At 71.2% G+C, this 115343-nt stretch carries 100 protein-coding genes and 1 pseudogene (2 of these 101 only partly in view); 50 read left to right on the top strand and 51 right to left on the bottom strand.

Going from position 1 to position 115343, the window contains the following annotated elements; translation table 11 throughout:
- The 6 genes from P3T37_RS04130 to P3T37_RS04105 form a co-directional block, all read left to right on the top strand.
- Positions 1–282, top strand: the end of a protein-coding gene (locus P3T37_RS04130; RefSeq protein ID WP_280722014.1) for an alpha/beta fold hydrolase. Its footprint begins 465 nt before the window's first position; the window shows 282 of its 747 coding nt (coding positions 466–747); its start codon lies off the left edge, out of view; it ends in the stop codon at positions 280–282.
- Positions 283–482: 200 nt separating this feature from the next.
- Positions 483–671 carry an MbtH family NRPS accessory protein gene (locus tag P3T37_RS04125; protein WP_280722013.1) on the top strand — a complete coding sequence of 63 codons (189 nt, stop codon included), beginning with the start codon at positions 483–485 and terminating at the stop codon, positions 669–671.
- 31 nt (positions 672–702) lie between these two features.
- Positions 703–2280, top strand: coding sequence for an amino acid adenylation domain-containing protein (locus P3T37_RS04120; protein WP_280722012.1), 1578 nt, complete (start codon positions 703–705; stop codon positions 2278–2280).
- Between the two features lie 22 nt (positions 2281–2302).
- Positions 2303–5272, top strand: a complete 2970-nt coding sequence (locus P3T37_RS04115) for a condensation domain-containing protein (RefSeq protein WP_280722011.1) — start codon at positions 2303–2305, stop codon at positions 5270–5272.
- A 5-nt stretch (positions 5273–5277) separates the two neighbouring features.
- A complete protein-coding gene (locus P3T37_RS04110) occupies positions 5278–6165 on the top strand; it encodes a TIGR03621 family F420-dependent LLM class oxidoreductase (RefSeq protein ID WP_280722010.1) in 888 nt (295 codons plus the stop codon).
- A gap of 396 nt (positions 6166–6561) precedes the next feature.
- Positions 6562–8274: an LCP family protein gene (locus P3T37_RS04105; protein ID WP_280722009.1), complete on the top strand. Its 1713-nt coding sequence runs from the start codon at positions 6562–6564 to the stop codon at positions 8272–8274.
- Between the two features lie 135 nt (positions 8275–8409).
- Here the strand turns inward: P3T37_RS04105 and P3T37_RS04100 are convergent, their stop codons facing one another.
- The 5 genes from P3T37_RS04100 to P3T37_RS04080 form a co-directional block, all read right to left on the bottom strand.
- Positions 8410–9642, bottom strand: coding sequence for a glycosyltransferase family 87 protein (locus P3T37_RS04100; protein ID WP_280722008.1), 1233 nt, complete (start codon positions 9640–9642; stop codon positions 8410–8412).
- Between the two features lie 128 nt (positions 9643–9770).
- Entirely contained in the window at positions 9771–10691 is a 921-nt protein-coding gene (locus P3T37_RS04095) for an NB-ARC domain-containing protein (RefSeq protein WP_280722007.1), read from the bottom strand.
- Positions 10675–11169: a hypothetical protein gene (locus P3T37_RS04090; protein WP_280722006.1), complete on the bottom strand. Its 495-nt coding sequence runs from the start codon at positions 11167–11169 to the stop codon at positions 10675–10677. Before P3T37_RS04090 ends, P3T37_RS04095 begins: the two co-directional genes overlap by 17 nt.
- A gap of 78 nt (positions 11170–11247) precedes the next feature.
- Complete coding sequence (locus P3T37_RS04085) at positions 11248–13125, bottom strand: Ig-like domain-containing protein (protein ID WP_280722005.1); 1878 nt, start codon at positions 13123–13125, stop codon at positions 11248–11250.
- A 77-nt stretch (positions 13126–13202) separates the two neighbouring features.
- Positions 13203–14279 carry a hypothetical protein gene (locus tag P3T37_RS04080; protein WP_280722004.1) on the bottom strand — a complete coding sequence of 359 codons (1077 nt, stop codon included), beginning with the start codon at positions 14277–14279 and terminating at the stop codon, positions 13203–13205.
- Positions 14280–14774: 495 nt separating this feature from the next.
- Here P3T37_RS04080 and P3T37_RS04075 point away from each other — a divergent pair, with 495 nt between their 5' ends.
- The 3 genes from P3T37_RS04075 to P3T37_RS04065 are packed head-to-tail and all read left to right on the top strand — an operon-like array spanning position 14775 to position 15782.
- Positions 14775–15101: a PadR family transcriptional regulator gene (locus P3T37_RS04075; RefSeq protein WP_280722003.1), complete on the top strand. Its 327-nt coding sequence runs from the start codon at positions 14775–14777 to the stop codon at positions 15099–15101.
- Positions 15098–15454 (top strand): DUF1048 domain-containing protein, encoded by a 357-nt coding sequence (locus P3T37_RS04070; RefSeq protein ID WP_280722002.1) that lies wholly within the window; start codon positions 15098–15100, stop codon positions 15452–15454. Before P3T37_RS04075 ends, P3T37_RS04070 begins: the two co-directional genes overlap by 4 nt.
- 1 nt (position 15455) lies before the next feature.
- Positions 15456–15782 carry a DUF1048 domain-containing protein gene (locus tag P3T37_RS04065; protein ID WP_280722001.1) on the top strand — a complete coding sequence of 109 codons (327 nt, stop codon included), beginning with the start codon at positions 15456–15458 and terminating at the stop codon, positions 15780–15782.
- Positions 15783–15832: 50 nt separating this feature from the next.
- Here the strand turns inward: P3T37_RS04065 and P3T37_RS04060 are convergent, their stop codons facing one another.
- Complete coding sequence (locus tag P3T37_RS04060) at positions 15833–16156, bottom strand: hypothetical protein (RefSeq protein ID WP_280722000.1); 324 nt, start codon at positions 16154–16156, stop codon at positions 15833–15835.
- 244 nt (positions 16157–16400) lie between these two features.
- On the opposite strand from P3T37_RS04060, the gene P3T37_RS04055 reads away from it, so the two are divergent.
- From P3T37_RS04055 to P3T37_RS04040, 4 genes are all read left to right on the top strand, one after another.
- Complete coding sequence (locus tag P3T37_RS04055; RefSeq protein WP_280721999.1) at positions 16401–16976, top strand: tyrosine-type recombinase/integrase; 576 nt, start codon at positions 16401–16403, stop codon at positions 16974–16976.
- Positions 16973–17311 (top strand): helix-turn-helix transcriptional regulator, encoded by a 339-nt coding sequence (locus tag P3T37_RS04050; RefSeq protein WP_280721998.1) that lies wholly within the window; start codon positions 16973–16975, stop codon positions 17309–17311. Before P3T37_RS04055 ends, P3T37_RS04050 begins: the two co-directional genes overlap by 4 nt.
- Positions 17308–17841, top strand: a complete 534-nt coding sequence (locus tag P3T37_RS04045) for a hypothetical protein (RefSeq protein ID WP_280721997.1) — start codon at positions 17308–17310, stop codon at positions 17839–17841. The genes P3T37_RS04050 and P3T37_RS04045 overlap by 4 nt, the downstream gene beginning before the upstream one ends.
- A 117-nt stretch (positions 17842–17958) precedes the next feature.
- Positions 17959–18822, top strand: coding sequence for a hypothetical protein (locus P3T37_RS04040; RefSeq protein ID WP_280721996.1), 864 nt, complete (start codon positions 17959–17961; stop codon positions 18820–18822).
- 231 nt (positions 18823–19053) lie between these two features.
- On the opposite strand, the gene P3T37_RS04035 is transcribed toward P3T37_RS04040, so the two are convergent.
- Complete coding sequence (locus P3T37_RS04035) at positions 19054–19908, bottom strand: DUF3626 domain-containing protein (protein ID WP_280721995.1); 855 nt, start codon at positions 19906–19908, stop codon at positions 19054–19056.
- A gap of 96 nt (positions 19909–20004) precedes the next feature.
- Here P3T37_RS04035 and P3T37_RS04030 point away from each other — a divergent pair, with 96 nt between their 5' ends.
- Positions 20005–20799 (top strand): methyltransferase domain-containing protein, encoded by a 795-nt coding sequence (locus tag P3T37_RS04030; RefSeq protein WP_280721994.1) that lies wholly within the window; start codon positions 20005–20007, stop codon positions 20797–20799.
- A gap of 128 nt (positions 20800–20927) precedes the next feature.
- Here the strand turns inward: P3T37_RS04030 and P3T37_RS04025 are convergent.
- Positions 20928–21326, bottom strand: a pseudogene (locus P3T37_RS04025) (LysR substrate-binding domain-containing protein); the annotation flags it as partial.
- A 273-nt stretch (positions 21327–21599) separates the two neighbouring features.
- On the opposite strand from P3T37_RS04025, the gene P3T37_RS04020 reads away from it, so the two are divergent.
- Positions 21600–22493 carry a 2-dehydropantoate 2-reductase gene (locus tag P3T37_RS04020; RefSeq protein WP_280721993.1) on the top strand — a complete coding sequence of 298 codons (894 nt, stop codon included), beginning with the start codon at positions 21600–21602 and terminating at the stop codon, positions 22491–22493.
- Entirely contained in the window at positions 22493–23509 is a 1017-nt protein-coding gene (locus P3T37_RS04015) for a VOC family protein (protein ID WP_280721992.1), read from the top strand. Before P3T37_RS04020 ends, P3T37_RS04015 begins: the two co-directional genes overlap by 1 nt.
- 754 nt (positions 23510–24263) lie before the next feature.
- On the opposite strand, the gene P3T37_RS04010 is transcribed toward P3T37_RS04015, so the two are convergent.
- Positions 24264–25208, bottom strand: coding sequence for an NADP-dependent oxidoreductase (locus tag P3T37_RS04010; RefSeq protein ID WP_280721991.1), 945 nt, complete (start codon positions 25206–25208; stop codon positions 24264–24266).
- Between the two features lie 102 nt (positions 25209–25310).
- On the opposite strand from P3T37_RS04010, the gene P3T37_RS04005 reads away from it, so the two are divergent.
- A complete protein-coding gene (locus tag P3T37_RS04005) occupies positions 25311–26318 on the top strand; it encodes a helix-turn-helix domain-containing protein (protein WP_280721990.1) in 1008 nt (335 codons plus the stop codon).
- Here the strand turns inward: P3T37_RS04005 and P3T37_RS04000 are convergent.
- Both P3T37_RS04000 and P3T37_RS03995 read right to left on the bottom strand, forming a co-directional pair.
- The gene (locus P3T37_RS04000) at positions 26302–26556 is read right to left on the bottom strand and encodes a hypothetical protein (protein ID WP_280721989.1); all 255 of its coding nucleotides are present in this window, start codon (positions 26554–26556) and stop codon (positions 26302–26304) included. The two genes, P3T37_RS04005 and P3T37_RS04000, sit on opposite strands and share 17 nt — an antisense overlap.
- 353 nt (positions 26557–26909) lie before the next feature.
- Positions 26910–27872 carry a LysR family transcriptional regulator gene (locus P3T37_RS03995; protein ID WP_280721988.1) on the bottom strand — a complete coding sequence of 321 codons (963 nt, stop codon included), beginning with the start codon at positions 27870–27872 and terminating at the stop codon, positions 26910–26912.
- Positions 27873–28011: 139 nt separating this feature from the next.
- Between P3T37_RS03995 and P3T37_RS03990 the strand changes: the two genes are divergently transcribed.
- Both P3T37_RS03990 and P3T37_RS03985 read left to right on the top strand, forming a co-directional pair.
- The gene (locus P3T37_RS03990) at positions 28012–29256 is read left to right on the top strand and encodes an MFS transporter (RefSeq protein WP_280721987.1); all 1245 of its coding nucleotides are present in this window, start codon (positions 28012–28014) and stop codon (positions 29254–29256) included.
- A gap of 119 nt (positions 29257–29375) precedes the next feature.
- Positions 29376–29795 (top strand): VOC family protein, encoded by a 420-nt coding sequence (locus P3T37_RS03985; protein ID WP_280721986.1) that lies wholly within the window; start codon positions 29376–29378, stop codon positions 29793–29795.
- Positions 29796–29836: 41 nt separating this feature from the next.
- On the opposite strand, the gene P3T37_RS03980 is transcribed toward P3T37_RS03985, so the two are convergent.
- On the bottom strand, positions 29837–30298 hold the full coding sequence (locus P3T37_RS03980) for an SRPBCC family protein (RefSeq protein WP_280721985.1): 462 nt from the start codon (positions 30296–30298) through the stop codon (positions 29837–29839).
- Positions 30299–30613: 315 nt separating this feature from the next.
- Here P3T37_RS03980 and P3T37_RS03975 point away from each other — a divergent pair, with 315 nt between their 5' ends.
- Positions 30614–31735 (top strand): metallophosphoesterase, encoded by a 1122-nt coding sequence (locus P3T37_RS03975; RefSeq protein ID WP_280722115.1) that lies wholly within the window; start codon positions 30614–30616, stop codon positions 31733–31735.
- Between the two features lie 177 nt (positions 31736–31912).
- Complete coding sequence (locus P3T37_RS03970; RefSeq protein WP_280721984.1) at positions 31913–33106, top strand: serine protease; 1194 nt, start codon at positions 31913–31915, stop codon at positions 33104–33106.
- Positions 33107–33222: 116 nt separating this feature from the next.
- Here the strand turns inward: P3T37_RS03970 and P3T37_RS03965 are convergent, their stop codons facing one another.
- The gene (locus P3T37_RS03965) at positions 33223–33594 is read right to left on the bottom strand and encodes a hypothetical protein (RefSeq protein WP_280721983.1); all 372 of its coding nucleotides are present in this window, start codon (positions 33592–33594) and stop codon (positions 33223–33225) included.
- A 157-nt stretch (positions 33595–33751) separates the two neighbouring features.
- Between P3T37_RS03965 and P3T37_RS03960 the strand changes: the two genes are divergently transcribed.
- From P3T37_RS03960 to P3T37_RS03950, 3 genes are read left to right on the top strand one after another with little or no spacing between them, the layout of a single operon-like run.
- Complete coding sequence (locus tag P3T37_RS03960) at positions 33752–34960, top strand: hypothetical protein (RefSeq protein WP_280721982.1); 1209 nt, start codon at positions 33752–33754, stop codon at positions 34958–34960.
- The gene (locus P3T37_RS03955) at positions 34957–35574 is read left to right on the top strand and encodes a 4'-phosphopantetheinyl transferase superfamily protein (RefSeq protein ID WP_280721981.1); all 618 of its coding nucleotides are present in this window, start codon (positions 34957–34959) and stop codon (positions 35572–35574) included. The genes P3T37_RS03960 and P3T37_RS03955 overlap by 4 nt, the downstream gene beginning before the upstream one ends.
- Positions 35575–35587: 13 nt before the next feature.
- Positions 35588–36259 carry an SUMF1/EgtB/PvdO family nonheme iron enzyme gene (locus tag P3T37_RS03950; protein ID WP_280721980.1) on the top strand — a complete coding sequence of 224 codons (672 nt, stop codon included), beginning with the start codon at positions 35588–35590 and terminating at the stop codon, positions 36257–36259.
- Here the strand turns inward: P3T37_RS03950 and P3T37_RS03945 are convergent, their stop codons facing one another.
- From P3T37_RS03945 to P3T37_RS03935, 3 genes are read right to left on the bottom strand one after another with little or no spacing between them, the layout of a single operon-like run.
- Positions 36260–37513, bottom strand: a complete 1254-nt coding sequence (locus tag P3T37_RS03945; protein ID WP_280721979.1) for an MFS transporter — start codon at positions 37511–37513, stop codon at positions 36260–36262.
- Positions 37507–38742 carry a cytochrome P450 gene (locus P3T37_RS03940; RefSeq protein WP_280721978.1) on the bottom strand — a complete coding sequence of 412 codons (1236 nt, stop codon included), beginning with the start codon at positions 38740–38742 and terminating at the stop codon, positions 37507–37509. The genes P3T37_RS03945 and P3T37_RS03940 overlap by 7 nt, the downstream gene beginning before the upstream one ends.
- Positions 38729–39685: an alpha/beta hydrolase gene (locus P3T37_RS03935; RefSeq protein WP_280721977.1), complete on the bottom strand. Its 957-nt coding sequence runs from the start codon at positions 39683–39685 to the stop codon at positions 38729–38731. The genes P3T37_RS03940 and P3T37_RS03935 overlap by 14 nt, the downstream gene beginning before the upstream one ends.
- A 214-nt stretch (positions 39686–39899) precedes the next feature.
- On the opposite strand from P3T37_RS03935, the gene P3T37_RS03930 reads away from it, so the two are divergent.
- On the top strand, positions 39900–41171 hold the full coding sequence (locus P3T37_RS03930; protein ID WP_280721976.1) for a cytochrome P450: 1272 nt from the start codon (positions 39900–39902) through the stop codon (positions 41169–41171).
- A gap of 334 nt (positions 41172–41505) precedes the next feature.
- Here the strand turns inward: P3T37_RS03930 and P3T37_RS03925 are convergent, their stop codons facing one another.
- Positions 41506–42711, bottom strand: coding sequence for a cytochrome P450 (locus P3T37_RS03925; RefSeq protein ID WP_280721975.1), 1206 nt, complete (start codon positions 42709–42711; stop codon positions 41506–41508).
- A gap of 202 nt (positions 42712–42913) precedes the next feature.
- Between P3T37_RS03925 and P3T37_RS03920 the strand changes: the two genes are divergently transcribed.
- The gene (locus P3T37_RS03920; RefSeq protein WP_280721974.1) at positions 42914–43732 is read left to right on the top strand and encodes a thioesterase domain-containing protein; all 819 of its coding nucleotides are present in this window, start codon (positions 42914–42916) and stop codon (positions 43730–43732) included.
- A gap of 4 nt (positions 43733–43736) precedes the next feature.
- Here the strand turns inward: P3T37_RS03920 and P3T37_RS03915 are convergent, their stop codons facing one another.
- The 14 genes from P3T37_RS03915 to P3T37_RS03850 all read right to left on the bottom strand — a co-directional run bounded on the left by P3T37_RS03915 (position 43737) and on the right by P3T37_RS03850 (position 58354).
- Entirely contained in the window at positions 43737–45323 is a 1587-nt protein-coding gene (locus P3T37_RS03915; protein ID WP_280721973.1) for an AMP-binding protein, read from the bottom strand.
- A gap of 39 nt (positions 45324–45362) precedes the next feature.
- A complete protein-coding gene (locus P3T37_RS03910; RefSeq protein WP_280721972.1) occupies positions 45363–46154 on the bottom strand; it encodes a DUF3050 domain-containing protein in 792 nt (263 codons plus the stop codon).
- Between the two features lie 26 nt (positions 46155–46180).
- On the bottom strand, positions 46181–47143 hold the full coding sequence (locus P3T37_RS03905) for a transketolase C-terminal domain-containing protein (RefSeq protein WP_280721971.1): 963 nt from the start codon (positions 47141–47143) through the stop codon (positions 46181–46183).
- Positions 47140–48120 carry a thiamine pyrophosphate-dependent dehydrogenase E1 component subunit alpha gene (locus P3T37_RS03900; protein ID WP_280721970.1) on the bottom strand — a complete coding sequence of 327 codons (981 nt, stop codon included), beginning with the start codon at positions 48118–48120 and terminating at the stop codon, positions 47140–47142. The genes P3T37_RS03905 and P3T37_RS03900 overlap by 4 nt, the downstream gene beginning before the upstream one ends.
- Positions 48117–49028: a phytanoyl-CoA dioxygenase family protein gene (locus tag P3T37_RS03895; RefSeq protein WP_280721969.1), complete on the bottom strand. Its 912-nt coding sequence runs from the start codon at positions 49026–49028 to the stop codon at positions 48117–48119. The genes P3T37_RS03900 and P3T37_RS03895 overlap by 4 nt, the downstream gene beginning before the upstream one ends.
- Positions 49029–49048: 20 nt before the next feature.
- The gene (hppD, locus tag P3T37_RS03890) at positions 49049–50077 is read right to left on the bottom strand and encodes a 4-hydroxyphenylpyruvate dioxygenase (RefSeq protein WP_280721968.1); all 1029 of its coding nucleotides are present in this window, start codon (positions 50075–50077) and stop codon (positions 49049–49051) included.
- 43 nt (positions 50078–50120) lie between these two features.
- Complete coding sequence (locus P3T37_RS03885; protein WP_280721967.1) at positions 50121–51416, bottom strand: beta-ketoacyl-[acyl-carrier-protein] synthase family protein; 1296 nt, start codon at positions 51414–51416, stop codon at positions 50121–50123.
- Positions 51413–53041: a class I adenylate-forming enzyme family protein gene (locus P3T37_RS03880; protein ID WP_280721966.1), complete on the bottom strand. Its 1629-nt coding sequence runs from the start codon at positions 53039–53041 to the stop codon at positions 51413–51415. Before P3T37_RS03880 ends, P3T37_RS03885 begins: the two co-directional genes overlap by 4 nt.
- Positions 53038–53652: a beta-ketoacyl synthase chain length factor gene (locus P3T37_RS03875; protein WP_280721965.1), complete on the bottom strand. Its 615-nt coding sequence runs from the start codon at positions 53650–53652 to the stop codon at positions 53038–53040. Before P3T37_RS03875 ends, P3T37_RS03880 begins: the two co-directional genes overlap by 4 nt.
- On the bottom strand, positions 53649–54725 hold the full coding sequence (locus tag P3T37_RS03870; protein WP_280721964.1) for a beta-ketoacyl synthase N-terminal-like domain-containing protein: 1077 nt from the start codon (positions 54723–54725) through the stop codon (positions 53649–53651). Before P3T37_RS03870 ends, P3T37_RS03875 begins: the two co-directional genes overlap by 4 nt.
- A 40-nt stretch (positions 54726–54765) precedes the next feature.
- Entirely contained in the window at positions 54766–55014 is a 249-nt protein-coding gene (locus P3T37_RS03865) for an acyl carrier protein (protein WP_280721963.1), read from the bottom strand.
- The gene (locus tag P3T37_RS03860) at positions 55011–55289 is read right to left on the bottom strand and encodes an acyl carrier protein (protein ID WP_280721962.1); all 279 of its coding nucleotides are present in this window, start codon (positions 55287–55289) and stop codon (positions 55011–55013) included. Before P3T37_RS03860 ends, P3T37_RS03865 begins: the two co-directional genes overlap by 4 nt.
- 68 nt (positions 55290–55357) lie before the next feature.
- Complete coding sequence (locus P3T37_RS03855) at positions 55358–56791, bottom strand: class I adenylate-forming enzyme family protein (RefSeq protein WP_280721961.1); 1434 nt, start codon at positions 56789–56791, stop codon at positions 55358–55360.
- A gap of 249 nt (positions 56792–57040) precedes the next feature.
- Complete coding sequence (locus P3T37_RS03850; RefSeq protein ID WP_280721960.1) at positions 57041–58354, bottom strand: PLP-dependent aminotransferase family protein; 1314 nt, start codon at positions 58352–58354, stop codon at positions 57041–57043.
- 86 nt (positions 58355–58440) lie between these two features.
- On the opposite strand from P3T37_RS03850, the gene P3T37_RS03845 reads away from it, so the two are divergent.
- The 3 genes from P3T37_RS03845 to P3T37_RS03835 are packed head-to-tail and all read left to right on the top strand — an operon-like array spanning position 58441 to position 61334.
- Positions 58441–59526: an alpha-hydroxy acid oxidase gene (locus P3T37_RS03845; protein WP_280721959.1), complete on the top strand. Its 1086-nt coding sequence runs from the start codon at positions 58441–58443 to the stop codon at positions 59524–59526.
- A gap of 48 nt (positions 59527–59574) precedes the next feature.
- Positions 59575–60267, top strand: coding sequence for an SGNH/GDSL hydrolase family protein (locus tag P3T37_RS03840; protein WP_280721958.1), 693 nt, complete (start codon positions 59575–59577; stop codon positions 60265–60267).
- A complete protein-coding gene (locus P3T37_RS03835) occupies positions 60264–61334 on the top strand; it encodes a methyltransferase (RefSeq protein WP_280721957.1) in 1071 nt (356 codons plus the stop codon). Before P3T37_RS03840 ends, P3T37_RS03835 begins: the two co-directional genes overlap by 4 nt.
- A 95-nt stretch (positions 61335–61429) precedes the next feature.
- On the opposite strand, the gene P3T37_RS03830 is transcribed toward P3T37_RS03835, so the two are convergent.
- On the bottom strand, positions 61430–61558 hold the full coding sequence (locus P3T37_RS03830) for a hypothetical protein (protein WP_280721956.1): 129 nt from the start codon (positions 61556–61558) through the stop codon (positions 61430–61432).
- 78 nt (positions 61559–61636) lie between these two features.
- Here P3T37_RS03830 and P3T37_RS03825 point away from each other — a divergent pair, with 78 nt between their 5' ends.
- The 4 genes from P3T37_RS03825 to P3T37_RS03810 all read left to right on the top strand — a co-directional run bounded on the left by P3T37_RS03825 (position 61637) and on the right by P3T37_RS03810 (position 65010).
- Entirely contained in the window at positions 61637–62008 is a 372-nt protein-coding gene (locus P3T37_RS03825; RefSeq protein ID WP_280721955.1) for a type VII secretion target, read from the top strand.
- Complete coding sequence (locus tag P3T37_RS03820; protein WP_280721954.1) at positions 62008–63774, top strand: alpha/beta hydrolase; 1767 nt, start codon at positions 62008–62010, stop codon at positions 63772–63774. Before P3T37_RS03825 ends, P3T37_RS03820 begins: the two co-directional genes overlap by 1 nt.
- Positions 63775–63779: 5 nt before the next feature.
- On the top strand, positions 63780–64388 hold the full coding sequence (locus P3T37_RS03815) for a hypothetical protein (RefSeq protein WP_280721953.1): 609 nt from the start codon (positions 63780–63782) through the stop codon (positions 64386–64388).
- Between the two features lie 82 nt (positions 64389–64470).
- Positions 64471–65010: an NAD(P)H-dependent oxidoreductase gene (locus tag P3T37_RS03810; protein ID WP_280721952.1), complete on the top strand. Its 540-nt coding sequence runs from the start codon at positions 64471–64473 to the stop codon at positions 65008–65010.
- Here P3T37_RS03810 and P3T37_RS03805 read toward each other — a convergent pair.
- Entirely contained in the window at positions 65007–66011 is a 1005-nt protein-coding gene (locus P3T37_RS03805; RefSeq protein ID WP_280721951.1) for a LacI family DNA-binding transcriptional regulator, read from the bottom strand. The genes P3T37_RS03810 and P3T37_RS03805 overlap by 4 nt on opposite strands.
- A gap of 199 nt (positions 66012–66210) precedes the next feature.
- Here P3T37_RS03805 and P3T37_RS03800 point away from each other — a divergent pair, with 199 nt between their 5' ends.
- The 4 genes from P3T37_RS03800 to P3T37_RS03785 are packed head-to-tail and all read left to right on the top strand — an operon-like array spanning position 66211 to position 72657.
- Positions 66211–67020 carry an ATP-binding cassette domain-containing protein gene (locus tag P3T37_RS03800; RefSeq protein WP_280721950.1) on the top strand — a complete coding sequence of 270 codons (810 nt, stop codon included), beginning with the start codon at positions 66211–66213 and terminating at the stop codon, positions 67018–67020.
- Positions 67017–68009 carry an ABC transporter permease gene (locus tag P3T37_RS03795; protein ID WP_280721949.1) on the top strand — a complete coding sequence of 331 codons (993 nt, stop codon included), beginning with the start codon at positions 67017–67019 and terminating at the stop codon, positions 68007–68009. The genes P3T37_RS03800 and P3T37_RS03795 overlap by 4 nt, the downstream gene beginning before the upstream one ends.
- Before the next feature lie 19 nt (positions 68010–68028).
- Positions 68029–69012, top strand: a complete 984-nt coding sequence (locus P3T37_RS03790; protein ID WP_280721948.1) for an ABC transporter substrate-binding protein — start codon at positions 68029–68031, stop codon at positions 69010–69012.
- Positions 69013–69048: 36 nt separating this feature from the next.
- Positions 69049–72657: a GH92 family glycosyl hydrolase gene (locus P3T37_RS03785; RefSeq protein ID WP_280721947.1), complete on the top strand. Its 3609-nt coding sequence runs from the start codon at positions 69049–69051 to the stop codon at positions 72655–72657.
- Here P3T37_RS03785 and P3T37_RS03780 read toward each other — a convergent pair.
- Positions 72647–73621 (bottom strand): helix-turn-helix domain-containing protein, encoded by a 975-nt coding sequence (locus P3T37_RS03780; RefSeq protein WP_280721946.1) that lies wholly within the window; start codon positions 73619–73621, stop codon positions 72647–72649. The genes P3T37_RS03785 and P3T37_RS03780 overlap by 11 nt on opposite strands.
- Positions 73622–73701: 80 nt before the next feature.
- On the opposite strand from P3T37_RS03780, the gene P3T37_RS03775 reads away from it, so the two are divergent.
- The 3 genes from P3T37_RS03775 (at position 73702) to P3T37_RS03765 (ending at position 76406) form a co-directional block, all read left to right on the top strand.
- A complete protein-coding gene (locus P3T37_RS03775; protein WP_280722114.1) occupies positions 73702–74634 on the top strand; it encodes an NADP-dependent oxidoreductase in 933 nt (310 codons plus the stop codon).
- An 82-nt stretch (positions 74635–74716) separates the two neighbouring features.
- Positions 74717–75988, top strand: coding sequence for an MFS transporter (locus P3T37_RS03770; protein ID WP_280721945.1), 1272 nt, complete (start codon positions 74717–74719; stop codon positions 75986–75988).
- A gap of 40 nt (positions 75989–76028) precedes the next feature.
- A complete protein-coding gene (locus P3T37_RS03765) occupies positions 76029–76406 on the top strand; it encodes an RNA-binding S4 domain-containing protein (protein WP_280721944.1) in 378 nt (125 codons plus the stop codon).
- 9 nt (positions 76407–76415) lie between these two features.
- On the opposite strand, the gene P3T37_RS03760 is transcribed toward P3T37_RS03765, so the two are convergent.
- The 9 genes from P3T37_RS03760 to P3T37_RS03720 form a co-directional block, all read right to left on the bottom strand.
- Entirely contained in the window at positions 76416–77327 is a 912-nt protein-coding gene (locus tag P3T37_RS03760) for a phosphatidylinositol-specific phospholipase C (protein WP_280721943.1), read from the bottom strand.
- 88 nt (positions 77328–77415) lie between these two features.
- Positions 77416–78147 (bottom strand): ABC transporter permease, encoded by a 732-nt coding sequence (locus P3T37_RS03755; protein WP_280721942.1) that lies wholly within the window; start codon positions 78145–78147, stop codon positions 77416–77418.
- Positions 78144–79088 carry an ABC transporter ATP-binding protein gene (locus P3T37_RS03750; protein WP_280721941.1) on the bottom strand — a complete coding sequence of 315 codons (945 nt, stop codon included), beginning with the start codon at positions 79086–79088 and terminating at the stop codon, positions 78144–78146. Before P3T37_RS03750 ends, P3T37_RS03755 begins: the two co-directional genes overlap by 4 nt.
- Positions 79089–79169: 81 nt before the next feature.
- On the bottom strand, positions 79170–81695 hold the full coding sequence (locus tag P3T37_RS03745) for a rhomboid family intramembrane serine protease (RefSeq protein ID WP_280721940.1): 2526 nt from the start codon (positions 81693–81695) through the stop codon (positions 79170–79172).
- Complete coding sequence (locus P3T37_RS03740) at positions 81692–83011, bottom strand: alpha/beta hydrolase-fold protein (RefSeq protein WP_280721939.1); 1320 nt, start codon at positions 83009–83011, stop codon at positions 81692–81694. Before P3T37_RS03740 ends, P3T37_RS03745 begins: the two co-directional genes overlap by 4 nt.
- Positions 83012–83101: 90 nt before the next feature.
- Entirely contained in the window at positions 83102–83941 is an 840-nt protein-coding gene (locus P3T37_RS03735; RefSeq protein ID WP_280721938.1) for a metal ABC transporter permease, read from the bottom strand.
- A complete protein-coding gene (locus tag P3T37_RS03730; RefSeq protein ID WP_280721937.1) occupies positions 83938–84849 on the bottom strand; it encodes a metal ABC transporter permease in 912 nt (303 codons plus the stop codon). Before P3T37_RS03730 ends, P3T37_RS03735 begins: the two co-directional genes overlap by 4 nt.
- Complete coding sequence (locus P3T37_RS03725) at positions 84836–85744, bottom strand: ATP-binding cassette domain-containing protein (RefSeq protein ID WP_280721936.1); 909 nt, start codon at positions 85742–85744, stop codon at positions 84836–84838. Before P3T37_RS03725 ends, P3T37_RS03730 begins: the two co-directional genes overlap by 14 nt.
- Positions 85741–86730, bottom strand: coding sequence for a zinc ABC transporter substrate-binding protein (locus P3T37_RS03720; RefSeq protein ID WP_280721935.1), 990 nt, complete (start codon positions 86728–86730; stop codon positions 85741–85743). Before P3T37_RS03720 ends, P3T37_RS03725 begins: the two co-directional genes overlap by 4 nt.
- Before the next feature lie 221 nt (positions 86731–86951).
- Between P3T37_RS03720 and P3T37_RS03715 the strand changes: the two genes are divergently transcribed.
- The 3 genes from P3T37_RS03715 (at position 86952) to P3T37_RS03705 (ending at position 97137) form a co-directional block, all read left to right on the top strand.
- Complete coding sequence (locus P3T37_RS03715) at positions 86952–87455, top strand: BMP family ABC transporter substrate-binding protein (protein ID WP_280721934.1); 504 nt, start codon at positions 86952–86954, stop codon at positions 87453–87455.
- 82 nt (positions 87456–87537) lie between these two features.
- The gene (locus tag P3T37_RS03710) at positions 87538–96570 is read left to right on the top strand and encodes a LamG-like jellyroll fold domain-containing protein (RefSeq protein WP_280721933.1); all 9033 of its coding nucleotides are present in this window, start codon (positions 87538–87540) and stop codon (positions 96568–96570) included.
- 9 nt (positions 96571–96579) lie between these two features.
- On the top strand, positions 96580–97137 hold the full coding sequence (locus P3T37_RS03705) for an Imm1 family immunity protein (protein ID WP_280721932.1): 558 nt from the start codon (positions 96580–96582) through the stop codon (positions 97135–97137).
- Positions 97138–98920: 1783 nt separating this feature from the next.
- On the opposite strand, the gene P3T37_RS03700 is transcribed toward P3T37_RS03705, so the two are convergent.
- Together P3T37_RS03700 and P3T37_RS03695 are read right to left on the bottom strand one after the other, a co-directional pair.
- Positions 98921–99553, bottom strand: coding sequence for a hypothetical protein (locus P3T37_RS03700; RefSeq protein WP_280721931.1), 633 nt, complete (start codon positions 99551–99553; stop codon positions 98921–98923).
- Positions 99550–99834, bottom strand: coding sequence for a hypothetical protein (locus P3T37_RS03695; RefSeq protein ID WP_280721930.1), 285 nt, complete (start codon positions 99832–99834; stop codon positions 99550–99552). The genes P3T37_RS03700 and P3T37_RS03695 overlap by 4 nt, the downstream gene beginning before the upstream one ends.
- A gap of 452 nt (positions 99835–100286) precedes the next feature.
- On the opposite strand from P3T37_RS03695, the gene P3T37_RS03690 reads away from it, so the two are divergent.
- From P3T37_RS03690 to P3T37_RS03680, 3 genes are all read left to right on the top strand, one after another.
- Entirely contained in the window at positions 100287–100871 is a 585-nt protein-coding gene (locus P3T37_RS03690; RefSeq protein ID WP_280721929.1) for a DUF5919 domain-containing protein, read from the top strand.
- A 119-nt stretch (positions 100872–100990) separates the two neighbouring features.
- Positions 100991–101929 (top strand): EndoU domain-containing protein, encoded by a 939-nt coding sequence (locus tag P3T37_RS03685; protein WP_280721928.1) that lies wholly within the window; start codon positions 100991–100993, stop codon positions 101927–101929.
- Between the two features lie 4 nt (positions 101930–101933).
- Positions 101934–102290: a hypothetical protein gene (locus P3T37_RS03680; RefSeq protein ID WP_280721927.1), complete on the top strand. Its 357-nt coding sequence runs from the start codon at positions 101934–101936 to the stop codon at positions 102288–102290.
- A gap of 463 nt (positions 102291–102753) precedes the next feature.
- On the opposite strand, the gene P3T37_RS03675 is transcribed toward P3T37_RS03680, so the two are convergent.
- From P3T37_RS03675 to P3T37_RS03665, 3 genes are all read right to left on the bottom strand, one after another.
- The gene (locus P3T37_RS03675; protein WP_280721926.1) at positions 102754–102966 is read right to left on the bottom strand and encodes an acyl-CoA carboxylase subunit epsilon; all 213 of its coding nucleotides are present in this window, start codon (positions 102964–102966) and stop codon (positions 102754–102756) included.
- Between the two features lie 42 nt (positions 102967–103008).
- Complete coding sequence (locus P3T37_RS03670; RefSeq protein WP_280721925.1) at positions 103009–103791, bottom strand: hypothetical protein; 783 nt, start codon at positions 103789–103791, stop codon at positions 103009–103011.
- 172 nt (positions 103792–103963) lie between these two features.
- Positions 103964–105307 (bottom strand): hypothetical protein, encoded by a 1344-nt coding sequence (locus P3T37_RS03665; RefSeq protein ID WP_280721924.1) that lies wholly within the window; start codon positions 105305–105307, stop codon positions 103964–103966.
- A 753-nt stretch (positions 105308–106060) separates the two neighbouring features.
- Here P3T37_RS03665 and P3T37_RS03660 point away from each other — a divergent pair.
- On the top strand, positions 106061–108760 hold the full coding sequence (locus P3T37_RS03660; RefSeq protein ID WP_280721923.1) for a helix-turn-helix transcriptional regulator: 2700 nt from the start codon (positions 106061–106063) through the stop codon (positions 108758–108760).
- Between the two features lie 37 nt (positions 108761–108797).
- Here the strand turns inward: P3T37_RS03660 and P3T37_RS03655 are convergent, their stop codons facing one another.
- Entirely contained in the window at positions 108798–109151 is a 354-nt protein-coding gene (locus tag P3T37_RS03655; RefSeq protein WP_280721922.1) for a metalloregulator ArsR/SmtB family transcription factor, read from the bottom strand.
- Between the two features lie 298 nt (positions 109152–109449).
- Between P3T37_RS03655 and P3T37_RS03650 the strand changes: the two genes are divergently transcribed.
- The 3 genes from P3T37_RS03650 (at position 109450) to P3T37_RS03640 (ending at position 113357) form a co-directional block, all read left to right on the top strand.
- Positions 109450–110673, top strand: a complete 1224-nt coding sequence (locus P3T37_RS03650; RefSeq protein WP_280721921.1) for an MFS transporter — start codon at positions 109450–109452, stop codon at positions 110671–110673.
- 142 nt (positions 110674–110815) lie between these two features.
- Positions 110816–112903, top strand: coding sequence for an elongation factor G-like protein EF-G2 (locus P3T37_RS03645; protein WP_280721920.1), 2088 nt, complete (start codon positions 110816–110818; stop codon positions 112901–112903).
- Positions 112904–113096: 193 nt separating this feature from the next.
- On the top strand, positions 113097–113357 hold the full coding sequence (locus P3T37_RS03640; RefSeq protein WP_280721919.1) for a DUF6210 family protein: 261 nt from the start codon (positions 113097–113099) through the stop codon (positions 113355–113357).
- Positions 113358–113372: 15 nt separating this feature from the next.
- Here P3T37_RS03640 and P3T37_RS03635 read toward each other — a convergent pair whose 3' ends face one another.
- Together P3T37_RS03635 and P3T37_RS03630 are read right to left on the bottom strand one after the other, a co-directional pair.
- Complete coding sequence (locus tag P3T37_RS03635; protein WP_280721918.1) at positions 113373–114836, bottom strand: hypothetical protein; 1464 nt, start codon at positions 114834–114836, stop codon at positions 113373–113375.
- Between the two features lie 43 nt (positions 114837–114879).
- On the bottom strand, positions 114880–115343 hold the 3' portion of the coding sequence (locus P3T37_RS03630) for a LysE family translocator (protein WP_280721917.1). 151 nt of this gene lie beyond the right edge of the window; only the last 464 of its 615 coding nucleotides appear in the window; its start codon lies beyond the right edge, outside the window — the gene reads right to left on this strand; its stop codon occupies positions 114880–114882.

Below are 115343 nucleotides of genomic sequence, written 5' to 3'. Positions count from 1 at the left end.
AGGCCGGAGCTGCTGCGACTGGCGCTGCCCTCGATCCGGGCGGACTTCGAGCTGGACCACGGCTACCGCTACAAGGCGCGGGCGCCGCTGGCCGTCCCGATCAGCGTCTTCGGCGGCACCGCGGACAGCACCGTATCGGAGCCCGAACTCGCCGCCTGGAGCGCCCACACGAGCACCGCCTTCAGCCTGCGGATGCTCCCCGGGGACCACTTCTTCCCCACCGGCCCGAGCGGCCCCGAGATGCTCGCGCAGATCCGCGCGGACCTCTTCCAGCACGTCTGACCAGGCCAGGGCGTGTCTCGTAATTCCCGCCGGGCGCGCGACGCCGGGCATCCCGCCTGGACGCACCGCCGAGCCACCCAAGTACGACCCAGTACGAGGGCGACTCGGCGGCACGCCCAGCCGGGCGCCCAACGCCGTGCGCTGATCCGACGCGAATTACGAGACACGCACTGGCCACCCAACACGCAAGGAGAGCCGAGATGTTCGAGGACGGCGACGACCGCCCGTACCTCGTGGTGCGCAACCACGAGGAGCAGTACTCCGTCTGGCCCGAGGGCAGCGCGCTGCCGGCCGGCTGGGAGGGCGTCGGGGTGAGCGGCGACAAGGCCGTCTGCCTGGCCCACATCAAGGAGATCTGGACCGACCTGCGCCCGCTCAGCCTGCGCTGACATCGCCGTTACGAGGAGTGGAACAAGTACCGTGCAGTCCGAACTCTGCCTTCACCAGATATTCGCGGCCCAGGCGGCCCTGCGCCCGGACGCGCCGGCCCTGTCCGACCCGGACGAGGAGCTGACGTACCGTCAACTCGACGAGCGAGCGGACCGGCTCGCGGCCGCGATCCTGAGCCGCGTGCCCGGCCCCGGCGCGCGGGTGGGCCTGCACCTGCGCCGCGGCAACGCGGTGGTGGTGGCGATCCTGGCGGTGCTGAAGGCCGGTTGCAGCTATGTGCCGCTCGACCCGTCCTACCCGGCGGACCGGGTGCGCTTCATGGCCGAGGACGCCTCGGTCGACCTGGTGCTGACCGACACCGACCACGGCACCGGCTCCGCCCCCGCCGTGGGCGAGTTGCTGCCCCTGGACGCCGCCCTCTGGGCGCCGCACGCGCCCCGGGTCGGCGAGGTCACCGTGACGCCGGACGCGCCGGCCTACGTCATCTACACCTCGGGCTCCAGCGGCACGCCCAAGGGGGTCGAGGTCTCGCACCGCAACGTGACGGCCCTGCTGGCGGCCTGCGACCGGGTGCTGGAGCTCGACCACGAGGACGTGTGGACGCTCTTCCACTCGTACTGCTTCGACTTCTCGGTCTGGGAGCTGTGGGGGGCACTCGCGCACGGCGCCAAGCTCGTCGTGGTGCCGGCCGAGGTGGCCCGGCTGCCCGAGTCGACGCTGGAGCTGCTGCGCGCCGAGCGCGTGACCGTCCTCAACCAGGTGCCCTCGGTCTTCCGCTACCTCTCCCGGGCGGGCACCGACGTGCTGGACGACGACGAGTCGCCCGAGCCGCTCGCGTTGCGCTACGTGATCTTCGGCGGCGAGGTGGTGGACGTCGACGCGGTCCGCGAGTGGCGCCAGTTCCACGGCACCGCAACCGGGTTCGTCAACATGTACGGCATCACCGAGACCACCGTCTTCTCCACCTACCGGCACCTGCTCGCGGCCGAGATGGACGCGCCGGTCGGCTCGCCGGTGCGCCCGGGAGACCCCGACCCGGCGCTCAACATCGGACTGCCGCTGGAGGGCTTCGAGTTGGCCCTGCTCGCCGAGGACGGCTCGCCGACCCCGCTCGGCGAGATCGGCGAAATCCACCTCGCCGGGCCGCAGTTGGCGATCGGCTACCTGGACCGCCCGGAGCTGACGGCCGAGCGCTACCCGCTGCTCGCGCCGGCCGGCGGGACCCCGCGCCGCTACTACCGCAGCGGCGACCTCGGGGTGGCCCGGGCGGACGGCAGCATCGAGTACGCCGGGCGCGCGGACGACCAGGTCAAGGTGAACGGGTACCGGATCGAGATCGGCGAGGTGGAGTCGGCGCTGCGCAGCGCGCCCGGCGTGGCCGACCTGGTGGTGGTGCCCACCACCAGCCGGATCGGCGAACGCCAGCTGGTGGCCTTCTACACCGTCCCCGACGGCATCGCGGCGGACGGCGTGGCCGAGCCGCTGGCCGCCCACGCCAGGGCCGCGCTGCCGGTCTTCATGGTCCCCGGCCGGTTCGTCCACGTGCCCGCGCTGCCACTGAGCCCCTCGGGGAAGACCGACAAGCGCGCGCTCGCCGCGCAGCTCTGACCCGCACCCCCGAGGAGGACGAATGGACCGATCCGTGCCGTCGCAGCAGCTCCCGCTGTCGGTCACCCAGGAGGCGATGTGGGTGACCTGGCAGCTCGACCCCGCCAAGTGGGAGCACGTCATCCCGCTGGCGCTGGAGGTCACCGGCTCCCTGGACCTGCCGCGGCTCCGGGCCGCCTGCGCCCAGCTCTTCCGGCACCACCCCGCGCTGCGGGCCCGGGTGCGGCGCGGCGCGGACGGGATGTGCCTGGACTGGGCCGATACCGACGCACCCGCGGTGACGGTCCGGACGGTCGACGCCCCGCGGGAGGACGCGCTCGCGGCGGCGCGGATCCCGTTCGACCTGGACCGCGGTCCGCTCTCCCGGGTGGAGCTGCTGCACGGCCCGGACTGGACCGTGCTGCTGATCACGGTCCACCACATCATCCTGGACGGCACCTCGACACCGGTCCTGCTCGACGACCTGCGCCGGGCCTACGCGGGCGAGGAGTTGGCACCCCCGCAGGAGCTCGCGCCGCTGCTGGCGCACGCCCGGCGCTCGCGCGAGGCGGCCGAGGGTGCGAGCGGCGAGCCGCTGCGCGGATACTGGCGCGACACGCTGGCGGGGCTGCCGCCGGCCCGCACGCTGCCGGTGTCCGACGACCGCGAGCAGCTTCTTCGGGTTCCCGAACCGTTCTCGATGGAACCGGAGTTGACCCGGAAGGTGCGCGAACTGGCCCGGGAGCTGGGCGTCTCGTACTTCATCGTCATGCTCGGCGCGCTGTTCGTCACCCTGCACCACCACACCGGCAGCGACGACCTGATCGTCTCCGCTCCCTACCATGGCCGCCCCGAACGGGAGTTGAAGGGACGGGTGGGCTTCTTTGTCAACGTCCTGCCGTTCCGCCTGCGGCTGCGCGCCGCGGACAGCTACCAGCAGCTGGTGCAGGAACTTCGGTCGACCGTGCGCGCCGGCCTGCGGCACGCCGCCCTTCCGCTGCCGGCGATCCTGCGCTCGGCGCACCTGCTGGGCCCGGACGCCCGTGCGCAGACCCACCAGGTGGTCTTCGAGTACTGGGACACGGCCGCCACGGACGGGCTCGACGTCTACGACTTCGAGCTCGCCGGCGGCGGTTCGCGCTGCACCCTCAGCATGCTCGACTCGACGGACGTGGCCGACTACCGGCTCATCGTGCAGCTGACCGAGGGCAGCACCGGCAGCCGGATGCTCTGGAAGGACGCGACCGGCTCGGTCGGGCCCGCCGCCACCGACGCGCTGACGCGGGACTACCTGGCGGTGGTGGCCGACATGGTGGCCGACCGGCACCGCACGCTCGCCGAGGCGACCGCGCTGCTGCCCGCCGTCCACCGCCCGGCCGCCACCACCACCACCACCACCGAGCCCGAGAAGGCCGCGATCCGCACCAGCGTCTCGGAGACGGTGGCGCCGCTCGCCGAGATCTGGAGCCGGGTGCTGCGCATCGCGGACATCTCGGCCGACGACTCGTTCTTCGAACTGGGCGGACACTCCCTGCTGGCCGCCACCCTGCTGACCCGGATCACCAAGCGACTGGGCGTCGAGCTGTCGGTGCGCGACCTGTTCGGCCACCCACGGCTCGGCGACCTCGCCGAGCTGATCGACGCCCGCCGCGCGAGCGCCCCCGAGGCCACCGAGGACGCGGCCGAACCGGACGCCGAGCCGGCCGGCGGCACCTTCCCCGCCTCCGGCTTCCAGGAGGGCATCTGGCTCGCCGAGCGGCTGGACCCGGCCCACGCCAGGTACCACATCCCGCTCTACTGGAGCGTCCAGGGCGAGCTGGACCCGGACCGGCTGCGCGCCGCGCTCGCCGCTCTGGTGGCCCGCCACGAGATCCTGCGGACCCGCTTCGTCGACCTCGACGGCCGCCTGCACCAGGAGGTCGCCGAGCCGTGGGCCCCCGCCCTGGAGGAGGCGGAGCTGCCAGGGGCGACCGAGGCGGAGCAGCACACGTGGCTGCGCAGCTGGTCCGAGGCCGCCGCAGCTGCGTTCGCGCCGGCCGCCGGACGCCTGCTGGCGGCCGGGCTCTTCACCCTGCCGGACGGCGGCCGGGTGCTCGCGCTCTGCGTGCACCACCTGGTCCTGGACGGGGAGTCGGTCCCGGTCCTGATCCGCGAGCTGGAGCTGTGCCACCAGCAGACCGGCGCCGGCTCGGCGCCGCCCCTGCCGCCCGCCCGCCAGTACCGCGAGCTGGTCCGCTCCCAGCAGGACGGCCCCGGCCGGGTGCGGGCGACCGTCGACCTGGCGTACTGGTCCACCCACCTGGCCGGCGCGCCCAGCTCGCTGGACCTGGCCGAGCCGGGACAGCCCGGCAGCGTCCGGCTGCCGCTGGCGGCCGGGCTGGCCGAGCGGCTGCTCCCGCTCCAGGCGCAGCGCAGGGCCTCGCGCTTCATGGTCACCGCGGCGGCGCTGGCCGCCGTGCTGCACCGCTGGTCCGGCGCGGCCGACCTGACCTTCGGCATCCCGGTGGCGAACCGGTCCGCCGGCGCCTTCGGCGACGTGGTCGGCCCCTGCCTGAACACCCTGGTGCTGCGCTCGCGCTGCACCGCCGGGACGACCTTCGCGGACCTGCTGGAGGCCACCCGCGAGGAGGTCATCGCGGCCTTCGAGCACCAGAGCGCCCCGTTCGACGAGGTGGTCCGCGCGCTGCGGCCCGCCCGCTCGCCCGGCCGGACGCCGTTCGTCGACTGCCTGCTCAACAGCGTCAGCACCACCCGGTGGTCCGCCGCCCTGGGCGGGGCGCGGCTGGTCTCGCTCGACCACGAGCTGCAGGACGAGGAGACCAACAAGTTCGGCCTCACCGTGACCCTCGCCGAGACCGGCGGCGCCCTCCAGGGGGCGCTCGCCCACCGCGGCGACTACCTCGGCTCCGCCGACGCCGCGCGGCTGGCCGGCGACCTCGCCGCCGTCCTGAACGGCTTCCCCGACCTCCTCCCCCAGCCGGTGCTCACACCCCGGCCGACCGAGACGAGCTGACCCCCGTGAAGAGCTTCCGCTTCGGCGTCAACCTGGTGCCGCCCGCCCGACGCGAGCAGTGGTGGGAGAGCTGCCGCACCGCCGAGCGCCTCGGCTACGACGTCATCGCCGTACCCGACCACCTCGGCGTGCCGTCCCCCTTCCCTGCGATGGTCTCCGCCGCCGCCGCGACCGAGCGGGTCCGGCTGACCGCGTTCGTCCTCAACAGCGCGTTCTGGAACCCCGTGCTGCTGGCCCGGGACGTGCTGACCGCGGACGGCCTCACGGACGGCCGGGTGGAGGTGGGCCTGGGGACCGGCTACGTGCGCGCGGAGTTCGAGAAGGCCGGCTTCGACTGGGGCACCGCCGGAAGCCGGGTCGGGCGCCTGGAGCAGACCGCCGGCGAGCTGCGCGGGCTGCTCGCCGAGCCGCGCGCCCTGGGCTTCGCCGAGCCGCCGGCCCGGCTCCCGCTGCTGATCGGCGGCAACGGCGACCGGGTGCTGCGGCTGGCCGCGCGGCAGGCGGACATCGTCTCGTTCTCCGGCGCCGTGCTGGCGCCCGGCTCGGCGCGCGGCACCCTGCAGCTGATCGACGCCGAGGCGATGGACGAGCGGGTGCGGTTCTTCGAGCAGGCGGCGGGAGATCGCGCCGACCAGGTCGAGCGCAACGTCCTGGTCCAGACGGTGCTGGTGACACCCGACCGGTCGGACGCCGCTCAGAGTGCCCGCCGGCGCCTGCCGTACCTCAGCGCGGCCCAGATCCTCGACGTGCCCACCCTGCTGCTCGGCACGCCGGAGCAGATCGCGGCCACGCTGCTGGAGCGCCGGGAGCGCTACGGCTTCTCCTACGTCTGCGTGCAGGAGCGCGACATGGCCGCCTTCGCCCCGGTCGTCGAGCTGCTGTCCGGCCGCTGACCGTCGGCCGGCCGACCGCCGACCGACGGCCGACCGGGGTGTGAACGTGGTCACACCCCGGTCACCCCGAACTGCCCCTCCAGATGGCCGAAAAGGCTCTCTGCGGGCCCCTCGTCCCGACCCGGCCCCGGACCGCTGAGCGGGCAACCTGCCACCCGGTCCGTGGTCCGCAGAAAACTGGCGCTACCTTGGCTAACCTGTCGCGGGCCGCGTGGTCGACCTTGGCAGGCGACGCAACCGTTCAGCGGAACAGGGCGTGTAGTTAACCAGACTGCCGCGCTCCGGATCCGGACGGCTCTGTCGAGACCGCCGGGGCCCCGGCCGACTGGATGAGGGAGAGCGCGTGACGGGTCAGCAGCGGTCGTCGGACCGGTCGAGGAGTGAGGGCACGCAGGCATGACCGATATACAGCTGGACAGGTCCCGGTCGGGGCGGCGTGCCAAGGGCGGCCCGGCCCCGCTGCCGGCCGCGGCCACCGGTGGCCGTGCCGCCGCCCGCAAGGGCCGCAAGAAGCCCCGCCGGGCGCTGCGGGTCCTCGCCTTCACCAGCGCGGGTGTGGTGCTGGTGACCGCGGGCGTCGGCGCGTTCGTGTACGAGAAGCTGAGCGGGAACATCAAGAGCTCCGCGCTGTTCGCCGGCACCACGGGCGACGCCGGCCACGAGAAGCCGGACGCCTTCGGCCGCACCCCGCTCAACATCCTGGTGATCGGCTCGGACAGCCGCGACAACGCCGCCGACTGCGCGATCGGCGGCGACTGCGGCCCCGGCGCCAACGCCGACGTCGAGATGGTCCTGCACGTCTCCGCCGACCGCAGCAACGCCACCGTCATGAGCATCCCGCGCGACACCATGACCCAGCTGCCGGCCTGCACCGACACCCAGCACCACACCAACATGAAGGCCCAGTACGGCCAGATCAACAGCACCCTGGACTACGGCCCCGGCTGCACCGTGGCCGCCGTCCACCAACTCTCCGGCATCCCCATCGACCACTTCATCACCGTCGACTTCACCGGCGTCGTACAGATGTCCGACGCGGTCGGCGGCGTGCCGATCTGCGTCAGCGACAACGTCTACGACCCCGACTCCCACCTCAAGCTCAAGGCCGGCACCCACACCCTCAAGGGCATGGCCGCCCTGATGTTCGTCCGCTCCCGCCACGGCTTCGGCGACGGCAGCGACCTGGGCCGCACCGTCTCCCAGCACATGTTCATCGGCGCCATGGTCCGCCAGCTCAAGAGCGCCGGCACCCTGGCCGACCCCACCGCCGTCTACTCACTGGCCAACGCCGCCACCAAGGCACTGACCGTCGACACCGGCCTCAGCGGCATCCCCCAGCTGGTCGGCCTCGCCGACGACCTCAACAAGGTACCCGCCGACCGGATCACCTTCACCACCATGCAGAACCTCCCCGACCCCAAGGACGCCGCCCGCGTCGTCGTCGCCCCCGCCGCCAAGAACCTCTTCGACGCCATCAGCAACGACCAGTCACTCACCACCGGCAGCGGCGACAAGTCCAGCGCCGCCGCCCAGGCCACCGCCGCCGCCGCCGCACCCGCACCCGCCGCCCCCGCCGCCCCCACACCCGCCGCACCGGCCGCCGGGGCCGGCGCGCCGAAGAAGGACATCGCCGTCCACGTCAAGAACGGCAGCGGGACGGCCGGCCGGGCGGGCGAGGTCGCCACCGCCCTGAAGGCCGCCGGCTACAGCAGCGCCAGCACCGCCACCAACGGCCCCGCCGCCGCGAAGAGCGTCGTCACCTACACCGCCGGCCACGAGGCCGACGCCCAGGAGGTCGCCGCCTCGGCGGGCCTGCCCGCCACCGCGGTCGAGGCCGGCGAGGGCCCGGGGATCACGCTGGTGATCGGCGCCGACTGGACCAGCGGGACCACGTTCAGCGGCGGCGCGGCCTCGTCCGGCGGAGCCGCGGCGGCACCCGCCCCCGTCGACACCCAGGCCGCCCTGAGCGACGCCAGCGCGGCGACCGCCGACGACAGCAGCAAGTGCGCCCAGGTCAGCCACGATCGCACCGTCAACCTGAACGGCGTCCCGATGACGCCGATCCAGGCCTACGCCAAGAGCACCGACGTGCCGGACTCGGCTCCCTGAGCCGACCCCGTCCGGCCCGCGGCCCGCACACCCTTCACCGGGTGTGCGGGCCGCGGCGTTCTCCCCTGCGGTTACGGGAGGGTCCAGCAGGCGTAGTCGACCCGGCTGCCGTTGCGAAAGAGCTCGGCGCAGAGATCAGCTGTAGGACGGCTCCAGTCGGTCCGAGGCGCGCTCCTCGGCGGGCGTCCGGGAGGCCATCGGCCACTCGTCCTCGCCGGACCGTCCGCGGCCGTCGACGAAGACGCGGCGCAGCAGCACCAGGGTGAGGACCACGTTGACCAGGGCCACCGAGTACGCCTGGTTCTGCAGGGGGTCGAGCTGGTGCTGGGTGAAGCCGGCCAGTTTCGGGACCAGGGCGACCCAGATCCACCACGAGCGCGCAGCGGACCCGGGCCTGACCAGGGAGGCCGTCAGCATCGGCAGGACGACCAGGAGATAGTGGTCGAAGGAAGGCCGGCTGGCGATCAGGGCCGCGAGCATCAGCATGGCGGCGGTCTCCGTCAGCCGGAGCGCCTCGTCCCCGCCGAGGCGCCAGCGCCGCCAGGCCCCGGCGACGAGAGCTACCGCGAGGATCCCGGCCAGGCCCAGCGCGACGGCGTGCGGAACCCCGAGCCTGGGCAGCAGAGTGCCGAGCGAGGCGTCGAAGGGGCGGGCGTACACGTCCTGGCCGTGCAGCAGGAACGGCAGTGTCTTGGTGAAGAACAGGCCTGGCTGCGGCATCATCGCGGCAGCCGCGAGCGAGGCGGCGAGTGGAACAGCGGCCGACACCAGGAAGGCGATCGGCCGCCTGGCTATCAGGAAGAGGACCGCCACCGGGACCAGCATCGGCTTGGTGGCGATCGCCAGTCCGATCACCAGGCCTGCCCAGACCCACCGAGAGCGATGCGCCAGCAGCAGGGCGGCCGGCAGCGCCAGCGCCGAGTAGGCCGTCCAGTTGCCGAGTTGGACGACGTTGCGGAACGGGACCAGGAAGCAGAGCAGCAGGATCCCGAGCGCCGACAGGCGGCTGAGCAGCGGCACCCGGAAGAGCCGCAGCGCGCAGAGCCAGCCGCCCACCACCAGGGCCACCGTCATGATCGGCGCCACCCACTTGAGCTCCGGCCCCGAGAGGTACGACTGCGGCAGCGCGACCAGCACGGCACTCGGGAAGTAGAGGAACCGCTTGTCGGCGTACGGTGCCCCGCCGTCCCGGAAGGTCTGCGCCGCCTTGACGATGAACTGGTCGTCGACCGCGTTCCAGCCGCCGGTCAGATGCGCGTTGACGACCGTGATCCAGAGCATCGGCAGGACGGCGACCAGCAGCGGGAGCGGGGCCCGGGCCCGGAGCCAGGGCCCCAGGTCGGGTATCGCAGACCGTCTCGTTCCCATACCCGCCATGTCCTGTCCCGTCGCTCGGCGCATCGGCCGTGCGGCCTCGAGCATGCTACTCGGCGCCGTAGAGGCCGACGCAGCGGTACTCGCCTCCCCAACTCCGTAGTCAGCTGTCTGACCTTGTGTCAAGGCGTCCTGCGACGGTTGAGCGAGGTGCCGTAGTCGGCGCCTACTGCGCCAGCCGGTCCAGCCACCACGCGAGGTTGTCCCGAACGGTCCGGGTCTCGGGGTGGTCGGGGCCCAACACCCGTACATGGTCGGCCAGCAGCTCCGCGAACGCCACGGCCGCCCCGGCCGCATCCCCGCTCCAACCCCTGCACACCGCAAGGTCGGGTGGTGACCAGCGTCCGGCCGTTCGGGCCGGCGGGCGGCCAGAGGCCGCGCAGGTCGGCCGGGTCGGCCACGTCGTCCAGTACCACCAGCCACCGGCACGGCCTCTCCCCGGCCTTGAGTGCCTTGAGTGCCGTGGGTGCCGTGGGTGCCTTGGGTTGCAGCCAGGAGAGGAAGGAGACGGCGGCGCGTTCCGCGTCGTCGGGGTCGGCCCGGCACAGCTCGACGCCGGCCTGCGCGTATCCGGTCACCACGGCCGAGCGGCTGCCGGCGGTCACCCACACCAGGACGTCCACGTCGGCGGACTGCCAGGCGGCGTGCGCGTAGTCGGCGGCGAGCTGGGTCTTGCCCACGCCGCCCATCCCGGTCAGGACCTGGCACAGCACGGCGGTGCCACCGTCGCGGACCGCCGCGCGCAGCCGCTGGGCCTCGGCCCGGTGCTGGAAGGAGTGCGCCCGGGCCGGGACCGCACCGACCTGGTGCGGCCACTCGGCCGGTTCCCGCGGCGCTCGCTGGTGCACGGTCAGGTTGCCGCTCACCGCGATCGCCCCGGGCGCGGTCGCGGTCGCGTCCCCCGTACGGGACACCTGCACGGACGCGGCGGCGGGTACGGGTCCCCGGTGACCGCTGACCGCCGCCGCGCCGGCGGCGGCGTGCGCGTCGCCGGTGTCCGTCGCGCTCGCTCCCGCCCCCGGCCGGTCAGCTGTAGTCGACACCCGTACTCGCCCTGCTTCCGGCGCCCTCTGCGGTCGCGTCCCCGGTGCGCTGCGCGGTGGCCGACCCGCCGCCGGCGCCGCCCGGGCGCAGCACTCCGGTGCTGGCCCGGCCGCCGCCGCTCGCCGTGCTCGCCCCGCTGTCGATCACCGTGTCGACCGGCCCGGTCGCCTGAAGCGCCGCGAGCGCCCGCGCCAACTCCTGTGCGAAGCCCGGGTCGCGCTCCGCAGCGTCCTCCACCGCGTCGATCAGACGACGGCGGGTGCGCTCACTCGGCGCGTCCCGGCCCGCCTCGGCCTCCTCCTGCGCCCGCTCCAGCGCCGGATCCGGTCCCAGCCTGGCGCTGACCACCTCGTGCAGCCGGTCCATCCCCTCGTCCAGCGCGCGGTCGACCTCCGCATCCGCGCGCCCCGCCACCCGGGTGGCCTTGCGGACCATCCAGGCGAACAGATAGCCGACCGCGATCTCCACACCCGTCACCACGACCCCCTCGCTCCAGCTGACAACGCGGCAGCTCGAACCTACCCGAGGTGACACCGTGCAGGCCTTGGTCTCAACTCACTTGCACTGCCCGCTGTGCGGCCCGTGCACGGTGTTGCCCGACTGCAGCAGGGTGGGTGCGTTGCCCGCGCAGCGCAGCGGCGCCCCGACCTGGTTGCCCTCGAACTCCGGGACGAGATCCTCGGGCAGCAGACCGCTGCCGCTGTTGTCGTCGATGGTCACCGGCGCCGACATCGTGTTGGACGAGACCTCCAGACCGCCGGTGTTGCCGTCCAGGGTCAGTGGGGCCCCGAAGGCGTTGCCCGTGCAGTCCGTCCCCTCACCGTCGCCCAGCAGCACGAAGCCGCTGGTGCCCGTGAGGGTGACCGGCGCGTCGAGGGTCGAGTGGCAGATGGTGACGGCCAGGGCACCGGCCACGGCCACCGGGCCGTTGATCCGCGCACCCGACACCGCCAGCGCTCCGCCGGGCTGCACCTGCACGGGGCCGTTCTGTGTACCGCCGGGGGCGATGCACAGCGACTGGTCGGCGGCCACGGTCAGCGGGCCCTCGTGGTCCGTGAGGCACGGCCGGCTGAAGCCGACGGTGACGTCGGTGGGCGATGCCGTGCTGCTCGCCGCGAAGGCGGGGTCGCCGCTGTAGGTGGCGGTGACGGGGTGGTCGCCCGGCTGGAACCTGCCGGTGGTGAACGTCGCCGCACCGCCGCTCAGCGGCACGGTCGCCAGCGCGGTCGTCCCGTCCCGGAAGGTCACCGACCCGGTCGGGGTGCCCGCGCCCGGGTCGGCCGGGGCCACGGTCGCGGTCAGCTGGACGGTGTGGCCGAACAGCGGGGTCGCGGTGTCCGTGCCGAGCGTGACCGAAGTCCCGTACCGGAACGAGATGACGGCCTTGCCGTTGCCCTGGTTGACGCCCTGGAGGAGCGAGACGTCGGTCGCCGACGGCTCCGCGAAACTGCTGCCGCCGCCACCGCCCGCGCCGGGGAAGTAGCCCGGGTTGCCGCCGCCGGAGCCGCCGCCACCGCCGTGCCAGCCGCCGCCACCACCACCGCCACCGGGGCCGCCCGCACCGCCGTTGCCGCCGGTGCCGCCGCTGCCCGGGTCGGGCTGGCTGGTGACGGGGTCGAGGTCGATGCCGGGAGTGCCGGGGCCTCCGTTCAGGGTGTTGGGGTTGCCGTGGCCGGCCGCGTTCTGGCTGCCTCCGCCGCCCGCGAGACCCGAGCCCAGCGGGCCGTTGCTCTGGCCGCCGTCCAGGCCGGCCCCGCCACCGCCGGCGCCACCCTGCAACTCGGGCCCGCCGTTGCCTGCGCCGCCACCGCCGCCGGCCACCAGGACTCGGTCGGAGCCGCCGAACGCGCCGACCCGGACGTCCGAGCCGGCACCACCCGAGCCGCCGCCGCCGTGTGCGCCACCGCCGCCGCTCCCGTGTCCGGTGCCGCCGGGCCGGGCGAACTCGCCGTGCCGGGAGGAGCCGGGGATGCCGGCCGCGCCGACAGTGAGCTGGATGGTCTGGCCCGGGGTCACGGGCAGGGTCGCGCGGGTCTCGCCGCCGAGGCCGCCGGGCGCACCGGGCACCACCGGGTGGGGAACGATGTAGCTGGCCGCGCTGCCGCCCTCGGCACCGAACAGGTCGACGGTCACCGCGGTCGTGCCCGCCGGGACGGTGAAGGTGTCCGTGCCCACGGAGTCGTAGGTGCAGGTGGGCTGCGGCGCCGTGCTGAAGACACCGCCGGTGCCGCAGGGCTCGGCCGAATTCGCCGTGGCGGCGGCCGAGTTCGCCGTGGCGGCGGCCGGGTTCGCCGTCGCCGCGGCCGCGTTCGCCGCACTGGCCGGCGCGGTGAGGGGCACGATCGTGGCGGCGACGAGGCCGGCGGTGCCGGCCACCGACATCATCGTGGATCTGAAGGTGGTCCGACGGGAGGTCGGGCTGCTGTCACTCATGGTGTTGGCACTGTTTTCTCTGCTGGGTCCGCAGGCGGGCAGCGATGCCCGCCTGCGGACTGTCATCAACTGGTCGTTCAGGCGCCGTCGTTGGCGCAGAGCGCCCAGACGTCCGCGTAGGTGTTGCTGGAGCCGGCGCCGCCCGCGTGGGCGTCCGCGGTCCAGTACGCGGCGGTGGTGGTGCCGTCGCTGACCGGGTTGCCGCTGGAGTCGCTGGGGAAGCTGCCGTTGAGGTGGTCGCCGCCCGATGCCGGGCCGGTGTAGTCGGTGGTCGTCACGTTGCCGCCGCTGGCGTCCGCGCCGCCGCTGACCAGGTTGCCGTCGCTGCCGCAGCCGACCGTCACGACGGTGTTCGCGCCCGCCGAGGAGGAGGTGTTCACCTCGGTGTAGTGCACCTTGACGGTGACGCCGCTGACGTTGATGTCGCTGCCGCTGCAGATCGCGTACGCGTAGGTCTCGTTCGTGCTGCCGCCACCGCCGCCGTTCCAGCCCACCGCCGTCCAGGAGTCGGGGTTGCTCTCACCGTCGGCCGCGGCCTTCAGGCCGTAGTCGTGCCCGGAGTTGTCGAACGTGGGGAAGCTCGCGATCGGCTTGAGGCTGCCGACACTGGCCGGGGTGGTCCGGGCGCCGCCGCCGAGCAGCACCGTGTTGGCCGGACAGGTCGCCGTGACCGCGACCGGCGTCGCGGCGGCGGTCGGACCGGCGGCCTTGTTCATGACGATCTGGGTGTGGTTGATCAGGTTGCTGGTGAAGCACACCGCGTACGGAGTCGTGGAGAACGAGCTGTTCACCGCGCCGCCGCTGCCGCCGATACCGAGCCAGTGCGTGTTGTCGGTGCCCACCACCCCGGTGCTGCCGGTGTACTCGGTGGAGCCGTCCGAGCTGGGCTCGGTGCCCATCACGTGGTTGCCGTTGGACGACGTACCGGTACCGATGGCCTGCTCGAGACCGCCGCCGGAGACGAGACCGCTGGTGCAGTCCGCGTGGGTCGAGATCTCGGAGAAGGTGCTGGTGGGCCCGGCGGTGGCGCCGGGGGTACGCACCGTCACGCTCACGGTGTTGGCGTACGCGACCCCGGGGACGGCCAGGGCCAGCAGGGCGGCAGTCACCAGCGCCTTGCCGGACAGCAGGCGTGGCAGGAATGTGGTCTTCATCGGACTCTCCCTCTCTGATTGCAGCGCTGCGCACGGGGGAGGGCAGCGGCGGTCAAGGGTCCGGCGACGGTGACTGGAGAGCCTTCGACGGTGGGAGACGGACCCGGCGAGCCGACACTCAACGCGGCTCGCAGACGCGGACTGTAACAGTCCACCAGAAACCGCAGCTACGGGTGAATCACCCAGACTAGCTTGGTGGATGCTACATCTGATGACTGTTCAAGCTCGCACATGCGGACATCAGCAGGGGTCGCGGTAGGGCTGCTCAGGGAAGTAGGCGGGCCACTGGGCGGGGGCCAGCGCAAGCTGGCCGGCAAGCCACCTGGGGAAAACGGAGCCGGGCCGATGAAGTAGCCGCCGCTGCGAAACCCGGGTCCTCGCAGACCGGTCCCGGGTCCGCGCCCACCGGAGATGCTTCCGCTCTCCGCTACTCGGTGGTACCGTATAGTGGTACTCGGTGTCACGCAGTACCGATAGGGCTGAGGAGGAATCGCGATGGACGACCTGACGGAGATGCTGAAGGGCACGCTCGAAGGGTGCGTGCTCGAAATCATCGGCAGCGAGGAAACCTACGGGTACGCCATCACCCGTCAGCTGAACGAACTCGGCTTCGCCGACGTCATCGAGGGGACGGTGTACACCATCCTGCTGCGACTGGAGAGAAACGGACTCGTCCAGGCGACGAAACGACCATCCGGGGTCGGTCCGCCACGCAAGTTCTACGCGCTCAACGACGCCGGACGCGAGGAACTCGCGAAGTTCTGGGCGAAATGGCAGTACGTCTCATCACGCATCGACAGGCTCAAGGAGGGCGGGAGATGAACTTCTGGGAGAAGGTCACAGGCAGCGATCTCACCAGGGAATGGAAGGCGTTCGAAACCCGGGCCGAGGCCCTGCCGGACGACTACCGGGCGGCGTGGGGACAGATCATCGCCCACCTCTTCCCCCACGGGGACTTCACCGGCCGCAACCTGATGCCGATCCTCGACGCCGCCCTGGGGCTGTTCGAAGTAGCAGCGGCGGACGGGCAAAGCGTCCACGAGGTGCTCGGCGACGACATCCGGGGCTTTTGCACGGCACTGGTCGGTGGAGAAGGGGCTCGAACCTATCGCGACCGGTGGCGCGAGCAGTTGAACAGGAACGTCGCAAGGAAACTGAGCCGGCTGGGAGGCTGACGTGAGCATCCAAGACATCATCGAGGGCAAGAAGCAGTGGCGGGCGCACGTGGCTCGGGTCAAGGCTCTCCCGCCGGACTACCAGATCGTCTACAAGGAGATGCAGAGGTACCTGTTCAAGGTCGGACCGATCGACCTGCCTGACGGGCCCCTGCTCCCCGGGATCGTCGACTTCTTCGAGGAGGGCGTCGCTGCGGGCAAGGGGGTCTTGGAACTCATCGGCAACGATGTCGCCGCGTTCTGCGACGACCTGCTCAAGGACTCTCCCACCTATGCGGACGTCTACCAGGAATCCATCAGCGGGGAACCCGGCACGGCCGAGAAGTAACACCTGCCGCCCCATGCCAGCGGGCGTAGCCCGCACGCGCGGTTCGCTGGTCATGCCGCTTGGCTGAAGCCCTCGGCGGGCGGGTTCGCGTCGCGCAGGGCCTTGAAGTCGACGTCCAACTTCGTCTCGTACGCCTCGGGCCGGATGCCGAGTTCGTGGGTGGAGTACTCGCCGAACCGTTCGATGTGCTCGGTCAGGTACGGCGAGATGTGCGCCTTCAGCGCCAGCAGCAACGCGAGCTGATGCCCGTCGGAGTCCATCCGCTCAGCTGCCCACGCAGCCTCCTCCCGCGGCGGCGCGAAGAAGAGATGCAGCTCATGCGCGGTGATCAGCCGCTTGAACCGCGGGTACGCGGTCCGCTCGATCGAGGTCACAAGTCCCGCCCCAGGACCAGAGATCAGTCAGTATCAGCACCAACGACCTTCGGCCGAATGGGTGCGGGCCGATACCGCGCAGGGCGCCAAGATCAAGTACTGGCGGCTTTTGGGCTTACCTCGGAAGCGGCCGCAATTTCATCTGATGCAGGACTGCGTTCGGCCCACACATCGGGAGGGGTTCTGACGTTATCGCAGGTCGGGGGCCACGTGTGCGGATCTCCTCAGCTCGGTTCGGCAGTTGATGAAGCGGAGCGATGACTGGAGAGGCTCCTCGTACGCCTTCGGCCTGCGACGCAACGAGACGAGGATGCTCGACGGCGTCGACTTCGGCCGCAACCCCGAGGGGCCGGAGTTCGGCGACTACGGCGTCCTCTACGTGCGCCATGGCAAGGCGAAGAAGGGATCACCGCCCAAGCGTCGCAGCGTGCTGATGGTCTGGGACTGGTCGGCGGAGATCCTGCAGCAGTGGAGCGAGGAAGTGCGCCCGCTGTTCGCCACCTCCGGCGCCGGGGCGCTCTTCCCCTCGGAGCGTTCGGCGCGGATCGGGTTCTCGCAGATGAACACCCGCTTCGCCGCCTACCGGGACGCGCTGGGCCTGGACGAGAATCTGGACTTCCACTCCTTCCGGAGGTCCTACGTCACCCACCTGATCGAGGACGGCTGGGACGCCCGCTTCGTCCAGGAGCAGGTCGGCCACGAATACGCGTCCACGACCGCGATCTACACCTGCGTATCCTCCGACTTCCGAACCCGTACGCTGCGACGGGCGCTGGACGCAACGATGGACGCCGCTCTGCGGCCGGCAAGGAGGGCATGATGAAGCGCCAGGTCAGCTACCAGTGGCGGCTGCGCGAGGTGATGGCCCAGCACGGCATCTTCGCCGCCTCCGACCTGTCCCCGTTGCTGGCCGACCGCGGAATCGAGCTGTCCTCGGTCCAGGTCTGGCGGCTGGTAACCCAGATCCCTGAGCGCCTGTCGCTGCCGGTGCTGGCCGCGCTCTGCGACATCCTGGACGTCACCCCCGCCGACCTGATCGCCACCCGGGCCGAGAACGCGGCCACGCGCCGCACCGCCGCCTCGGGCGGCGCCGACGTGGTCGACCTGGCCGCCACGATCCGTCCGAAGCGGGCCCGGGTCCGTCCGGAGAAATGAGCCGCACCCGGGTCCGGGCCGAAGACCTGTTCTGCGCGCGCTGCCGCCGGCCCGTCAAAATCGGCGCGGCCCACTGGCCCGAAGGCTACCTGTGCGCGGCCTGTCGTGACCACGCACTGGAGACCTACGGCCAATGCATCGGCTGCGGCGTTGACCGGCTCACCCCCGGCCTCGCACCGGACGGCGGGCGGTGGTGCACCGACTGCGCCGGCGGCTTGGGTGACTTCTTCTGCGAACGCTGCGGCCGCGAAGCCGCGCGCTACCAGCGCGGGGTCTGCGGGAACTGCGTCCTGGCCGAGCGCCTCGACGAGTTCCTGGACGACGGCACCGGCCGCATCCGAGGCGAACTCGTCCCGTTCTACGACGAGGTGAGGAACGTCGTCCTTCAGGCACCACCTTCGGTTGTCGCCGGGATGCTCGGCTACCACGCCGTCCACACCGAGGCCGTCGCCGCTCAGGCGGGAGGCACCTGGAAGAAGTACGCCCCCGGTGACCACGCTCGTGGACCTCACGCGCCCTCAAACCTGTGAGCATCGATCGCTCGATCACAGACTCCCGCCATTACTGGACCCCAGATAGGTCAACGCAGAGGGGATGATGGTCTGCACAAGTCACAGTGCGGGCGAGTTCATACGGGGGATGCGGCAGTGATCAAGGTGGAGCGCCACGGGGCATTCAACGTCAACTGTGTCGGGCTGGAGTGTCTGCCGTTCCCGTTGAGCTTCAGCGTCCGCGAGGCCGACGGCTCGTGGATGATCAGCGCGGCGGCCGCCCAGGCCGGAGAGCTGATCGATGTGCTCACCCGCACGGCGAGCGACACGGTCGTCGTCGTGAACCTGGCGACGAACAGCTTCCTGCACGAGAACTACCAGCAGTGGCGGCCGTCCCTGATCGCAGCGGAGCAAGGGGTCGACTGCACTGTCCACCCGCTCGGGGCATGGGCTTCTGACTCCATCGGCCTCGGCGAGGAGTTCCTGGTGATGCATCGGGACAGCCTGCCCCGATTCCTGAGCAGCGACTGGTCGCCCTACGAGCTGTCGCTGGTCGACGTGCCGACGGGCGCGACGCCTGAGCAGCTCGATGAGCTCGCTCTGGTCATCGGCACGGCCGCCTGGAACGAGCCAGTCCTCCCTCGCCTCGATGGCTCGCGTTTCTGGTTCTCCGGGCACGACGACTGCTACCTGACTGTGGAGTCAACGGATCCGGCCATTCCCTCGTCAGTCCTCGGCCGATTGCTGGCCCTGCTGGCCGGGTCCGCTCTGATCGGTGCTGGTGGAGCCTCATCAGTGAGAGTCCCGGAACCGGACGGTGCGCTGCCAGAGCAGCTGATTGCTGAGAGCCCCCACTGGATCGGAGTCGTCGGGACCCCATCCGAGACCACGGTGACCGTCGAGCTGTCGGCCCAGTCGCAGCGGTGGCGCCTTGGCCAGCAGTTGCCGGAGCGGGCCGACTATACGGCGACGCTCGACCTGGCCCACGGCGTGTGGCATCTCGCCCCTGCCGAGTCATAGGGGTCCGCCTTCAGCCTTGCCGGTGACAGCAAGTGACGATGAGAAGCCCTGGCCGAGGGAACTCGGATCACCCGATCACAGACTCATACCAGTACGCTACCCCCTGTTCGGTCCGCAGCCGGCGCAGTTCGGCACCGAACAACAGCTCCTCGCCCACCCGCCAACCTCCAGAACTGACGATCCGCCCGCGCCCCGTCACCGTCCGTGCAGTCAGAGAGCGGGTTGGGCGAGTCAGGCAGGCAAGCCGAAGCGCGCCAGGTAGTGCCACACCTTCTTCAGCGCCTGCTGGTCATGGCGCCCCCCGCGCGCCGCCTCCCCGATGATCCGCGGGTCGAGGAAGCCGTCCTCGGCGATCTCCGCGCCCAGGTCGACGTACTCCTGCCCGCGGTAGTCCGGGTGGCGGCGCAGCTCGTCAACGGCCAGGCGCAGCCCGGGATGCCAGGCGAGCGGGAAGGGCAGCCGGCGGGCGTCGGCCTCCACGGCCGTCCCCCGGTAGCACGGGTCCAGGACCACCGCCTCCACGTCCCGCTCCAGCAGCACCTGCCCGTGCACCTGCGCCTCGACGTAGTCGTTGAGCGCGTCCGCCTCGTCGGACTCATCGCCCTCGGCCAGTTCGACCACACCCGTGCCCGCGGCGGCGACGCCGAACGCCTCCGGCTCGAAGAAGCTGTCCGGATAGCAGAAGGTCGCGCGCTGCAACGCCTCGGCGGTGAGCCGGAAGTGGGCAGAGCCGAACCGGGGCGCCGCGCCGAGCGGGCGGCGCCGGAAGTCCAACGCCCCGTACACGGGCCGCTCGTGGGCCGGCGCCTCGTCGTACGCGCCGCCGAAGATCCGGCTCTCCCAGCGCCACCGGTCACCGCCCGGGTAGGCCGTCAGCCCGCCGTTGCTGGTGCCCGTGACGAACTGCGAGTGGTAGACGCCATCCTCGGCCAGCGCGACCAGAATCGGCCGGCCGTCCAGCTCGCGGTCCGGGTGGAAGTTCAACGTCACGCGCAGCGCGGGGTCCAGGGGTGCCCCGGACGAGCGCGTGGCGACGTGGCGAATGGCGGCGCGGGCGGCATCAGCGCGGGCGGCATCGGCGTCCATCTGATCATTCTGCCCGGTCGTCTTTATCTTGACATCGAGATATCTCAGGATCATGCTTGGCCTAGATATCTTGACGTCGAGATACTTGGAGTAGCGATGACCACCCCGCACTGGGACCCCGAGCAGTACCTGCGCTTCGCCGACGAGCGCACCCGCCCGCTGCACGACCTGCTGGCCCGGGTCCCCGCCGACCCGCTCTCCCCGCCCACCACGATCCTGGACATCGGCTGCGGCCCCGGCAACTCCACCGCCGTGCTGCGCGAGCGCTGGCCCGCAGCGAAGATCACCGGCATCGACAACTCCCCCGAGATGCTCACCACCGCCCGCACCGACGGCGGCGAGCCCACCGCCGACTACCTGCTCGCCGACGCCCGCGACTACGACCCGGCCCCCGCAGCGCCCGACCTGATCGTCAGCAACGCCCTGCTGCACTGGATCGACGGCCACCTCGCCCTACTGCCCCGCTGGACCGCCGCACTGCGCCCCGGCGGGAGCCTCGCCTTCCAGGTCCCCGGCAACTTCGACGCCCCGAGCCACACCCTGCTCCTCGAACTCACCCGCAGTGCCCGCTGGTTCGACCGCCTCGGCCACCTGGGCAGCACCGCCGCCGTCCACCACCCGGCCACCTACCTGGACGCACTGGCCGCCACCGGCTGCGCCGTCGACGTCTGGGAGACCACCTACAGCACCCTGCTCCCCGGCCCCGACCCGGTTCTCGCCTGGGCCCAGGGCACCGCCCTGCGGCCCGTCCTCACCCTGCTCACCGACCCGGCCGACCGCGAGCGCTTCCTCGCCGACTACCGCGCCCTCCTGCGCGAGGCCTACCCCGCCGGCCCGTACGGCACGGTCTTCCCCTTCCGCCGCATCTTCGCCGTCGCCACCCGGCCCTGACGGAACGAACGCACTTTTGCCACACGTTCACCGCATCGCGACACCTATGTGATCTTCATCCGCAAGGCCGTTCGATCTTGCCCCTCCTCTCCCCTCTCCTCGCCTTGCCTCGCCTTGCCTCGAACGGATCACGGTCCAGGGACGGTCTGCTTGCCGCAATGCCGTGCGACGGTCTCGGCGAAGGCACGGGCCAGCGGGGAGAGGGCGTCCCGGCGGCGCGCTGCCCAGCCTGCGGTCAGGGCGGGGAGGGCCGGGATGGGGATCAGACGTAGATCCGGGTGAGCGGGGCCGTTCCCGGCGGGCAGGGTCGGGACGACGGCGTGGCCCAGGCCCAGCTCGGCCAACAGGACCGCGGTGTCCCAGTCGGCGACGCTGGTGTCCAGCACCGGTCGGATGCCGGCAGCGAGACTGTCGAAGCAGGCGCGACCGGAGGTCTCGGTCTGGAATTCGAGGCTGGCTTGGGGATAGCGGCGGCGGAAGTCGACGACGGCGGCGGACATGAAGTGCCGGACGGTGGTGGCCCCCGTGAGATCGTCGAGAGTCACGGAAACCCAAGGTATAGCTTTGGTATATGCCAGCAAACCCGTGGATTGACTTGGGTCTCCTGAGTGCTCGATCATCGCTGCAGGGCCCAGGGCGGCAACCCGCCCCCTGTAATCACCGCGATCCGGACGCGGTGAGCACACGGCGGGTGCCGACCCGTCCCCGGCCTCACGGATCGGCATCGCGTCAACCGGCAGGTCCCGCCGCCCGGCCATCCGCTCGACCGCACCGGTCTCCGCATGACGACAGGAGCGCACGTGACCACAACCAATCTGACGGTGGCCGTCCTCGGACCGGGCGGCGTCGGCGGCCTGATCGGCGCACTGCTCGCCCGCGACGGACACCGCGTCATCTGCCTGGCAGGCGAGGAGACCGCAGCCGTGCTGCGTGACGACGGCCTACGCATCGAGAGCAGCCAGTACGGGGACTTCACCGCAGCCGTGGAAGCCGACACCCGGCTGCGGGAACCGGTGGACGCAGTCTTCGTGACGGTCAAGCAGACCGCCCTGACGGACGCGCTCAACCGTGTCCCGGCCCACGTCCTCGGCGGCGCGATCGTGGTCCCCCTGCTCAACGGCCTCGACCACCTTGCCGCACTGCGCGAGCGCTATCCGGCCGCCACCGTGGTCGCCGGCACGATCCGGGTCGAGGCCACCCGCACCGCACCGGGGCACATCGTCCACTCCAGCCCGTTCGCCAACCTCGAACTGGCGGCGCCGATCGATGAGTTCGCGCACCGACTGCGCCATGCCGGCCTCGGCGTGACCCTGCGCGACGACGAGACCGTGATGCTCTGGGACAAGCTCGCCTTTCTCGCCCCGTTCGCCCTGCTGACCACCCGCTACCAGGCCGCCGTCGAGGCCGTACGCAGCGCACGGCGCCCGGAACTGCTCGTCGTGCTCGACGAGATCACCGCTGTGGCACGGGCCGCCGGCGCACCGGTGACGACCGAGACCGTGCTCTCGTTCTTCGACCGGGCCCCAAGCACTATGAAGTCCTCGATGCAGCGCGACGCCGAGGCCGGTCGTCCGCTCGAACTCGACGCCATCGGTGGGGCTGTCCTGCGCGCCGGTGCCGCCCACGGGATCGAGACCCCGGCCACGGCCCGGCTCGTGGCAGAGCTGACCGCCTCGGCGTACCAGGAGGCGTGATGCAGCGATCCACCCCACCGGCGGAAAGTTCCGGGGCCAACGGTTCCGGCCGGGCAGCGGCATGGCCCGCCGTCGAGGAGTTCCTGCGCACCCAAGGCGCCGCCGGGATGCCTCATCCCGGCGGGACCCTCCTGGAACACCTGCTCCGCGTCGCGGACCGCCTGGGCGCCTGGGGTGCCGATCCGGCCGTTCAACTGGCCGGGCTGTGCCATGCCGTGTACGGCACCGACGGCTTCGACCAACACCTGGCCCAGCCGACCGACCGCACGGTCCTCTCCACGGTGATCGGCGAACGGGCCGAGGCACTGGTCCACCTCTACGCCACGTGTGACCGCGGCACCGTGTACCCGCGGCTGGGCTGCGCGCCGTCGGTGCTCTTCCGCGACCGTCTCACCGGCCACGAGCACACCCCGTCCGAGTCGGACGTCCGCGCCTTCCTCGAAATCACCGCCGCCAACGAACTCGACGTGCTGGCACACGCCGCCGACCTCGCCGATCACCACGGTCCTGCCCTGTACCGGCTGTTCACCCGCTCACGCGACCTGCTCTCCGCCGCTGCCTGGGATGCCTGCATTCGGCAACTGGGCCCCTACGCCCCCGAACCGGCTCCCGGGATCCGGATCGCGGGTTTGGACCATCTGGTGCTCACCGTCGCCGACCTGGAACGCACCGTCGACTTCTACGAACGTGTCCTGGGCATGAGCGCAGTCACCTTCGGCGAGGGACGCCGGGCGCTGACCTTCGGCGCCTCCAAGATCAACCTCCACCAGGTCGGCCGCGAACTCCGCCCACACGCCATGCGTCCGACCGCAGGCAGCGCCGACCTGTGCCTGGTCACTGACACACCGCACGAACACGTCCTGGCCCACCTGTCCGCCTGCGGAGTGCCGGTGGAGCAGGGCCCCGTGCCGCGCACTGGCGCCCGAGGACCGATCACCAGCACCTACCTGCGCGACCCGGACGGCAACCTGATCGAGATCAGTACCTACAACGAGCCACCCCCCAGCGGCATGTGAAGGGAGATGTCACCACGTAGGCGAAGCTGATCGCCGAGCCAGGAATACGCCAGGGGCTTCGTCCTGACTGGTGGAAACGCTGATACTGGATCTGTTTGAGCCGGACAATCAAGAGGTGCGGCCGGCGTCGTCCATAGGGCCGCCACCAAGGTTGCGCCCGAAGGCGGAGGCGCAATGACAACGCACAGATTGACCTCCGGCACCAGGGAGCCGCCGTCGCCTCGGGCGGTGAGGGCGAACCGCTAGTCCATCCGCACACCACCAGGACTGACCGCCTCGCCACTGACCTCGCCTCTTCCGGCAGTCGGGCGTCCTCGGTGCGCAGGCTGACCTGGATGACGTTGTCGTGCCGGACCAGTCCGAGGAACCGCAAGCGCTCGACGGCCGCGTAGTGCGTGACCTCGCCCCCGCACCGCACGTCCCGCGCGTCCACGAGCAGCGGGGAGAGCCCGATGTAGTTCTCGGGGTCCGCCAGGCCATCGCCGGAAGCTCCTCCAGCCGCTCAGCCTCTAACGACATCAAGCGTTGCCGCTGCACTGTTCAGCTGGCGCTATGGAATCCGCGCCACCGCAGGTGAGAACGGGTTCGGACCCACCTGAACAGCGCCGCGCAGAATTGGAAAGCGTGTTGGGGGCAACCCCTCACGAGTTCGAATCTCGCATCCTCCGCCAGCTGTGCCGAAGGTCCCAATTGCTCAGCGATCGGGACCTTCGTCCTTTCCGTGACTGCAGTTTTTCGTTGCACCAGCTCCGGATCAGTCGACGGTGAGCACCAACTTCCCCGTGGTCCTCCCGGTTTCACCGAGCTCGTGGGCCTTGGCGGCGTCCGCCAGCGGGAAGACAGCCTCGACGTGGACTTTCAGCTTGCCAGTCTCGACCAGCTCCGTGATGGCCAACAGCGCTCGCCGGTCGGGCTCGACCAGCATGAAGCCCGAGCGGATGGAGCGCGCGGCCGCTGCCGCGGCGAGCGCCTCGGTCTCGCGGGCTGCAAGAGTGATCAACGTGCCACCGTTCCGCAGCACCGACAGCGAGCGCTCCTGGTAGTCCCCGACGATCGGGTCGATCACCACATCCACATCGGAGACCACCGAAGCGAAGTCGACCGCCGTGTAGTCGATCACCTCGTCCGCACCCAGCCCCCGCACGAACTCGTGCTTGCCCGCGCTGGCCGTGCCGATGACATACGCGCCGTACGCCTTGGCGACCTGCACCGCCAGGTGCCCCACACCACCTGCCGCGGCGTGCACCAGGACCCGCTGCCCCTCCTGCAGGGCTGCCATGTCCACCAGGGCCTGCCAGGCCGTAATCGCGGCCAGCGGCAGGGCCGCCGCCTGCACGTGGTCGAGTCCGGCCGGCTTGGGGGCGAAGTGGCGTGCCGGGGCGGCCACGTACTGCGCATAGCCGCCGACCAGCCGCGGAAAGCCCGGCATGCCGTACACCTCGTCACCCGGCCGGAAGAGCGTCACGCCGAGGCCGACGGTCTCCACCACACCCGAGACGTCCCACCCCACGATGCCGTCACCAGGGACAAGCAGGACACCGGCCGCCCGGGTCTTCCAGTCCACCGGGTTGACGCCGGCCGCGTGCACCCGGACCAGGATCTCCGTCGGACCGGGTACCGGCCGCTCCCGTTCCACGACCTTCAGGACCTCCGGCCCGCCCGGCTCTTCGAAGGCCACGGCCATCATCTTCTCCGCCATCTGGACTCACTCCCCCATCTCGTTCGCGGTTGATCAACAGCCTGACGCCACCCAGCAGCCGAAACGAGTGGCCAGATTGCCAACAAGTGAGAGAATCCGGCCATGCAGCAGGCCATGCACCGCGTCGTCGTCCTCGCCCTCCCCGGCGTCTTCCCCTTCGAACTCGGCATCCCTGCCAAGGCCTTCGGCCTCGCCTACGGCCCGGACGGCGACCGGCTCTACGAGGTGCTCACCTGTACCCCGGACGGCCGGCCGGTGCGCACCAGCGAGGACTTCTCGATCGCCGTCGAGCACGACGCGAGCGTGATCGCCACCGCCGACACCCTGATCGTGGCGGCCATCGATGATCCGATCGGCGCCAGCGACCCGCTCCCCAAGCCGGTCACTGCCGCTCTGGGTCGGCTCCGGCCCGGCACCCGCCTGGTGTCGATCTGCACTGCCTCCTTCGTCCTCGCCGCCGCCGGGCTGCTCGACGGCCGGCCCGCCACCACGCACTGGATTCACGCCGAGCGCTTCCGCGAGCTGTACCCGCGGACCCCGCTCGATCCCGACGTCCTCTACGTGGACGACGACGACGTACTCACCTCGGCCGGCGCCGCCGCCGGGATGGACCTCTGCCTGCACCTGATCCGCCGCGACCACGGCAGCGAGATCGCCAATCAGGTCGCCCGCATATGCGTCGTTCCGCCATGGCGCGACGGCGGACAGGCCCAGTACATTGCCCGACCCGTCCCCGATGCGACCGGCAGCGACACCGCCGGGGCCCGCGAGTGGGCCCTCCGGCAGCTCCACCAGCCCATCCAACTCGCCCAGTTGGCCACCCAGGCGGGCATGAGCGTGCGCACCTTCAGCCGTCGCTTCCTCGCCGAGACCGGCCAGACCCCCGGCCAGTGGCTCACCGTCCAACGGCTCGAACTCGCCCGCAGACTACTGGAGTCCAGCGATCTGCCGGTGAACCGGGTCGCCGAGCGCGCCGGGTTCGGCAGCGCCTCCTCGCTGCGCCAGCACCTGGCCGCCGCAATCGGCGTCTCACCCGCCGCGTACCGCCGTACTTTCCAGGGCCGGGACCACTGTCTGGCCGGCCGTCAGCCGGTCAGGGCTGCCGGCTGACCCTGTAGTGAAGCAGGCCGAACGGCGCGTGCAGCCGCAGTCGATCGGCCACCAGGGAGCCGCCGTCGCCTCGGGCGGTGACAGCGAAGCGGTAGTCCATCCGCACGCCGCCAGGGCTGACCACCTCGCCGCTGACCGTCGCCTCATCCGGCAACCGGGCGTCCTCGGTGTGCAGGCTGACCTGGATGACGTTGTCGTGCTGTCCGGTCCGGCTCCGGCCGTCGTCGTGGAACGGCAACGATCGGTGGATGATCACACCATCCCGCCGGCTCCGCCAGGCTGTCGCTCGAAGCTCCTCGGCATGGGGCGGATCGGAACGTCGGTGGCAGGTGCCGGCACCGCGCGGCCCGCCCGGGAAGACGAAGGCTCGGATCGCTCAGCGGTCCGGGCCTTCGTCGTCTCGTCGTTGCAGTTGCTGCCATCAGTGTCGCTCCTGCTCGCCGGCACGGTGGCGACCACGCCATCGTCGGGGGCGATCCGGACAGGCCAGGCCCAGGTCGGCAGAAAGGACGCGGCAGGCGGCACCTGGCAGGGAGGGGTCGGGAGGTTGATCAGGCGGGAAGTTCTGGATTGAGCACCGTCAGTAGGCGTTCAGCGCGGAATCACCCAGCCCGGTACCCAGGTTCCGGTGGCGTCGTGGCCGGTCGTGGTGGCGGTGAGGTGGGCGCGGAGGGTGGCCAGCGCTGGGTGGGGGTTGTCGCGGTGGTAGAGAAGCGAGTGCGGGTAGACGGGTGTCGGGTCGGTCACCGGGATGCGGCGCAGGCCGTGGTCGGCGGGCCAGACGGAGGGGGCACCTCCCAGCGGTAGCTGGGGGAGGGTGTGCTCGCCCATGAAGGTGGCCAGGGCCGGGGTGTCGGCGATGGTGTCGAGGAGCGCGTCGGAGCCGAAGTTGGGGCCGGTCGCCTCGATGGTGAGGCCGAACTCGGCCACAAGGTCGTCGTAGTAGGCGGTCCACTCGGTACCGGGGACGATGCCGGGCATCCAGATCCGGTGCCCGGCGAGCTGAGCGAGGGTCACCGACCGGGCGCCCGCCAGCGCGTGGGCGGGGCCGATGAGGAGCTGGAGCGGCTCGTCGAGCACCCGGACGGACTCGATGCCCTCGGGGAGGGGTCGGCCGGGCGCGGCGACGGCGCGGAAGGACGCGTCGATCGCACCGGAGCGGATGGCGGTGACGGCGCCCTGGATGTCGAACAGCATCAGCACGTCGAGGTCGATCTCGGGGTGCGCGGTGTGGAAGCCGCGCATCAGGCCCGACCCAGCGCCGCGCGAGTTGATCACGTCGACGCGCAGCGGGCGGCGGCCGGGGCGCGCGGACGCGACCGCACGCTCGGCGACGCGCAGCAGTTCGCGCGCGTGGGGCAGGAACGCCTGCCCATCGATGGTGAGCTCGGCGCCGCGGGGGGCGCGGGTGAACAACCGCACGCCGAGGGTGCGCTCCAGCGCGGCGATGCGCTTGGAGACCGCCTGCTGGGTGATCGACAGGTCTGCGGCGGCTTTCTGGAACTGGCCCGTTTCCGCGACGGTGACGAAGGTACGTACTGCTTCGAGATCCACGCCGACCGACTGTAGTGAACAACGAATGGTTGTGGATACCTGGCGCAGCAGTTGTTTGACCTGCTGTTGTCCTGCCCGGTTAGCTCTCACTGGTCAACATCGGGTGGTTCGGGTGGGACTTCAGGGGAGCGCGCTGAGCATGGTGGGCAGGAGGCCGTTGGGCCGGCAGTTCGGCTGGCTGTGGGCGGCCTATGCGGTGAGCGCGTACGGCTCCGGGCTGGGGTTCGGGGCATTGCCGCTGATCGCCGTGCTGGTGTTGCATGCCGGCCCCGCTGAGGTGTCCACGCTCTCCGCGGTGGGGCCAGCGGTAGGCGCGCTGATCGCGGTGCCGCTCGCGCCGTGGGTGGAGTTCCGGCGCAAGCGCCCGGTCATGATCACGATGGACCTGGCCCGGTTTGCGGCCATGGCGACGATCCCGGTCGCCTACGCCTTCGGCCGGCTCGGCTACGTCCAGCTGCTCGTGATCTCGGTCCTGGTCGCCGCAGCCAAGATCGCGTTCAACGCGGCCAGCGGCGCCTACCTCAAGGCGCTCATCCGGCCGGATGACCTGCTCGTCGCCAACGCACGGTTCGAGTCCACGAACTGGAGCTCCATCGCGGTCGGGCCACCGCTCGGCGGGGCGGCGATCGGCCTGTTCGGGCCGGTCATCACCGTGGTGGCCGACGCGCTCAGCTACCTGCTCTCCGCGCTGGGCATCACCGCGATCCGCGGCCAGGAGGAGGCGCCGCGAACGACCGACACGAGCGGAGTCCGGGCGGGCGCGCTGCTCGACGGGTGGCGACACATCATGCGCCACCCCGGTCTGCGACCGCTCTACCTCAACAACATGCTCGTCTCCGGTCTGATCATGGCCACCGAGCCGCTGCTGGCCGTACTCCTGCTTCGCCAACTCGGCTTCCCACCCTGGCAGTACGGCCTCGCCTTCGCCGTCCCCTGTCTCGGCGGCCTCATCGGCTCCCGGCTGGCCCACCGTGTCGTAGCCCGCTACGGCCGGCACCGGGTCTTCCGGACCGTCGGCACCCTGCGCGCCATCTGGCTGATCGGCCTGGCCTTCGTCCGTCCCGGCGTCGTCGGCCTCGTCACCGTGATGGCCGTCGAGCTGGCGATCATCATCAACATGAGCCTGTACACCCCAGTGGTCGCGACCTACCGGCTCGAACACACCCCCGGGCATCTCGTCGCCCGCACCCTGTCGGCCTGGTCGATCGGCCAGCAGGCGTCCATCGCCGTCTTCACCGCGCTCGGCGGGCTGCTCGCGGACGTCACCAGCCCACGCACCGCTCTCACGGTCGCGGGACTGCTCATCCTGACCACCCCGCTCCTGCTTCCCCGCCACGACCACACGCGGCAGCAGGAGCCGGAACCGGCCTGCACCCACTCATGACACCCACAACCCGCCGCTGAAGCCCGCAGGCCGCAGCCGGTCCTCCGGCGTCCTGTCCGACGGCGCCGCCGAGCCGGACACCGAATTCCGCAACATCCTGCGACTGGCAGGATGGCTGGATGCCTCATCTCGGACTGGTGACTGTTGTCGTGCGCGACTACGACGAGGCCATCGCCTTCTACGTGGACGCCGTCGGCTTCGAACTCCTGGAAGACACACACATCGGCGACGGGAAGCGCTGGGTGGTCGTCGCCCCACGAGGAGCTCGGGAAGCGGCCGTGCTCCTCGCCAGAGCCGCGATTTCTGAGCAGGAGGCCAGAGTCGGGGACCAGACCGGTGGCCGCGTCGGCTGGTTCTTGAACACCGATGCGTTCGAGCGCGACTACGAGCGCATGCGAGCGGCCGGCGTCGCCTTCGAAGAGGCACCTCGACGTGAGCCCTATGGCACGGTCGCCGTCTTCCGAGACCTGTACGGAAACCGCTGGGACCTGATCCAACTGGACCGGACCGACGCCGTTCGCCCCACTGCCCGGGGATAGGTCCACCCACCCGCTCGGCGGCGCCCGTAGGCCCGCCGACCTCAGTTGCCGCCACCCAGCCGCCGGGCCAGCACTCGGCCGCGCTCGGCCTGCACCGCTCCAGCCTTCCCGGCGGCATAGCGAAGCAGGCCGAACGGCGCGTGCAGCCGCAGTCGATCGGCCACCAGGGAGCCGCCGTCGCCTCGGGCGGTGACAGCGAAGCGGTAGTCCATCCGCACGCCGCCGGGGCTGACCACCTCGCCGCTGATCGTCGCCTCATCCGGCAACCGGGCGTCCTCGGTGCGCAGGCTGACCTGGATGACGTTGTCGTGCCGGACCAGTCCGAGGAACCGCAAGCGCTCGACGGCCGCGTAGTGCGTGACCCCGCCCTCGCGCCGCACGTCCCGCACGTCCACGAGCAGCGGGGAGAGCCCGATGTAGTTCTCGGGGGCCGCCAGATGGGCAAGCACAGCGGCGGGCGTCGCCGCGATGTCGTAGCTGTGGCTCAGTTCGGTGCTGGGCACGTCCAACTCCCCTGTCCGGTCCGGGTCCGGCCGTCGTCGTGGACCGGGAACGATCGGTGGATGATCGCACCATCCCGCCGGCTCCGCCAGGCCATGCGGAAAGCTCCTCAACGGGACCCGGACGATTCCACCGCTACCGCGTGGCGGATGATGGGGTCAGCGGACGTGAAGGGCGGCGCAGTGACAGACAGTGAATCCAGCGGGTCGGAGAGCAGCGTGGCCGTCGCCCGGCCCGAGGCCGAGGAGGTACCGGTGCCGCCGGGCGGGGGTGCGAGGCGTCGGCGGTCCCTGGGGCGGCGGCTGGCCGTGCTTGTCCTGGTCCTCGTGGTTCTGGGGTTCCCGCCGTGGTGGACGCTGTTCGGCTCCGGGGCCGACTGGCCGTTCCCGGTGTTCCTGGGCGGCACGGTCGTCATCGCCGCCTGGCTGGTCTCCTTTCCCTTCCTGATGGTCGCGGGCCACGGAGCGCGGCGGGTCGACCGGGCCGCTCGCGTCGCGGACACCAGCCTCGGGGTGGTCTGGGTGCTGTTCACCTGGTCGGTGTTGGGCGGCCTGGTGGACCTCGTGCTGAGCGGGGTCGGCGTCGGCGGCGCCGAGCGGGCCAGGATCGTGGCCGTGGCGGTCGCCGTGGTCTCGGCCGGGCTGCTGGCCTGGGGACACTACGAGGCCATGCGGGTGCCCCGGGTGAAGCGGGTGGACGTCCACGTCCCGCGGCTCGGCGGCGGGCTGGACGGGACCCGTGTCGTCGTGCTGGCCGACACCCACTACGGGCCGATCGACCGGGCGGGCTGGTCGGCCCGGGTTACCGAGGCGGTCAACGCGCTGGACGCTGACGTCGTCGTCCACGCCGGCGACATCGCCGACGGCACCCCCGCCCAGCGCCGGGAGCAGTCCGCGCCGCTCGGCACAGTCCGGGCGAGGCTGGCCAAGGTCTACGTCACGGGGAACCACGAGTACGGGAGCGAGGCGCAGGGCTGGCTGGACCGCATGGCGGATCTGGGCTGGGAGCCGCTGCACAACCGCCACGTCGTGGTGGAGCGCGGTGGGGACGCCCTGGTGCTCGCGGGCGTGGACGACGTGACCGCGGAGTCCTCCGGCCTGGCCGGGCACCGTGCGAACCTGCTCGGCGCGCTGGCGGGGGCGGACCCGGACCGACCGGTCCTGCTCGTCGCCCACCAGCCCAAGTACGTCCCGCAGGCCGCTGCTGCCGGCGTCGACCTTCAGGTCTCCGGGCACACCCACGGCGGCCAGATCTGGCCGTTCAACTTCCTCGTCCGGATCGACCAGCCGGTGGTGCACGGCCTGAGCCGGCACGGGGAGCGGACCCAGCTCTACACCAGCCGGGGCACCGGCTTCTGGGGGCCGCCCTTCCGGGTCTTCGCACCGAGCGAGATCACGCTGCTCACGCTGCGGTCGGGCGGCACGTCGGCAACCGCATAGCGCCCGGTCGGCCGTACGCGTGACGTTCGGCCCGCCGCGGTTGCCCGGGCCGGGCGCGCGGTACCGCAGCCACCCGGGCTTTCATGATTATCCGTCATGTCCGCATCAGGCCCCTATGATCAATCGCGGTCGGCACCACGGGCAGCAGGCCCAGGTGCCGTGAGGGAGGGAACCGGGATGATCAAACACAGGGCAGTCCAGATCGCGGTCGCGATCTCCGCGTTGCTGTTCACGCTCGTCGCAGCACCGCCGGCGGGCGCGATAGTCAGCGGCAGCGCGTCGGCGCAGGGCCAGTTCCCCTACCTGGTGTCGCTCCGGATCAGTGGCTCGTTCGGCACGTCCCACATCTGTGGCGGCTCGATCCTGGACGCGGACACGATCCTGACAGCAGCGCACTGCGTGGACGGCCGCGCGGCCTCCGCGATGACCGTCGCGTACGGCTCGGCGGACCGGACCGGCGGGACGAGCGTGGCGATCGCCAAGATCATCATGAATCCGTCGTACAACCCGTCGACGATCGACAGCGACATCGCGATCCTCAAGCTCGCGTCCCCCATCCTGCTCGACGGGACCACCGCCGCCCCGATCGCGCTGCCCGCGACCGGCTCGGAGCCGACCGGCCCGGTGCAGGCTGCCGGCTGGGGCAGGACGGCGTGGCAGAACGAGTCGATTCCGCAACAGCAGCAGTACGTCGACCTGCCCGTCGTCGACCGGTCCACCTGCGAGGCCCAGTACAAGGACATCAACCCGCTCACCAAGACCATGGTGTGCGCGGGCGGCACCGGAACCGGCGTGTGCAACGGCGACAGCGGCGGCCCACTGGTGCAGAACCAGGGCGGCGTCCCCGTGGAGGTGGGCGTGGTGTCCTGGGGCGTCAAGTGCGGTGAGCTGAACTACCCCAGCGTCTTCGCCAACACCGCTGAGGCCGGCCTGCGTTCGTGGATCGACACTGCGCGCGGCAGCACGGCTCTGCCCGCCGCGCAGCGCCGCGCCGCCGCGCCGCAGGCCCCGCTGGTCGGGTCCGACCACGGCTGCCCCTTCGACAGCGTCTGCCTCTACACGACCACCGACGACTACGAGAACAACCAACCCGTCGTCACGGACAGTCAGGCCATGTTGAACGACGGCGGCCTCCTCACCGTTCCGGCCGGCAGCTACGCCGAGGTCGTCAACAACACGGGCGTGGCCCCGGAGTACAGCTCCCAGGGCACCGTCGCGCTCGGTCTGCTGGGCCTGTGCGTCTACGTTCCCGAGGACACCGAAGCCTCGGGAACGGACACTCGGATCGGAGCACTCGGCGTCAACACGATCGTCGTCGCACCCACGCAGTCCGCGGTCGACAGCCTCACGATTCCCTGCCCCGCCAACTGACGCCTGTCGCAGGCCCATGACGGCCACCGCACCGTTCACGACGCGGACGTGCCGTCCGGGGCATCACCCGGACGGCACGTCACCTCACCACAGGGCAAGCGTCGCCGGATGCGGCACTAGCCCACCCAGTTCCACGGGCCGGAGTCCTCGCCGGTCGAGTTGTCGTACACCTCGACCGCGAGCTGGTGCACGCCGTCGTTGTGGTAGTACTCGGACGTGCTGGAGTACGACCAGCCGTTGACGGTCTCGCCACCCGTGTTGACGTTGCGCTGCCACAGGCGGACCTCGCACCCGCTCCCGGTCACATAGCCGTAGGCGTAGTGGTTGTTCTGCGAGTCGCCGACGACGTAGCCGTGGCAGTTCGAGGTGTAGACGTCGCCTCCAATGCCCGAGGCGAACGCGCTCGTGGTCGAGAGCGCCAGGCCCCCGATGGACAGCGCGGCGACGATCGCCGCCGTGGCCGAACGGCGCTTGAACGTGCTGATCATGTTTCCTCCGTTGTGGATGCGAAGTCGGGCACCCAAGGGCGCCGTGGACGAATCCGGGGCCGCCTTGGGGGATGGCTGATCCCCATAGTGGGGATGCGTCACGTGTTCGGTAGCCCCTGACAGGGTCTGACAACATCGAACACCGAAGGGGGACACAGTGAGCAAGACCGAACCGGCGGCAGCAGCCGCAGCGGAACGCCGGGCAGCGGTGGCGGACTTCGCCGCCGCTCTTCGCCAACTGCGCCTGGAGGCGGGCAAACCCTCCTTCCGGGCGATGGCCGCAGCCACGGGGACGATCTCCCACACCACGCTGCACGAGGCGGCATCGGGTTCCCGGCTGCCGTCCTGGACGACCACCAAGGTCTACGTCCAGGCCTGCGGCGGCCGCGAGGCCGACTGGCACCAACGGTGGATGGCCGCCGCGAACGCCGCGTCAGTTCCGGAGACGGCACACCTGCGAGTCGACCACCACCCCACCGAGCGCCCGACCGTGCCGCCTGACTTACCAGAGTCCAGCGGCGGGATCACCTCCGCCTCCGGCGATCCTGAGGTCAGCACCGGTCGGACCCCCGACATCACCCCACCCGAGCCGAGTCCACGCCGCGAGCTGCGGCGCGACCGTGTCCCCACTCGGCTGGTCGTGCTGGTCGCGCTGGTAGCCGGTGCCGCGATCGGAGCCGGAGCGGTGCTCGCCACCAAGACGACAGTCACGGTCACAGCCCAGGTACCCGGCGCACCCGGCTACGTCGCCCGCATCACCTCGGCGACCGGGACCGCGTACGCGACGTCGACGAAAATGCCGGTCGGGCACGCGGTCGCCGCCGGAGACACCCTCGTGGTGGCGTTGATGCTCACCAACACCCACGCCGGGACGGTCAAAGCGACCGACAGCAAGGGCAATACCTACGCCACGGCAGCGGACCAGGACGACCGCGGCGCCGGCGACCGCACCATGGTCCTCAGCGCGACCGCCGTCAAGGCACTGTCGACCTCCGACACGATCACCGTCAGTTATCCCTCCACCGGCGAACAGCACCTGGCTGTCGATGAGTTGACCAACGCCAAGGCGGTCGACCGGCACGCCGCGGCGACTGGCGCCGCAGGCACCGACTTCAACTCGGGATCAACGCCGACCACCACCGCCGATCCCGAGCTGGTCTTCGGTGTCGCAGGCGTTCAGGGCGGCACGGCGGCGTCCTGGTCGAACGGATTCACCGCCCTGCCAACGCTGTTCGTCGCCGACGATCAGCTGGCCACCGGCTACATGACGGTCCGCGCCACCGGCAGCTACGCGGCCGCCGGCACCTGCGACCACCAGTGGATGGCCGCAGCTGTCGCCTTCGCGCCCTCCGCACCGAAGCGGTGACGCCCGTCAGGCGGCCGCTGGTCGAGGTGGTGGTGGGCCGGGTCGCGGGGGGTGAGCGGGAGGCGGCGCGGAGGCTGGTGCTGGGGCTGGCGGCGCGGGTCGCCGGGGTGCCGGTTGCGGGGTTGCGGTTGGAGCGGGCGGCGAGCGGGCAGCCGTACCTGGTCGGGGGCGAGCTGCGGGTGAGCGTGAGTCACGCACGCGGGGTCGTCGCGGTGGCGGCGAGCCGGGAGTTGGCGGTGGGCGTGGACGTCGAGACGGTCCGTCCGCTCCCGGTCGAGGCGCTGGCGCGGCGCTGGTTTCCTCCCAACGAGGCGGCGTGGACAAGGCGGTGGGGTCCGGATCGGCAGGCGCAGGCTTTCCTGTGGCTGTGGACGCAGAAGGAGGCGCTCGCCAAGGCACTCGGCCAGGGCCTGGGCGGCGGGGTCGGCCTGCTGCGCCCGGTGGAGCTGCCGGACGGGTGGCCGCGGAGGTTCCCGCCACTGACCGCAACCCCGGGAGTAGACGAACTCGCCGTGACAGCAGGGGCGTTCAACGATCTGATGGTGGCGGTCGCGGCGGCAGGGCGGGGAGCAGCGGGGGCGGACGTCCGGGTCCGGCACGCCCGGGCCGGATGAGATCATGGTCTCCATGGACGTGAGCACGCAGGACGACATGGTCGCCATCCAGCCGGGGCAGGTCACCCTGACGGATCGTCGGACCCGGCGGAGCTGGCCGGTTGAGCTTGCCCCGTACCAACTCGCGGCGTTCCCGGTCACCCAGGAGCTGTACGCACGGATCACCGAGCAACGACCCGGCACCGCCCGGGGAGAGCGGTTGCCGGTCGAGGGCGTCTCCTGGTGGGACGCGGTCCGGTTCTGCAACGCCCTGTCCGAGCACGAGGGTTACGCGCCCGCCTACCGCCTCGACGGTGACGACGAGGGCATCGAGTGGAACGCGAACGCCGACGGGTACCGGCTGCCGACCGAGGCCGAGTGGGAACACGCCTGCCGGGCCGGCACGACCGGGCCGCACTACGGTCCGCTGGACGAGATCGCCTGGTACCGCGGCAATTCGGACGAGCGCATCCACCAGGTGGGCGGCCGGCGGCCCAACGCCTGGGGCCTGCACGACATGCTCGGCAACACCTGGGACTGGTGCTGGGACGTCTACGACGCCGAGGTCTACGGCAGCTACCGGGTGCTGCGCGGCGGCGGCTGGTTCGACGAGCACTGGAGCTGCCGGGCCTCCGCGCGGCGCCGCAGCCACCCGAGCTTCCGGGTCGACGACGTGGGGTTCCGGATGGCGCGTTCGCCCCGGTGACTACGGGGCGTTGTCCAGGCTGCGCAGGGTGCGGTCGTTCTGGAGCCAGAGGGCGGTGGCGCCGTAGAGGGCGGCGGCGAGCAGGATCGCGGTGCGGGCGCCCTGGGAGTCGGCGAGCAGGCCGAAGAGGGAGGGGGCCAGCCAGCTGACGCTGGAGCCGAGCAGCTGGGTGGCGTTGCCGGTCTGCGCCTGGAGGTCGTCCGGGGTGATCCGGGTGGCCCGGACCTGGAAGACGATGATCGCGGGCATGACGGTGAAGGTGCTGACCGCGCCCAGGACGGTCATCAGCCAGACCCAGGGCGCGAACGCGATGCCGACCGCGCAGAACGGCAGCAGCCAGGAGGTGATCAGCACCCACGCGCGGCCGCCGAGGAGCTTGGCCAGGCGCGGGCCGAGCAGTGAACCGCCCAGCCCGCACAGGGCGTTGACCGACACCATGGCGCCGACCTCGGTCGGGTCGGCGCCCCGGCTGCGGGCCAGCACGATCACCATCAGCAGCATGCCCGCCGCGACCGCGTTCACGGCGGCGCCCCACAGGGCGTACATCCGCAGGTAGGGGTTGGCGAGCACGTAGCGCACGCCGGCGGTGACGAGTCGGCGCAGCGGTTCGCGTCGGGTGCCTGGGGAGGGACCGCGCTCGGGGTCCAACGAGCCGCGGATCAGCGCCGAGGTGACGGTGATCGCCCCGAAGGAGAGCGCGTCCAGGCCGAACGGGAGCGCCTGCGCCACGCCGAAGAGCGCGCCGCCCACCGGCGGTCCGATCATCGCGGCGGCCTGGCCGCGGGCCTGGGTGAGGGCCATCGCCGCGGGCAGCTGCGCGGACGGGACGACCCTGCGCACCGCGCCGCGCCCGGCGCCCATGAAGAAGGCGGAGGCGCAGCCCTGCAGCGCACCGACTGCCATCAGGTGCGCCAACCAGATGTGGTGGGACAGCACGGCCGGCACCACGCTGGCAACGGCGAGCAGTTGCAGCAGGGAGGTGACCACCATGATCCGCCGGCGCGGGTAGTGGTCCGCGACCACTCCGGCGGGCAGCAGCATCAGCAGGCTGCCGACCAGGGTGGCCCCGCCGACCAGGCCGGCCTGAGCGGCCGATCCGGTGGCGGCCAGCACCAGCAGGGGGTAGCAGATGCCCGACATCTGGGTGCCGAGCGCGGAGACCGCCTGCCCGCTCCACAGCAGGTTGAAGTCGCGGTTGCGGTGCAGCGGCGGCGGCTCGGCGGCTGCCGCCGTCGGCTCCGACTCGGCTAGCACACGGTGACCGGGAAGTCGGCGAAGCCGCGCAGCACGGTGCCGCGGCGGACCGGGGTGCCGGCGGCGGCCAGCTTCGGGAAGCGCTCCAGCAGCGCGGGGAAGAAGACCGCGGCCTGCATCCGGGCCAGCGGCGCGCCCAGGCAGTGGTGCACGCCGCCGCCGAACGAGAAGACGGTCGGGCCGCCGGTCCTGGTGACGTCGAAGAGGTCAGGCTCGGGGAAGGCGCGCGGGTCCCGGTTGGCGGCGCCCAGCATGAGCACCACCTGCCCGCCCGTCGAGAACCGGACACCGTCGATCGCGCCGTCCTCGCCCGCCACCCGGGCCATCGCCTGGACGGGCGTGTCGTAGCGCAGCATCTCCTCCACCGCGCCGCCGACCAGCCCCGGGTCGGCGCGCAGCAGGTCCGCCTGGGCGGGGTGGGCCAGCAGGGCGGCGAGACCGTTCAGCAGCATGTCGACCATGCTCTCGATGGCGGCGCTGAACACCAGGGTGAGGGTCTGCTCCAACTCGTCCTGGGTCAGCGGGTCTTCGGCGTCGTCGTCCATGGCGGCGACCAGGGCGGTGGTGACGTCGTCGCGGGGGTCGGCGCGGCGGCGGGCGGCGAGCTCGCCGAAGTAGCCGGTGAGTGCGGTGCCGGCTCGGTCGATGACCTCCAGGTGGGCGTCCTTACCGCCGCCGTCCACGGCGAGCCGCAGGCCCTCCAGGGGCTCCCGCAACCGGGGTTGGTCCTCCTCGGGGACGCCGAGCACCTTGCCGATGACGGCGATCGGCAGGCCGGCCGCGAGCACCTCGTGCAGGTCCACGGCCGAGCCGTCGGCCCCCTGCTCGGCGACCTGGTCGAGGATCCGGCCGGTGAGCGCGCCGACGTACGTACGCAGGGCGGCGGCGCGGCGCTGGGTGAAGGCGCCACCGACCAGTCTGCGCAGCCGGGTGTGGCCCGGCGGGTCCTGGAAGAGGAGCGACTCGGTGGTGGCCCGTAGTCCGGGGTGGTCACGCCAGTCGGGGCGCTTGAGGTCCATCCAGGCCGCGTTCTGCGCATGGAAGCGCGGGTCGCGGCTGACGGCGACGCAGTCCTCGTAGCGGGTGAGCAGCAGGCCGCCGCCGGGCACGGGGTGCACGGGCGCGTACGCGCGCAGCTGCGCGTAGTGCGGGTACGGCTGGGCAGCGCCCTGCGGGGTGCGCAGGGCGGCCAGCGCGTCGGCGACCGGGTCCGGGTCAGGCGAGGTCATCGGCCCGCCCCTGCGCGAAGGCCGCCCGCAGCCGCTCGGCCGCCTGGTCGACGGCCGCCCGCCCGCCGTCCAGGACGCCGGACATCGCGAAGAAGCCGTGCACCATGCCCGGGTACCGGGTGGCCTGGACCGCGACGCCGGCCTCCCGCAGCCGCTGCGCGTACTGCTCGCCCTCGTCGCGCAGCGGGTCGTACTCGGCGGTGATGACGGTGGCCGGGGGCAGCCCGGTGAGGTCCTCGGCGCGCAGCGGGGAGGCCAGCGGGTGGTCGCCGTCCGTCGCGTCGGCCAGGTAGTGGCCCCAGTACCAGTCCACCGAGCGGTGGTTGAAGAGCAGCGGGTCGGCGTTCTCGCGGCGTGAGAGGGTGTCGGCCCGGTAGTCGGTGTTGGGGTAGACCAGCAACTGGTGGACCAGCGCGGGGCCGGAGCGCTCCCGGGCGAGCAGGGTGACCGCCGCGGCGAGGTTGCCGCCGGCGCTGTCCCCGCCGACGGCCACCCGCTCCGGGTCGATCCCGAGGAGCTCGGCGTGGTCGGCCACCCAGCGCGCGGTGGCCCAGCAGTCCTCCACCGCGGCCGGGAAGGGGTGTTCGGGGGCCAGCCGGTAGCCGACCGAGAGGGTGGTGCAGCCGACCGCGTTGGTCAGGCTGCGGCAGAGCGCGTCGCAGGTGTCGACGGTGCCGAGCGTCCAGCCGCCGCCGAAGAGGTACAGCAGCGCCGGGTGCGGGCCCGGTGCGGCCGGGCGGTAGACCCGCAGGAGCAGCTCGCCGCCGGGTCCGGGGATGCCCAACTCGGCTACCTCGCCGACCGGTTCCGGGTCCCCTGCGGCGCCGCGGATGTCGGCGAGGTCGGCCGCGCGGGCGCGCTCGACGGTCAGTTCGTACAGCGGTGGGGTCGCCGATCGGGCGCGGCGCTCACGCAGGGCCTGGACCTGTGGATCGAGTGGCATCGGGCTCTCCCGGTTGGGGAACGCAGGGCGAAGGTGCGATCGGCAGCCTGTCGAGACCTTACGGTGACCATGGAGCAGAGAGCAATGATATGAACGGAGTTGACCACCTGTCAGCTGATCGCGGAGGCGGTCGCAGACCTCGACGGACCGGGTCCGGGCGGCTCAGAATGACCCCTGCGCGGACCACTGGACCCTTGATCGAGGAGGCTGGCCGATGGGTGAGCAGCAGAGCCACGACGAAGAGGCGGCCGAGGTGCTGCTGGCCCGGCTGGGCACTCCGCAGGGCCGGGCCGACCCCTACCCGGTCTACGCCGAACTGCGCGCCCTGGCACCGGTCTTCCGCAGCCGGCGCGGGCAGATCTACCTGACCGGCCACCAGGACTGCGCGGAGCTGGTGCGCAGCACGGCGTTCCGGGCCCAGGGACCGGACTGGATGGACCGGGTCTCCCCCGGCTGGCGCGAGCGGCCGGGCAAGGTCGCCACCATTGAGGCGATGCTCTTCCGCGACCCGCCCGACCACACCCGCCTGCGCCGCCTGGTGTCCGGCGCGTTCACCGCGCGCCGGATGGCGGCGCTGCGCGAGCAGATCGGGCAGCTGGCCCGGACCGCGCTGGACGAGATCGCCGACGCGGGCGCGGACGGCGGCACCGTCGACCTTCAGGCGCTGCTCTCCCGCTCGCTGCCGGTCTCGGTGATCGGGACGATGGTCGGCGTCCCGCCGCAGGACTGGGGGCTGCTCCAGGAGTCCATGTCCGCGATGATGCAGGTGGTCGAACTCAGCGTGGACGAACCGGCCTTGGCCGCCGCCGACCGTGGCGCCGAGACACTGATGGACTACTTCGCGGCGCTGGTGGCCGACCGCCGCAAGGAGCCCACCGACGACCTCGCCTCGGCGCTGGTGGCGGTGCGCGACGAGGCCGGCGAGGACAGGCAGCTGAGCGCCGACGGGCAGGCGGGCGGGCTCAGCGAGGCGGAGCTGCTGCAGACCCTGCTGCTGCTCTTCATGGCGGGCGTCGACACCATGGTCAACCACCTGGTGAACGGGACCGCCGCGTTCCTGGCCCACCCCGAGCAGGCCGCCCTGCTGCGCGCCGCGCCCGCGCTCGCCCCCGGCGCGGTGGAGGAAGCGCTGCGCTACGACGCGCCGATCCAGATCCTGGCCCGGGTGGCCGCCGAGGACGTGACGATCCAGCGCACCCCGGTGGCCGCCGGCACCCTGGTGATCGGGCTGCTGGGCGCCGCCAACCGCGACCCCGAGCGGTTCGCGGACCCCGAGGCGTTCGACATCACCCGGCCCGGCACCGGCTCGGTCTCGTTCGGCGGCGGCATGCACTTCTGCCTGGGCGCGCCGCTGGCCAGGATCGAGTCCGCGGCCTTCTTCCCGGCGCTGCTGGAGCGGTTCCCGGGACTTCGGGCGGCCGGCAAACCGGTGCGCCGGGGCATGGTGCTGCGCGGTTTCGAGCATTTCCCGGTGACGCTGCGCTGAAATCCCGGGAGAACCGATCACCGGGTATTCGATCAACCCGGTGTCCGGTTTATCCGTCTTGGCAGGGCAGTGATTCCCGGCTATCTTGAAATTGCTCCACCGTACGTGTCCTGTCCAGTGTTCCACACGAATGGAGGCCAGCTATGAGTCGTGTCGCCGAAGAGCCCACCGTCAGCGTCGCCGAGGAGCCGAACGTCGTCGAGGACGCCAGCGTCGTCGAGGACTGAGTTCTCGTCGGCCCCTTTCGGGGGCTGATCTGAATCCGGGCCGGTGGGACCGAATCAATGATTCCGTCCCACCGGCCCGGGCCGTTCCCCCCGCCCGCGTCAACCGCTCACCAGGCCACCGGGAGGCTGAGCAGCGGGTGGATCAGCGCCCCCTCGGCGTACCGGACGTCCTCGGGCGCGACGGCCAGCCGCAGGCCGGGGAAGCGCTCGGCCAGGCCGCGCAGGGCGAGCGACAGCTCCAGGCGGGCCAGCGGGGCGCCGGGGCAGAAGTGCGCGCCCAGGCCGAAGGTCAGGTGGGGATTGGCGGTGCGGTGGATGTCGAAGCGCTCGGGATCGGGGAAGTGCCCGGGGTCGCGGTTGGCGCCGGGGATCGACACCTGAACGGCCCGGCCGGGCTGGACCGTGCCGGCCGAGAGCGGCGTCGGCTCGGTGGCGACCCGCAGGAAGGCGCCCTCGCTGGGCACCTCGAAGCGCAGCACCTCCTCGACCGCCGCGGCGGTCAGCGCCGGGTCGTCGCGCAGCGCGGCGAACTGCTCGGGGAACCGCAGCAGTGTGAAAACGCCCCTGGCCAGCGTGGACGCGGTGTTCTCGTGGCCGCCGATGAGCAGCGCCGTGAGCATCTGCACCAACTCCGCCTCGGAGAGCCGCTGCTGCTCGTCGCAGGCGGCCACCAGCACGTCGACCAGGTCCTCGCCGGGCTCCTTGCGCCGCTGCGCCAGGAAGGCCCGGATGTAGGCCAGGAACTCCCGGTTCGCCCGCAGCCGCTCCTCGGTGCTGGCCTGGTCCACCGCGAAGAAGACCCCGGTCCACTCCTGGAAGAGCCGGTGGTCGCCGGCCGGCACGCCCACCAGCGCGCACATCACCGCGATCGGCAGCACCCCGGCGAAGTCCGCGACCAGGTCGGCGGGCGGTCCCGCGGCGGCGATCGAGTCCAGCAGGCCGTCCACGATGCGCTGCACCACGGGCCGCCAGACCGGCTCCTGGCTGGGGCTGAAGGACCCCTGGATGACCTGGCGGAAGCGGCCGTGCTCCGGCGGGTCGTGGTTGATGATCGCGTCGGGGTGGTCGGACATGTCGGCCTCGGCGACCATCCGGGGCGCCCCCGGGTAGCGCAGGTTGCGGCTGAAGCGGCGGTCCCGCAGGACCTTGGCGACGTCCTCGTAGGCGACCACCAGATGGGCCGCGTCGCCGCTGGGCAGCACCACCTCGCCGAGCGGGCACTCCTGGCGGCGGCGCTGGTGCTGGCGCAAGGAGGTGCCGTACTCGTCGGGGTGCAGCGGAAAGGGAAAAGCGTCGGGCTGTCGGTCGGCCATGGTCTCCACAATTCTCACTGGGCTGTCGGAAGGCTTTCCGGATATCTTCTCCGGGAAACCGGAAACGGCCGCCCGCGCGACCCCGGGGAATTCCGGGCGCGGGCAGCGCGATCCGGGCAGTGCCGTGCAATGCCGTGCACGGTCCCCGGGGGTTTGCCATGATGTTCCGTGATAACCGTCCTCTCGTTCAGGGAGTGTTCCGATGGTGAATGTGCCGACGCATCCCGGATTCCAACCGCTGGTCGAGCTCTCGCCCGGTTCCGGGGACCCGCTGTTCTGCGTGCACCCGGCGGCCGGGATCGCCTGGGAGTACGCGGCGCTGGCGCCGCACCTCGATCCGGCCCAGCGGGTGCTCGCACTGCAGGCCGAGGGCCTGGCCGATCCGGGCCTGCTGCCGGCGTCCGTGGAGCGGATCGCCGAACGGTTCCTGGCGCTGGCCCGCGGCGTCCAGCCGCACGGCCCGTACCGGCTGCTCGGCTGGTCGTTCGGCGGCATCGTGGCCCACACCATGGCGAGTCGGCTGGTGGCCGCGGGTGAGCAGGTCGCCCTGCTCGCCCTGCTCGACTGCTTCCCCTACGATCCGGCCAGCCCCGCCCAGGAACCCACCGACCACGAGTACCTGACGACCCTGCTGGAGAACGCCGGCTGCGACCCGAGCCGCCTGGTCTCCCCGGACGGCGCTCCGCTGGACGAGGAGCGCGCCCGCGCCGTGCTGCTGGAGCGCGGTCACCTGCTGGACGGCCTGGAGGACGCCAGGCTGGCCGCCGTCCTCCAGGTCTTCCTGCACAACGTCCGGCTGCGCCGCCGGTTCACCCCGGAGCTGTTCCGGGGTGACCTGCTCTTCGTCAAGGCCGCGCTGGAGCGCACCGCGCCGCTCAACTCGCCCGAAGCCTGGCGGCGTTACGTCACAGGCCGGATCGAGTCTCACGAGATCGGCACCGAACACCGGCTGATGATGCGCCGGGAGCCGGCCGCCGAGATCGGCGGGCTGCTGGCGACGCGGCTGGCGCAGCGGCCGTAGCCCGTCACCGGGGCGCCAGGTCGGTCGCGGTCCGGCGCTCCGGGTCCTCGTAGTGCCGGGCGCGCAGGGCCCGCTTGTCCACCTTGTCGAGCGCGGTGCGCGGCAGCGAGTCGACGAAGTCGATCCCGCGCGGCGCGTGCAGAGCACTCAACTCGCCTGTCACCAGGGCCTGAAGCTCCTCGACCGTGACGGTCGCGGCCGGGGCGAGCACCACGTACGCGTGCGCCGCCTCGCCCCAGCCCGCGTCCGGCACCCCGATCACCGCGGCCGCCCGGACGTCCGGGTGGCTGCTCAGCACGTCCTCGACCGGGCGGGTGTAGACGTTGGCCGCGCCGACGCTGGTGATGATCATGTCCTTCTTGCGGTCCACCAGGTAGAGGTAGCCGTCCTCGTCCAGGTAGCCGAGGTCACCGGTGTGCAGGAAGCCGCCGGCCATGGTCCGCGCACTGTCCTCGGGTTCGTTCCAGTACCCCGTCATGACCAGCGAACCGGCCGCGCAGACCTCGCCGATCTCGCCGGTGCCCAGCACCTCGTCCTTCTCGCCGCGGATCTCGATCCGGGTGTCCGCGAAGGGCTTGCCGGCCGAGGCCAGCCGCTCGGGGTGCTCGGGGTCGTTCACCAGGAACGGCTGGTCGGCGACGAGCGGCAGCTCGCTGAGCCCGTAGACCGGGCGCAGCACCGGCCCGAACCGCTCGATCCCCTGGGCGAGCCGGGTGGGCGAGATCGGGCCGCCGCCGCAGTTGAGGTAGCGCAGGCTGCTGAGGTCGGCGGTGTCCAGCAGCGGGCTGTCCAGCAGCTCGGACAGCCGGGCCGGCGAGATGAAGACGCTGGTCAGCCGCTCGTCCCGGATGGTGTCCAGGAACGACGCCAGGTCGACCCGCTCGGCCAGCAGCAGCAGGCCGTCCTCGGCGAGCGTCAGCAGCGCCGGCATCTGGCCGCTGACGTGCACGAACGAGGTGGTGGAGAGGTGGCGCATGCCGAGCTCGCCGATCGAGCGGTAGTAGCCGGCGGCGGCCAGCAGCGCCAGGAAGAAGCGGTGCTCGTGGAGGACCAGCTTGGGCCGCCCGCTGGTGCCGCCGGTGTAGAAGAGCGAGGACGGCTCCGGGGTGCCGGGCGCGCGGACGAACTCCGGGCCGCCCGGCTCGAGCGGCTCCAGCAGGTCCGGGCCGACGCCGCCGGGCCCGGCGCAGAGGATCTGCAACGGCTCGGCGCGGTGCGTCAGTTCCTCGGTGAGCTGCCCGGTCCGCGCCGGGTCGTAGATCAGCACCTCGACCTGGGCGAGTTCGATGAACTCCACCTGCTCGCGGTAGGGCGGGTAGGTCGCGATCCACACCGTGCGGCAGCCGAGCAGGTGCAGCGCGAGCTGCAGGGCGATCGAATCGGGGTGGTTCCTGACCAGCAGGGCGACGCCGGCGCCGGGGCGCACCCCCTGCGTGCTCAGCTTCGTCGCCAGCTCCAGGACCATGCTGCGCATCTCGGCGTAGCTGAGCCTGCGCTCGCCGCAGACCACCGCCTCCTTCTCCCCGCAGGCGGCGAAGAGCTCCAGCAGCTGCTCGACGTAGTTGACGGTCGGTGCCGGCTGTTCGGTCATGTTGCCACTTCCTTGTGGTGAACGGTTGGTGACGGTCGGTCAGGAGAGGGTGGAGGCGTGGATCGCGGTCCAGAGCGCGGACCGGGCCTCCAGGGCGGTGCGCACCGTCTCGGCGCAGGCCGACCACATGGCGTCGTCCTCGCCGCACAGGTCGATCAGCATCTGCATCGCCATCGGGGTGTGCTGCTCGCCGTCGACCTCGATGTGCCGGGCCAGGTAGTCCTTGAAGGTGCCCAACTGCCCCTGCGCGTCCTCGATGCTGATGACCTGCTGGAACATCTCGGGGATGAGGTCCTCGCGCCCGAAGGCGAAGGCGGCGGCCTGGCAGTGCACCGGCGCGCTCTCGATGATGCCCCAGGTGGCGGCGACGAAGTCGACCGCGGCCTGCGGCGCCGCCGCGAGCTTGAGCGCCTCGGTCACCGCCGTCCCCTCGCGCAGCCGCTGCACGAAGGCGGTGATCGGGCCGGTGTCCGCACCGGACTGCGCCATGCCGGCGAGGTAGAGCTCGAAGTGGCTGATGAAGCCGTCGCCGAGCTCGTCGCTCTCCTCCACCAGCACGATGTCGTTGATGAGTCTGCGGCTGGCGGTGGGACCGCTGGGCACCCAGGGCACCGAGACGCAGGTGAGGCTGCGCTGCAGGCTCTTGAGCAGCGACATGAAGTCCCAGACCGCGAAGACGTGGGTCTCCTGGAAGGCCCGCACGGCTGCCAGGCTGTTCAGCCGCCCGTACATCGGGTGGCCCAGGACGGCCAGGCGGGCCGGCTCGATGGCCTGTTGCAGGGCGCTGAGTCCGGGGTGCCGGCGGTCCCAGTGGTAGCGGTCGGTGCTCATGGGGGTCTCCTTGCTCGAACGGTGCACTACATGGCGGCCCGGACGGCCTGCCGCAGCTGCTCCCGGCTGGGCTGCAGGGCACGGTCCAGGCCCAGGGCGAACGGCAGGACGGCGCCGTCCGGCCGGGTGACCCGGCGCGGGGCGGTGCGCAGCGGCGTGCCGCGCTCCACGACGGCGGCGATCACCTCCGCGCCCAGGCCGCACATCCGGTTGGAGTCGTCGACCACCACCAGGCGGCCGGTGCGGGCGATCGAGGCGGACAGCGCCGCCCAGTCGAAGGGGTAGACGGTGCGCGGGTCGAGAACCTCCACCGAGATCTCGCTCGCCAACTCCTCTGCCACCGCGAGCGCGTCGTACACCAGGTGGCCCGCGGCGACCACGGTGACGTCCTCGCCCGGCCGGTGGATCCGGGCCGAGCCGATCGGCACCGGCACCAGCTCGGTGGTGACGTCCTCGCGCACGCCCAGCGCCCCCGCCGGGGCGAACAGCACCACCGGGTCGGGGTCGCGGATCGCCGAGACGAGCAGGCCGTACGCGTCGGCCGGGGTGGCCGGGAGCAGGGTCTTCACGCCGACGTGCGCGAAGAGGCTGTACGGGTGGTCCGAGTGCTGGCCGGCCCAGCCGTCGCGCGAGCCGGATCCCGGCACCACGTAGGTGACGGGAGCGGCACTCTGGCCGCCCGTCATCAGCGAGGTCTTGTGCGCCTGGTTGGCGATCTGCTCGAACACCAGGAAGAGCAGCGAGGGGATCTGGAACTCCACCACCGGCCGCAGCCCGGCCAGCGCCGCGCCCAGCGCCATCGAGGTGAACGCCTGCTCGGAGAGCGGGGTGTCCACCACCCGGTGCGCACCGAAGCGCGCCTGGAGGCCCGGGGTGAGGCCGGACAGGCCCGCGCCGACGTCCTCACCGAAGACGCAGACCGCCGGGTCGCGGGCCAACTCGTCGGCGAGCGCCCGGTTCAGAGCCTTGGCGTAGGAGAGTTTGGTCACGTCAGGACTCCCGCCCGGGGCCGCAGCCCGTCGGCGTACAGGTGGTCGAGTGCCCCGGCCGGGTCGGGGTGCGCACCGGACAGCGCGAACTCCACGGCCTCGGCCATCAGTTGGTCGATCTCGCGGTCAATTGCCGCACGCTGCCCAGCTCCTGGGTCGCAGCGCTCTAACGGGTCCCGGCGCCGCCAGGACTCGACCTCCTCGGCGGTGCGGTAGTTCACCCTGACCCGGCGCTCCATGGTGTGGTGGCCCTCGAAGCGGTAGGTCCGGCACTCCAGGAAGGAGGGCCCGGCGCCGGACCGGGCGCGGGCCACCGCCCGTTCGGTGGCCGTCCGGACGGCCTCGACGTCCATGCCGTCCACCGCCTCGGCCGGGATCCCGAAGGCGGCCGCCCGACCGAGCACCGAGCCCGCGACGCCCGCCTCGACGGGCAGGGTGGTGGCGTAGCCGTTGTTCTCGCAGACGAAGAGCACCGGCAGCCGCCAGAGCGCGGCCAGGTTCAGCGACTCCAGCAGGACGCCCTGGTTGAGCGCGCCGTCCCCGAAGAAGGTCGCCACCACCCGGTCCAGGCCCTGGCGCACGGCCGCCCAGGCGGCGCCGGCCGCGATCGGCGCGCCGGCGCCCACGATGCCGTTGGCCCCCAGCACGCCGAGTGACAGGTCGGCGGCGTGCATCGAGCCGCCGCGCCCGCGGTTGAGGCCGTTCTCCCGGCCGGCCAGCTCTGCCAGCATCCGGCCCGGGTCGGCGCCCTTGGCGAGCACGTGGCCGTGTCCGCGGTGGGTGCTGGTCAGCTGGTCGTCGGCGCGCAGCGCGGCGCAGACGCCGACCGCGACGGCCTCCTGCCCGATGTACGGGTGGATCCCGCCGACGATCTCGCCGGACTTCACCAGGCACAGTGCCGTCTCCTCGAACACCCGGATCAGGCGCATCCCGCGATAGAGCTCGGCCGGGCCCGGGGACGCGGTGGGGGCGCTCACCGCGCGTCCCGCCAGAGCGTCGGGCAGTACCGCGGGTCCGCGTAGTCGGGGTGGCCTTCGGCGGTGCGCCGCACCAGGACGTCGTGGTTGTAGACCACCTGCGTGCCGTCCGCCTTGGTGTACGGCCGGTACCGGTTGGCGCCGTCCTGCAGGTGCAGCGAGATCGCCCGGCGCGGGCGGGCCGAGGCGTTGGCTCCGCTGCCGTGGTAGGTGCGGCAGTGGTGGAAGCTCAGGTGGCCGGCCGGGATCACCACCGGGACCTTGGTCACCTCGGCGTTGTTGAACCGGGCGGTCCGCGCGAGGATCTCCTCCAGCTCGGCGCGGTCGCGCTGGGCGAAGTGCCGGGTGGAGTCGTCGCCGTCGATCTCCTTCCACAGGTGGCTGCCGTCCACCATGGTGATGGTGCCCATCTCCTCGTCGCAGTGGTGGAACGGGATGAACGCCGTGAGCATCCGTTCCGAGTCGCAGGTCTGCCAGTAGTGCCGGTCGCAGTGCCAGGGCACCAGGTTGCTGGGCTCCTGCGGGCGCGGCGGTTTGAGGATCAGGGTGGACTGGAAGATCCGCACCTCGTGCGCCTGCGCCAACCGCGCGGCGACCGCACCGATCAGCGGCTTGCGCAGGATCGCGGCGATCGCCTCGCTGCGGTGGTGGATGTAGTCGTTGTGCCGCTGCACGTCGCCGTCGGCCGGTTGCCAGTCGGCCAGCCGGGGCGGCCGCACGGGCAGCTCGCGATCGGACCGGCCGGCGTAGAACTGCCCGCTCGCGGCCTCCAGCGTCGCCAACTCCTGGTCGCTGAACAGGCGCTGGGAGAGGTACCAGCCGTGCTCGGCGTAGAAGCCGACGTCCTGCGGTGAGGGCAGCAGCTCCCGGTCGGCGTCGGTCAGGGTGAACTCGGCCTGTGGTGTCACGATTCGCCTTCCTTCCTGGGTTACGCGTGGGAAGCGTCGGTGCGCTCCACGGCCTCGTAGAGGGCCTTGATGTTGGCGCTGCCGAAGGTGAGCGCCCCGCGCCGCTCGATGACCTCCAGGAAGAAGGTGCGGCGGGGGTGGACCGAGCGGGTGAAGATCTGGAAGAGCTGGCCGCCGTGGTCCCGGTCCACCAGGATGTTCAACCGGCGCAGCGTCTCCAGCGGAATCACCGAGTCGCCCAGCCGGTCGCGGAGTTGGTCGTAGTAGCGCTCGGGAGTGCTGAGAAAGGCCACCCCCCGGTCCTGGAGGGTCTGCACGGCGAGCGCGATGGACTCGGTGCGGAAGGCCAGATGCTGGACACCAACGCCCTGGTGCTGCTCCAGGAAGCCGTCGATCTGGCCGGGGTCGCGGCTGGTGTCCGGCTCGATCAGGGTCAGCGTGACGCCGCCGGACGGGCTCTGCACCACGATCGAGTCCATCCCCTGGGTGCCGACCGCGATGTACTCGGTGAAGATCTGTCTCAGTCCCAGGGTCTGCTCCATGAACCGTACGGTGCTTGCCAGTTCACCCGAGGGCACGCATACCGCGAGGTGGTCGACCTCGGCCAGCAGGCCGTCCGGCTGCTCGTCGGCGGGTGCCGGCTCGCGCTGCACGAACCGCAGGTCCACGTCGCCGAAGCCGCGGATCGAGGCGCTGACCACCCGGCGGCCGTCCTCCTGGTGGACGGCGGGGGGCGAGATCGGGACGGCGCCTGCGGCCAAGGCGGTGGCATAGCAGGCGGCGGCGTCCTCGCAGGAGAGCGCGACCGCCGCCACGCCGTCGCCGTGGCGGTGGACGAACTGCGCCGCGCGGTCGGCGGGTTCGTCCGAGGAGGTGAACAACAGACGGATGTCGCCCTGGCGCAGCAGCACCCCGGTGCGCCCCGCCGGCAGGAGCGCCGCACCCGGGTGCGGCCCGTACCGGAAGCCGAAGGTCCCGGCGAGCTCGCGGGCGGCCTCGTCGGCGTTCGCGACGTGGAACTCGACATGGTCGATCCGATCGATGCTCATGGCGCTGTGACCGTCCTCTGCGGGGGCTCTGCGATGGGTGCGCTCACGGGAGGGGCCGCGCGGGGGCTTCGGCAACGCCGCGGGCCAGCCGGGTGCTCGGCGCGCCGAAGACCAGGCTGACGTTGTGACCGCCGAAGGCGAAGGAGTTCGAGAGGGCGGCCCGCACCGGCACCCGGCGGGCCGCGCCGCTGACGTGGTCGAGTTCGCAACCGGGGCCCGGGGTATCGAGGTTGAGCGTCGGTGGCAGCAGGCCCGAGGAGAGCGCGAGGACACTCACCACCGCCTCCACCGCTCCCCCGGCGCCGAGCAGATGGCCTGTGGCGCCCTTGGTGGAGCTCACCGCCGGGCCCTGCTCGCCGAAGACCGCGCGCAGCGCGGTGGCCTCCGCGACATCGCCCAACTTGGTCCCGGTGCCATGGGCGTTGACGTAGCCGACGTCTGCGGGCGACAGTCCGGCCGAGGCGAGCGCGGCGCGCATCGAGTCGCCGGCGCCCTCGCCGTCCGGGCGGGGCGTGGTGGGGTGGTGGGCGTCGGTGGAGGCGCCCCAGCCGATCAGGTCGGCGTGGCCGGCGGCGCCCCGCGCGTCCGCGTGCTCGGCACGCTCCAGCACCAGCACGGCGCTGCCCTCGCCCAGCACGAAGCCGTTCCTGCGGTGGTCGAAGGGCCGACTGGCCTGCGTCGGGTCCTGCCAACCGCTGGCCAGGGCGCGGGCGTTGGCGAAGGCGGCGGCGATCGTCGGGTGCAGCGAGGACTCTGCCGCGCCGCAGACCACCACGTCCGCCTCGCCGCCGCGGATCAGCCGCAGCCCCTCCGCGATCGACTGGGCACCCGCGGCGCAGGCCGTCACGATGGACGAACTGTAGCCGCGGATACCGTACTTGATGGCGATCCGGGCGGCGCCCATGTTGGAGAGCATGCCGGGCAGCAGGTACGGGCTGACGCCGGGCCGGCCGCGCTCGGTGCGCTGCTGGGAGTGCTGCTCGAAGGTCTGAAGTCCGCCGCCGCCGGTGGAGACCACCACGGCGACCCGGCGCGGGTCCACGTCCCGGCCCACCACCAGGCCGGCGTCCGCCAGCGCGTCGTCCGCCGCCGCCAGCGCGAGCAGCACGAAGCGGTCCACCGCCTTCGTCTCGGTGCGCGGCAGAACCTCCAGCGGGTCGATCCAGGGCGCGACCCCGGCCGACTCCAGCCAGCCCCCCGCCGGGTGGCCCTCACCCGGTCGGCAGAGCCCGGAGCGGCCCGCCAGCAGCGCCTCGAAGAACTCCGCCGGCTTGCGGCCGAGCGGGGTGACCAGCCCGAGGCCCGTGACGGCCGCGCCGGGCAGCGCCGCGGCGCTCATCGCCCGGCCTCGGCGGCGAGGCCGGCCAGGTGCCGCTCGCGCAGCAGGACCTTGCGGACCTTTCCGGTCGGGCCCAGCGGGATGGCGCCGTCCTCGACCGCGATCACCTGCCGGACGGTGACGGCCACCGCCTCCTCCAGCGCGGCCGTCACCTCCTTGGTGCGGTCGCGCTCGCGGTCCGCGCCCGCGACCAGTTGCAGCAGCACGTCGGTGACCACCCGCTCGCCCTCGCGCGCCGCGACCACCGTGCAGTCCACCACGTCGGGGCAGGCCACCAGGACGCGTTCCTCGGACATCGCGGTGTGCAGGCGGCGGCCGCCGCCCAGGTCCACCGAGTCCACCGCGCGGTCCACGTGGTAGTAGTAGCCCTCCTCGTCCCGGTAGACCAGGTCGCCGGTGAGGAAGTAGCCGCGCACCCGGGTGCGGTAGGTGGTCGCCGAGTCGTTCCAGTAGCCCAGCGCCAGGGTGGGCGACCGGGTGCCCAACTCGCCGACCTCGTACGGCCCCAGGGCCTCGCCGGCCGGGTCCAGCACGGCGCAGTCGACGAACGGGTGCGGCTTGCCGACGCAGCGGCCGTAGCGCTCGCTCTCGCGGGTGTGGGTGATGTGGAAGTGCGAGTGGCCCATCTCGGTGGAGCCCAGGCCGTCCACGAAGACCGAGCCGGCGGTACGGCTGCGGCGCCGGTCCACCAGGGTCTCCCGGCTGCCCTGCGCCACCAGGCGGCGGATGTGCGTCTCGTGCGCGCAGTCGCCGGTGTTCCACCAGAGCGCGACCGAGGAGAGGTCGCGCGCGGCCAGGTCGTGGCGGGCCAGGTCGGACCAGGTGGCGGCGAAGCCGAGCACGCCGTTCGGGCGGCGGAGCTCGATCGCGTCCAGCACGGCGGCGCCGCTCTGCTCGGAGAGGAAGGCGATCTCGGCGTGCGAGCTGAGCGCGAGGTTGAGGGCGATCAGGGTCGCGGCGTGCGCCGCCGGCAGCGCGCTGAGCAGCCGGTCCGAGCCCTGTGGCCGCGGCAGCGCCAGCCGGTAGCGGACGGCCGCGTACAGGCTGTCGTGCGAGTGGACGACCGCCTTGGGCAGGCCGGTGGTGCCCGAGGAGTGGGTGATCGCCACCGGGTCCTGCGGTGCGTGGCGGTAGGCGGGCGGGGCGGCGTCCGGGTCGCCCGCGCCGAGCGAGCCGATCTCCGGTAGCAGCGGTGTGGCGGTGTCGTGGCCGGCCAGCGCCGCGCGGTGCCTCTCGTCGGCCAGCACGCCCACCGCGGTCAGCCGCCGGATGTAGCGGGCGGCCCGCTCGGGGTCCAGTCGGGGGTTGAGCAGGGCCGGGATGGCGCCGAGCCGGGTGAGCGCCAGGGTGGCGAGCACGGCCTCGCCGGCCGCGTCGGCGTGCACCACCACCGGGTCCCGGGGGCCGATCCCGCAGGCGGCCAGCGCGGCCGCTCTGGCCCGCACCCGCAGGTCCAACTCCCGTACGGTGAAGGGCTGCCAGCTTGGGATCCCGTCGATGTCGGTGTCGAAGGCCAGCACCGGCTGGTCCAGGCCGATGCCCAGTGCCATCCGGGCGGAGAGCACGTTTCCGGCGCCGACCTGCGGATCGGCGGCGAGACTGGCACGGATCTGACGGACGCTCACGATCGCTGGTCCCTTCGTTCACGGGTCACGAGTCTTCGGTGTGCTGCGGCGGGGGCGACCAGGAGCGCCACCGCGTGGTCCGGGTCCCCCTGGTCTCCCTGGTCTCCCTGGTCCGCCTGGTCCGCCTGGTCCGCCTGCTCGGCCTGCTCGGCCGCGATGACCAGGACCTGGTCCGCGTCGCCGTCCTCGATCAGCAGGGCCGCGCAGCCCAGCGCGTCGGCGAGGACGGCCTCGGCCCCGGCGCCGAGCGGGGCCGTGCACACCACCGGGCCGTCCAGCCCCCAGCGGGCCGCGATGTGGCCGGCCACGGCGTTGGGATTGGACTGGTAGAACAGCAGCGGCGCGACCGGCCGCCCCTCGGCCAGTGCCGCCGCGACCGCCGCGCGGGTCACCGTGTCGCCGCGGGCACTGGCCAGTAGCAGCCCGGTGCGCACCGCCGGGTCGGCCACCGCCCGCTGCTCCAGGCAGCGTTGGGCGACCTCGACGACCAGCGGTTGGAAGCTGGAGAGGATGAAGCCGGGCACCGGCGTCACGGTGTCCTCCGGTCCGTCCGGCCAGTGCGCGCACGCCAGCACGGACAGGCCCAGCTCCCGAGCGAGCACGAGGTTCATGCCGCCCCCACCAGGAGGGCCGTGTTGGCGCCGCCGAAGGCCGAGTTGAGGCTCAGCGCATAGCGGATGGCGCTCTCCCGCGGCAGGTCGCGCACCAGGTCGAGCGGGCACTGCGGGTCGGGTGCGCGCAGCCCGGCCTGCACCGGCAGACGGCCGCTGCGCAGCGCCTCGACGGTGACCACCAGCTCCAGCAGGGCCGAACCCTCCAGAGCGTGGCCGTGCACGCCCTTGGTCGAACTCACCGGCACCTTGCCGACGCCCTTGCCGAACACCAGCCGCAGCGCCTCGACTTCGGCGCTGTCGCCGAGCACGGCGCCGTTCGCGTTGGCGTTCACGTAGCCGACCTGGTCGGCGCCGATGCCGCCCCGGCGCAGCGCGCACTCGATCGCCCTGGCCAGCCCGGCCCCGTCCGGGCGCGGGCGGACCACGTGGTGGGCGTCCCCGGCCCGGCCCCAGCCCGCGAGCACCGCCAGCGCCTGGACGCCCCGGGCCGCGGCGCTCTCCGCCGCCTCCAGGACGACCGCCGCCACGCCGTCGCCGAGCAGCGCGCCCCTGCGGTCCGCACTGAACGGGCGGACCTCGCCGTCCCGGGCCAGCGCCCGTCCGGCGTCGAAGAGCGCGTACTGGATCGGCTCCACCAGGTACCCGGCCGCCACCACCACGCGGTCCGCGCGCCCGGAGGCGATCAGCGCGGCGGCGTCGGCGACGGCCGTACTGCCCGCCACGCAGGCCGTGGTGTAGAGGCGGGTCACCGCGGGCAGTCCGCAGCGCGCGGACAGCGCCCGCGAGAGCGGTCCCTGCGGCGTCGGCTCGTCACTGTGCACGGCCAGCAGCAGGACGTCCCGCGCTGCCGTGCGCACATCCAACTCAGCCTGGCCGCATGCCCGCTGGACCGAGCCCGCCAACTCGTCGAGCAGCGTGCCGGCTTCGGGCAGCAGGGCGGCCCGGTGCACCCGGTGGCGCTGGACGGCGAACCGGTCCACGGTGCTGAACGCGGCTCTGCCGGCGGTGATGTGGGGCTGGACCACGGCTGCGCCACGGCCGTGCGCGGTGAGCGCGTCGAGACCGGTCACAAGGACCCGTCTGGCGGTGGCGGGCCCGGGCGACCTCGGCTCACGCATGACCGGCGCCGCCGGCCAGCGCCGCGCACAGCACCTCGGTGGCACCGGTCACGGTGACCATCCGATCGAGGTCCCCGTCGCTCAGGTCGAGCGAGACCGTGTAGCGCTGCTCGACTTCCGTGATCAGCCAGGTGAGTTCGAGCGATCCGAGCGCCTCGTCCACCTGGTGGGGCTCGCGGTCGCCGAAGGCCGCCAGCATGGCGAGCACCTCGTCGCGGCCGAGCGGGGTGGTGGCGCTCATTCAGCTCTGCCCGCCGCGGCGCCGGCCAGTCTCGCGGCCAGGGCGGTGGCGAACTCGCCGAGGTTCAGCGTCGCCAGGGTCTCGACGTCCTCGTCGCTGAACTTCAGCCCGTAGACGTCCTCCAACTGGACCGTCAGCTCCGCCAGCGCCAGCGACTCCAGGTCGAGGCCGGCGGGTCCGAGATCGGTCTCCTCGGTGACCTCGTCGACGTCGTAGTTCATCTCCCGCAGGGACTGGACGATGAACGCGCTGATCTCCTCTTTCACATCTGCCACGGTGCTCTGCCTTTCGGACGGCCGCGCCCGGTCGCCCCGCCGTGGCGGGGTGGGTGGCGCTGCGGGGATCAGGAGGAGGGGTGCTCGGCGGCGGCCCGGCGCAGGGCGGCCGGGTCGCGCAGGGTCTTGCCGGTGGTGGTGCGCGGGAGAGCGGGCAGCACATGGAGTCGCCGGGGGCGCTTGTAGGGCGCCAACTCCCGGACGAGAGAGGCCTGCACGCTCTCCGCAGTGGTTCCCTGGAGCGCCAGGTAGGCGTCGATCCCGCCCGTGCCGACACTGTCGAAGACGACCACGGCCTCGGCCACGCCGGGCAGCGCGGTCACCGTCCGCTCGACCTCGGTCAGGTCGACCTTGAGGCCGCCGATCGAGATCTGCGAGTCGAGTCGGCCCAGCAGGGTCAGCAGGCCGCTCTGCGGGTCGACGGTCGCGGCGTCCCGGGTGTGCAGCCAGCCGTCCGCCCAGCGTGTCGGGTCGGTGTGGCCGAGGTAGGGGGAGGCGGCGGCCGCGATCAGCAACTCGCCGTTCCGAAGCTTCAGTTCCATGCCGTCGGCCGGTTCGACCGCGGGGTGGTGGCGGCCGGTGAGATCGGTGGCGATCATGCCGAGCTCGGTCATCCCGAACATGGTGCCGAGCGGGACGCCGTAGCGGTCGGCGAAGGCGGCCTGCAGGCCGGGGCGGGTCAGCTCGCCCGCCACGATCATCCGCCGCAACTGCGGGAAGCGCCCTTGGGCGGGGTCGCCTTGGGCGGCGAGGAGTTCGGCATGGAAGGGGACGCCGAGCACCGTGGTCGGCCGCTCGTCGGCGGCCACCGCATCCAGGATGCCGGTGCCGGTCAGTCGCTCGGGGAAGTCCAGCCGGACGCCGGCGTGCAGGCACTGCAGCAGCCCGCCGACCAGGCCCAGCACGTGCACGACGGAGGCGAGCAGCACCATCCGCTCGCCGCGCGCCGGGTAGTCGGGGAGGCGGTCGTAGCGGGCGAGTTCGGCGATCAGGTCCTGCGGCGTGCGGGCGATGACCTTGCTCGGGCCGGTCGATCCGGAGCTCAGCTGGACCAGGCAGTGCCCGCTCGCCGCCGGCCGGCCGCCGGGCCGCCGGTCGGCGAGCGCGTCGACCTCGCTGTAGCCGCGCAGGGCCGCGCCGCCGGTCCGCGCGGCCGTCACGACGACCTCGGGAGCCAGCCGGTCGAGCGCCCGGTCGACCTCGGCCTGCGTCAACCGGTGGTCGAGCAGGCTCACTTGGGCACCGATCCGCCAGGCGGCAAGCAGGACGGCGATGTACGTCAGCGAGGGCGGCAACCGGAGCGTGACCGTACCGCCGGACTCAACTCCCGCTAGGGATAAACGTTTCTGCTGCTCACCAACCAGGTCGAGCAGCCCCGCACGGGTCACGATCCGGCCCATCCGCAGACACGGTTCGTCCGCCGGACCGGCGAGCAGGTAGTGGTCGACCCAGCCGTCCTGCGGCGGGACTCCCGATGGGCGAGGTGCGGCGGAACCCAACATCGCGTCTCCCGGATAAGGATGCGATCGGCAGGCGCGAAGCCAGGTTTGGCTGTCTCGCGCCGTAAAATTCCCACACCCGACCGGGCTGGTCAAGGCTCCTTGTGATGAGGATCTGTGCCATCGGGAGCACGCGGTGAAGGTCCGCACGAGGTGAACTCCACCGTGACACATGCCGTGATCTGGGACCTGTTTTGCGGGCGGGGCCGCGGGGTAGCACGGCACCGGATGAGGGGGCGGGGGCCCGTGAGGTCAGGCACCGGCCACGAAGTCGGCGAATCTCCTTACCCCGTCGTCGATCTGATCCATACTCAAGTAACTGCACGAAAGGCGAAGTTGATGTTCACCTCCGCCGCCCGGGTAGAAGGATTCCATCGGTGTCCAGAGCACTCCGTAGTCGCGCGCGGAGCGCTCCAGCGCCTGATTGTCCGCGCGGAAGCGGACGTTGACGGTCAGGAAGAACCCGCCGTCGGGCCGGTTCCAGCTCAGACCCAGCGCCTCGCGCCGGCCCCTGGGCAGGTGCAGCTCCAACTGCCGCAGCAGGGTGTCGAGATTGCGGCGATAGAAGGCGATGGCCGCGCCGTTGGTCTCGCGCAGCCGGAAGCCGCTCTCGATCAGCAGGCCGCCGATCACCGCCTGGCTCAGCGCCGGGGTGTTGACCGTCGTCATGCTCTTGATCTTGGAGAGCTCCTCGGCCAGCAGGCTGCGCCGCCCGTCCGGCGCGGCCACCTCCTGGTCGGCCAGCACATAGCCGACCCGGGCGCCGGGGAACGCCGTCTTGGCGAAGGAGCCCAGATGGATCACCCGGCGGTCCCGGTCCAGGGACTTCAGCGTCGGGCGGGGCTCGCCCTCCCGGACGAAGAAGCCGTACGGATTGTCCTCCAGGATCAGCAGATCGTGCTCCGCCGCCACCTCCAGCAGCCGGTGCCGTGCGGCCACCCCCAGGCTGACGCCGGATGGATTGCCGAAGTCCGGTACCAGGTACAGCGCGCGCGGCCGCTTGCCGGCCGCCCGCAGCCGCGCGGCGGTGGCCGCCACCAGCTCCGGGTCCAGGCCCTGCGGACCCTCGCGGACCGGCTCGACCGGGATGTCCAGCAGCCGGGCCGCACCCGTGGCGCCCACGTAGCAGGGCGAGTTGACCATCAGCACGTCGTCGGCGTCGGCGAACAGCGCGCGCAGCACCAGCAGCATGCCCTCCTGGCAACCGACCGTCACCACCACGGCCTCGGGCGCGATCCGGATGCCCTCGTCGTTCTCCAGGGTCCGGGCCACCAGCGCGTGGATCTGGCCGTTGGTACGCCCGTACTGGAAGAGGGCGGTCCTGACCTGCTCCGGGCTCTGGCCCAACTCCTCGGTCAGGTAGGCGGTGTAGACGTTCAGGTGGCGCTCGATCGCGGCGACGTCGAAGAGCCCCTCGTACGGGCGCCCGGGAGCGAAGGAGACCGCCTGCGGGAAGCGCTGGGTCACCTCGTTGAGGAAGTTCATCGCGTCCAGCAGCGGATCGCTGAGCGAGGCGTGCAGCGCGCTGAGGTCCAGCGGCCTGGTGCGGCGGGCCTGGGTCGCCACGGGCGTCCTTTCCAAGGCGTGGGAAGTGATCCGAACTCGGCTGCGGCACATGCTAGATCAGGCATCGGGAAGAAAAGGGTGACACCGTGCAGCTGTTGAGCGTGGACGAGTACGAGGCCCCGGCACGCGGGCAACTGCCCGCCGACGTCTGGGCGTTCCTGGCCGGCGGGAGCGGCAGCGAGTCGCTGATCGGCGGCGCGCGGCGGGCCTGGGACCGGATCAGGCTCCGGCCCTCCGTCCTGGTCGACGTCACCCGGTGCGACCCGGCCACCACCCTGCTGGGCGGCGCGCTGGCGGCACCGATGGGCGTGGCGCCGATGGCCTACCACCGGCTCTGCCACCCCGTGGGCGAGGTCGCCAGCGCCCGGGCGGCCGGCGAGCAGGGCGCGCTCTACATCGCCGCGATGTTCGCCAGCCGCACCCTGGAGGAGATCGCCGAGGCCACCAGCGGCCCGTACTGGTTGCAGCTCTACTGGCTGCGGCAGCGCGAACTGCTGCTCGGCCTGGTCGAACGGGCCGAGGCGGCCGGCTACGGCGCCCTGGTGCTCACCGTGGACGCCCCCCGGGTGGCCCGCCGACTGCGCGACCTGCGCCACGGTTTCGCGCTGCCCGACCACATCCGGGCGGTCAACCTGGACCCGTCCGTGATGGCCGCCACGCACGGCAGCCGGCCCGGTGAGTCCGGCATAGCCCGGCACTCCCGGGAGCAGTTCGACGCCTCGATCACCTGGGCCGACCTCGGCTGGCTGCGCGAGCGGACCCGGCTGCCGCTCGTACTCAAGGGCATCCTGACCGCCGAGGACGCCCGGCGGGCGGTGGCGCACGGCGCGGCGGGCATCGTGGTCTCCAACCACGGCGGCCGCCAACTGGACCACGCGGTACCGAGCGTGGAAGCACTGCCGGAGATCGCGGACGCCGTCGCCGGGCAGTGCGCCATCCTGGTGGACGGCGGCATCCGGTCCGGGGTCGACGTACTGAAGGCACTCGCACTGGGCGCCGACGCGGCCCTGATCGGCCGCCCGGTGCTCTGGGGGCTGGCCTGCGGCGGGCAGGCGGGCGCGGCCGCCGTGCTGGGCCTGCTGCGGGAGGAGCTGACGGAGGCGATGGTGCTGTCCGGCCGCCCGACCGTCGGCGCCGTCGACCGTTCCCTACTCTCCCTCCACCCAGCGTAGTTCAGCGTTTGAGAAGCAACCGCAGAAGGGAACACACCCTCCATGCCCATGCCCAGAGCCCTGACACCCGGCGAAACCGCCGATCCGTACTGCCTGCGCGACGGAGAGGCGGCGGCCCTGCTCGCCGGGCACCCCTGGCAGCGCTTCGCGGTGCTCGGCGACAGCATCGCCGAGGGCCTCGGCGAGCCCAGCCCCGGCTACCCGGACGAGCCCTGGGCCGACCGGATCGCCGCCGAACTCGCCGCGCTGCGACCGGGCTTCGCGTTCCACAACTTCGGCTACCGCAACACCCGCTCGGAGCAGGTTCGGACCGAACAGCTCGACGAGGCCCGCGCGTTCGGCCCCGACCTCGCCCTGGTCGCCTGCGGCGGCTACAACCTGCTCGCCCGCTCCTACGACGCCGACGCCGTCGAGGCGGATCTGCGGGCCATCGTCGAGGGCCTGCAAGCCGGCGGGGCCACGGTGATCACCGTGAGCATGTTCGACGGCTCGAACTCCCCCGCCGTGCCCGAGGAGTTCCGCCCCGCGCTGCGCACCCGGCTGCACGACCTGGCCGACCGCACCCAGCGGATGGCCGCGCAGCTGGGCACCGTACAGGTGAGCCTGATCGGCCACCCGGCGTCCAAGGAGGCCGATCTCTACAGCGCGGACGGCCGGCACGGTACCCGGCGCTCGCACGCCATCGCCGCCGCCGAGACCATCCGCGGCCTCGGCGCCCGGCTGCGCGGCGAGCAGTCGTGACGCAGCCCGCACCCGCGGCTGACCAGCAGCCCGGAATCGCTGAACGCGCTGCCCTGTTCTCGGTGTTGACCGGCGGCTGGATCGCCCAGGCCTGCTACGCGATCGCCAAACTCGGCATCCCCGACCTGCTCGCCGAGGCCCCGCGCACCGTGGACGACCTCGCCGCCGCCTGCGGCGCCGACCCGCGCGCCCTGCACCGCACCCTGCGCGCCCTGAGCGCGAGCGACCTGCTGCGCGAGAGCCCGCCGCGCACCTTCGCCCTCACCCCCACCACCCGCCTGCTCTGCTCGGACTACCGCCGCTCCAGCCGGCCCACCGCGCTGATGTTCGGCGAGGAGGTGCACGGAGCCTTCGGCGAGATCCTGCACACCCTGCGCACCGGCCGGCCCGCCTTCGAGCGGCTGCACGACGTCCCGTTCTACGACTACCTCGGCGAACACCCGCAGGCCGCCGCCACCTTCCACGCCGCGATGGGCGCCGCCGCCGTCCCGGCCGCGCTCGCCGCCTGCGACCTGCGCGGTCTCGGCACTGTCGTCGACATCGGCGGCGGCGAGGGCGGGCTGCTCGCGAAGGTCCTCGCCCGCCACCGCGCAGCGCGCGGCGTCCTGGTGGACCTACCGGAGTCGATCGACCTGGCCCGCACCCGCCTCACCGAAGCCGGCCTCGCCGACCGCGTCGACTTCGTCCCCGGCAGCTTCTTCGACGAGAAGACCGTCCCACCCGGCGCCGACCTCTACATCCTCTCGCGCGTCCTGCACAACTGGGACGACCCCAGCGCCGCCACCATCCTGCGCCGCGTCCGCGAGGCCATCCCGCCCGACGGCCGCCTGCTCGTCTTCGAGTACCTGGAGGACCAGGACGAGCCCCCCACCACCCGCCCCACCCGCTTCGCCGCCCAGGCCAAACTGATCGACCTCCTGATGCTCGTCATGGTCGACGGCCACGACCGCACCCTCGCCCAGTACCGCACCCTCCTCACGGCCGCCGGCTTCGCCATCCGCTCAATCCACCCCGCCCCCACCCACGCCTCCCGCAGCGAAACCGCAATCGAGGCGGTCCCGGTGTAGAACGAACGGTCGCCTGATGCCAAGCTCGAACCGTGGAACCGCTGCGCCATACGGGCGAACGCCGTTCCAGCGCAACTGCGGAGGCCAGCTACCGGTTACGCCTCCAGACCCGCCGTCAGCACCGCGTCCGGGGCGCGTCCCACCCCTACCGGCGGACGCTCCAACTGATAGTTGGCGATCCCGCACGGCATAGCCTCGGCACCCCAGGTGATTACCATATTCATCCCATTTTCATCCTTACGATAGGCTGACTTCTCAATGCTCTGAGTTACAGCCGAGTCGTGTATTGCCGAGGGGGAGACATGGGGAACGCAAGTGTTGGCGGAGGCGGTGTAGGCACAGCTGGCCCACCATCCTTCGCAGTTGATCCGGCTGACCTGGACGCCGCGGCGAAGGTCGCCCACGACACCGGCGCAGCGATGCCCAACGAGTTGAAGACCGTCCAGCAGCCATCCGACGATGCCGTAGCAGGTTTGCTCGGCTGGCAGACATCCGGCTCGCTCAGCAGCTGCACCGCTGCCTGGGAGGACTGCCTGCGCGCCCTGGGTTCCGAGGTCGACGGCGTTGGCGACAAGCTGGGCAAGACGGCTGCCACCTACCGCAACGCGGACACCAGCGCGGCGAACGCGTTCCCTGGTCTCAGCGCCGGCCGCTACGCCTTGGCAGGCAACTGATGGTCAGTCTCGCCGAGCTGCGTGAGGCCGACTTCGGCCCCCTGGACACCGTTGCCGCCGCCTACGACAAGCTCGCCGGCGATTTCCAGGGCCACGTCGACCAGATGGACACTCAGGTGGTCAAGCACCTCTTCGACGGCCGGTGGATCGGCACGGCCGCCGGTGCCGCCAACGCCTCGCTGCACACCACCAGTACCCGACTTGATGCAGCACACATCGAGATGTCGGCGATGGGTACCTTGCTGCGCGAGGCAGCCGACAGCTTCCGGCTGGCCCAGGGCAAGCTCCAGGAGGCCCTGCAGGATGCGCAGGACGGACACTTCACTGTGGCCGATGACGGGACGGTCTCCTGGCCGCCACCGGCGGCAGCCGAGCGGAAGGACCCGAACTACGACACGCCACAGCAGGGCAAGGCCATAGCCAACCGGATCAGCGACGCCGTCAATGAGGCGACTACCGCGGATGCGCGGATCGCCAAGCTGCTCGACGACCTGACGCAACGAGCCCGTACCGGTTCCGGCCTCGACATCGCACAGGCTCAGAAGGACCTGGGCGCAGTCACCCAGGCGGGGACGGACCTGCTCGCGGCCGGCTTCCCGTCGAAGGACGCCACATCCACGCAGGTCCTCTCCTGGTGGAACCAACTCACACCGGCCGAGCAGCAGCGCCTGATCGAGACCCACCCGGACCTGATCGGTAACCGGGACGGAATACCGTCGCTGGTCCGGGACCAGGCCAACCGGATCAACCTCACCAACCTGATCAACCAGTACGAACAGAAGCCAAGCCTTTCGGCCGACGACAAGACCAAGCTCGACGGCTTCAACAGGATCCAGAAGACGCTGAGCGACAATGTGGGCCAGCACCCACCAGCCCTGCTGCTCGGGATCAGCGACCAGGGCCAGGGACGCGGCATCCTCTCCTACGGCAACCCGGACACCGCGCAGAACGTCAGTGCCTACGTCCCCGGGCTCGGCACCACGCTCTCCAATGTGGGTGGCAAGGACGGCGACCGCGCACACAACGTCTGGCTCGCCGCGAAGAAGGCCGACCCGACCGCCACGACCGCTTCCATCGTCTGGCTCGGCTACGACCCGCCGCCCGGCCTGGACAGCGGTGACCCCAGCACGGCAGAGGTGATGCTCCCTGACCGGGCGGAGAAGGGCGCGGCATCCTATGACCAGTTCCTCAGCGGGCTACGTGCCACCCACCAGGGGGCACCGGCGCACCTCACCGCGCTGGGCCACAGCTACGGCTCCACCACGGTGGGCCTGGCGGCGCAGCGGCCGGGCGGCACCGGGGCCGACGACGTCATCCTGGTCGGCAGTCCCGGTACCGGGGCGGACAAGGCGTCCCAGCTCAATGTCGATCCTGGCCATGTCTGGGTTGGCGCAGCGAGAAACGACCCGGTGACCCACCTGCCTTCGAAGGCCGAGGCCGGCATCGACGGCACCGCCCTGGTCGCCGGCGGGCCAGTCCTCGGCACCGCCCTCGGAACCACCACGGACTGGATCTACAACCAGGCGGATCCCAACCAGTTGTGGTACGGGACGGATCCCGCCAGTGCGCAGTTCGGCGCCCAGCGGTTCGACGTGGCGGACGGCGCGCCCCTGTCCGTCGACTCCCACTCGCAGTACATGGACGCTCCGCAAAGCCCTGGCAGCACGTTGTCACCGACCGACGCCGCCAATCAGGACTCGATCACTAACATCGGTCAGATCGTGGCGGGCAAATACGACAATGTGAATCGAGTGGCTGGCCGATGACTCAGATGAACCAACTCGCGCGCTCTCTCGGCGTGGTGGCCGCTGCCATGGCGCTGGCCCTGAGCGCCAGCTCCTGCTCCCCCACCGCCGGGAACCCCCATGGATCCCCCCAGTCCCAGAAGGCCCTGATGACACCCGACCAGGCGCGCCAGAAGCTCCTCACACTGCTCGACGACTCGATGTCCGACATCAAGCCGCCGCTGAAGTACTGGGACGCCTGGCCCGAGTCGAGCGAGCAGGACGGCGGCTACGCAACCGCCGCGCAGAACCGGTACATCATGACCAAGGTGTCCAAGGCCAAGTTCGGGGCGCTGCTGGGCCTGTTGGAACGCAGCTGGAAAGCCAAGGGATACAGCATCGAGTCGATCAACCCCCACCAGCCGGCGATGTTCGCCGACATCCCGGGCGGTTCAAGCGTCGGCATCACCATCGGAGCCGCGGACAACATCGCCTTCCAGGTCGTAGTCGGTCCGATCCCGGATCTCGACAGCCACGACGCGTTCGGCATCCCCAGCCCGCAGCCGACCATGTCCAATGGAGACCCGGACATGATCCCGAAGTACGACGACCCGTTCTGGTCGAGCGACCAGCCGGCGGCGACCCCGAGCCCCTGAGCGCCCTGGATTTCCCTGGCACCGGTCGGCAGGCGGCTGTCCGTTCTGTCGTACCCGCACCGCGTCCGGGTAGGTTGGGGTGATGTTGACGACTCCTCGGATCCTGCTGATCTCCGGAAGCCTGCGGACCGGCTCCTCCAACGAGGCGGTGCTGCGGACCGCCGAGGCACTCGCCCCGACCCGTACCGCGATGTACAACGGGCTCGCTGCGCTGCCGCACTTCAACCCGGACGACGACACCGATCCCCTCCCGGCCCCGGTGGCCGAGTTGCGGGCCGCGATCGGCGAGGCGAGCGCGTTGCTGATCTGCGCTCCGGAGTACGCGGGCACGCTGCCGGGTTCGTTCAAGAACCTGCTGGACTGGACGGTCGGCGGCACCGAGATCTCCGACAAGCCGGTGGCCTGGGTGAACGCGGCGGCCCCCGGTCGCGGTCAGGGCGCCGAGGCCACGCTGCGCGCGGTGCTCGGCTATACGGGTGCGGCCGTTCTCGAGGCGGCCTGCGTGCGGATCCCGGTGGACCGCGGGGCAGTTGGCGTGGACGGGGTGATCACGGACCCGGCGGTGCGCGGGCGGCTCGCCGAGGTGCTGGAGCTGCTGGCCACCGCAGCCCAGCAGCCCTAGGGTCCCAACTCGCCGCTGCCGCGCGGGATCAGGCGGGTGGGGAGTTCGATCAGCTGGGGTCGGCCCTGCTCGCCGGACAGCCGGCGGAAGAGGAGCTGTGCCGCCGTGCGGCCGAGCCGGATCGGGTCCTGGGCGACGACGGTGACCGGGGTGGCGAGCAGGTCGGCGAGTTCGAAGTCGTCGAAGCCGACCAGGGCCGGGCGGTGCGGACGGGTTCCCCACTCGCGCAGGACGGCGACGCTGGTCCGGTTGTTGCCGCACATCAGGGCGGTGACCGGCCAGCGGCCGGCGAGCATCCGGTCCAGGGCGAGCCGGATGCCGATCGGGTCGGGGCCGCCCATCGAGACCCAGTGCTCCCGCACCTCGCAGCCGGCCTCCGCCATCGCCTGCCGGTAGCCGTCGAGGCGTTCGGCTGCGGTGAAGATGCCCGGCAGGTCGCCGAGGTAGCCGATCCGGCGGTGGCCCTGGCGCAGCAGGTGGTCGACGCCGGTGCGGCTGCCGCCGCGGTTGTCGCTGAGCACCGCGTCCGCCTCCAGGCCCGGCAGCGGGCGGTCCACCGCGACCACGGCGGTGCCGGCCGCCATCTCCTGTGCCAGGTAGCCGTGTTCGGCGGCGGTGGGGACCACGATCAGGCCGTCGACCCGGCGCGCGCAGAAGGCCAGCGCCAGCTCGCGTTCGCGTTCGGGGTCTGCGGCGGAGGAGCCGGTGAAGAGCAACGAGCCGTGGGCGCGAGCCACTTCTTCCACCGCGCGGTGCAGCATCGAGGAGAACGGGTCCGACACGTCGTCCAGGACGAGCCCGACGCTGCTGGTGTGGCGCCCCTGGCGCAGCAGCCGGGCGCTGTCGTTGCGCCGGAAGCCGAGCTGCGCGACGGCCCGGCGGACCCGCTCCGCGGTGTCCTCGCGCACCCCGGGCTCGCCGTTGACCACTCTCGACACCGTCTTGAGCCCCACGTCGGCCGCCGCCGCGACGTCCTTCATGGTCGGCCGAACGGTCGCCATTGGTGCCGCCTCTCTGACAACGTTGCCGGGAGTTTAACCACAGAGCATCCGATCAGGCGTCAATTCTGCATTCCACACGCCTACTTGTGCACCCCACGCGCCCCGGGCGTGACGGTCGAAAGCCTTGACAGCCACCCTGCTCCCGTGAGTACATGCCAAGCGCGACAACGTTGTCCAGTGAGTCCAGCGAGGAGGAACGGTGTCCCACCCCCTCTTGGAGGCCCGGCGACTCGTCAAGACCTACGGCCAGGTGCACGCCCTGAGCGGCGCCGACTTCGCCGTCCACCCGGGCGAAGTGGTGGCCCTGGTCGGCGACAACGGCGCGGGCAAGTCGACCCTGGTCAAGACGCTGGTCGGGGCGATCGCCCCGGACGGCGGGGAGATCCTGCTGGACGGGAAGCCGACGTCGTTCGGCGGCCCGCGCGACGCCCAGGCGCTCGGCATCGAGACCGTCTACCAGGATCTCGCGCTCGCCGCGGACCTGGACGCCGCGGCCAACCTCTTTCTCGGCCGCGAGCAGCTGCACGGCGGGCTGCTCGGCCTGCTCGGGGTCCTGGACAAGCGCGCGATGCGAGCCCGCGCCGTCGAGGCGTTCGGCGAACTCGGCATCGAGCTACGGGACATCGGCGCCCCGGTGGCCACCCTCTCCGGCGGCCAGCGGCAGAGCGTGGCGATCGCCCGCTCGGTGGCCTGGGCCTCGCGGATCGTCTTCATGGACGAGCCGACCGCCGCGCTCGGCGTGCTCCAGCGCGGCCGGGTGCTCGACCTGATCAGGAGGGTCCGGGACCGCGGCGTCTCGGTGGTGCTGATCAGCCACAACATGCCCGAGGTGCTGTCGGTGGCCGACCGGGTCGAAGTCCTGCGGCTGGGACGGCGGGTGGCGCGCTTCGCGGCGGCCGAGACCTCGCTGGAGGAGCTGGTCGCCGCGATGACCGGTGCGCTGGACACCCAACTCGACGCCCAACTCGACGCTCAGGACGACGCTCAGGACGAGGGAGACCCGCGATGACCGACCTGCGCGAGGCGGCGCAGCGCCTGCGCGGCCAGAACACCGTCTGGACCTTCCTGGTGCTGGCGGCCCTGGTGGCGGTCTTCTCGGCGCTGCGCCCCAACGCCTTCGCCACCGTCTTCGAGTTCCGCAGCATCGCGACCGAGTCGTCCATCCTGGTGCTGCTCGCGGTCGGCCAGACCTTCGTGATCGTCACCGCCGGGATCGACCTCTCGGTCGGCTCGGTGCTGATCTTCTCCGGCGTGATCGCCGCCCGCACCATGAACGCACTGGACAGCGGCCCGCAGGCGGGCTGGGGCGTGATCGCGGCGGGCACGGCCGCGGGCCTGGCCGCCGGGCTGGCCTGGGGCTCGCTCAACGGCTTCCTGGTCGCCAAGGCCAAGGTCCCGCCGCTGATCGTCACGCTCGGGACGCTCGGCATGGCGCTGGGCATCGGCCAGATCCTCACCCACGGCGTGGACGTCGGCAACGTGCCGGACACGCTGACCAACTCCGTCGGCAGCGGCAGCGTGCTGGGCGTGCCCTGGCTGATCGTGATCGCCGTGCTGGTGGTGGCGGTCGCGGCGGCCGGGCTCGGACTGACCCGGTTCGGCCGCTACACCCGGGCGATCGGCTCCAACGCGGAGGCCGCGGGCCGGGTCGGCATCCGGGTCGACCGGCACCTGATCAAGGTGTACGCGCTCTCCGGCCTGCTGGCGGGCCTCGCCGGGGTGCTCAACCTGGCGCACTTCAGCAGCACCACGCTGACCAGCGGGACCCAGGACAACCTGAACGCGATCGCCGCCGTCGTGCTCGGCGGCACCAGCCTGTTCGGCGGCACCGGCTCGGTGATCGGCACGGTGATCGGCGTCTTCATCCCGGCAGTGCTGCAGAGCGGCTTCACCATCCTGCAGGTGCAGTCGTTCTGGCAGACCGTCGCGGTGGGCGCCGTCCTGGTGGCGGCCGTCTACTTCGACCAGCTGCGCCGCCGCCGACGCCAACTCAACTAGGTCCTACGAGGAGGTTCTGATGGTGTACCCCAGGAACTACCGGCTGCTCGGCGCGGCCGCCGTGCTCGCCCTCGCGGCGGTCACCGGCTGCTCCAGCAGCAGCGGTGGCGGCACCGGCAGCACGAGCATCGCGTTCATCGCCGGCAAGACCGGTGACCCGTTCTACATCACCATGAAGTGCGGGGCGAGCGCCGAGGCCAAGAAGCTCGGCTACGCGTTCAGCGCCACCGGGTCGGCCGACTGGAGCGTGCCCGAGCAGGTGAACGCGGTGAACAGCGTGGCCGCGAACCGCCCGAGCGGCGTGCTGATCTCGCCGGTGGACCCCAACTCGCTTGCCGCGCCGGTGAAGACGCTGCAGAGCGCGGGAGCAAAGGTGGCCATCGTGGACACCTCGCTCACCGACGCCTCGCTCGGCGTCACGCACATCTCGTCCAACAACGTGCAGGGCGGGCAGCAGGCCGCCGACACGATGGCCCAACTGCTGGGCAGCACGGGCGAGATCGTGGTGCTCACCCCCGACCTCACGACGACCACCACCAACGCCCGGATCCAGGGCTTCAAGCAGCAACTGGCCGCCAAGTACCCGGGCCTGACCATCGACGACGTCCGCCAGGTCGGCGACACCGCGCAGGGCGCGGCCTCCGCCGTCGGCGACGAACTGTCCGCGCATCCCGGCGTGAGCGGCATCTTCACCGCCAACTCGCAGACCGGGGAGGGCGTCGGCACCGGCCTGAAGAACGCCGGCAAGCAGGGCAAGGTCAAGGTGGTCTCCTTCGACGCCGGTCCCGAGCAGGTCCAGGCCCTGCAGAGCGGCTCGGTGGACGCGCTGATCTCCCAGGACCCGTACGGGATCGGGCAGCAGGCGGTCGACCAGCTGGGTAACGCGATCGGCAGGAAGCCGGTCACCGCCACCGTGCAGACCGATCTGGCGAGCATCACCCGGGACAACCTGAAGGACCCGGCCACCGCCCGCTTCCTCTACAAGGCCGACTGCACCGCCTGACCCAACTGTCCCCCAGGCTCCGGAAGAGGTCACCGAGTGCTCCGCCCCCTGCGCACGCTCCTGCTGGCCGGCGCCGTGCTGGCCGCCGTCACGCTCTCCCCAGCGGCGGCCACCGCCGACACCGCCAACGCGGTCGCCGACCCGGCCTCGCTGGTCGACCCGTTCGTCGGCACCGGCAGCGGCGGCGCCGTGGTCGGCCAGGTGGACACCTTCCCGGGCGCCGACGTGCCGTTCGGCATGCTGCAGTGGAGTCCCGACACCCCGTCCCGGCCGCCCGGCGGCGGCTACGACACGGCGGACTCCTCGATCACCGGCTTCAGCCTCACCCACCTCTCCGGACCCGGCTGCGCCATCGCCGGGGACTTCCCCTTCCTCCCGCTGACCGGCGCCCTGCCGGCCGACCCGAGCTCGGCCGCCGCGCCTTTCACGCATACGTCGGAGAGCGCCCAGCCGGGCTCGTACGCCACCACCGCCGGGGGCGTACGGACCGAGCTGGCCGCCACCGCGCGCACCGGCGTCGGCCGCTTCACCTTCCCCGCCACCGCGCAGGCGCAGCTGCTGGTGAAGGCCGCCTCCAGCGAGAACGGCGGCTCGGCCGCCGACCTGCGGACGGTCGGCGACCACGAGATCACCGGTTCCGTCACCAGCGGCCACTTCTGCGGCCAACCTGACACCTACACCGTGCACTTCGCCGCGGTCTTCGACCGACCGTTCACCGCCTCCGGCACCTGGGGTGGCCCGTCCTCGTCCGCCGTCCGGGTCGACCCGGGCAGCGGCAGCGTGGCGGTCAGCGGCGTCCAGCGGCCCGCCACCCAGCAGTTGACGAACACTCAGAACACTCAACACACCACCGCCAGCGGTGTGGTGGCGGGCGGCTGGCTCACCTTCGACACCCGCAGCAACCCGGTGGTCGGCATGCGGGTCGCCGTCTCGTACGTCAGCGTATCCGGCGCCGAAGCCAACCTCCGCAGTGATGACGGGAGTTGGAATGTGGCCAAGGTGGCCGGGCAGGCGAAGGCGCTGTGGAACCGGCAGCTGCGGGCCATCGCGATCGCCGGCGGCACCCGGACCCAGCAGGCGACCTTCTACACCGCGCTCTACCACTCCCTGCTGCACCCCAACCTGTTCAGCGACGCCGACGGGCGCTACCCGGGCTTCGACGGCGCGATCCACACCGCCTCCCCGGGCCACGCCCAGTACAGCAACTTCTCCGGCTGGGACATCTACCGCTCGCAGGTGCCGCTGCTGGCCAGGATCGCCCCCGCGCAGACCGCCGACATGGCGACCTCGCTGCTGAACGACGCCGACCAGGGCGGCTGGCTCCCCAAGTGGCCGGTGGCGAACGGCTACACGGGCGTGATGAACGGCGACCCGGCGGACCCGATCCTGGCGGACGCCTACGCCTTCGGCGCCCGCGGCTTCGACGCCGGCCGCGCCCTGCAGGCCATGGTGCACGGCGCGGAGAGCAGCGCCGGGCAGCCCGGCCAGGGCTGGTACGTGGAACGGCCGCACGGCGCCGACTACTTGAGCCGGGGCTACGTGCCCAACGTCGGCTCCGACTCGATCAGCCCGGTCCCCAACGGCGCCTCGGAAACCCTGGAGTACGCCCTCGCCGACTTCTCGATCGGCCAACTCGCCACCGCCCTGGGCCAACCGGCCACCGCCGACCGGTTCCTGCAGCGCTCGCAGAACTGGGCGAACCTCTTCGACACCGCCACCGGCTACATCCGGCCGCGCGACGCCGACGGAGCGTTCCCGCCGGGTCCGCCCGTGCAGACCGGTGCCGGCTTCGGCCAGAGCGGCTTCCAGGAGGGCAACGCCGCCCAGTACACCTGGATGGTGCCGCAGGACCTGCGCGGCCTGGTCGACGGCATGGGCGGCGACCAGGCCGCGGCCGCCCGCCTCGACCAGTACTTCACCCAGCTCAACGCGGGGCCCGACCAGCCCTACCACTGGCAGGGCAACGAGCCCGCGTTCGACACCCCGTGGGTGTACGACAGCATCGGGCAGCCCTGGAAGACCCAGTCCACCGTGCGCGCCGTCATGGACTCGCTCTACAACCTCACCCCCGGCGGCGAGCCCGGCAACGACGACCTCGGCGCGATGAGCTCCTGGTACGTGTGGGCGGCGCTGGGCGTCTACCCGCAGACCCCGGGCACCGCGACGCTGGTGCTCGGCAGCCCGCTCTTCCCGCACGCCGTCCTGCACGGCCCCGACGGCCACGACCTGACGATCAACGCCAACGGCGCCTCCAGCAGCGCCAGTTACGTCCAGCAGCTGGCCGTGGACGGGCACCCCTCGACGCACACCTGGGTGGACCTGAACCGCACCCGCCGCCTCGACTTCACCCTCGGCGCCAGCCCGGACACCCACTGGGGCACCGCCCCCGGCGACGCGCCACCGTCGTACGGCACCGGTCGGCCCGCCTTCCCGCCGACCACCCGCGCCGCGCTGACCGCCGCCCCCGCCCAGGTCAGGATCGCCCCCGGCGGCAGCGCCGCGGTGGCCGTCACGGTCGACAACACGGCCGGCAGCACGCCCGCGACCGTCAGCTGGCAGGCCGCCGCGCCGGCCGGCCTGACCGCGGGCCCGTCCGGCGCCACCGTCACCGCGCCACCCGGCGCGGACGCGACCACCTCCGTCACGCTCACCGCCGCCGCCGGCACGGCCACTGGCTACTACCAGGTCGCGCTGACCGGGCAGGCCGCCGACGGCGCGGTGCTGGCGCGCACCCACCTGCTGGTCACCGTCGCCCAGCCCGGGCAGAGCATCCCGACCGCCTACGTCTCCAACTACAGCGACAACACGGTCACCCCGGTCGACACCCGCACCCGCAACGCCGGTCCGCCGATCCCGGTCGGCAGCGGCCCCGACGGCCTGGCCACCGCCGCCGGGCACCTGTTCGTGGCGAACAACAACAGCAACGACGTCAGCGTGGTCGACCTCACCGACAACGCCGTCACCGCCGACGTCAAGGTCGGCACGGTCGCGGCCGACGTCGCACCGACCCCGGACGGAAGGACCGTCTGGGTCAGTGACTTCGGCGACGGCACGGTCCAGCCGATCGACACCGCGACGCTGACCGCCGGTCCCCCGGTGAAGGTCGGCACCCAGCCCGAACGGCTGCGGGTGCGCCCCGGCGGCGGCGAGCTCTGGGTGGCCGACCAGGGCGACGGCACGGTCAGCGTGGTCGACCTCGCCAGCAGGACGGTGACCCACACCGTCGCGGTCGGCGCCGCGCCCTTCGGCGTGGCCTTCGCCCCGGACGGCAGCCGCGCCTACGTCACCGACAACGGCGCGGGCACGGTCTCGGTGATCGACACCGGCAGCTACCAGGTGCTCGCCACCGTCCCGGTCGGCTCCGGTCCCGAGTACGTCGCCGTCGCACCGGACGGCCGCACCGCGTACGTCGCGGCGAGCGGCGCGGGCGGCGTCACCCCGATCGACACCGCGACCGACACCGCGGGCCCGCTGATCCCCACCGGCTCCGGCGCCTACGCGCTGGCCTTCGCCCCGGACGGCGGCCTGCTGTGGGCGGTGGACTCCAACGTCAACGAGATCAGGCCGGTCGACCCGGCCACCGCGGCCGCCGGCCCGGCGATCACCGTCGGCAACGTCCCCGACGGCATCGCCGTCACCGGCTGACGGCAGGTGTTCCCCGGAACGTGCGCCGGTAGGCCCCCGGTGAGGTGCTGATCGCGGCGTGCAGGTGCTGGCGCAGCGTGGCGTCCGTGCCGAAGCCCACCCGCTGCGCGATCCGGCCCACCGGGAGGTCGCTGCTCTCCAGCAACTGCCGGGCCAGGTCGACGCGTTGCTGGATGAGCCACTGCCCGGGGCTGAGCCCGGTCTCGGCCCGGAAGCGCCGGGTGAAGGTGCGCCGGCTCATGCCCGCGTGCCCCGCCAGCTCCTCCAGTCCGAGCGGCTCGTGCAGCCGGTCCAGCGCCCAGGCGCGCGTCCGGGACGTCCCGGCCTCCGTACTCACGGGCACCGGCCGCTGCACGTACTGCGCCTGGCCGCCCTCGCGCTGCGGCGGGACCACCAGGCAGCGGGCCACGAAGGTGGCGACGGCGCTGCCGTGGTCCTCCCGGATCACGTGCAGCATCAGGTCGATGCCCGCCGCCGCACCGGCCGAGGTCAGTACCCGGCCGGCGTCCACGAACAGCACGTCGGGCGCCAACGCGACCTCGGGATACAGCCGTTGGAACCGGTCGGCGTGGTGCCAGTGGGTGGCGGCGGGCCTGCCGTCCAGCAGTCCCGCCGCCGCCAGCAGGTAGGTGGCGATGCAGATGCCGACGATCCGGGTCCCGGGCCCGATCAGCGCCAGCGCCTCGACCGTCCGGCGCGGCAGCGCGGAGCGGTCGGTGATCTCGACGAACTCCTCAGAGGCGGGGATCACCACGGTGTCCGCCCCGGCCAGCACCGACGCGTCGTGCTCGACGGCGATCGAGTAGTCGGCACAGGTGCGGACCGGGCGCCCGTCCAGCGAGCAGGTGACCACCTCGTAGAGCGGTCGGCCCTCGGGATCGAGGGCGGCTCCGAGGAACCGCGAAGGCAGGCTCAACTCGAACGGAATGACCCCGTCCAGGGCCAGGACCACGACACGATGCATGGCCCGATCCTTGCACATCATGGCCTTCGGGCCACTATTCTCCCAGCTCAGCGCTGATCCATTCTGAACCCATGACCACGATGAAGGCGATTAGCCAGCACACCTACGGCGGCACCGAAGTTCTCCAGGAGATCGAGATCGACCGCCCCTCCCCCGGTCCCTCCGAGGTGCTCGTCCGCGTCCGCGCGGCGGGCATGAACCCGACCGACTGGAAGCACAAGCGAGCCGGCGGCCTGGTCGGCAAGCTGCCGCTGGTCCTCGGCTGGGACGTCTCGGGCGTGGTGGAGGCCGTCGGCCTCGGCGTCACGATCCACCGGGTCGGCGACGAGGTGTTCGGCATGCTGCCCTACCCGCACGGCGTCGGCGCGTTCGCCGAGTACGTGGTGGCCCCGGCACGCGCACTGGCCCGCAAGCCCGCGGGCATCGACCACGTGCAGGCCGGCGCGCTCCCGCTGGCCGCGCTGACCGCCTGGCAGGCCCTGGTGGACGCGGCGGACATCCAGCCCGGCCAGCGGGTGCTGATCCACGCCGCCGCGGGCGGTGTCGGCCACCTCGCCGTGCAGATCGCCAAGGAGCGCGGCGCGTACGTGATCGGCACGGCGAGCGCGCCCAAGCACGCGCTCCTGCGCGAGCTGGGCGCCGACGAGCTGATCGACTACCGGACCGAGGACTTCACCGCGATCGACCCGGTCGACCTGGTGCTGGACACCGTCGGCGGCGACACGGCTATGCGCTCACTCGAAACCCTGAAGCCCGGCGGCCAGTTGATCACCATCGCCGTCATGGCAACGCCCGAGGCCCTCGCCGAACAGGCCGCCGCCCGCGGGGTGCGGGCCTACCAGCTCCTCGTCGAGGCCGACCAGGCGGGCATGCGCGCCATCGCCGACCTGGTCACCGCGGGCCGGCTGCGGGCCGTGGTGGAGGCTGTCTTCCCGCTCGCCGAGTTCGCCAAGGGCCACGACCTCGGCGACACCGGCCGGGTCACCGGGAAGGTCGTCCTCACGGTGCCGTAGCCATTAAATATCTTGACATCAAGACTTCTCCCGGACAGGCTTCCCTTGATCTTCTGACGTCAAGACATCTCCGGGGGCCGCGATGCGGAACAGACACGGCCTGATCGCGCAGCTGCGCCGTCCCCCGGGCGGCCGGGACGCGCGGATCATGCTCACAGCCCTGTTCCTGGACCGGACCGGTTCAGGGCTGTGGGCCGCCTCCGCCGTCCTCTACTTCACCTTCGTGGTCCACCTGGACAGCCGCCAGATCGGCCTGCTGCTGGGCGTGGCCGGGCTGGCGGGCATCGCGGGCTCGCCCCTGGCAGGCCGCCTGGCCGGCCGCTTCCCGGTGCGCCCGCTGCTGATCGGCTGCCACCTGCTGCGCCTGGCGGCGCTCTCCCTGCTGCTGGTGAGCAGCGGCTTCGACGCGCTGCTCCCCGTGGTCGCCGTCATCTCGCTGGGCGACCGGGCGGCCAAAACGCTGGAGACGCTGTTCGCCACCCAGGTGGCGGGCGAACACCGCTCCACCTACCAGGCACTGTCACGCACCACGATGAACGCCGGCATGGCGCTCGGCTCCGGCATCGCCGCCCTCGGCCTGGCCGTCGGCACCCGTGACGCCTACCGGGTCCTGATCCTGGGCGACGCGCTCTCCTTCCTGCTCGTCGCCGCCCTGGTCCGCCGCACCGCCCCACACCCCGCCGACGCGCCTGCAACGCCGAGCCTGCACGCGCCGACACCGCAGGCGACGAGCCCGTGGCGCGACCGCGGCTACCTGCTCTTCGTCCTGCTGGACGTCCCGATGTGCCTGGACGACTCGGTGCTCAACGTCGGCCTCCCGCTCTGGCTGGTGACCCGCACCACCGCGCCGCACGCGCTCGTCCCGGCCTTCCTGATCCTCAACACCGTGCTCGTCGTCCTCCTCCAACTCCGCGTCTCCGCCCGGGCCGAGGGCCCACGCCGGGCCGCCCACGCGGTCCTGCTGTACGGGATCGGGACGGCCCTGTGCTGCGCCGCCGTCGCAGCCTCCGCCGGTCACGGCGCCCGCGCCGCCACCCTCGCCATGCTCGGCGCGGCCCTGCTGGTCACCCTCACCGAACTGATGCGCTCGGTCAGCTCCTGGGAGCTGGCGTTCTCCCTCGCTCCCCCGCAGTCCCGAGCGGCCTACCTGGGCGTGGCCGGAATGTCGCAGTCGATACAGAAGTCCGCCGGACCACCCCTGCTCACCGGCGTGGTGATGGCCGCAGGCCCCGCCGGCTGGCTCCTGCTCGGCACAGCCGTCGCCGGCCTGTCCCTCCTCCAACGCGCCACCTGCCTCCGCCGCCTGCACGCCATGCAGACCGCACACCCAGTTCCCGTCCCCGCCGGCTCCTAGCAGGGCCCGCTTGATGAGTGCGCGAGGCTAGAGTCGGGTTATGGCGACGAACGAGGGAACCGGGACGGTACGGGTCGACAGCTGGATCTGGTCCGTCCGGCTCACCAAGACCCGGGCGCTGGCTGCCGCGGCCTGCCGATCCGGGCATGTGCGGGTCAATGGGGAGCGGGTCAAGCCGGCGCAGTCGATCCGGGTCGGGGACGAGGTGCGGGTGCGTCAGGACGGGCGGGAGCGGATCGTCGTCGTCAGGGACACCGTGCGCAAGCGGGTCGGGCCGCCCGTCGCAGCCGAGTGCTACGTCGACAACAGCCCGCCGCCGGCGCCCGAGGACGCCGTGGCGGTGGGCCGTCGCGACCGCGGTACCGGCCGCCCCACCAAGCGCGACCGGCGCGAGCTGGAGCGGCTGCACCAGGAGTAGGCCGACAGCTCAGAGGCCGAAGTTGAGGGCGTACAGCGGCTGCACCGCCCCCGGGGTGACGAAGTCCATCGGCACCGTCCCGAGCACCGGACGGGCGGCGGCGTTGAGGCCGCCGAGGTAGCCGGTCAGCCGGGGGGCCATCGCCTCGGCGGCCTGCTGCGGCCACAGGCCCCAGCCCGAGGAGGTGGTGAAGGTGACGTACAGCTTCTGCGGGTCCGCCGAGGCCCGGGCCGCGTCCAGGTGGGCGGAGACCTCGGGCCACTTGCGCGAGGCGATCTCGAAGATCGTCCCGATCTGGTAGTCGTCCTCGATGTCCATCCCGGCGCCGCCCCACGGGATGCCCGGCAGGCCGGAGCTGTCCGCCAGCACCACGACCCGGCCGCGCACCTCGCCGAGCTGCGGGATCCGGTTCTCGGCCCAGAGCAGACCGGACCACTTGGCCTGGTAGCCCGCGAAGATCGCCGCGAAGTCCGCGTCGGAGACGGTCGAGTACTCCTGCTTGACCCGCATCACCACGCACTCCCCCGGATGCTGGGCCAGGAAGGCCTGGCAGAGGTTGAGCACGTCGCCGAAGAAGATCTGCTGGAAGAACGGGCCGTGGTGGATCGCGAAGACGCCGTTGATCGCGCGGCAGCGGATGTCCAGGAAGCGGACGCCGGCGGCGAGTTGGTCCGGGACGGCGAGGGTCTGGGTCTGCGTGATCGGGCCGCCGTAGCGCGAGCAGGTGTCGTGCGTCCCGGGGACGGTCAGTCTGGACAGGTAGCCGGCGTCGGGCAGGGCGCCCATCCAGTCGGTCCCGGCGGGCAGTTCGGCCGCCCGGGCCGGCGCCACCGCGCGAGCGAGCCCGAGGCCCGCCGCGCCCAGCACCAGCGCCGAGCGGGCGAAGGTGCGCCGACTGATCTGCGTACCCGTCAAGTCCATGAGTGCTCCCCCTAGTTGACCCGCCTACTTTTTGTCATGGCTATTATCAACAGCACCCAGGCCCAGCAACAGGCCGCGCGGGGCCGGACTATTCGTCGATCTTCGCGTCGCGCTGGTAGACGTACCCCGCGAAGACGATGGTCGCCACCACCCACAGTGCGATCACCACCAGGTCGGTGGCGTTGCCGTTCAGCCCGGTGACCCGGTTCATCACGTAGTCCCGGGCCGCGTAGCTGGGCAGCGCCTTGCCGACGTCGGCCAGTGCCCCGCTGCCGAGGGTGAACCAGAGTCCGCCGAGGATCGCCATCACGAAGTACGTGATCATCGCGACCAGTTGCACGCTGTCCTGCGGCAGCGCGTAGCCGATCGCGATCCCCAGCGCGGTGAAGGCGAACGAGGTGATCCAGATGATCACCGTCGCCTCCAGCCAGACCGCCGCGTGGAGGTGCACACCCATCAGTCCGCCCACCACGAAGACCACCACGATCGCCGGCAGGGTGACCATCGCGGCCGAGGCGATCTTCGCCACCACGTAGCCGTTGCCCGGCAGCGTGGTCAGTTTCAGCTGCTTGATCCAGCCGTCCGTGCGCTCCTGGGCGATCTTCTGCGCGTTGTTCATCAGGGCCGCGCCGAGCGCGCCGAACAGGGCCATCGCGACCATGTAGTAGTTGCGGACCGGGATCCCGCCGATCTCGCCCTTCGCGCTGCCGCCGATCACCACGAACAGCAGGGTCGGGTAGAGCACCGAGAAGAAGAGCACCCGGCGGTTGCGGAACACCCGCAGGATCTCCAGTCGGGTCAGCGCCCACACACCGTTCATGACTCGCCCTCCTCGCCGTCCCGGCCGCTGTTGTCCTGTTCGGTGATGGCGATGAAGGCCTGTTCCAGGCCGAGCGCCGTCACCTCGATCTCGGTGGGGCGGTGCCCGGCGTCGAGCACCGCGTACAGGGTGGCGTCGGAGTCCGAGGTCTGGATCCGCGCCAGCCCGCCGGAGAGGTCCACCGAGCGCACCCCGGGCATCGCCAGCAGCTGCTCCTCGCGGATGCCGGGCAGCCGGAACGCCACCCGGCGGAATCCCGCCATCGCCTTGATCTCGGCGGCGGTGCCCTCCGCGAGCAGCCGGCCCTTGTTGATCACGACCACCAGGTCGGCGGCCTGGTCGGCCTCCTCCAGGTAGTGGGTGGCGAACAGGATGGTCTTGCCCCGGCGGGCCTCGGCGTTCATCGCGTGCCAGAAGATCTGCCGGTTCTCCACGTCCATGCCGGTGGTCGGCTCGTCCAGCACCAGCAGGTCGTTCTCGCCGGCGATCGCCACCGCGAACCGCACCCGCTGGGTCTGGCCGCCGGAGAGTTTGTCGACCTTGCGGTCGGCGATGTCGGTGATGTTGGCGCGCTCCAGCAGTTCCCCGATCTCCAGTGGTTTGGGGTGCAGTTGGGTGATCAGCGTCAGGAACTCCCGGACGGTCACCTCCCGCATCAGGCCGCCGGACTGCAGCATCACCCCGATCCGCCCGGCGTTCACCGCCTCGCGCGGGCTGCCGCCGAGTACCCGTACCGTGCCGCCGGTCGGCTTGCGCAGCCCGAGCAGCAGATCGATCGAGGTGGACTTGCCGGCGCCGTTGGGGCCGAGCAGCGCGATGGTGCGGCCCTGCGGCAGCTGGAGGCTGAGTTCGTCCACCGCCCTGACCGGTCCGAAGTGCTTGGAGACTGCGCGGAAATCCACGGCCGGCGCACTCGACGCCGTCGATCGATCCTCACTCATGGGCGATCCCTTCGCACTCGGCGGTCAGTGACCGGTCTCCTACCCATCCGGGCGTTCCGCTATGGCTGTTGACGGACGTACTCACGTGGACATCCTGCGCATCAGGCGCACGCCCTGGCCCGGGGTCAGGTGCGGCAGGTAGGCCTTGCCGATCGCCCGGGTGATGTTCGCCAGCGCCGCCGGATCCGGATACACCATGTACAGCGGCCGGTACTCCGGCTGGAACTTCGCCTTGAACGCCAGCAGCGAGCGGAACCCGTACACCGGCTCCAGCGTCCGGCCCATCCAGTCCAGCAACCGCTGCAACACGTTGGCCGGGTCCCCGTCGTCCGCGCGGGCCAGCGGCGCGCCCGACAGGCTCAGGAACAGCGCCCCCTCCTCCTTGAACCCCAGCGCGGCCGAGGCGATCAGGAACTCCATCACCCCCCGGAACCCCTCCGAGCGCCGCCGCATGAAGTCCAGCGTCCACCCCACCGGCTCCCCGTCCCGGTACACCGGCATCCACGACGTCAACCCGTGCACCGTCCGATCCCCGTCCACCGCCACCAGCACCCGCACCGCCGGATCGTCCAACTCCTCCAGACCCCCCAGCGTGAACCCCATCTCCGGCAACCCCTTGTCCGACACCCACTCCTCCGAGATCGACCGGATCTGATCCCGGATCACCAGCGGCGCAGACCCCCAGCTCCACCACTCCGCCGTGATCCCCTCCTTCCCCGCCCTGTTCAGCGACGTCCGGATGTCCTGCCACTTCTTGCCCGTGAACGCCAGCTCCGGCAGCGCCACCACCGTGTCCTCCGCCACCTGCACCGACCGCCACCCCAGCGCCTCCGCCTCCCCCCGCACCCCCGGCGTCACGCTGTAGAAGCACGGCGTCCACCCCCGCGCATCACAGAACGCCGCGAACCCCGCCACCGCCCGCCCGCACGCCCCCGGCTCCCCGAACGGATCCCCCGTCGTCAACGCCACCGTCGCGAACACCCGGTACGCCACCGCCGCCTCACCCTCCGCATCGAACCAGTAGTGGTTCCCGTCCCACGTCGACAGGAACGACAACGTCGAACCCCCGTGCCGCTCCAGCAACGCCCGCGCCCGCGCCCCCGCCGCCGCATCCGCATGCACCCACGGCCGCCGAAACGCCACCAGCAACCCCACCAGCGCCACCGCCCAGAACAGCACTCCGCAGTAGTCCTCCAGCACCCGGGTCGCTCCACCGGTGGTGACGGGGTAGCTCGGCAGCAGGTCGTTGTAGGCGGGCGGCAGGAACTCCGAGGGCAGCCCCTTCAGCAACCGGCCCAGGGTGGCCCGCGGTTCGTACTGGTCGCGCAGCAGCCAGCCGACCCCCACGTACGCGGCGCAGGCCAGCAGGAAGGCGCCGCCGATCACCGCGCCCAGCCGGATCACCGCCCGGCGCGGCAGCCGCAGGTCGAAGCGGTCCTGGGTGAGCATCAGCAGCATCAGGATCAGCACCGGCAGCAGCAGCGCCTCGCCGTAGATCTGCAGCACGTAGGAGGTGGGATCGGCCCGGTCGCTGCCCGTGAAGTCGTCCTTGACCGCCCAGCCGACCAGCGAGATCCACCCGACCTGCGCCAGCACGGTGATCCACCAGGCCAGCCGCAGGCCGCGGCGCAGGCCCTCGGCGAGCACGAAGAGCAGCAGCGGGATCAGGATCCCCATCAGCAGGCCGGGCGAGTTGAAGAAGTGCTGGGTGGAGTGCGCGCGGGCGCACTCCATGGCCGAGGTCTCGCACGCCACCCGGACGTCCTCGCCGGTGGGCGCCTGCGAGAAGTACAGGCCGGCCAGGTTGTTGAAGGGACCACTGGCGTTCTTGTAGACGCTCGCCACCAGCGGTCCGATCGCCGAGGCGGCCACGCACAGGGCCACCAGCACCCGGGCCTCGTTGTGCGAGGTACGGCGCAGACGCAGGTCGCCGGGCCGCCCGTAGAGCACCGCCCCGACCAGCAGACCGACCAGCGCGCCGCACAGCCGCTGCACGCTCGCCAGGTAGCCGACGTACAGCACCATCACCAACGGCACCAGCAGCGCCAGCAGTTGTGTGCGGCGCTGCCACAGCGTGGTGAGCCGGAAGCTCAGCACCATGGCCAGCGCGAAGATGCCGGGGGTGGGGCCGACCGCGATCTGGTCCTTGATGTCCTCGGTCCAGGCCGACCCGGCCGCCACGCCGAGCCGCACCACGGCGGTGCCCAGCAGCGTGCCGGCCACCTGGCCGCCGACCAGCACGCCGGCCGCCCTCGGCGTGCCGAGACGCCGTTCGGCCTGTGGGCCGATCAGCACCAGCAGCAGGCTGGCCACCACGTACGCGACGACCCCGGTGCACCAGAAGAGCGAGGTGACCGGCGTCCACCAGTGCCCGGCCTGCAGGGTCGGGATGCCGACCCCGACGTTCACCAGCAGGTGGTGCGGCGGGCGGGCCCGCAGCGAGTCGGTGGCGGCGCCGATCACCCAGAGCGCCACCAGCAGGCCCAGGGTGACCGGCGCGCTGCGCAACGGACCGACCAGTAGCTCCAGTTGACGCAGCCAGCGGTAGCCGCGCTCGGGCGCGGGGGCGAGCGGGACGGCGTCTTCGCGAACCGGCGGGGTGGTCATCGGAGGATTCCTGTCTGCTGGGCCAGCCACGGGATGTTCTGGGCGAGCCCGACCCGGAACACCGTCCAGTCGTGCCCGCCGGGCAGGGTCCCGGCGATCGCCTTCATGCCGCACCGGAGCGCCGCCTGGTAGACCGTCTTCTGCTGCGGCCCGTACTCGCCGTCGCCGGCGCCGACCACGAACGAGGCGGCGGTGTCCGGGAACCGCTGCCGGGCCATCACCTGCACCGGGTCCACCGCGTCGAAGGCCGCCTCGTCGCCGCCGAAGGCGGTGTCCACGGTCTTGGTGTGGCTGCCCAGGGTGGGTTCGCTCTGGCCCGAGATGTCCAGGAACGAGCCGTACACCTGCGGTGCGTTGACGGCGAGTTGCAGGGCGCAGGTGCCGCCGAGCGAGAGCCCGCCGATCGACCAGTGGGCGCGCCCGACGGCGGTCTGCAGGTGCGCGTGGACCCAGTTCGGCACGTCCTCGGCCAGGTAGGTCTGCGCCTGGGCGATCTTCGAGTTCATGCAGAGGGTGTTGCTGAAGTCCGACCCGATCGGGTCGGCGACCACCACGATCGGGGCCAGGCCGTGGTGGGCGGCGGCGAAGGCGTCCATCGCGTCCGGCATGTTGCCCGAGGTCACCCAGTCCAGTGGGCTGCCCGGCTGCCCGGCCATCAGGATCAGGACGGGCAGCAGCGGGCGCGGGTCGGTCTGGTAGGCGGGCGGCAGGTAGACGTAGGCCGAGCGCGGGTGGAAGCCGGAGATCAGCCCCGGGATCGGCGCGGTGGAGACGCTGCCCTTGGCGGGCATCTTGGCCGGCGGCTGCCAGACCTCGAAGAGCGTCCTGCCGGGCGGCGCGGTGACGGTTCTCGCCTCGGTGCCGGCCGGCAGCGCGGTGGTCTTCTGCAGCCAGGGCGCGAACAGCACGCGCAGACTCGGGTACTGGTCGAAGTGCCGGTTGACCTGGTTGCCCGCCATCAGCAGGACCAGCACCGCGGCCAGCACGGCGGCGCCCCGCCCGCGCCAGCGCAGCGCCGGCACCCGGAACCCCGCCAGGAAGACGCCGAGCACCCCGGTGCCGATCCAGAACCACACCTTGCGCGCCAGCGGCTCGGCGAAGGGCTGCCACCAGTCGTCGATCCAGAAGTGCAGCAGCAGGGTGCTCACGCCGGTCAGCACCACCGCGCACGGCAACCAGCGGGTCCACCAGTGCGGGTCGCGCGAGATCACCAGGGCGGCCAGCGCGGCCACGCCCACCACCACGAGCAGCACCGGGAGGACACCCTCGGTCAGTGACCAGTCGAGCGGGTTCCCGACCGCCACGGACTGGGTCATGGGTGCTCCTCGGGATGGGCGCGGCCTAGAGCGCCAGTGAATCCCTGCACACCGCCCCGGGCATCCGCAGCCCGCCGACCGGGTGAACTCCTACGACACCGCTACGGGCGTCCGGGCCGCCCGCGCGGGCCGGACTAGGAAGGTCGCGGCGTAGACGGCGGTCGCGGTGGCCATGATCGCGAAGCTGGGCGGCAGCGTGGGGAACTCGGCGCTGAGCAGCAGCCCGATCCACATCTCCAGCACCGCGAGACCCGCTGACAGCCCGAGCGCGCGGAAGGGGCGGTCGGTGAGCCGGATCGCAGCGCCGGCGGGGGCGGCGAGCAGGCCGAGCAGCAGGAGTGAGCCGACGGCCTGGGTGGCCTCGCCGGCGGTGGCGCCGACCAGGGCGAGGAAGCCGAGTCCCAGTACCCGTACCGGTACCCCCCGCGCCGCCGCGACGGCCTCGTCCAGGGTGGCGAAGAGCAGCGGTCGGGCGATGGCCAGCAGTGCGGCGCAGACGGCGGCGGCGATCAGGACGGCCAGCAGGGTCTGGCCGCTGTTGAGTCCGAAGATGGAGCCGAAGAGGACGCTGGTTCCGGCGCCGCCCTGGGCGGCGCTGCGGGAGGTGGTGTAGACGGTGAGGAAGAAGGCGCCCAGGCCGAGGATCCAGGCGAAGACGCTGCCGATGGCGACGTCGTCGGGGCGGCCCTTGCGGCCGATGCCGCCGAGCAGCAGTCCGCCGCCGACGGTGCCGGCGAAGAGTCCCAGGCGCAGGTCGTAGCCGCCGGCCAGGGCGGCCATGGCGCCGGTGAAGGCGACGTGGCTGAGTGCGTCGCCGGTGAAGATCTGGGCGCGCAGCACCAGGAAGTAGCCGACCAGTCCAGCCGCCAGCGCGATGAAGGTGCCGGCCAGCAGGGCGTGCTGGAAGAACGGCTGGCTGAGCGCGTTCATGCCGCGCCTCCGATCACGAGCGGGCCGCGGCCACGGCTCAGCGCCTCGTGGAGGGCGCGGCCGAGATGGGCCAGGACGTAGCCGCCGAAGGCGAAGGCGGTGACGAAGAAGCCGAGCGGGTACGGCTGGTAGTAGGCGGCGATCAGGCCCAGCCAGCAGGAGGCCAGTGCGATCAGCACGGCCAGCAGCAGGCTGCGCCCGGGGCGGGCGGTGAGCTGCTGGGCGGTGGCGGCCGGGACCACCATCAGCGCGAAGACCAGCAGGGTGCCGGTGATCTGGCCGGCCTCGGCGGTCGCGGCGCCCAGCAGCACCAGGAAGACGGTCCCCAGCAGGCGCACCGGCACGCCGCGCCCGGCGGCGACCTCCGGGTCGACGGACGCGAACAGCAGCGGGCGTCCGATCACCGCCAGGACGGCCAGGACGATCGCGCCGACCACCGCGAGCACTGTCACCTGGCCGGTGGTGATGCCCAGGAAGCTGCCGAACAGCAGCGATTCGGGGCCGCTGAGCAGGCCCTTGTAGAGCGTGATGAAGAGGAAGCCGCAGGCCAGCGCGAACGCCTGGACGGTGCCGGTGACGGCGGACTCCTCAGCGCCGCTGTCCCGCCCCTTGCGCCGCAGCGCTGCGATCACCAGGGCGGCGGCCACGCAGAAGCCGAAGTAGCCGAAGGTGGCGCTGACGCCGAGCAGGGTGGCCAGCGAGGCGCCGGGGAAGGCGGCCACCGACAGGGTGTGCCCGGCGAAGGTCTGCCGGCGCAGCACCATGAACCAGCCGACCGCCGCGGACACCACCGCGACGATCGCGCCGGCCCGGAAGGCGTTGACCATGAACGGGTAGGACCACATCTCCTGGAAGTCGCTGAGCAGGTTCCAGGAGAAGACCGGCGAGGCGGCGTCAGCGAGCAGCACGGTCGCCTCCGGTCCCGATGACGGCGCCGGGCTCGGCGTGCCGGTCGGCGTGCACGGCCGGTGCCTCGGGCTGGCCGACCACCACCAGGCGCCCGTCGGAGGTGCGCAGCACCTCGACCGGGGTCCGGTAGAGCCGGGTGAGCGTCTGCGAGGTGATCACCTCGGCGGGGGTACCGCTGACGGCGCCGCCCTCGGCGATGTAGACCACCCGGTCCAGGTGGTGCAGGATCGGGTTGACGTCGTGGGCGACCATCAGCACGGCCACCCCCTCCTGGTGGCAGATCCGGCCCAGCAGCGCGGCCACCGCGCTCTGGTTGGGCAGGTCGAGACTGTCCAACGGCTCGTCCAGCAGCAGCAGTCGGGGGCGGCGCACGAGCGCCTGAGCGATCAGCAGCCGCTGCTGCTCGCCGCCCGAGCACTGGCCGATCGGGCGGTGCGCGTAGCCGGCGGCACCGACCAACTCGATGACCTCGTCCACCCTCTGGGCATCCGCCCGGCGGCGCGCGGAGCGCAGGCCGGGCAGCGGGACACCCCAGCGGTCGCCGTCCAGGCCGAGCCGCACGACGTCGGTGCCGCGGATCCGCAGGCTCGCGTCGAAGCTGCGGCGCTGCGGCAGGTAGCCGACGTGGGGATTGCCCTGGCCGGGGGCGGCGCCGAGCACCCGGGCCTGGCCGGCCGCGGCGGGGACCATCCCGAGCAGCAGCTTGACCAGGGTGGACTTGCCGACCCCGTTCGGGCCGAGGACGGCGGTGAACTCGCCCTGCCCCACCGTGAGATCGACGTCCGACCAGAGGGTCCGGCCGCCCACCCGGACGGCCACGCCGTCCAGCGCGACCACCGGCGTACCGGGCGACGCGGCGCCGGACTCCGTCAACTCCGTGGCAGTCGTGGTCACTTGGTCACCGCCTGGCTCAGCGCATCGGCGATGCCCTGGAGTTCCTTGGTCTGCCAGACCTGGAAGGTGCTGCCGGCCGGCGCGAGGGTCTCGGTGACCGTGGCGACCGGGATGCCCTGCGCCTTGGCCGCGTTGACCTGGGCGGTCACGTCGGGCGTGGCGTTCTGGGAGTTGTAGACGTAGATCTTGATCTGCTTGGAGCTGATCTGGCGGTCGATGGTCGCCTTGTCGGCGGCGGTGGGGTCGGTGCCCTCGCTCATCGCGCTCAGGAAGCTGTCGGGGGTGAGCATCGTCAGGCCCAGGCCCGCGGCGAGCGGGGTGACGATCGACTCGGAGGCCCCGATCGGGGTGCCCGTGTACTTCGCCTTGATGTCGGATATCAGCTGATGGTACGAAGCGAGAGCAGTGCTCTCGTAAGCGCTCTTCCGACTGTCGAAGTACGCGGCGTCGGTCGGGTCGATCTTCTGGTAGTCGGCGGTTATCCGGTCGATCACCTGGGTGACACTGGCGGGCGCGTACCACTGGTGCGGGTTGCCGCCCTCCTTGACGCCGACCAGGTCGCCGACGGTCAGGGTGGTGCGGGCCTTGCTGGGATTGGCGCCCAGCAGCTTGCCGGCCCAGCCGTCGTAGCCGATGCCGTTGACGATCGCGTACCCCGCGCCCGCCACGGTCCGGCCGTCGGCGGCGGTGGGCTCGTAGGAGTGCGGATCGGTGTCCGGGTTGGTGATGATGCTGGTCACCTTCACGTGGTCGCCGCCGAGCTGGGCGGCGATGCTCCCCCAGAAGTTCTCGGCCGCGACCACCTGGATCACCTTGCCGCTCCCGCCGCCGCTCCCGCCGTCCGCCGAGTCGCCGCTCTTCACCGGCGAGGTGGTGGCACAGGCACTGAGGGCCAGCAGCGCGACGACGGAGGCGACCGCGATCGGCGCCAGTCGCGCCCGGTTGGACCGTCGCGCGGAGGCCCGGCGGGGCTGGGGGGCTGGCATGAGTACGGGCACTCCTCTGGACACGGACCCCGGAGGAGGGGTTCGACTCGGTGGACGTCACCCAGAGTATCTGGCAACGGTTTTCATCTCCAAGCCAGATGGCCACTGAGATGACAATCATTACCGAATCTTGACCGATCATCCCACGCTCAACCGGAGGCTAGGATCTCGGCTTCGTCGGGTCGGTACAGCGCTGACCATGATCATGTGAGGAGCCGAGGATGGATCAGCGTCAGATCTGGTGGGCAGCGGGCCTGGGCGGTGGAGCGCTGGTGGTGGGGGGCGTACTGCTGGCCACCCTGCCGGGACACAAGCCGGCGCCGCTGCCGATCCGCGCCCGCCAGTACACCCAGGTGCGGGCCTGCCTGCTCACCGACCAGCAGGGCGTGACCGCCACGGCGGACGCCCCGGTCTGGGCCGGCATGCAGGACGGGTCGGCGGCCAGCCACGCGCAGGTCTCCTCGCTGCCGGTGATCGGCCCGGCGACGGTCCCCAACGCGCAGTCGTACGCGAACACCCTGATCCAGCAGAAGTGCTCGGTGGTGCTCGCAGCCGACCCGCTGCCCGGCCAGGCGCTGCGCGCGGTGGCGGCGGCCAACCCGAAGGTGCACTTCGTGCTGGTCGACCACGGCACCTCGGCGGGCAACCTGGCGGTCATCGACGCGGCGTCAGACGTGCGCGCCTCGGTGGCGAAGGCCGTGGAGGGCGCGGGGGCCGCAAGCTAACCCCAAATCGGGCATTTAGTGGACCGTCCAGGCGAACAATGGGACGCAGTACTCCCCCGCCGCGCCCTACTCCGAGCTCAGCGTGCAGGTGCCGCAGCCGGCCATCACCTCCACGCTCTCCCAGAACGGGGACGCGAACGGGTTCGACCCGGCCAGCGGCAACTACACCAAGTCGGTCACCGACGCCCAGGTCAGCGGCACCGGCCCGAGCCTGGACGTGGTCCGCGACTACAACTCCCGCGACTACCGCACCAACGGCGCCTTCGGCTCCGGCTGGTCCAGCGTCCTGGACGCCCGCGCCACCGAACTCAAGAACGCCTCCGGCACCCTGACCGGCGTCGTGGTCACCTACCCGGACGGCTCGCAGGTCGGCTTCGGCAAGAGCGCGGACGGCACCTTCGCCGCACCGGCCGGCCGCTTCGCCACGCTGCGCACCATCACCGGCGGCTACACCCTGACCGACAAGAACGACACGGTCTACACCTTCACCCAGTCCCTGGGCACCGGCGCGTACGGCATCTCCTCGATCGCCGACGCCAACACCCGGGCGATCACCTTCTCCTGGACGTCCGGCGAGGTCACCGGCATCACCTCGGCCGTCTCCGGCCGCGCGCTGCACTTCACCTGGTCCACCCCGACCGGCGCGGGCAGCCCGCACGTCGCGACGGTCTACACCGACCCGGTGCAGGCCGGGAACGCGAGCACCGACCTCACCTGGACCTACAGCTACACGGGTGACCAGCTGACCAAGCTCTGCTCGCCCACCGACACCACCAGCTGCAGCCAGTACAGCTACACCCCGGGTTCGCAGTTCCAGACCCAGGTGCTGGACGCCGGGGCCTCCTCGCTCTGGCCGTTCAACGAGGCGCCCGGCGCGACCACCGCCGCCAGCGCCGTGAACACCAACGAGGGTGCCGACAAGGCGACCTACAGCAACGTCACGCTGGGCCAGGCCGGTCCGCTGGCCGCCAGCACCGCCACTGCGGCGGGCTTCGACGGCGCCTCCAGTTACGTCGAGGTGCCCAAGAGCCTGGCGAGCAGCTCCAGCCAGTACACGATGTCGATGTGGTTCAAGACCACCTCGACCACGCCCGGCGTGCTGTTCTCCTACTCCACGCTGCCGCTGAGCAGCGGGAGCAGCGCCGACCAGTACACGCCGTCCATCTACCTGGACGCGCACGGCCGGATCAACGCCGAGTTCTGGAACGCCTCCGGCGTCGCGCCGATCGTCTCGGGCGCGGTCAACGACGGCAACTGGCACCAGGTGGTGCTGGCCGGTGCGGGGTCCTCGCAGACCCTCTACCTGGACGGCAGCCAGGTCGGCTCGCCGCTGAGCGGCATGATCTCGCGCAGCGGCGGCTACACCAGCGCGCTGCAGGGCCACACCTACATCGGCGCCGGCTTCCTGGGCGGCGTCTGGCCCGACGAACCGCACTACTCCAGCACCAGCAACACCGGCTACGCGACCTACTTCAACGGCACCATCGCCCAGGTCGCGGCCTTCCCCAAGGGCCTGACCGCCACCCAGGTGGCCGCCCAGTACGCGGCGGGCAAGCAGGCCGGCTCCCTGCTGACCGGCATCACCCGCCCGTCGGGCAAGCAGTTCGCCACGGTCGCCTACGACACCAACACCGCCCAGGTCACCCAGGTGACCGACGAGAACGGCGGCGTCTGGCAGATCGGCAAGCCCTCGGTGGCCGGCTCCAGCCAGGTCTACCGCTCCGCCGTGATGGGCGCGGCTCCGGCCGGCTACTGGCGCCTGGGTGACACCGCGGGGGCGAGCAACGCCTACGACGAGGTCAAGTACGGCACCGGCACCTACAACGCGGTGACCCTCGGCTCCGGCGGCCCGTTCGCCGACGCCAGCGCGGCCAAGTTCGACGGCAGCTCGTCCTACGTCCAGCTGCCGCCCACCGACACGGTCGGCACCGGGCCGAACTCGGTCGAGATGTGGTTCAACATGCCGGCCGGCAACACGGCGGGCGGTGTGCTCTTCGACTACGCCGGGGCCTCGCTGACCGGCGGCTCTCCGCGCGGCAACAGCTGGGTGCCAGCCCTGTACGTCGGCACTGACGGCAAGCTGCACGGCAAGTTCTGGGACCAGTACACCACCTCCTGGCAGATCGTCACCCCTTCGACGGTCAACGACGGCAAGTGGCACCACGTGGTGCTGTCCGCCTCCGCCACCTCGCAGTCGATGTACCTCGACGGCACCCTCACCGGCACCACGCTGGGCACCCGGACGGTCTCCCCCTCCACCTACGTGTACGTCGGGGCGGGCGAGAGCTACAGCTGGCCGAACGGGCCGAGCAACGTGCTCGGCTACTTCCCCGGCTCGATATCCGACGTCGCCTTCTACCGCTCGCAGCTGACCGCCGCCGACGCGGCCCAGCACTTCCAGGCCGGCCAGAACTCCACGGGCCTGGTCCCGCTGGAGACGGTGAACGTCATCGAGCCCAGCGGCAAGACGCTCGTCCACCAGTACGACCCGAACGCCGGCAACCACCAGGTGGCCGAGATCGACGGCGGCGGCAACAAGACGACGTACGGCTACGACAGCGGCGGCTTCCTGCACACCACCACCGACCCCAACGGCGATGTGACCACCACGGGTCACGACGTGCGCGGCAACACCGTATCCACCACCGCCTGCCAGAACCAGGCGGCCGGCACCTGCTCGACCAAGTACTTCTCGTACTGGCCGGACGACACCACCGCCACGCTCACCACCGCCGACCCGCGCAACGACGTGCTGCTGACGGTCCGGGACGGCCGGTCGTCCTCGGCGACCGACAACACCTACCTGACCAGCTACGCCTACGACGCGTCCGGCAACAAGATCAGCACCACCACCCCGCCGGTGGCCGGCTTCCCCAACGGCCGTACCACCACGACCACCTACAGCGACGGCAGCGCCAACTTCCCCGCGACCGACACCGGAAACGTCCCGCTGGGCCTGGCGGTGAAGACCACCTCGCCGGGCGGCGCGGTCAACTCGATCGCCTACCTGCACAACGGTGACGTGGCCTCGACCACCGACCCCGCCGGCCTGAAGACCACCTACACCTACGACGGCCAGGGCCGTCCGCTGACCAAGACCGTCATCTCGGACACCTACCCGACCGGCCTGACCACCTCCCTCGCCTACGACGGCCAGGGGCAGGTCATCCAGGAGACCAACCCGCCGATCACCGACCGGGTCACCGGCGCCGTCCACACCTCGGTGACCAGCACGGTCTTCGACACCGACGGCAACATCACCTCCCAGACGGTGGCCGACACCACCGGCGGCGACTCGCCGCGCACCGAGAGCACCACCTACAACCAGTACGACCAGGTGGCCAGCCGCACCGACGCCAACGGCAACGCGGGCGCCCCCAACGGCGCGACCACCCGCTCGACCTACGACAGCAGCGGCAACCTGCTGCAGGAGACCGACCCGGCCGGCAACGTCACGGCCTACACCTACGACTCCAACGGCCAGCTGCTCACCCAGAGCGTGCTCGGCATCACCGGAGACCCGACCAACCCGACGGCCCCGACCACAGTGGTCGAGTCCTCGCGCGCCTACGACCCGGCCGGCCGCCTGGCCTCGGTGACCGACGCGATGGGCAGCACCACCGCGTACACCTACACCGACGACGGCATGACCGCCACCGTCACCAAGACCGACGCCAACGGCGCCAACCCCTTCGTCCTGCAGTCCAACCTGTACGACGCGGCCGGCAACCTCACCCAGCGCACCACCGCCAACGGTGCCACGGTGACGCAGTACCAGGTGGACGCGGCCTCGCGGACCACCGGCACCACCGTCGACCCGACCGGCGTCAACCGGATCACCACCATCTCGTACACCCCCGACGACCTGGTCGCCACGACCAACCAGCGCAACTCCTCGTCCAGCTACGACCAGACCACCTCTGCCACCTACGACGCCGCCGGCCGGCCGCTGACCGAGACCCTGTACGGGGACGCCTCGGGCCATCCGGCAGGCTGGTGGCCACTCAACCAGACGGCCGGCTCCACGGTCACCGACAGCTCCGGCAACGGCAACAGCGCCTCGGCCTCCGGTGCGGTCACCTGGTCCGGCGGCGCAGCCTCCTTCAACGGGAGCAGCGGCGCCATCTCCACCAACGGACCCGTGCTCAACACGGCGTCCTCCTACTCGGTCTCGGCCTGGGTCAACCTCGCCGACACCTCCGCCTACCACTCCTTCGTCACCCAGGGCGGCACCAACGTCCCGTCCTTCTACCTTCAGTACAACGTCGCCCTGGGCGGTTGGGCCTTCATCGCCAACAGCTCGGACTCGGCGAACCCCACCGCCTACTACTCGGCGCACACCTCCTCGGCCGCGCTGAACACCTGGACCCACCTGGTCGGCGTCTTCGACTCCTCGTCGGGGGCGATGAGCCTGTACGTCAACGGCGCACTCGCCGCCACCGGCAGCAACCCCAGCCCGTGGACGGGCAACGGCGGACTGACCGTCGGTGCATCCACGGCGCTCACCATGGCCCCCTACAACCTGGACAACGGCCAGGTCGCCAATGTCCAGGTCTACCAGCGCGCCATCTCCCCGACCGAGGCCGCCACGCTGTTCAGCAACGGCCGCAGCGGTGGAACGGTCGGTTCCTCCAACCAGCAGACCACCAGCACCACGTACGACCAGCGCGGTCTGGCCACCTCGACGACCGATGCCAACGGCAACACCACCAACTACGTCAACGACGAGGCCGGCAACCGCACCATCACCTCCGCGCCGAGCGTCTCGGTGGAGACCGCCACCAGTGCCCCGGCACAAGCCCACCCAGTCACAACCAGCGGTTTCAACACCTTCGGCGAAGAGGTCGAGCAGCTCGACCCGAACGGCAACGAGACCACTCACACCTACGACGCCAACGGCGAGGAGACCTCTGCCACCGACCCGTCCTACACCGCGCCAGGTAGCAGCACCCCGATCACCGCGACCACCACGCAGACCTACGACGCGCTGGGCAACGTGATCACCGCGACCCGGCCCGACGGCAAGTCCAGCAGCTACATCTTCGACCAGCGCGGCGAGTTGGCGCAGGAGACCACCCCGGACGGCAACAAGAGCCACTACAGCTACGACGCGAACGGCGACAAGCTCTCCGTCACCGACGCCTCCGGCGCCGTCCAGCAGGCGACCTACGACTACATGGGCCGCCAGGTCACCAGCACCACGCTGGAGCGCTATCCGACCGCGCAGACCCTGACCAGCACCTCGTCCTACGGGGTGACCACGGGCAACCCGTACGGAGCGTTCCTGGCCTCGCAGACCTCCGCCGAGGGCCGCACCACCTCCTACAACTACAACCGGGTGGGCGATCCGACCTCCACCACCGACGCGGCCGGCAACACCACCCAGTACACGTACGACTTCCTGGGCAACCGGCAGCAGACCATCGCGCCGGACGGCACGTACACCCAGGTGAACACCAACGCCCAGGGCCTGCCGGTGAGCAGTACGCAGTACAACGCCGGCGGCACGTACCTCGCCGGGACCTCGCGGACCTACGACGGCGACGGCAACGTGCTCTCCAGCACCGACGCCCGCGGCAACACCTCCACCTTCACCTACGACGCCACCGGCATGGTGACCAACGAGGTCCAGCCGGTCTCGGCCACCTCCTCCATCACCACCTCCTTCGGCTACGACGCGACCGGTCAGCGGACCCGCTTCACCGACGGCCGCGGCAACTCCTGGAAGTACACCTACAACTCCTGGGGCAAGCCGGAGAGCTCCATCGCTCCGACCACCTCGACCTACTCGGCGGCGTCCGACGCCACCACGACCGACATCTACGACCAGCTCGGCCAGCTCACCCAGGTGAACGAGCCCGGCGGCGTCACCGAGTCCATGACGTACGACGTCTCGGGCAACCTGACCTCGCAGTCCGGCAGTGGAGCCGAGGCGGCCACAGCCACCCGCAACTTCACCTACGACCCGCTGGGCCAGGTCCTCACGGCCCAGACCACGGCAGCCGGCACGGCGGGCCAGAGCGGCTACCAGCCGGCGACCAGCGAGTCGTTCGGCTACGACGACCGCGGCCACCTGCTCTCCGCGAGCGGCACGGCCGGCTCCAGCTCGTTCGGCTACACCAAGGACGGGCTACTCGCCAACCGCACCGACGCGGCCGGCACCACCTCCTACACCTACGACACCGGCGGCCGACTCTCCACCCTGGCCGACCCGGCCACCGGCAACACGCTGACCTACTCCTACAACGCGCTCTCCCAGCCCACCACCGTCAGCTACGGCGCCAGCGGCCAGAGCCGCGCCTTCAGCTACGACCAGATGCACCGCCTGACCGGTGACACGCTCACCTCGGGCAGTTCCACGCTCGCCTCGATCGCCTACGGCTACGACGCGAACAGCAACCTGACCTCCAAGACCACCACCGGCGTCACCGGCGCCTCGGCCAACACCTACACCTACGACTTCGCCAACCGGTTGGCCTCCTGGAACAACGGGACCACCAACACCGCCTACTCCTACGACGCCTCGGGCAACCGCATCCAGGTCGGCTCGAACGTCTTCACCTACGACGAGCGCGACCAGCTGACCTCGGACGGTACGCAGACCTACCGCTACTCCGCCCGCGGCACCATGATCGAGGACCGGACCGGCGGCACCCCCGCCGTCTACGCCTCGGACGCCTACGGCCAGCAGATCACGGCCGGCCAGGACACCTACGCCCTGGACGCCTCCGGTCGCGTGATGACCTCGTCCAGCACGGCCACCGGCAACCGGACCTTCCAGTACACCGGCGGCTCCAACCAGCTCGCCTCGGACGGTTCCAACACCTACACCTGGGACTCCGCAGGCGGCCTGATCGGCACCAACACCCCCGGCGGCGCCGCCTCCACCGGCCGCACCGTGATGACCGACCAGCACGACGACGTGGTCGGCCAGTTCGGCGCCGGCTCGACCACACTGACCGGCTCGCAGACGTACGACCCGCTGGGCAACGTCACCGCGACCGCCGGCCTGATCGGCCAGCTCGGCTACCAGTCCGGCTGGACCGACTCGGCCAACGGCAAGGTCAACATGGGGTCGCGCTGGTACAACCCGGCCGACGGCGTGTTCCTCAACAAGGACACCGTCTCCAACAACCCCACCCCCAACTCGGCCGCGGCGAACCCGTTCGCCTACGTCGACGACAACCCGATGATCGGCACCGACCCGAGCGGCCACTGCTCCTGGTGGACCGGCTCGTGCGAGGTCCAGGCCGCCAAGGCCGCGGCCTCCCGCGTCGCCAACGCGGCCAAGGCCGCCATGGCCGCGGCAGCAGCCGCGGCACGCCAGGCGGCCGAGTGGGCCGCCCAGCAGGCCGCAGCGGCCTACGCCGCCGCAGCCAGGGCAGCCGCAGCGGTCCTCCAGGCCGCCCAGCGCGCCGCCGCCATCGTGGCGAGCCGCGTCGCCGACGTAGGCCGAAGGGTCTACCGAGCGGCCCAACGCGTCTACCGATATTCCGTACGCACCGTCAGACGCGTGGTGCACACCGTGGTCCACGCCGTCCATACCGCCTATCACGCGGTGGCCAAGGCCGTGAAACACGTGGCCGCAGCGGTGAAGCACGTGGCAAAGGCCGTCGGCCACGCCGTCGCCAAGGCAGCCGTCGCCACCGCCAGCTACGTCAAGCACCACGCCGCGGCGATCACCTCGTTCGTGGTCTCCACCGCCGTCTTCGCCGGCTGCGAAGCAGCCACCGCAGGCGTCGGCACGGTCGGCTGCTCGGCCCTCTCCGGCGCAGCCGGATCCCTGGTCGACCAGGGCTTCAAGTGCGCCTCAGCCGGCGGCAAGGCCTGCTCCGCCGGTGCGTTCGGCAAGTCCGCCCTCGAGGGCGGCATCGCCGGCGCAGTCGGCGGCGGCCTCGGCGCCCTCGGCGGCAAGCTCCTCGGCAAGGCCGGCCCGATGGCCCTGGACGCCGTAGGCGGCCTGTTCGGCAAGGGAGCCACCGAAGCCGTCGACGTCACAGCAGAAGACGCCACCGCGACCGCCACCAGCGACACGGTGAGCGAGGAAAGCAGCACCGCAGCCGACGGCTGCCACAGCTTCACCGCAAACACGCCGGTCCTTATGCCCGGCAACACCACCAAGCCCATCAGCCAGATCAAGATCGGCGACCAGATCACCAACTCCGTGCCTGGCAAGGACGGCACCGAGACTCACACCGTCACCAACGTCATCGTCACCACCACCGACCACGACTTCGTCAACCTGACCATCACCCCGACCACGTCCTCGACCACCGCCAAGGCCGGCAAGGCCCTCCTCGGCCTCGCCGCCGGCGTCGCCGCCCTGACCCTCTGGGCCGCCCCGGCCCAGCCCGCCTCGGCCGCCGAACCCACGGCCGCCACCTCGACGACCGCCCCTGCGACTCAGACCCAGGCACCCGCCCCGGCCGACGACGTCCAGACCAACGGCTCGACCCTCACCACCACCTACCACCACCCCTTCTACGACGAGACCCAGCACGCCTTCATCGAGGCCCAGTACCTCAACCCCGGCGACGTCCTGACGACCCCCACCGGCACCGCCACGGTCGCCGCCACCCACCTCTTCCACGCCAACACCACCACCTACGACCTCACCATCGGCGACCTCCACACGTACTATGTGGAAGCTGGAACGACGCCGGTACTGGTCCACAACTGCGATTCGGTTAGAGACATCGCCGACAGCCTCCCGGTTCGCGGCCAGGGGGACAAGACAGTTGGGCAGGTTATAAAGTTTGGAGACGATGGAGTTTCGAGGGTTGGGGCGCCCTTCCAGAGTGGACACAGTTCGGCCTCCGGAGATATCGACGAGTTCCTGAGTAATTCTCCCCACATCAGCAACCCGCCGTCCGGAATGCATCCATCCGTGAGTCACGTTGAGACCAAGCTGGCATGGAACATGCGAAATGCTGGTGTGGAATCAGTGGATGTTGTCATTAACCATGCTGACGGTCCGTGCAGCGGCACGCTAGCGTGCGAGTCGGCCGTCAAGGCCATCCTCCCTAGAGGTTCGACTTTGAATGTGTGGTTTAAGGATGCTGCGGGAGCCATGCGGAATGTTCCGCTGAGTGGCCTCGCAGATCCCCTAGGATGAGTGGTAGCAGTGATACTGAGCACCTTCTTCAATGGAAACTGGGCCTACGGTGAGACTGCGGAGGAAATGGCACGCATAGTTTCGAACGTCATGGAGAACCTTCGCGGAGAGGACGGCGAGGGGAGGAGCTACACTCCGGGGAGTGATGCGTGGTTCTCCATGGCAAGCGAGCGGCACACCAATGAAAATCGAGCGGCAGATAACCATCTGCGCGTGGCAGTCAACAGGCGGACGGGATATGGGAGTCTCATCTGGTTTGTCGACGGCGGCAGTTCCAGGGTGGGCGAGGTCTATGAATCCGTTTGGATTTCTAACAATCCCCACCCGCCTTCTGTCGACCCGCGCGTTGTATCAGACCCGGGCTACCCTCTTTTTCATGACCCAGCTAGTGCGATTCCACTCGACCGGGTGCGCGCGGCGCTCGAAGAGTTCTGCCTTTCAGGGAGCGGGGACCGCCCTAGCTGCATCGACTGGGCGCCCGGAGAAGTGAATGGTCAGCGGCTTGACAGGGCTCCCGTAGTGGACTTCGTGGATGACCCGGTGATCGACTGGGGTAGCCTTTCGTAGCACATAGCAGAGAAATTGTGCGTAGGCGTGAGAGCTCGCGCGGCAATACTCTGTGACGCATTAGACCCAGAGGGCCCAGTGGATTAGTTTCCGCTGGGCCCTCTGGGGTATCTCACGGCTGCAGTTGACGGCAAGGTCAGCAGGAATGTAACCGATGGCAGCGGTGCCGCTGCACGGACCGGGGCATCCGTTATTTTCTTTGCGGCGCTGCACGCCGCCACGACTTACTCCCTGGATGAGCGTCATCTCACTTCCCACTTTGACTCACCGTCAGGGAGGCATCGGGTTCGTCCGACGGACAGGCGGGCCGTGGCGGCGGTAAGCTCGCAGAACGCCCAAACGTCCCTGGGGGAAGCCTTGAATACTGCTCTACGATCAGCTATATCCGCTGCTGGCATCTCACCTCGCCAGCTGACGGGCCGCGCGAGAGTGACGGGCAAGACCGTGGAGCGGTGACTTGCGGCAGTGCTATTGAAGGTCACTCGACGAAGTACCAGTTCGTGGACGAATCCTCACTGCGCATCCCGCGCAACCCGTATGGAATGCGGGGCAAGCCATCGACTGTGGATCACCTGGACGACGTTCGGGACGACCTCATGGATGCCAATTCGGGCTGGACGCATGTTGCAGGTGAGATAGACCGAGTCACCGGAGATGTACGCCCGGTACAGATCATCAGAGGCCAACGGAGAGATAAGCAGACCTAACCTCTCGCTCCAGCCGAAAGACAGGATCGCCTCTGTTCGTGAGCTCCGTTGACACCGTGACGAACGGAGTCAACGGAGCTCACGAGAGCTCGGAAACGCCATTGATATCCACATGTTGGGCAAGGGGCCGATCCTGATTGGTTCCGAAGCCCAGACCGTAGCCAGCAATCTCCCGTTTCGATCCGAAGGAGAGAACGTGTCTCCCGTCAGTCGACAAGTCCAGCTCCTGTTGCTGCCCGGAGATGAGGACCAAGTCCTACAGGCGATTCGCGCCAGGTATCCGGAGGTGAAGCTCCTCGCCAATGTTCCCTGGGCGGACGCGGAGAACCCACCGGTGCAGACATCGGTTGGGGACTGTGGGACCATCGCAACCATCTGGAATCCAGCGCTTCACCCGGTACTTCCAGTGGATGTCCGCTCGGACGGCAGAATTTTCGGTCCTGGCACCGGACCCATCGTCCAATGGGTGAGGAGTCTGGAGACGTCGCCCGGCGTCTTGGACTCCGGCCGTTGGGCAGCAGGGTTCAATAAGGAGAAAGACCCGGAGATGGCATCCTTCGTCGCGTCTCTCTGGCGAATCCTCAACCGCTGCACCAGCAATCGGATGGTGCGAACAAAAGGGGCTGACACGAATGCTCCTGGCATTACGCCTGAACGAGGATTCAGAGTCGGAATGAGCGCGGCAGAGCGCGGCCTGGAGAGTAGCCTGAGAATGCGCTCCGGGCAGATGTACCTGCGTCCGGAGGCCATGTGAAGCCAGGAGGAAGCTACTCGACCCTCCGCCCCTGATCCGAACAGCACAACGACGACGAGGCCCCCGCTGAAGGGTTCAGCGAGGGCCTCGTCGGCTGTCTCAGCGGCCGAGATTCACGACACCCTCGCTGCCGTCGACGACGAGGCCCTCGTGCACAACGGGTTCTGGCACGCGCTGTGCGAGGACGTCGCAATGGAACGCCCGTCCGAGGCAGCTCGCCACCCGACCGGCACGAAGCCACCGATGCCCCGCCCTACCCCCGCCCCGCCCCGCCCAGATGGTCAGCCCGGAGCAGCGATGGAAAGGTCGGAGGGGATACCTGCTATGCGATCGCCGTACATGCATGTCCGAGCGAGGAACGTCCCGGGCGGACGCGGGGACGGGCGCCTGTCGTCGAGCAGCCGGAGCAGTTCCGCAATGTCGTGCTGGTCGAGGTCAGCGGGCCGGCACGACCCCGCTGACCTGGAAGGGCCGCCGCAGCACCTCCACGCGTCCTGGCGCACTCCAGTGCGAACGCCGCCGGGCAGAAAGCCACCCACGACCGGAAGCCGGCCAAGGCTCGCAAGGACCTCGAACGGCTGACCCGCGCCCTGGCAGCCAGCACTACCTCGACCAAGTCAAGGTCGACGCCCGCCTGGCGGCTATCGCGCTGCCCGTCTCGCCCCTTAACTACCGCTTGGTTCAGCGTCAGTTGGATTTCATCGTGCGGGTCGTCGGTCATCCCGCAGCCGTGTTCGGTGTCCATGTTGGCTTTGGCCACGCGGCCGCGCAGGGTCTCGCTGCGGTCAGCGGGGCGGACCTGCTCCGGCTTGCGGGTGATCTCCACGCCACCGCCGGGCGGGCGGAGGTAGAGCTCGCCGTGGCGATTGTCCATGACGACCAGGACGCGCAGCGATGTGCGGTCGACGACGTAGCTGCCGGCCAGCGGGACATCGTCGGGCGGGGTGCTGCTCACGTACTCATTTCCCTTCGCACAAAGGACAGTTCGGCCAGCCCAGCGGACACGACCGTGCCGGGTAGAACGCGGCCCGAGCAGCACGCGTGATCCTTGAGACAATCGGCGATCGCCTGCACAGTGCGCACGTTGCACCCGCCGATCTCGATGTGGACGCCGTACGGACTGACGGTGACCCGGCCACCCTCCAGGCCGGGCAGCGGTGGCAGACCGTTGAGCTCCAACGCGTCCACCAGCGCGCCCACGGCCCGCTGCGCGGCTTCGCGGAGCTCCCCGACCATCCGCTCCTCTTGGGACTCAACTCTGCTGCTTGCCACGGGCGCTCAACCCCTCAACGAGCAGTCCGGCGATCGTCACGACCACATCCGACCCCGCGCGGACCGGGACATCCGTCAATTTCATTGCTGTGCTGGATGCTGCCACGGCTTACTCCCTGGATGAGCGTCATCTCCCTCCCCACTCTGACTCACCGTCAGGGAGGTATCGGGTTCGTCCGACGGACAGGCAGGCCGTGACGGCGGTGAGGTCACAGAACGCCCAAACGTCCCTGGGGGAAGCCTTGAATACTGCTCTACGATCAGCTATGTCCGCTGCTGGCATCTCGCCTCGCCAGCTGGCGGGCCGCGTGGGAGTGACGGGCAAGACCGTGGAGCGGTGGCTGTCCGACGGCGCCCTGATCCCCCACACTCGGAACCGAGAGGACGCCGCACAGGCATTGGGAGTTGAGGCAACTATGCTGTGGCCGAAGATAGTTCGGGACGTTTTCAAGACCGGCCCCGATCGGGAGATTGTCCGCAGCTACCCCTACCGGTCGGCTTGCCCCTCAACCGTGTGGGGTCAACTGATCAACAGCGCCCAGGCCGACCTGTACTTCGCCGGATACACGAACTACTTCCTCTGGCTCGAACAGCCGAACCTGGTCGAGACATTGCGCCGGAAGGCCGAGACGGGCTGTCGGGTGAGGTTCCTCATGGGCGACCCTGACGGTGACGTGACCCGCCAGCGAGAAGCCATCGAGGACGTTGCCCTGTCGGTCTCCACCCGGGTGAGGATCAGCCTTGAACACCTGCGCCGCCTCGGGCCGCAAGAAGGGCTTGCGGCCCGCTTCTCAGCCCCCGTGGACGCCATGAACCACGTCAGCCTGTCTGTCTTCCGATTCGATCAGGACGCCCTCGTCACGCCGCACTTGGCTCGACTGGTAGGTCACGACTCCCCACTGATGCACCTACGCGGACAAGGCGAGGGTGGCATGTGGTCCCGGTTCGCCGACCATGCCGAAGAGCTGTGGGAGCGTGGCACGCCGGTACCGCTGTCTTAAGAAGGCCTCACCAGACCCGCAGGACCCTCCTGGTCCCGCTCCGGTCTTCCCCGCCCAACCGTTCAGGTAGGCCGCAGCGGTCGTCCAGGCCGCACCACGCCGCGGCGATCACCTCGTTCGTGGTCTCCACCGCCGTCTTCGCCGGCTGCGAAGCAGCCACCGCAGGCGTCGGAACGGTCGGCTGCTCGGCCCTCTCCGGCGCAGCCGGCGGCCTCGTCGACCAGGGCTTCAAGTGCGCCTCAGCCGGCGGCAAGGCCGGCTCCGCCAGTTCCTTCCGCAAGTCCGCCCTCGAAGGCGGCATCGCCGGCGCAGTCGGCGGCGGCCTCGGCGCCCTCGGCGGCAAAATCCTCGGCAAGGCCGGCCCGATGGCCCTCGACGCCGTAGGCGGCCTCTTCGGCAAGGGAGCCACCGAAGCCACCGACGTAGCAGCAGAGGACGCCACCGCGACGGCCACCCGCGACACGGTGAGCGAGGAAAGCAGCAGCGCAGCCGACGGCACCTGCCCGGTCCACAGCTTCACCGCGAACACGCCGGTCCTGATGGCCAACAACGCCACCAAGCCGATCAGCCAGATCAAGATCGGCGACCAGATCACCAACTCCGTGCCCGGCAAGGACGGCACCGAAACCCACACCGTCACCAACGTCATCATCACCCGCGAGCATGTGTTGGACGGCGCTATCAACGGTAGGAGCCAGATCGCAGGCTGGCACCTTCATCCCGATCAAACCGGGGGCACACCCGAAAATCGATTCATCGACGGTACAATGTCCACCAATGCGGACGGTAAAGTCTCGGTGACCGGGACAGTTGGCGCTCGCCTCCCGGGCGGTGGGAGGCTAGCAAAGAATGCCAGCGCTGGCCATACGTTCTTCCCGGCCAACTGGGCGGACACCGACGTCATGGCAGCCGGCCAAGAGCTGTTCGACAACGGCACCTACAAGCGCGGCGGGACTATGGTCACCGGAACGGTCCGTGGTGTGAAGATGACCAGATTTCTGCAGAAAACGGCAGACGGTACATATACACCGTCGACCTTCTTCCCGGTGGGGAAGTAGCAGCATGATGGGGATACAGGCGTGGTCTTTCGCGGTAGATGAGGATGATTTCGTTATCGCGGAGGGACCGACCGGGACTGACGATAACATCAGACTTACAATTGAGACCCTCATCATTCCGTTCGGGACTCGGGCAGCAAGCGCCGAGACGTACCTTCGCGAGTGGCGCAGGATGTCACGGGAATTCGAACACGAGTACACTCTCGGGACATCCGGTGCGAGCGCGAAGAGAATCGACGCCAGCCGGGTTGAAATCGGAGATATGTACGGGCAGTTCGAGACATGCACGATGAGTGTGGACGACTTCGAGCGCGCGCTGGAATGTCTGATCCAGTTCCTGTCGGCGCACGCAATAAAATGAGCCCAGCAGTCGATTTCTAGCTGGCGACTGATACATGTGAGGTTCAGCGAATCTAGTTCCGGGGGCTCTCCTAACCCCCGGAACTAGATGAGTGAACTCCCCAGCGGCCCACCGGTTCCCCGGTGGGCCGCTTTGTCCTGTCGGGTCCCGCCTCTACGGCGGCTCGGGTCAGGGATCCATCGCCTCGCCCGGACGCCGGCCCGCGCCAGCGCTGGAAAGCTCGGAGGGGTTGCGTCCCGTGAGATCCCCGTGCGTGCCCGCCGGGAGGAGTGGCCGCGATGTCCGGGCGAGGAACGTCCCGGGCGGGGCTGAGGGCCGGGCGCTTGTCGTCGAACGGCCGGAGCAGTCGCGCAACGTCGTGTGGCCTTACCTCGGGGACTGACACCGGGGGGCTCGACGGCCCGTTCGTCTGAGCCCGACTGCGGAAGCCCCCAAGGTGCGGGGCTTCCGCGCGTCTTCGATCCTACGCAGCCTGCTGCCAGCTGGTGGGAGAGAAGTACACCGGGCGGAGCGTCAGGGGGTGGCGGCGAGTGGCCGGGATCGGCCGGCGGGCGGTGGCCGCGGCGGCGGATCGGGCGGCTGCGCGGGTGAGCAGGACGGCGGTCAATGCGGCGAGTTCCTCGTCGGTGAGAGTGCCGCGGGTGATGACGATGTCGGCGGTCGTGCGGTTGGTCATGCTGCAGTCCTCCCAGCCACAGGACGTGTCGGCCGCTCGCGGTCAGTTGAAGAAGTCGTTGCGCAACGCCAGGCCGGCGCCGTGGTCCTGGATGGTGATGCTGTCGGCGTCCCGCAGCTCGAAGCCGTCCTTGTGGGAGCTGATGGAGGTGCCCAGGAGCAGGTAGACGATCATTCCGGGCTGGAAGATGTTCCGCGGGCCCAGCAGCAGCCGCTCCAGCAACCTGCGCGGGTAGATCATGGCCTGTCGGCCGAGGGTTCCGGTCCGCTGCCAGGCGACGGCTCCGTCGCGCTCGATCGAGGCGCTGACCTGGCTGGACGCCGGCAGGTCGCCGAGTATGACCTCGGACGACAGGACGGACGGGTGCAGCTTGGACAGGTTCGCGAGATTGCGGTGCGCTGTCCGCAGACCGGCGTCGGAGAAGTCGTTGGCCAGGGTGTATCCGAGATAGACGGCCTCGCCTGCGGTGTCGATGCAGTAGATCGCGCAGTACTCGACCTCCAGTCCGCCGCCGGAGAGCCAGGAGGAGCCGGTCAGCCGGTCGCCGTCCGCCAGCAGCAGGCTCCCCGGGCCCTTGTAGTAGAAGTCCAGGCCGCCCTTCTCCACCGGCTTCCCGTTGACCGAGGCGTGCGTGTACCCGAAGCTGTAGACCGCTGCCATCGAGGGCGTGTCGGGAAGGAAGGGAACGGTCCCGGGCGCTCGCCGGCCACCACCGGCTTCGGCCCACTCGGGGGTCCTGGCAGGCTGCTTGCCGAGGTAGTCGGCCCATGTCAGGCCGCTGTCGGCGTATCCGAACGCCAGCTCATACGAGCTCGCGAACGCCAAGCCGCCTCCCATGCCGCCTCCCGCGTCGGACCGCACGACCGCGGCCCTCGTGTCGCCGTCGCGATAATCCATCAGTCTGATCACAAGAACTCCTAGGTCGGGTGACGAGGAGCGGCCACAGCGCGCCGCAGGTCGCACCCGTGGCCGCTCCTCTCGCAGTTCCGGCGTCGGCCTACTTCTTCGCGAACGCCTTGAACAGCACGCCGTCCACGCGCAGGTCCCTGATCTCGACCAGGTTGTCGGGGTGGTCCAGGCTGCCGGGGAGGTTGCGGCTGTCGATCACGACTATCCCGCCCGGCAGCAGCGGGCGCTGCAACTCGGCGAGCGGCACCACGGGCGTCAGGTCGGAGTACTCGGAGACCACCAGGTGATAACCGATCCGCCGGTTGTAGTGGAAGGTGCCGGCCGTTTCGAGCGGCAGCGTGGCGTCGGTGAGGTCGGACCGGACCCGCAGCTTCTTCTGCGCGTGCTCACCCGCCCACTGGAGCAGATACGCCGTCATGGCCGTCGAGTTGGTGACGACGTCTGTTCGCGCGGCAGCGAGCGGGGCCAGCAGGCGCAGCGAGCCGGGATTCACGAGCAGCGCCCGGCAGTTGCGGCCGGCCACCTCGCGTACGCAGTCGGCGAACTCGGAGTCCGTGTCCGGGCCGAGGAGTTGGGGGCTCTGCTCGGCGTAGACCCGGAGCCAGTCCTGGTTGACCCGGTCCCAGTCGGAGATCTGGACGACCTCCTCGACGGTGAGGTGGTAGCGGTCGAGCAGGAACGCCTTGAAGGGCTGGTACTGAAGGATCCGGTCGTGGTCGCCCACGATGGAGTAGTCACCGACCCAGCCGTTGATGAACGACCGGGTGCCGACGATGCTGGCGAGCCCGAGGTAGTCGCTGTTCCAGCCCACCAGCGCGTCGCGCCCCACCCAAGCGAAGTCGCGTAGCACGACCGCTGGTTGCCGGGTCATGGAGACGGTCCGCGAGGCGATGGACGGTCGGCCGTACGCGGCGTGGTCCTGACGCAGCAGAAGGCTGCCCGGGGACATCCACGCACCGTCACCGATGGTGATGTCGCCTCCCGCGTTGATCCCGCTGCCCTTGCCGAACCTGGTGTACTTGCCGATCCTGATCCTCGGGATCTGCTCGGCCTCCAGTGCGTAGTGGTGGTCCGCGTGCGGAGCGCTGAAGTACGCGCCGCTCTCGAAGTTGGTGGGCATGATCCAGTGCTGCCCGGTGCCCTCGCTGACCAGCAGCGGATCCCCCGAGGTGTCGACTGAGAAGTGGTCGCCGGGGAGGCCGAGTTCGGCGGCCAGGCCGGCCAGTGAGGCCTTGACCAGCTGTCCGAACTCCATCTGCTGCTGCTCGTTGCCGATGCTGGAGGACTTCTTCCGGAGCTCCTTCAAGGTCTGCGCGTAGCGCACGATCGGGTAGGGATCGACGGCGGACGGCTGGGCCAGCCTCGCCGCCAGATCGGCGACGTCCACTCGCTCGACGGTGGTGTTCGGGTCGAAGTAGTCAGACTTGCTCACGGTTCCCCCTGCGATCGATGTCATTCGTGGTCCGGCGCGTGGTCGGCGCGTGGTCGGCACGTTCGCGTTCGGTGTCCGGGGCACGACCGTCGGCGTCAGCCGCCGGCAGCCTGCATCCGGCCGCAGCGGCGGCACCTCGGCTCGATGGATGCGCCACGAACCACCCCGAACGCTAAGCACGGCGTCATCCGCGTTCAACCCGTAGCGACCCCCCTAAAATCCGCCCGCCGAGCCCCCCTGGAAGGCCCCCTGGCAAGAAGTCGTAAATTCGATGGACAATTCGACGGCCAACCGTTTCGGAGCGCCGGGTGGCGAGCGACCGTAATACCGGTCAGCCGACCGGTCAAGAACGACCCAGGGCCCACTGCGGCCTGCTCGGCCGATGGACATAAACGGACCGCGCAATTCCACTCGCTTCACAACGGCGCACCCCTGTGTCTCGTGCCACACTGGCGATTGTCGCCAAAAAGGGATGAAAAGGGCGTTTCGATCGCCCGCATCGGGAGCAAACCGGGGCGAGGGCCTCTTTTTCCCCGGCCTTGCGCCACACTCCGACAGAAGCCGTTCCGGTCGACCGTGTACGCTCGGCATTGATCGATTGAATTGCCCAACGCGCACGTGTCGCAGCCGAGAATGCCCAGGGGCAGCCGATGCTGACAGCGCGTACTTGTTTTTCATCCACGTTCGCGCCCGTTAGTCATCGTCCGTAGGCAATCGGGCTGCGAGCACACCGGGGAGGATGAGGAATCGCCCATGCTGGTCGACAGGGAAGATCACTTAGCACAGTTGGACCAGGTGCTGACCGCGGCTGCTGCGCAGGGCGCCCGGCTGGCCACAGTGGCCGGACCCGCGGCGAGCGGCAAGAGCACTCTGGTACGGAACTTCACCGATCGGGCGGCCGCCCGAGGTGTGACCGTCCTTTCGACAGCGGTGACCGCCATGGACCGGACACGTCCACTGCGCATGCTGCAGAGGCTGGTCCCGGGCGAACCCTTCGGGGGTGAGTGGGCGGACCGTCTGCCGCTCGCCGTGCTGGAGGCGTGCGTCCGACGGATGCCGGGGCCGGTGGTGCTGGTCGTGGACGACGCGCACGACGCCGACGAAGCCTCACTGCGCTGCCTGTTCGCGCTGGTTCGCCAGGTCCGAGAAGCACCTCTGCTGGTGCTGCTGGCTGGGCGGGACGACAGGGGAACGGGGGTGCCGGGGCTCCAGATCCAGCCGGCGCGCGACCTGCTCGATCGCCGCATCCGGATCGACCCGCTGCCCGAAGCCGCTGTCCGGGAGTTCCTGGCGCAGCGCTTCGGCGACGAGACAGCCGCCCGCCTCGCCGTCCGCTCCCATACGGTCAGCGGGGGAAACCCCCGACTGCTGGAGGGCCTGGCAGTCGACCTCGACCGCAACCGGGTCGCCGCATCGGGCGAACCCATGGCGGGTGCCGGGTACCGCGAGGCCGTTGTGCACCTCATCGAACGCTGCGGTCCGAGCACCGCCCGGATCGCCAGCGGCGTCGCCGTCCTGGAGGAGTGGGCCACCCCCTGCCGGCTCAAACGGCTGCTGCAGATGGACGCCGACACGGTGATCGCCGGCATCCGGCAGCTCAACCACGCCGGGATCCTCGCCAGCGGGCGGTTCCGGCATCCGACGGCTCGCAAGACGGTCCTCGCCGGCATGGGCGAGGAGCAGCGAGCCGCCCTCCACGCGGGCGCCGCGGGGATCCTGCGCGACGAGCACGCCCCACCGATCGCGATCGGCCGTCACCTGCTGGCCGCAGAGCGGATCGAGGGAGGGTGGGAGGTCGAGGTGCTCCACGACCTGGCCGAACGCGCCATCGACGACGGCGAGCCGGAGTTGGCGCTGGAGTGCCTGGGGCTGGTAGCCCGGGGCAGCATCGACGACCTGCAGCAGGCCACCACCACCGCGATCCTCGCCCGCGCCGAGTGGCGGACCGACCCTCCGCTGGCCGCCCGCCGGATCCCCGAACTGGCCGACCTGATGGCGAATGGCCGCCTGGACGAGAAGCGCATCCTCGACTCGGCCAGCCTGCTGCTGTGGTTCGGGTACGACAGGGTCGTCGCCGACGCCCTGGCCAGGATCGACCGAACCGCCGCGACCCTGCCGACCAAGTTGCTCGGGCAGTTACGGGCCGCACAGGCACAGTTGGAGCTGGCCTATCCCGGCACGGCCGTCAACCGCCGGCCGGGCACCGGCCCGGGCGTGCCGGCCGACCTGGACGCCTCGGCCGAACCGCCCGAGTACGAGGCCGCCACAGCCAGGACAACCGCCCTGCTCGCCCGTTTGAGATCCGGCCACCCGCTGCCGGACCTGACCACCGAGTCCGAACAACTCCTGTCTGCGTCAACCCTGTTGGATGAGCAGACGGCGGCGCCGACGCTTACCGCCCTGACCACGCTGATCGCCACCGACCGCCTGTCGAGCGCCGAGTTCTGGTGCGACGTCTTCATCGCCGAGGCGGTGACCGCCCGGATGGCCTCCTGGCAGTCGCTCTTCACCGCCGCCAGGGCGGACATCGCGCTGCGGCGCGGCGATCTGCGACGGGCCCGGGCCGACGCGCAGGCCGCCCTGGCACTCGCCTCCGCAGCTCCCAGCGAGGTCGGCATCGGCTGGCCCCTCGCGGTGATCGCCCAGGTCGACACCGTGACCGGGCACGTGGAGCAGGCCGCCGAGTATCTCCGCGTGCCGGTCCCGGGGGCGGTGTTCCGCACCCCGATCGGCCTCTACCACCTGCAGGCGCGCGGCCGCCACCTGCACGCAACCGGGCACTTCCAAGCGGCACTCGACGACTTCGAGGCTATCGGCCGACTGGTGCGCCAGTGGCAGCTGGACCTCCCCGGACTCGTTCCGTGGCGCACCGACGCAGCGCAGACGATGCTGTCGCTCGGCCACACCTCCACCGCGCGGGAGCTGGCCGAGGAACAGCTGAGCCTGGCCGGCCCCGCCGCGATCACCGCCCGCGCCTCGGCACTGCGGATCCTGGCCGCCTGCTCCGAGCCCATCCAGCGCCCCGAGCTTCTCAGCGAGGCCGTCGACATCCTCCAGAATTCGGGCGACCAGCTCGAACTGGCGCACGTCGTGGCCGACTTCGGCCGGACCCAGGAGGAGCTCGGGCATACCGCACAGGCCCGGATGATGCGCTGCCGCGCCGAGTACATCGCCGGGCAGGCTGGTGCCGAACGCCCGCTGCGCGTCCTGTTCCCGCCGACCGGCCGGGGTCCGGCTCGCGCCGTCAGGTCAGCCGACGAGCAGGCGGCCGAGTTGAGCAGAGCCGAGCGGCGGGTGGCGTCGCTGGCGGCTCGCGGGTACACCAACCGGCAGATCGCGGAACGACTCTCCGTCACGGTCAGCACCGTGGAACAGCATCTGACCCGGGTGTTCCGCAAACTCAAGGTGCGCAGCCGCACTCACCTGCCGGTGAGCCTCGACCACGTCGGCTGAACGGCCCGGAGGGGCTGCACTCCCAGCCTCTCCGGGCCTACGCACCCACCGGGGAGGACTCCGCACTGTCCGCGCGGAGCGCATCGTCGACATTGCTCAGCACCGCGGTGAGCAACCCGGGAAACCGTTCCTCGAACTCGTCCGTACGAAGGCGGGCGCTCTGCTGCTGCCCCTGGTGCAGCCGCCGCAGCAGCCCGCATTCGCGTAGCACCCGGAAATGATGCGAGGCATTCGACTTACTGATCCCCAGGGCGCTGTAGATCGCAAAGCACTCGGTCTCGCCCCGGCGGGCCAGGAGATCGACGATCCTCAGCCGGAGCGGATCGCTCAGGCCGTGCATCACCTCGGTCAGGCTGACATTCGCCAGGTCGGCATGGAATACGTCTCGCATATCGCTGAGTCTACTTTCCGGGTCGCTACCGTTTCACGATCATGGGAGGCCGCTCGCTCCGAACGACTGGGACGCACCTGGCAGTTCAGACAGCCGAACAGCCGAGCGATGGCACAGGGGCGCGCAGCGGAGCCTAGGCCATCGGCTGCGTCCTCGGTCGGCCCCGAGCGCTTCGGCGGCACTGCCATCGGCCCGGGACGCCGTCGCGAGCAACTGCCTGTCCAGGAAGGCTCACTGACAGGGCACCAGTCGAGCATCGCACTTTCCAAAGGTTCAACGACTGTTGTACTGTCCATGCATGAACCCACGGATCTACCTCCTGGCACTCGGCACGTTCACCGTAGGCACCGAGGGCTACGTGATCGCCGGCGTGCTTCCGAGCGTCGCTCACGACATGCACGCCTCGGTGTCCATGTGTGGACAGATGGTCACGGTGTTCGCGCTGGTGTATGCACTCGCCGGACCGCCCCTCATCGGCCTCTTCCACAAGGTTCCGCCCAAGCACCTGCTGATGGGAGCCGCGTTAGTCTTCGCTGTCGCCAACCTGCTCGCCGCCGTCGCGCCCAACTTCGCGGTGCTGACCGGCGCTCGGGTTCTCGCGGCCCTGGGAGCCGCGCTGTTCGCGGCCCCTGCGGCCGCCACCGCCGCGGCGCTCTGCGCGCCTGAGCAACTCCCCCGGGCCATCGCGGTGACCGCGGGCGGCAATGCCGTCGCGCTGACCATGGGCGCTCCGATCGGGACCATCGTGGGCTCGGCCTTCGGCTGGCGGGCGTCCTTCGTCTTCGTGACGGCACTCGCCGTCGTCACCGCGGTGGCCGTCTGGTTCGGACTGCCCGATGTCCCGACCGCCGGCTCCAGCGTCGCCGGGCGGATCAACCTGCTGCGCCGCACCCCGATCCGCTGGGGTCTGGTGACGACCTTCGGCCTCTTCCTGGCCGCCTACTGCGTCTACACCTACCTGTCCCCCGTGGCCCACCAGGCGACCGGGCTCAGCAGCGACGGCGTGGCCGCCCTGATGATCGTGTTCGGAGCGGGCGGACTGCTCGGCGGCCGCCTGGTCAGTCGGGTGCTCGCCAAGCACGGCATCGCCACCGTCCTGCGCGGCGCGCTGCTGCTGATCACCGCACTGCTCGCGGTGCTGACCGTTCTCACCCTGGTGCACGTGCCGGTGGTGGCCACGGTGATCGCGTTCCCGTTGATGTTCACCTTCGGACTGGCCTGGTGGTCCGGCGGCATCAGCCAGCAGACCCGGCTGGCCGGCCTCGCCCCCGCCCAGCGGGCCCAGGCCCTGGGTCTGCACTTCTCCGCCCAGTTCCTGGGCGTGGCCGTCGGCGGCGCCCTCGGCGGTCTCGCCCTGTCGGGGATCGGCGCCGGTGCGGTTCCGGTCGTCGGCGGGGTGATCGCCCTGCTCAGCATCCTCAGCATCCGCCAGGTCGTCCCGACCCCCGAAACCGCGGAGGCGGCCGCCCCCGAGGCCGCCTCCGCGCCGCTCCCGGCCCGCGGGGCCACGGCCTCGCGCTGAAGCGGAGACGGAGGACGGGCCCCCGCCGGCAACGGCGAGGGCCCGCCCGCTTCGGATGGCCGGGCTGCGGGAGGGGTGGAAAGCTCGGAGGGGATGTGTCCCGTGCGATCCCCGTGCGTGCGTGTCGGGAGGAGTGGCAGCGATGTCCGAGCGAGGAACGTCCCGGGCGGGGGCGGGGGGTCGGGCGCCTGTGGTCGAGCGGCCGGAGCAGTTGCGCAATGTCGTGCTGGTCGGGGTGAGCGGGGTCGGGAAGACCACGTTGGCCGAGTCGCTGGCGCTGGCGGCGGGGGCGGTGACCAGGGCCGGGCGGGTCGAGGACGGGACGACCGTTGCCGACTACGAGGAGATCGAGCAGCAACAGCAGCGCTCGGTCCGGCTGGCCGTGCTGCCGCTCGAATGGCGCGGGGTCAAGATCAACCTGCTGGACCCGCCCGGCTACGCCGACTTCGCGGGCGAGCTGAACGCCGCGCTGCGGGCCGCCGACGCCGCTGTCTTCCTGGTCTCGGCCACCGAGCCCGTTACCGGACCGGTCCTCGCGCTCTGGCGCGCCTGTGCCGACGCCCGGCTCCCGCGGGCCATCGCCGTCACCCGGATGGACGCAGCCCGCGCCGACTTCACCGAGGTACTGGCCGCTTGCCAGCAGGCTTTCGGCGACGGCCGCCCGGAGTCCGTCCAGCCGCTCGACCTGCCGGTGCGCATCGACGGGCACGTGCACGGCACGGTCGAGGTCCTGTCCGGCGACCGGCATGGCGACGCGCACGGCGAGACGCACGGCGAGGTCGGCGCGCCGCCTGACACCGGGCCGGCCCGCGAACAGCTGGTGGAGGCCATCGCCGGCGAGGACGACGAGCTGTTGGAGCGCTACCTGGACGGCGAGAACCTCGACCCCGGCACACTGACCCAGGGCCTGCGCGGCGCCGTGCTGCACGACGCGCTGCACCCGGTGCTGCCCACCACCGAGGACGGCACCGGCGCCGTCGAGCTACTGGACCTGATCGTCGACTCGTTCCCCGCCCCCACCGACCGCACCGGCCGCGACGACCCGCTGCCCTGCGACCCGCAGGGCCCGCTCGCCGCGCAGGTGATCCACAACACCGGCGACCCGTACGTCGGGCGGCTCAGCCTGGTCCGGGTCTTCGCCGGGACCCTGCACCCCGACACCCTGCTGCGCGTAGCCGGTGGCCAGGAGGCGACTGAGGAACGGATTTCCGCCCTCACCGGCCCGTTCGGCAAGCTCCAGCGCCCGGTCCCGGAGGCGATCGCCGGCGACCTGGTCTGCGTCGCCAAGCTCACCGCCGCCCGGGCCGGCGACACCCTCTCGGACCCGGCCGCACCGCAGCTGCTGGAGCCGTGGAGCGTGCCGGAGCCGCTGCTGCCGATCGCGGTCGAGGCGCACAGCAAGGCCGACGACGACAAGCTCGCCCAGGGCCTGGCCAAGGTCACCGCGCACGACGCGGCGGTCCGGGTCGAGCAGAACGCCGACACCCACCAGATCGTGTTGTGGTGCACCGGCGAGGCCCACGCGGCGTACGTCCTGTACCAGTTGGGGACGCTGTACGGCGTCCGGGTCGACCAGGTGCCGTACCGGGTGGCGCTGCGCGAGACCTTCGCGGCGGCGGCGACCGGGCACGGGCGGCTGGTCAAGCAGTCCGGCGGCCACGGGCAGTACGCGGTCTGCGAGTTGCTGGTGGAGCCGCTGCCGGCCGGCGGCGGTTTCGAGTTCGTGGACAAGGTGGTCGGCGGCGCCGTGCCGCGGCACTTCGTCCCGTCCGTCGAGAAGGGCGTGCGGGCGCAGTTGGCGAACGGCCTGGGCGACGGGCACCCGCTGGTGGACATCCGGGTCACCCTGGTCGACGGCAAGGCGCACTCGGTGGACTCCTCCGACGCCGCGTTCCAGACCGCAGCCGGCCTGGCGCTGCGCGACGCGGCCGCCCAGACCACCGTCCGGATCCTCGAACCGGTCGCCGACGTCGGAGTGTTGATCCCCGACGAGTACCAGGGCGCGGTCTTCAGTGACCTGTCGATGCGCCGCGGCCGGGTGCTCGGCACCGAGGCCGCGGGCCCGGGGCAGAGCCTGCTGCGCGCCGAGGTCCCGGAGCTCGAACTCACCCACTACGCAATCGACTTGCGGTCCCTCTCGCACGGCACCGGCTCGTTCACCCGCACCCCGCTGCGCTACGACCCGATGCCCGCCAACGTCGCCTCGCACCTCGCCCAGGCGGAGGACTAGCACTTCTCGCTCTGGGCCTGCCGGATCAGCGGCTCGGACTTGTCCACGGTGAAGGTGGTCTCCCACGTCACGGCAGCCTGGCGCAGCGTGTCGGCGAACTCCTGGTAGCTGCGGTCCTGTTGAGCCGCACCAGGACGACACGAAACGGCTCGTCTTCCTCGACCCGGACGGCTCCGGCCAGGGCTGGACGTTCGTGATCGTCGCGGCGCCCACGGGTGTCATCTACCAGAACCAGAGCGGCGGTTACTCCTGCGCCCAGTACACCCAGGAGGGCTACCTGGTCCCGCTCTTCGGGTCAGGCCTGGACGAGGAGTTGAGGGAGATCTTCGTCGGGGAGCTGCGCGGCTGGGGCATCCGTGGGCACGACTGGTCGGCCGAGCTGCTCGACCGCCTGCGGGCCGCCGTGGCCGAGCTGAGCGTCTACCGCTCCGCCCGGCACAACGAACTCCGCTAGGAAAGCCGAGCCGCCTCACGTAGGAACGATCCGTTGCAAGCCCTCCGGGCGATCACCCGTGCCCAGCAGTCGGGCCATCGCCGCTACCGGTAGCGCGGGGTTGGCGGCGGCTGCGGAGCGGACGCGTTCGTGCGGGGTGTCCAGGCAGCGGAGCAGGGTCTGCGGGGGTGCCGAGGGGTGGCGGGCGACTGCGAGCAGCGTGTCGTGGGTGGGCGCGGTGCCGGTGGCGGTGGTGGCCATGGTGTGCAGGAGGGCGGGTGGGCAGCGCGGGTTGACGGCGAGTGCGGGGTGCAGGGGTGGGCCGTGGTGTTCGGCCAGCGCGTGGAGTTGGGCCGGGGTCAGTCCGGGGTGCGGCGCCAGTCGCCTGGCCACGGCCGGGTCGGGGTCAGCAGCGAGGGCGGCGACAAGGTCGGCCGGGAGGTCGGGGTGGGCCGCGACCAGGGCGCGGAGTTGGGCCGTGGTCGAGCGGGCGAGGTCGCGAAGCTCCTCGGGTGACGCGGCGGCGATCCGCGGCCACGGCTCGCCGCCCATCCGTACGGCGGGTGCCAGCTGTTTCAGCAGGGACATCGGGAGCGCCAGGTTCGCCGCGACGGCGTTGCGGACGGACCGGTCCGGGTCGGCCGCGAGCGCGCGGATCAGGGCCTCGCCGACGGCCGGGTTGGCCGCAGCGTCCCGGCGGACCCGGCTGTCGGGGTCGGCGGCGAGGTGGCGGTAGACGGCGTCCGGCAGGTCCGGTCGTCGAGCCAGGGCGGCTCGTACCCAGGCGTCCGGGGAATCCAGGAACCGCTCCAGGCCGGCGGGTGGGGTGGACGGGTTCTGCAACGTGGCCGCCCGGACGACGTGGACGCCGGCCTCGTGGTCTGCGCAGCCCTCTGGCAGATCCTCGCACCGGCCGCACCGCTCGACCGGCGGGCGTCCGCCGTCGGCCGACAGCGCGGCCAGGACGTCCGGTGGGGTTGCCGCGTTCCGCGCCAGGGCGTCCCTGATCCGCAGGTCCGGCCGGGCGGCCAGGCGTCGCGCGAGGTTCGCCGGGAGCGCGGCGTGCTCGGCGACGGCGCACACCACGCCGATGTGGGCGTCGTCAGCGAGCAGGTGGAGCAGCTGGAGCGGGTCGTGCAGATCCCCGAAGCGACCGCCGATTTCCACGAGTTCGACTCGGATCGACGCGTCGGCGTCGCGCGCCAGATCGTGGATCCACGCGGCGGGGACATCGGGACGGCCGGCCGCCGCGACGCGCAGCCACGGATCGTCCTGCGGGATGTCCTGGAGCGGAAGCGCCCCACCGGCGATCAGCTCGCGCAGGGTCCACGGGACGCAGCGCGCGGCCAGATTGCGCGCCTGACGAACAGTCAGATCAGCTCGGCGTGCGAGGTCTTGGCAGAGATCCTCGTCCGCGACGGCGGTGAAGTGGTCGAGCAGATGCTGCGGCAGATTCGGGTTCTCCGCCAGGCCGGACAGTTCCGGGCTGTAGTCCAACATCACCCCATCATCGGCCCTCAGGACGTCACACGGCCCGGCCGGGTCAGCCGACTGCGGCTCGGATCCCCAGGGCCAGCAGCACGATCGCCGTGATCCTGGCGAGGGCGGACCTGAAGCCCGGGGTGCGCAGGGTGCGTCCTGCCAGACCGACCAGGGCGGTCCACAGGGCGAGCCAGAGCGCGATCACCAGCGCATGCGCTGTGGCGAGGGTCAGGATCTGGCCGGCGACCGGTTGGTCGGGTGTGACGAACTGCGGGACCAAAGTGAGATAGATGGACGCGGCCTTCGGGTTGAGGACGTTGCCGAGCAGCGCCTGCACGTAGGGAGCGCCGCCGAACGCCCGCGCGGGCGCGGCACTGCGGGTGGCCGAGCGCCAGGTCCAGGCCGCCAGGCCGACGAGGTAGGCCACCCCGACGAGTTTGACGACCTCGAAAGCCTGACTGGACCGCATGACCAGGGCGGCCAGGCCGGCCATGGCGAGCGACGCGTGGACGTACAGCCCGGTGA

The organism is Kitasatospora sp. MAA4, from assembly GCF_029893355.1.
GTDB lineage: Bacteria > Actinomycetota > Actinomycetes > Streptomycetales > Streptomycetaceae > Kitasatospora.
Note: the sequence above shows the minus strand (reverse complement) of the source record. Positions and strands in the feature narration are given on the sequence as shown.

Bases quoted from the DNA above. Each gene is read 5' to 3' on its own strand.
- P3T37_RS03865 (WP_280721963.1), bottom strand. From the start codon at position 55,014: ATGAGCGCCACCACCCCGCTCGGCCGCGACGAGGTGCTCGCCATGCTG.
- P3T37_RS04055 (WP_280721999.1), top strand. From the start codon at position 16,401: ATGAAGCGGAGCGATGACTGGAGAGGCTCCTCGTACGCCTTCGGCCTG.
- hppD (WP_280721968.1), bottom strand. From the start codon at position 50,077: ATGAGCATCGATCGGATCGACCATGTCGAGTTCCACGTCGCGAACGCC.
- P3T37_RS03930 (WP_280721976.1), top strand. From the start codon at position 39,900: ATGGGTGAGCAGCAGAGCCACGACGAAGAGGCGGCCGAGGTGCTGCTG.
- P3T37_RS03680 (WP_280721927.1), top strand. From the start codon at position 101,934: ATGATGGGGATACAGGCGTGGTCTTTCGCGGTAGATGAGGATGATTTC.
- P3T37_RS03760 (WP_280721943.1), bottom strand. From the start codon at position 77,327: ATGGACTTGACGGGTACGCAGATCAGTCGGCGCACCTTCGCCCGCTCG.
- P3T37_RS03695 (WP_280721930.1), bottom strand. From the start codon at position 99,834: ATGGTCGGGGAGCTCCGCGAAGCCGCGCAGCGGGCCGTGGGCGCGCTG.
- P3T37_RS04035 (WP_280721995.1), bottom strand. From the start codon at position 19,908: ATGGACGCCGATGCCGCCCGCGCTGATGCCGCCCGCGCCGCCATTCGC.
- P3T37_RS03775 (WP_280722114.1), top strand. From the start codon at position 73,702: ATGAAGGCGATTAGCCAGCACACCTACGGCGGCACCGAAGTTCTCCAG.
- P3T37_RS03715 (WP_280721934.1), top strand. From the start codon at position 86,952: ATGGATCAGCGTCAGATCTGGTGGGCAGCGGGCCTGGGCGGTGGAGCG.
- P3T37_RS03885 (WP_280721967.1), bottom strand. From the start codon at position 51,416: ATGAGCGCCGCGGCGCTGCCCGGCGCGGCCGTCACGGGCCTCGGGCTG.
- P3T37_RS03660 (WP_280721923.1), top strand. From the start codon at position 106,061: ATGCTGGTCGACAGGGAAGATCACTTAGCACAGTTGGACCAGGTGCTG.
- P3T37_RS03985 (WP_280721986.1), top strand. From the start codon at position 29,376: ATGCCTCATCTCGGACTGGTGACTGTTGTCGTGCGCGACTACGACGAG.
- P3T37_RS03720 (WP_280721935.1), bottom strand. From the start codon at position 86,730: ATGCCAGCCCCCCAGCCCCGCCGGGCCTCCGCGCGACGGTCCAACCGG.
- P3T37_RS03815 (WP_280721953.1), top strand. From the start codon at position 63,780: ATGAACCAACTCGCGCGCTCTCTCGGCGTGGTGGCCGCTGCCATGGCG.
- P3T37_RS04115 (WP_280722011.1), top strand. From the start codon at position 2,303: ATGGACCGATCCGTGCCGTCGCAGCAGCTCCCGCTGTCGGTCACCCAG.
- P3T37_RS03810 (WP_280721952.1), top strand. From the start codon at position 64,471: ATGTTGACGACTCCTCGGATCCTGCTGATCTCCGGAAGCCTGCGGACC.
- P3T37_RS03740 (WP_280721939.1), bottom strand. From the start codon at position 83,011: ATGACCCAGTCCGTGGCGGTCGGGAACCCGCTCGACTGGTCACTGACC.
- P3T37_RS03690 (WP_280721929.1), top strand. From the start codon at position 100,287: ATGCTGTGGCCGAAGATAGTTCGGGACGTTTTCAAGACCGGCCCCGAT.
- P3T37_RS03675 (WP_280721926.1), bottom strand. From the start codon at position 102,966: ATGACCAACCGCACGACCGCCGACATCGTCATCACCCGCGGCACTCTC.
- P3T37_RS03755 (WP_280721942.1), bottom strand. From the start codon at position 78,147: ATGAACGGTGTGTGGGCGCTGACCCGACTGGAGATCCTGCGGGTGTTC.
- P3T37_RS03655 (WP_280721922.1), bottom strand. From the start codon at position 109,151: ATGCGAGACGTATTCCATGCCGACCTGGCGAATGTCAGCCTGACCGAG.
- P3T37_RS04125 (WP_280722013.1), top strand. From the start codon at position 483: ATGTTCGAGGACGGCGACGACCGCCCGTACCTCGTGGTGCGCAACCAC.
- P3T37_RS03935 (WP_280721977.1), bottom strand. From the start codon at position 39,685: ATGCCACTCGATCCACAGGTCCAGGCCCTGCGTGAGCGCCGCGCCCGA.
- P3T37_RS03820 (WP_280721954.1), top strand. From the start codon at position 62,008: ATGGTCAGTCTCGCCGAGCTGCGTGAGGCCGACTTCGGCCCCCTGGAC.
- P3T37_RS04015 (WP_280721992.1), top strand. From the start codon at position 22,493: ATGCAGCGATCCACCCCACCGGCGGAAAGTTCCGGGGCCAACGGTTCC.
- P3T37_RS03990 (WP_280721987.1), top strand. From the start codon at position 28,012: ATGGTGGGCAGGAGGCCGTTGGGCCGGCAGTTCGGCTGGCTGTGGGCG.
- P3T37_RS04005 (WP_280721990.1), top strand. From the start codon at position 25,311: ATGCAGCAGGCCATGCACCGCGTCGTCGTCCTCGCCCTCCCCGGCGTC.
- P3T37_RS03645 (WP_280721920.1), top strand. From the start codon at position 110,816: ATGTCCGAGCGAGGAACGTCCCGGGCGGGGGCGGGGGGTCGGGCGCCT.
- P3T37_RS03745 (WP_280721940.1), bottom strand. From the start codon at position 81,695: ATGACCACCCCGCCGGTTCGCGAAGACGCCGTCCCGCTCGCCCCCGCG.
- P3T37_RS03735 (WP_280721938.1), bottom strand. From the start codon at position 83,941: ATGAACGCGCTCAGCCAGCCGTTCTTCCAGCACGCCCTGCTGGCCGGC.
- P3T37_RS03765 (WP_280721944.1), top strand. From the start codon at position 76,029: ATGGCGACGAACGAGGGAACCGGGACGGTACGGGTCGACAGCTGGATC.
- P3T37_RS03920 (WP_280721974.1), top strand. From the start codon at position 42,914: ATGGTGAATGTGCCGACGCATCCCGGATTCCAACCGCTGGTCGAGCTC.
- P3T37_RS03840 (WP_280721958.1), top strand. From the start codon at position 59,575: ATGCCCAGAGCCCTGACACCCGGCGAAACCGCCGATCCGTACTGCCTG.
- P3T37_RS03770 (WP_280721945.1), top strand. From the start codon at position 74,717: ATGCGGAACAGACACGGCCTGATCGCGCAGCTGCGCCGTCCCCCGGGC.
- P3T37_RS03875 (WP_280721965.1), bottom strand. From the start codon at position 53,652: ATGAACCTCGTGCTCGCTCGGGAGCTGGGCCTGTCCGTGCTGGCGTGC.
- P3T37_RS03910 (WP_280721972.1), bottom strand. From the start codon at position 46,154: ATGAGCACCGACCGCTACCACTGGGACCGCCGGCACCCCGGACTCAGC.
- P3T37_RS03925 (WP_280721975.1), bottom strand. From the start codon at position 42,711: ATGGCCGACCGACAGCCCGACGCTTTTCCCTTTCCGCTGCACCCCGAC.
- P3T37_RS03855 (WP_280721961.1), bottom strand. From the start codon at position 56,791: ATGTTGGGTTCCGCCGCACCTCGCCCATCGGGAGTCCCGCCGCAGGAC.
- P3T37_RS03805 (WP_280721951.1), bottom strand. From the start codon at position 66,011: ATGGCGACCGTTCGGCCGACCATGAAGGACGTCGCGGCGGCGGCCGAC.
- P3T37_RS03915 (WP_280721973.1), bottom strand. From the start codon at position 45,323: ATGACCGAACAGCCGGCACCGACCGTCAACTACGTCGAGCAGCTGCTG.
- P3T37_RS04105 (WP_280722009.1), top strand. From the start codon at position 6,562: ATGACCGATATACAGCTGGACAGGTCCCGGTCGGGGCGGCGTGCCAAG.
- P3T37_RS04045 (WP_280721997.1), top strand. From the start codon at position 17,308: ATGAGCCGCACCCGGGTCCGGGCCGAAGACCTGTTCTGCGCGCGCTGC.
- P3T37_RS04030 (WP_280721994.1), top strand. From the start codon at position 20,005: ATGACCACCCCGCACTGGGACCCCGAGCAGTACCTGCGCTTCGCCGAC.
- P3T37_RS03795 (WP_280721949.1), top strand. From the start codon at position 67,017: ATGACCGACCTGCGCGAGGCGGCGCAGCGCCTGCGCGGCCAGAACACC.
- P3T37_RS03830 (WP_280721956.1), bottom strand. From the start codon at position 61,558: ATGAATATGGTAATCACCTGGGGTGCCGAGGCTATGCCGTGCGGGATC.
- P3T37_RS04010 (WP_280721991.1), bottom strand. From the start codon at position 25,208: ATGGCGGAGAAGATGATGGCCGTGGCCTTCGAAGAGCCGGGCGGGCCG.
- P3T37_RS04080 (WP_280722004.1), bottom strand. From the start codon at position 14,279: ATGAAGACCACATTCCTGCCACGCCTGCTGTCCGGCAAGGCGCTGGTG.
- P3T37_RS04100 (WP_280722008.1), bottom strand. From the start codon at position 9,642: ATGGGAACGAGACGGTCTGCGATACCCGACCTGGGGCCCTGGCTCCGG.
- P3T37_RS03780 (WP_280721946.1), bottom strand. From the start codon at position 73,621: ATGCATCGTGTCGTGGTCCTGGCCCTGGACGGGGTCATTCCGTTCGAG.
- P3T37_RS03750 (WP_280721941.1), bottom strand. From the start codon at position 79,088: ATGAGTGAGGATCGATCGACGGCGTCGAGTGCGCCGGCCGTGGATTTC.
- P3T37_RS03965 (WP_280721983.1), bottom strand. From the start codon at position 33,594: ATGATCAGCACGTTCAAGCGCCGTTCGGCCACGGCGGCGATCGTCGCC.
- P3T37_RS03635 (WP_280721918.1), bottom strand. From the start codon at position 114,836: ATGTTGGACTACAGCCCGGAACTGTCCGGCCTGGCGGAGAACCCGAAT.
- P3T37_RS03940 (WP_280721978.1), bottom strand. From the start codon at position 38,742: ATGACCTCGCCTGACCCGGACCCGGTCGCCGACGCGCTGGCCGCCCTG.
- P3T37_RS03970 (WP_280721984.1), top strand. From the start codon at position 31,913: ATGATCAAACACAGGGCAGTCCAGATCGCGGTCGCGATCTCCGCGTTG.
- P3T37_RS03950 (WP_280721980.1), top strand. From the start codon at position 35,588: ATGGACGTGAGCACGCAGGACGACATGGTCGCCATCCAGCCGGGGCAG.
- P3T37_RS04070 (WP_280722002.1), top strand. From the start codon at position 15,098: ATGAACTTCTGGGAGAAGGTCACAGGCAGCGATCTCACCAGGGAATGG.
- P3T37_RS03650 (WP_280721921.1), top strand. From the start codon at position 109,450: ATGAACCCACGGATCTACCTCCTGGCACTCGGCACGTTCACCGTAGGC.
- P3T37_RS03790 (WP_280721948.1), top strand. From the start codon at position 68,029: ATGGTGTACCCCAGGAACTACCGGCTGCTCGGCGCGGCCGCCGTGCTC.
- P3T37_RS04085 (WP_280722005.1), bottom strand. From the start codon at position 13,125: ATGAGTGACAGCAGCCCGACCTCCCGTCGGACCACCTTCAGATCCACG.
- P3T37_RS04050 (WP_280721998.1), top strand. From the start codon at position 16,973: ATGATGAAGCGCCAGGTCAGCTACCAGTGGCGGCTGCGCGAGGTGATG.
- P3T37_RS03825 (WP_280721955.1), top strand. From the start codon at position 61,637: ATGGGGAACGCAAGTGTTGGCGGAGGCGGTGTAGGCACAGCTGGCCCA.
- P3T37_RS04075 (WP_280722003.1), top strand. From the start codon at position 14,775: ATGGACGACCTGACGGAGATGCTGAAGGGCACGCTCGAAGGGTGCGTG.